The 115,343-nt window shown below is 66.8% G+C and carries 93 protein-coding genes and 5 pseudogenes (2 of these 98 cut by a window edge); 63 read left to right on the top strand and 35 right to left on the bottom strand.

The window, feature by feature from the left end; genetic code table 11:
• A protein-coding gene (locus tag NC595_RS11740; protein WP_253566637.1) for an alginate export family protein crosses the window boundary here: on the top strand, positions 1–362 show its end. The gene continues 838 nt to the left of window position 1, outside the view; the window shows 362 of its 1,200 coding nt (coding positions 839–1,200); its start codon lies beyond the left edge, outside the window; the stop codon is at positions 360–362.
• A gap of 53 nt (positions 363–415) precedes the next feature.
• Here NC595_RS11740 and NC595_RS11735 read toward each other — a convergent pair whose 3' ends face one another.
• Entirely contained in the window at positions 416–1,183 is a 768-nt protein-coding gene (locus NC595_RS11735) for a DUF2189 domain-containing protein (protein WP_253566635.1), read from the bottom strand.
• A gap of 66 nt (positions 1,184–1,249) precedes the next feature.
• Entirely contained in the window at positions 1,250–2,209 is a 960-nt protein-coding gene (locus tag NC595_RS11730) for a LysR family transcriptional regulator (RefSeq protein ID WP_253566633.1), read from the bottom strand.
• Positions 2,210–2,310: 101 nt separating this feature from the next.
• Here NC595_RS11730 and NC595_RS11725 point away from each other — a divergent pair, with 101 nt between their 5' ends.
• From NC595_RS11725 to trmY, 8 genes are all read left to right on the top strand, one after another.
• Positions 2,311–3,018: an SDR family NAD(P)-dependent oxidoreductase gene (locus NC595_RS11725; protein WP_253566631.1), complete on the top strand. Its 708-nt coding sequence runs from the start codon at positions 2,311–2,313 to the stop codon at positions 3,016–3,018.
• A 194-nt stretch (positions 3,019–3,212) separates the two neighbouring features.
• The gene (locus NC595_RS11720) at positions 3,213–4,109 is read left to right on the top strand and encodes a hypothetical protein (protein ID WP_253566629.1); all 897 of its coding nucleotides are present in this window, start codon (positions 3,213–3,215) and stop codon (positions 4,107–4,109) included.
• A gap of 200 nt (positions 4,110–4,309) precedes the next feature.
• Positions 4,310–6,250 carry a CocE/NonD family hydrolase gene (locus tag NC595_RS11715; RefSeq protein WP_253566627.1) on the top strand — a complete coding sequence of 647 codons (1,941 nt, stop codon included), beginning with the start codon at positions 4,310–4,312 and terminating at the stop codon, positions 6,248–6,250.
• 307 nt (positions 6,251–6,557) lie between these two features.
• Positions 6,558–7,175 (top strand): dihydrofolate reductase family protein, encoded by a 618-nt coding sequence (locus NC595_RS11710; RefSeq protein ID WP_253566625.1) that lies wholly within the window; start codon positions 6,558–6,560, stop codon positions 7,173–7,175.
• 332 nt (positions 7,176–7,507) lie between these two features.
• Positions 7,508–8,521, top strand: a complete 1,014-nt coding sequence (locus NC595_RS11705; RefSeq protein WP_253566623.1) for a c-type cytochrome — start codon at positions 7,508–7,510, stop codon at positions 8,519–8,521.
• A 157-nt stretch (positions 8,522–8,678) separates the two neighbouring features.
• Positions 8,679–9,407, top strand: a complete 729-nt coding sequence (locus tag NC595_RS11700; RefSeq protein WP_253566621.1) for a M90 family metallopeptidase — start codon at positions 8,679–8,681, stop codon at positions 9,405–9,407.
• A gap of 185 nt (positions 9,408–9,592) precedes the next feature.
• Positions 9,593–10,294 (top strand): hypothetical protein, encoded by a 702-nt coding sequence (locus NC595_RS11695; protein ID WP_253566619.1) that lies wholly within the window; start codon positions 9,593–9,595, stop codon positions 10,292–10,294.
• Between the two features lie 107 nt (positions 10,295–10,401).
• Positions 10,402–10,995 carry a tRNA (pseudouridine(54)-N(1))-methyltransferase TrmY gene (gene trmY, locus NC595_RS11690; RefSeq protein ID WP_253566617.1) on the top strand — a complete coding sequence of 198 codons (594 nt, stop codon included), beginning with the start codon at positions 10,402–10,404 and terminating at the stop codon, positions 10,993–10,995.
• Between the two features lie 220 nt (positions 10,996–11,215).
• Here the strand turns inward: trmY and NC595_RS11685 are convergent, their stop codons facing one another.
• Complete coding sequence (locus NC595_RS11685) at positions 11,216–11,455, bottom strand: hypothetical protein (RefSeq protein ID WP_253566615.1); 240 nt, start codon at positions 11,453–11,455, stop codon at positions 11,216–11,218.
• A 30-nt stretch (positions 11,456–11,485) separates the two neighbouring features.
• Positions 11,486–11,854 (bottom strand): DUF4087 domain-containing protein, encoded by a 369-nt coding sequence (locus NC595_RS11680; RefSeq protein WP_253566613.1) that lies wholly within the window; start codon positions 11,852–11,854, stop codon positions 11,486–11,488.
• 311 nt (positions 11,855–12,165) lie between these two features.
• On the opposite strand from NC595_RS11680, the gene NC595_RS11675 reads away from it, so the two are divergent.
• Entirely contained in the window at positions 12,166–12,861 is a 696-nt protein-coding gene (locus NC595_RS11675; RefSeq protein ID WP_253566611.1) for an AIM24 family protein, read from the top strand.
• A gap of 47 nt (positions 12,862–12,908) precedes the next feature.
• On the opposite strand, the gene NC595_RS11670 is transcribed toward NC595_RS11675, so the two are convergent.
• Positions 12,909–14,204 (bottom strand): MFS transporter, encoded by a 1,296-nt coding sequence (locus tag NC595_RS11670; RefSeq protein ID WP_253566609.1) that lies wholly within the window; start codon positions 14,202–14,204, stop codon positions 12,909–12,911.
• Positions 14,205–14,270: 66 nt separating this feature from the next.
• On the bottom strand, positions 14,271–15,284 hold the full coding sequence (locus NC595_RS11665; protein ID WP_253566607.1) for a LacI family DNA-binding transcriptional regulator: 1,014 nt from the start codon (positions 15,282–15,284) through the stop codon (positions 14,271–14,273).
• 598 nt (positions 15,285–15,882) lie between these two features.
• Here NC595_RS11665 and NC595_RS11660 point away from each other — a divergent pair.
• The 4 genes from NC595_RS11660 to NC595_RS11645 all read left to right on the top strand — a co-directional run bounded on the left by NC595_RS11660 (position 15,883) and on the right by NC595_RS11645 (position 23,979).
• On the top strand, positions 15,883–19,107 hold the full coding sequence (locus tag NC595_RS11660) for a TonB-dependent receptor (protein WP_253566605.1): 3,225 nt from the start codon (positions 15,883–15,885) through the stop codon (positions 19,105–19,107).
• 243 nt (positions 19,108–19,350) lie between these two features.
• Complete coding sequence (locus tag NC595_RS11655) at positions 19,351–20,553, top strand: hypothetical protein (RefSeq protein ID WP_253566825.1); 1,203 nt, start codon at positions 19,351–19,353, stop codon at positions 20,551–20,553.
• Between the two features lie 100 nt (positions 20,554–20,653).
• Positions 20,654–22,918 carry a beta-glucosidase family protein gene (locus tag NC595_RS11650; protein WP_253566603.1) on the top strand — a complete coding sequence of 755 codons (2,265 nt, stop codon included), beginning with the start codon at positions 20,654–20,656 and terminating at the stop codon, positions 22,916–22,918.
• Between the two features lie 101 nt (positions 22,919–23,019).
• Positions 23,020–23,979 (top strand): glycoside hydrolase family 16 protein, encoded by a 960-nt coding sequence (locus NC595_RS11645; protein WP_253566601.1) that lies wholly within the window; start codon positions 23,020–23,022, stop codon positions 23,977–23,979.
• 147 nt (positions 23,980–24,126) lie between these two features.
• Here the strand turns inward: NC595_RS11645 and NC595_RS11640 are convergent, their stop codons facing one another.
• A complete protein-coding gene (locus NC595_RS11640) occupies positions 24,127–25,260 on the bottom strand; it encodes an aminotransferase class V-fold PLP-dependent enzyme (protein ID WP_253566599.1) in 1,134 nt (377 codons plus the stop codon).
• Between the two features lie 374 nt (positions 25,261–25,634).
• On the opposite strand from NC595_RS11640, the gene NC595_RS11635 reads away from it, so the two are divergent.
• Together NC595_RS11635 and NC595_RS11630 are read left to right on the top strand one after the other, a co-directional pair.
• A complete protein-coding gene (locus tag NC595_RS11635) occupies positions 25,635–26,105 on the top strand; it encodes a MarR family winged helix-turn-helix transcriptional regulator (RefSeq protein ID WP_253566597.1) in 471 nt (156 codons plus the stop codon).
• Between the two features lie 35 nt (positions 26,106–26,140).
• Positions 26,141–26,536 (top strand): DUF1398 family protein, encoded by a 396-nt coding sequence (locus NC595_RS11630; protein ID WP_253566595.1) that lies wholly within the window; start codon positions 26,141–26,143, stop codon positions 26,534–26,536.
• A 48-nt stretch (positions 26,537–26,584) separates the two neighbouring features.
• Here NC595_RS11630 and NC595_RS11625 read toward each other — a convergent pair whose 3' ends face one another.
• Positions 26,585–27,115 (bottom strand): lipocalin-like domain-containing protein, encoded by a 531-nt coding sequence (locus NC595_RS11625; protein ID WP_253566593.1) that lies wholly within the window; start codon positions 27,113–27,115, stop codon positions 26,585–26,587.
• 140 nt (positions 27,116–27,255) lie between these two features.
• Here NC595_RS11625 and NC595_RS11620 point away from each other — a divergent pair, with 140 nt between their 5' ends.
• Positions 27,256–28,164 (top strand): LysR substrate-binding domain-containing protein, encoded by a 909-nt coding sequence (locus NC595_RS11620; RefSeq protein ID WP_253566591.1) that lies wholly within the window; start codon positions 27,256–27,258, stop codon positions 28,162–28,164.
• A gap of 283 nt (positions 28,165–28,447) precedes the next feature.
• Here NC595_RS11620 and NC595_RS11615 read toward each other — a convergent pair whose 3' ends face one another.
• Complete coding sequence (locus tag NC595_RS11615) at positions 28,448–31,429, bottom strand: PPC domain-containing protein (RefSeq protein ID WP_253566589.1); 2,982 nt, start codon at positions 31,427–31,429, stop codon at positions 28,448–28,450.
• Positions 31,430–32,683: 1,254 nt separating this feature from the next.
• On the opposite strand from NC595_RS11615, the gene NC595_RS11610 reads away from it, so the two are divergent.
• Positions 32,684–33,709: an alpha/beta hydrolase gene (locus NC595_RS11610; protein WP_253566587.1), complete on the top strand. Its 1,026-nt coding sequence runs from the start codon at positions 32,684–32,686 to the stop codon at positions 33,707–33,709.
• A 191-nt stretch (positions 33,710–33,900) separates the two neighbouring features.
• Here NC595_RS11610 and NC595_RS11605 read toward each other — a convergent pair whose 3' ends face one another.
• Complete coding sequence (locus NC595_RS11605; RefSeq protein ID WP_253566585.1) at positions 33,901–34,389, bottom strand: hypothetical protein; 489 nt, start codon at positions 34,387–34,389, stop codon at positions 33,901–33,903.
• 325 nt (positions 34,390–34,714) lie between these two features.
• On the opposite strand from NC595_RS11605, the gene NC595_RS11600 reads away from it, so the two are divergent.
• Positions 34,715–35,107, top strand: a complete 393-nt coding sequence (locus NC595_RS11600) for a winged helix-turn-helix domain-containing protein (protein ID WP_253566583.1) — start codon at positions 34,715–34,717, stop codon at positions 35,105–35,107.
• 135 nt (positions 35,108–35,242) lie between these two features.
• Here the strand turns inward: NC595_RS11600 and NC595_RS11595 are convergent, their stop codons facing one another.
• From NC595_RS11595 to NC595_RS11575, 5 genes are all read right to left on the bottom strand, one after another.
• On the bottom strand, positions 35,243–35,425 hold the full coding sequence (locus NC595_RS11595) for a YgaP family membrane protein (RefSeq protein ID WP_063671664.1): 183 nt from the start codon (positions 35,423–35,425) through the stop codon (positions 35,243–35,245).
• Between the two features lie 215 nt (positions 35,426–35,640).
• A complete protein-coding gene (locus NC595_RS11590) occupies positions 35,641–37,425 on the bottom strand; it encodes a M61 family metallopeptidase (RefSeq protein ID WP_253566581.1) in 1,785 nt (594 codons plus the stop codon).
• Between the two features lie 373 nt (positions 37,426–37,798).
• Entirely contained in the window at positions 37,799–38,680 is an 882-nt protein-coding gene (locus tag NC595_RS11585; protein ID WP_253566579.1) for a hypothetical protein, read from the bottom strand.
• A 240-nt stretch (positions 38,681–38,920) separates the two neighbouring features.
• Positions 38,921–40,138, bottom strand: coding sequence for an acetyltransferase domain-containing protein (locus NC595_RS11580; protein WP_253566577.1), 1,218 nt, complete (start codon positions 40,136–40,138; stop codon positions 38,921–38,923).
• Positions 40,139–40,331: 193 nt separating this feature from the next.
• Positions 40,332–40,676: a YciI family protein gene (locus NC595_RS11575; RefSeq protein ID WP_253566575.1), complete on the bottom strand. Its 345-nt coding sequence runs from the start codon at positions 40,674–40,676 to the stop codon at positions 40,332–40,334.
• Positions 40,677–40,982: 306 nt separating this feature from the next.
• On the opposite strand from NC595_RS11575, the gene NC595_RS11570 reads away from it, so the two are divergent.
• The 3 genes from NC595_RS11570 (at position 40,983) to NC595_RS11560 (ending at position 44,035) form a co-directional block, all read left to right on the top strand.
• Complete coding sequence (locus NC595_RS11570) at positions 40,983–41,789, top strand: protein NO VEIN domain-containing protein (protein ID WP_253566573.1); 807 nt, start codon at positions 40,983–40,985, stop codon at positions 41,787–41,789.
• 325 nt (positions 41,790–42,114) lie between these two features.
• On the top strand, positions 42,115–42,705 hold the full coding sequence (locus NC595_RS11565) for a hypothetical protein (protein ID WP_253566571.1): 591 nt from the start codon (positions 42,115–42,117) through the stop codon (positions 42,703–42,705).
• Positions 42,706–42,733: 28 nt separating this feature from the next.
• Positions 42,734–44,035 (top strand): XVIPCD domain-containing protein, encoded by a 1,302-nt coding sequence (locus NC595_RS11560; protein ID WP_253566569.1) that lies wholly within the window; start codon positions 42,734–42,736, stop codon positions 44,033–44,035.
• Positions 44,036–44,203: 168 nt separating this feature from the next.
• Here NC595_RS11560 and NC595_RS11555 read toward each other — a convergent pair whose 3' ends face one another.
• The gene (locus NC595_RS11555) at positions 44,204–45,910 is read right to left on the bottom strand and encodes a M28 family metallopeptidase (protein ID WP_253566567.1); all 1,707 of its coding nucleotides are present in this window, start codon (positions 45,908–45,910) and stop codon (positions 44,204–44,206) included.
• A gap of 255 nt (positions 45,911–46,165) precedes the next feature.
• Between NC595_RS11555 and NC595_RS11550 the strand changes: the two genes are divergently transcribed.
• Entirely contained in the window at positions 46,166–49,282 is a 3,117-nt protein-coding gene (locus tag NC595_RS11550; protein WP_253566565.1) for a WD40/YVTN/BNR-like repeat-containing protein, read from the top strand.
• A 113-nt stretch (positions 49,283–49,395) separates the two neighbouring features.
• Here the strand turns inward: NC595_RS11550 and NC595_RS20360 are convergent.
• Positions 49,396–49,548 (bottom strand): annotated as a pseudogene (locus NC595_RS20360) (IS66 family transposase); the annotation flags it as partial.
• Positions 49,549–49,667: 119 nt separating this feature from the next.
• On the bottom strand, positions 49,668–50,351 hold the full coding sequence (locus NC595_RS11540; protein WP_253566563.1) for a hypothetical protein: 684 nt from the start codon (positions 50,349–50,351) through the stop codon (positions 49,668–49,670).
• Positions 50,352–50,505: 154 nt separating this feature from the next.
• Between NC595_RS11540 and NC595_RS11535 the strand changes: the two are divergent.
• The 5 genes and pseudogenes from NC595_RS11535 to NC595_RS11515 all read left to right on the top strand — a co-directional run.
• Positions 50,506–51,432 (top strand): annotated as a pseudogene (locus NC595_RS11535) (IS4 family transposase); the annotation flags it as partial.
• A gap of 173 nt (positions 51,433–51,605) precedes the next feature.
• A complete protein-coding gene (locus NC595_RS11530; RefSeq protein WP_253566561.1) occupies positions 51,606–52,235 on the top strand; it encodes a GntR family transcriptional regulator in 630 nt (209 codons plus the stop codon).
• A 201-nt stretch (positions 52,236–52,436) separates the two neighbouring features.
• Positions 52,437–52,574 carry a benenodin family lasso peptide gene (locus NC595_RS11525; protein WP_253566558.1) on the top strand — a complete coding sequence of 46 codons (138 nt, stop codon included), beginning with the start codon at positions 52,437–52,439 and terminating at the stop codon, positions 52,572–52,574.
• Positions 52,575–52,623: 49 nt separating this feature from the next.
• Positions 52,624–53,301 (top strand): lasso peptide biosynthesis B2 protein, encoded by a 678-nt coding sequence (locus tag NC595_RS11520; RefSeq protein WP_253566556.1) that lies wholly within the window; start codon positions 52,624–52,626, stop codon positions 53,299–53,301.
• Complete coding sequence (locus NC595_RS11515) at positions 53,301–55,031, top strand: lasso peptide isopeptide bond-forming cyclase (RefSeq protein ID WP_289623585.1); 1,731 nt, start codon at positions 53,301–53,303, stop codon at positions 55,029–55,031. Before NC595_RS11520 ends, NC595_RS11515 begins: the two co-directional genes overlap by 1 nt.
• A gap of 83 nt (positions 55,032–55,114) precedes the next feature.
• Here NC595_RS11515 and NC595_RS11510 read toward each other — a convergent pair whose 3' ends face one another.
• A complete protein-coding gene (locus tag NC595_RS11510) occupies positions 55,115–57,211 on the bottom strand; it encodes an Atxe2 family lasso peptide isopeptidase (protein WP_253566554.1) in 2,097 nt (698 codons plus the stop codon).
• Between the two features lie 58 nt (positions 57,212–57,269).
• Positions 57,270–59,678: a TonB-dependent receptor plug domain-containing protein gene (locus NC595_RS11505; RefSeq protein ID WP_253566552.1), complete on the bottom strand. Its 2,409-nt coding sequence runs from the start codon at positions 59,676–59,678 to the stop codon at positions 57,270–57,272.
• A 393-nt stretch (positions 59,679–60,071) separates the two neighbouring features.
• Here NC595_RS11505 and NC595_RS11500 point away from each other — a divergent pair, with 393 nt between their 5' ends.
• From NC595_RS11500 to NC595_RS11470, 7 genes and pseudogenes are all read left to right on the top strand, one after another.
• A complete protein-coding gene (locus NC595_RS11500) occupies positions 60,072–60,473 on the top strand; it encodes a helix-turn-helix domain-containing protein (protein ID WP_253566550.1) in 402 nt (133 codons plus the stop codon).
• Positions 60,474–61,294: 821 nt separating this feature from the next.
• A pseudogene (locus NC595_RS11495) lies at positions 61,295–61,459 on the top strand (IS3 family transposase); the annotation flags it as partial.
• Positions 61,460–61,589: 130 nt separating this feature from the next.
• The gene (locus tag NC595_RS11490; protein WP_256489022.1) at positions 61,590–62,003 is read left to right on the top strand and encodes a very short patch repair endonuclease; all 414 of its coding nucleotides are present in this window, start codon (positions 61,590–61,592) and stop codon (positions 62,001–62,003) included.
• Positions 62,004–62,058: 55 nt separating this feature from the next.
• Entirely contained in the window at positions 62,059–63,009 is a 951-nt protein-coding gene (locus NC595_RS11485; RefSeq protein ID WP_253566548.1) for a DNA cytosine methyltransferase, read from the top strand.
• A gap of 30 nt (positions 63,010–63,039) precedes the next feature.
• Positions 63,040–63,549 (top strand): hypothetical protein, encoded by a 510-nt coding sequence (locus NC595_RS11480; protein ID WP_253566546.1) that lies wholly within the window; start codon positions 63,040–63,042, stop codon positions 63,547–63,549.
• Between the two features lie 71 nt (positions 63,550–63,620).
• Positions 63,621–64,901, top strand: coding sequence for a DNA double-strand break repair nuclease NurA (locus tag NC595_RS11475; protein ID WP_253566544.1), 1,281 nt, complete (start codon positions 63,621–63,623; stop codon positions 64,899–64,901).
• Positions 64,902–64,921: 20 nt separating this feature from the next.
• Positions 64,922–66,733: an ATP-binding protein gene (locus NC595_RS11470; protein WP_253566542.1), complete on the top strand. Its 1,812-nt coding sequence runs from the start codon at positions 64,922–64,924 to the stop codon at positions 66,731–66,733.
• Positions 66,734–66,748: 15 nt separating this feature from the next.
• Here the strand turns inward: NC595_RS11470 and NC595_RS11465 are convergent, their stop codons facing one another.
• The 3 genes and pseudogenes from NC595_RS11465 to NC595_RS11455 form a co-directional block, all read right to left on the bottom strand.
• Positions 66,749–68,779 carry an AIPR family protein gene (locus NC595_RS11465; RefSeq protein ID WP_253566540.1) on the bottom strand — a complete coding sequence of 677 codons (2,031 nt, stop codon included), beginning with the start codon at positions 68,777–68,779 and terminating at the stop codon, positions 66,749–66,751.
• Between the two features lie 489 nt (positions 68,780–69,268).
• Positions 69,269–69,565: a HigA family addiction module antitoxin gene (locus NC595_RS11460; RefSeq protein ID WP_253566538.1), complete on the bottom strand. Its 297-nt coding sequence runs from the start codon at positions 69,563–69,565 to the stop codon at positions 69,269–69,271.
• Positions 69,549–69,767, bottom strand: a pseudogene (locus tag NC595_RS11455) (IS5/IS1182 family transposase); the annotation flags it as partial. The pseudogene NC595_RS11455 and the gene NC595_RS11460, both read right to left, overlap by 17 nt.
• A gap of 158 nt (positions 69,768–69,925) precedes the next feature.
• Here NC595_RS11455 and NC595_RS11450 point away from each other — a divergent pair.
• Positions 69,926–70,246 carry a DUF6289 family protein gene (locus tag NC595_RS11450; protein ID WP_253566536.1) on the top strand — a complete coding sequence of 107 codons (321 nt, stop codon included), beginning with the start codon at positions 69,926–69,928 and terminating at the stop codon, positions 70,244–70,246.
• A gap of 378 nt (positions 70,247–70,624) precedes the next feature.
• Here the strand turns inward: NC595_RS11450 and NC595_RS11445 are convergent, their stop codons facing one another.
• Positions 70,625–71,503 (bottom strand): hypothetical protein, encoded by an 879-nt coding sequence (locus tag NC595_RS11445; RefSeq protein WP_253566534.1) that lies wholly within the window; start codon positions 71,501–71,503, stop codon positions 70,625–70,627.
• 238 nt (positions 71,504–71,741) lie between these two features.
• Between NC595_RS11445 and NC595_RS11440 the strand changes: the two are divergent.
• Positions 71,742–72,041, top strand: a pseudogene (locus NC595_RS11440) (XVIPCD domain-containing protein); the annotation flags it as partial.
• 207 nt (positions 72,042–72,248) lie between these two features.
• On the opposite strand, the gene NC595_RS11435 reads toward NC595_RS11440, so the two are convergent.
• The 3 genes from NC595_RS11435 to NC595_RS11425 all read right to left on the bottom strand — a co-directional run bounded on the left by NC595_RS11435 (position 72,249) and on the right by NC595_RS11425 (position 78,400).
• Positions 72,249–75,893 (bottom strand): methylmalonyl-CoA mutase family protein, encoded by a 3,645-nt coding sequence (locus NC595_RS11435; protein ID WP_253566530.1) that lies wholly within the window; start codon positions 75,891–75,893, stop codon positions 72,249–72,251.
• A gap of 324 nt (positions 75,894–76,217) precedes the next feature.
• Positions 76,218–77,297 (bottom strand): hypothetical protein, encoded by a 1,080-nt coding sequence (locus NC595_RS11430; protein WP_253566528.1) that lies wholly within the window; start codon positions 77,295–77,297, stop codon positions 76,218–76,220.
• Positions 77,298–77,413: 116 nt separating this feature from the next.
• Positions 77,414–78,400, bottom strand: coding sequence for an autotransporter outer membrane beta-barrel domain-containing protein (locus NC595_RS11425; protein ID WP_253566526.1), 987 nt, complete (start codon positions 78,398–78,400; stop codon positions 77,414–77,416).
• A 103-nt stretch (positions 78,401–78,503) separates the two neighbouring features.
• On the opposite strand from NC595_RS11425, the gene pdxR reads away from it, so the two are divergent.
• Positions 78,504–79,979: a MocR-like pyridoxine biosynthesis transcription factor PdxR gene (gene pdxR / locus NC595_RS11420; RefSeq protein WP_253566524.1), complete on the top strand. Its 1,476-nt coding sequence runs from the start codon at positions 78,504–78,506 to the stop codon at positions 79,977–79,979.
• A gap of 6 nt (positions 79,980–79,985) precedes the next feature.
• Here the strand turns inward: pdxR and NC595_RS11415 are convergent, their stop codons facing one another.
• Both NC595_RS11415 and NC595_RS11410 read right to left on the bottom strand, forming a co-directional pair.
• On the bottom strand, positions 79,986–80,903 hold the full coding sequence (locus tag NC595_RS11415) for an alpha/beta fold hydrolase (RefSeq protein WP_253566522.1): 918 nt from the start codon (positions 80,901–80,903) through the stop codon (positions 79,986–79,988).
• 12 nt (positions 80,904–80,915) lie between these two features.
• On the bottom strand, positions 80,916–81,515 hold the full coding sequence (locus NC595_RS11410) for a TetR/AcrR family transcriptional regulator (RefSeq protein WP_253566520.1): 600 nt from the start codon (positions 81,513–81,515) through the stop codon (positions 80,916–80,918).
• A 108-nt stretch (positions 81,516–81,623) separates the two neighbouring features.
• Between NC595_RS11410 and NC595_RS11405 the strand changes: the two genes are divergently transcribed.
• The 23 genes from NC595_RS11405 (at position 81,624) to NC595_RS11295 (ending at position 102,987) form a co-directional block, all read left to right on the top strand.
• Positions 81,624–82,427 (top strand): M48 family metallopeptidase, encoded by an 804-nt coding sequence (locus NC595_RS11405; RefSeq protein WP_253566518.1) that lies wholly within the window; start codon positions 81,624–81,626, stop codon positions 82,425–82,427.
• Between the two features lie 702 nt (positions 82,428–83,129).
• Positions 83,130–83,465 carry a hypothetical protein gene (locus NC595_RS11400; protein ID WP_253566516.1) on the top strand — a complete coding sequence of 112 codons (336 nt, stop codon included), beginning with the start codon at positions 83,130–83,132 and terminating at the stop codon, positions 83,463–83,465.
• Between the two features lie 217 nt (positions 83,466–83,682).
• Positions 83,683–84,786 carry a Glu/Leu/Phe/Val dehydrogenase dimerization domain-containing protein gene (locus NC595_RS11395; protein WP_253566514.1) on the top strand — a complete coding sequence of 368 codons (1,104 nt, stop codon included), beginning with the start codon at positions 83,683–83,685 and terminating at the stop codon, positions 84,784–84,786.
• 337 nt (positions 84,787–85,123) lie between these two features.
• Positions 85,124–85,393, top strand: a complete 270-nt coding sequence (locus NC595_RS11390; RefSeq protein WP_017462214.1) for an acyl carrier protein — start codon at positions 85,124–85,126, stop codon at positions 85,391–85,393.
• Between the two features lie 11 nt (positions 85,394–85,404).
• A complete protein-coding gene (locus NC595_RS11385; RefSeq protein ID WP_253566512.1) occupies positions 85,405–86,175 on the top strand; it encodes a glycosyltransferase family 2 protein in 771 nt (256 codons plus the stop codon).
• Entirely contained in the window at positions 86,163–86,792 is a 630-nt protein-coding gene (locus NC595_RS11380; RefSeq protein ID WP_253566510.1) for an outer membrane lipoprotein carrier protein LolA, read from the top strand. Before NC595_RS11385 ends, NC595_RS11380 begins: the two co-directional genes overlap by 13 nt.
• Entirely contained in the window at positions 86,789–89,212 is a 2,424-nt protein-coding gene (locus NC595_RS11375; protein ID WP_253566508.1) for an MMPL family transporter, read from the top strand. The genes NC595_RS11380 and NC595_RS11375 overlap by 4 nt, the downstream gene beginning before the upstream one ends.
• Before the next feature lie 34 nt (positions 89,213–89,246).
• The gene (locus NC595_RS11370; RefSeq protein ID WP_253566506.1) at positions 89,247–90,470 is read left to right on the top strand and encodes a beta-ketoacyl-ACP synthase; all 1,224 of its coding nucleotides are present in this window, start codon (positions 89,247–89,249) and stop codon (positions 90,468–90,470) included.
• Positions 90,470–91,717: a beta-ketoacyl-[acyl-carrier-protein] synthase family protein gene (locus NC595_RS11365; protein WP_253566505.1), complete on the top strand. Its 1,248-nt coding sequence runs from the start codon at positions 90,470–90,472 to the stop codon at positions 91,715–91,717. Before NC595_RS11370 ends, NC595_RS11365 begins: the two co-directional genes overlap by 1 nt.
• Positions 91,714–92,463 (top strand): beta-ketoacyl synthase chain length factor, encoded by a 750-nt coding sequence (locus NC595_RS11360; protein ID WP_253566503.1) that lies wholly within the window; start codon positions 91,714–91,716, stop codon positions 92,461–92,463. The genes NC595_RS11365 and NC595_RS11360 overlap by 4 nt, the downstream gene beginning before the upstream one ends.
• Complete coding sequence (locus NC595_RS11355; protein ID WP_253566501.1) at positions 92,424–93,230, top strand: lysophospholipid acyltransferase family protein; 807 nt, start codon at positions 92,424–92,426, stop codon at positions 93,228–93,230. The genes NC595_RS11360 and NC595_RS11355 overlap by 40 nt, the downstream gene beginning before the upstream one ends.
• On the top strand, positions 93,227–93,514 hold the full coding sequence (locus NC595_RS11350) for a phosphopantetheine-binding protein (RefSeq protein WP_253566499.1): 288 nt from the start codon (positions 93,227–93,229) through the stop codon (positions 93,512–93,514). The genes NC595_RS11355 and NC595_RS11350 overlap by 4 nt, the downstream gene beginning before the upstream one ends.
• A complete protein-coding gene (locus NC595_RS11345; RefSeq protein ID WP_253566497.1) occupies positions 93,502–94,050 on the top strand; it encodes a COG4648 family protein in 549 nt (182 codons plus the stop codon). The genes NC595_RS11350 and NC595_RS11345 overlap by 13 nt, the downstream gene beginning before the upstream one ends.
• Positions 94,047–94,403, top strand: a complete 357-nt coding sequence (locus NC595_RS11340; protein WP_253566495.1) for a 3-hydroxyacyl-ACP dehydratase FabZ family protein — start codon at positions 94,047–94,049, stop codon at positions 94,401–94,403. The genes NC595_RS11345 and NC595_RS11340 overlap by 4 nt, the downstream gene beginning before the upstream one ends.
• Positions 94,400–95,389, top strand: a complete 990-nt coding sequence (locus NC595_RS11335; RefSeq protein WP_253566486.1) for a lysophospholipid acyltransferase family protein — start codon at positions 94,400–94,402, stop codon at positions 95,387–95,389. Before NC595_RS11340 ends, NC595_RS11335 begins: the two co-directional genes overlap by 4 nt.
• Complete coding sequence (locus NC595_RS11330) at positions 95,361–95,846, top strand: acyl-CoA thioesterase (protein WP_253566484.1); 486 nt, start codon at positions 95,361–95,363, stop codon at positions 95,844–95,846. Before NC595_RS11335 ends, NC595_RS11330 begins: the two co-directional genes overlap by 29 nt.
• Positions 95,803–96,591 carry a class I SAM-dependent methyltransferase gene (locus tag NC595_RS11325; RefSeq protein ID WP_253566482.1) on the top strand — a complete coding sequence of 263 codons (789 nt, stop codon included), beginning with the start codon at positions 95,803–95,805 and terminating at the stop codon, positions 96,589–96,591. The genes NC595_RS11330 and NC595_RS11325 overlap by 44 nt, the downstream gene beginning before the upstream one ends.
• Positions 96,588–97,781: a beta-ketoacyl-[acyl-carrier-protein] synthase family protein gene (locus tag NC595_RS11320; protein WP_253566480.1), complete on the top strand. Its 1,194-nt coding sequence runs from the start codon at positions 96,588–96,590 to the stop codon at positions 97,779–97,781. Before NC595_RS11325 ends, NC595_RS11320 begins: the two co-directional genes overlap by 4 nt.
• Complete coding sequence (locus NC595_RS11315; RefSeq protein ID WP_253566478.1) at positions 97,778–98,251, top strand: hotdog family protein; 474 nt, start codon at positions 97,778–97,780, stop codon at positions 98,249–98,251. Before NC595_RS11320 ends, NC595_RS11315 begins: the two co-directional genes overlap by 4 nt.
• Positions 98,244–98,972 carry a 3-oxoacyl-ACP reductase FabG gene (gene fabG / locus NC595_RS11310; RefSeq protein ID WP_253566476.1) on the top strand — a complete coding sequence of 243 codons (729 nt, stop codon included), beginning with the start codon at positions 98,244–98,246 and terminating at the stop codon, positions 98,970–98,972. Before NC595_RS11315 ends, fabG begins: the two co-directional genes overlap by 8 nt.
• A 55-nt stretch (positions 98,973–99,027) precedes the next feature.
• On the top strand, positions 99,028–99,471 hold the full coding sequence (locus NC595_RS11305; RefSeq protein ID WP_253566474.1) for an excinuclease: 444 nt from the start codon (positions 99,028–99,030) through the stop codon (positions 99,469–99,471).
• A gap of 119 nt (positions 99,472–99,590) precedes the next feature.
• The gene (gene yccS / locus NC595_RS11300; protein WP_253566472.1) at positions 99,591–101,738 is read left to right on the top strand and encodes a YccS family putative transporter; all 2,148 of its coding nucleotides are present in this window, start codon (positions 99,591–99,593) and stop codon (positions 101,736–101,738) included.
• 91 nt (positions 101,739–101,829) lie between these two features.
• A complete protein-coding gene (locus NC595_RS11295; protein WP_253566470.1) occupies positions 101,830–102,987 on the top strand; it encodes an isovaleryl-CoA dehydrogenase in 1,158 nt (385 codons plus the stop codon).
• Positions 102,988–103,057: 70 nt separating this feature from the next.
• Here the strand turns inward: NC595_RS11295 and NC595_RS11290 are convergent, their stop codons facing one another.
• Positions 103,058–105,859: an autotransporter serine protease gene (locus NC595_RS11290; protein ID WP_253566468.1), complete on the bottom strand. Its 2,802-nt coding sequence runs from the start codon at positions 105,857–105,859 to the stop codon at positions 103,058–103,060.
• Between the two features lie 200 nt (positions 105,860–106,059).
• On the opposite strand from NC595_RS11290, the gene NC595_RS11285 reads away from it, so the two are divergent.
• Both NC595_RS11285 and NC595_RS11280 read left to right on the top strand, forming a co-directional pair.
• Positions 106,060–107,244 (top strand): thiolase family protein, encoded by a 1,185-nt coding sequence (locus tag NC595_RS11285; protein ID WP_253566467.1) that lies wholly within the window; start codon positions 106,060–106,062, stop codon positions 107,242–107,244.
• 164 nt (positions 107,245–107,408) lie between these two features.
• Entirely contained in the window at positions 107,409–107,831 is a 423-nt protein-coding gene (locus NC595_RS11280; RefSeq protein ID WP_253566465.1) for a hypothetical protein, read from the top strand.
• 150 nt (positions 107,832–107,981) lie between these two features.
• Here the strand turns inward: NC595_RS11280 and NC595_RS11275 are convergent, their stop codons facing one another.
• The 5 genes from NC595_RS11275 to NC595_RS11255 form a co-directional block, all read right to left on the bottom strand.
• Positions 107,982–110,402 (bottom strand): TonB-dependent receptor, encoded by a 2,421-nt coding sequence (locus NC595_RS11275; RefSeq protein ID WP_253566463.1) that lies wholly within the window; start codon positions 110,400–110,402, stop codon positions 107,982–107,984.
• A 101-nt stretch (positions 110,403–110,503) separates the two neighbouring features.
• On the bottom strand, positions 110,504–112,528 hold the full coding sequence (locus tag NC595_RS11270) for a tetratricopeptide repeat-containing sulfotransferase family protein (RefSeq protein WP_253566461.1): 2,025 nt from the start codon (positions 112,526–112,528) through the stop codon (positions 110,504–110,506).
• A 62-nt stretch (positions 112,529–112,590) separates the two neighbouring features.
• On the bottom strand, positions 112,591–113,991 hold the full coding sequence (locus NC595_RS11265) for a M20/M25/M40 family metallo-hydrolase (protein ID WP_253566459.1): 1,401 nt from the start codon (positions 113,989–113,991) through the stop codon (positions 112,591–112,593).
• The gene (gene pcaF / locus NC595_RS11260; RefSeq protein ID WP_253566457.1) at positions 113,988–115,184 is read right to left on the bottom strand and encodes a 3-oxoadipyl-CoA thiolase; all 1,197 of its coding nucleotides are present in this window, start codon (positions 115,182–115,184) and stop codon (positions 113,988–113,990) included. Before pcaF ends, NC595_RS11265 begins: the two co-directional genes overlap by 4 nt.
• On the bottom strand, positions 115,177–115,343 hold the 3' end of the coding sequence (locus NC595_RS11255) for an IclR family transcriptional regulator domain-containing protein (RefSeq protein ID WP_253566455.1). 652 nt of this gene lie beyond the right edge of the window; only the last 167 of its 819 coding nucleotides appear in the window; its start codon lies off the right edge, out of view; it ends in the stop codon at positions 115,177–115,179. The genes pcaF and NC595_RS11255 overlap by 8 nt, the downstream gene beginning before the upstream one ends.

Raw genomic sequence — 115,343 nt, 5'->3', positions numbered from 1 at the left:
GGCACTGGACGCTGGGGCAGGAGCAACTGCAGGGCAACGGCACCAGCGCGCTGCAGACCCCGCTGGCCACGCTGCATGCGTTCAATGGCTGGGCCGACCGCTTCCTCGCCACGCCGGCCGACGGCCTGGCCGACAGCTACCTCGGCGTGGGCTGGAGGGCGCACGCGCTGAGCGTGGCGGCCACCGCGCATCGCTTCGCCGCGACGCGCACCGGCACGCACTACGGCGACGAGCTGGACCTGTCCGCCGACCTGGCGATCGTCCGCCACTTCAGCACCTCGCTGGCATTGGCCGACTACCGCGCCGACCACTACGCCACCGATACCCGCATCGTCTGGTTCACCGTTCAGTACAAGCTCTGAGCGGAACGGCGGCGGCCGGCGTCACCGCCGGTCGCCACCGCATCGCGCGCGGATCAGCCCGCCGCGCCCTCCTGCAGCGGCCAGTCCGACGCATCCAGCGTGTCGCGGTAGGCGTGATAGGTGGCGTAGGCCAGCCACGGCATGACCAGCCCCAGCCCGATCACGGTGGCAAAGCCGACCACCGTCAGCACCACGATGATCGCGCCCCACAGCAGCATCACCGGCTTGTTGCGCAGCACCGCGTTGAAGCTGGAGACGCAGGCGGTGACCATATCCACGTCGCGCTGCGCGATCAGCGGCAGCGACACCACCGACACGGCGAAGGTGAAGGCGGCGAAGGCCGCACCGATCAGCGAGCCGATCGCCAGATACTCGAGCAGCGCACGGTGATCGCCCGGGTCCACCGGCACGAAAGCAGTCAGCATCATGCCGGCGCGCGACCAGATCAGGATGATCACCAGCTGCATCAGCGCAAAGATGCCGGCCTGCCCGATCACCCGCCGCGCCACCGCGAACGAATCGCGCAGCCGTGGCTGGCGCCCGGCGATCAGCGCACAGCTCACCGAATACAGCCCGACGCCGATCAGCGGCGCCACGAAGACGAAGCCGGACAGCAGCAAGGCCAGCAGGGCGAAGCGCCCCAGCGCCCACGCCAGCGCCGATACCGCCGCGCTCACCAGCACGATCACCGTGCCGAACACCGCGGTGAGACCCGGCGCCCGATGCACGTCCCGCCATCCGGCCGCCAGCCAGCGCCATGGTGCCGCCAGCGGCAGCGGCCGGCACGGCACCACGAACGGTCGCTGCGCTTCCTCGGTCATGGTCCCTCCTCCACGATCCCCTGCGGCGGACTATAACGAGCCGCGCCACCGCCGGGTGCCGTCAGGCTAACCCGCCGGATAGACGGCGCGGCAGACCGCCAGCACCACGCCACGCAGCCAGCGGTGGGCCGGATCGGCATCCAGCCGTGGATGCCAGATCGCGCTCACCATCAGCGGCGGCAGTTTCAGCGGGAGCTCGAACATGTCGAGCGCGGACGCACGGGAGCGACGCCCCGGCGACGCGCTTCCGAGGCAGGACTGCGGCACGATGGCGACCAGGTCGGTGTGGCGCGCCATCGCCAATGCATCGGTGAAGCCGGGCACCACGACCCGCACGTCGCGATGCAGTCCCACGGCGGCCAGCGCGTCGTCGACCGGTCCGCGCGTCTCGCCGCCGGGTGACGCGGCGACATGCCCGTGCGCCACCAGGCGCTTCGCGGTCACGGTCCGCGCCGACAGCAGCGGGTGGCCGGTACGCACCACGCCCACGTAGCGGTCGCGGAACAGCAGGCGGGAGCGCACCTCTGGCGCCGTGGTGCCGACCACGCCGATTTCCAGGTCGATCCGCCCGTCGCGCAACGGCGTCGCATCCTTGTCGGGCTTGTGCACGAACTGCAGGCGCACCCGCGGTGCCTCGGCCGATACCGCGAGGAACAGCGGCGCCGCGAAACGCTCGACGAAGGCCTCGTTGGCGCGCAGCGTGAAGGTGCAATCCAGTGCGGACGGATCGAGCACGTCCGCGACGGGCCGCAGCACCGCCTGTGCGTCGCGGCTCAGCGCATGCACGCGCTCGCGCAGCTCGACCGCCCGCGGCGAGGGCACCAGCCCCCGACCTGCGCGCACCAGCAGCGGATCCCCGGTCGCCGCGCGCAGCCGCGCCAGCGTCCGGCTCATCGCCGATGCGCTCAGCCCCAGCCGGCGCGCCGCGCCCGTCACGCTGCCTTCGGCGAGCAGGGCGTCGAGCGCCGGCAGCAGATTGAGATCGACGGCGTCCATCCACGGAGCATAGCGCCGGACCGTCTGCATGATTGCGTCTGATGCACAAACAATTTGCATCCCATGCGTCTAGCGCCAGCCGTGGAGGCATGGAACCCTTCCTGTCGCCCCCGATGCATGGACATCACCCGATGCCGACTCCTCTCCTCCCCCCGACGATCCTGCTGATCGGTGCCTCGCGCGGCCTGGGCCTGGCCATGGCGGGCGAGTTCCTGCGCAGGGGCTGGCACGTCGTCGGCACCGTGCGCGGCACCGCCCGCACGCGGCTGCATGAGCTGGCCGATGCGTACCCGGGCCGGATCGAGATCGAGACGCTGGACATCTGCTTCGCGGATCAGCTGGCCGCCTTGCGCCAGCGCCTGGATCATCGGCGCTTCGACATGTTGTTCGTCAGCGCGGGCACGACCAATCCCGACCCCACGCAGACCATCGATGAGGTATCGACCCGGGATTTCGTCGACCTGATGATCACCAACGCGCTCAGCCCGATGCGGGTGGTCGAGCGATTGGAAGCGCTCGTCATCCCCACCGGCCTCATCGGCATCATGTCGTCCGGACAAGGCAGCATCGCCAACAACGAAAAAGGCATGCGCGAGCTCTACCGGGGCAGCAAGGCCGCGCTGAACATGTTCATGCGCAGCTTCGCCGCCCGGCACGCCGGCTCCGCCCGCGCCATGGTGCTGATGGCCCCCGGCTGGGTGCGCACCGAGCTCGGTGGCGCGGAGGCGCCATTGGCCATCGAGGACAGCGTGCCGCGCCTGGTGGACGTGCTGCTCGCCCAGCCAGGCACGCCCGGATTGCGGTACCTCGACTATCTGGGGCGCACGGTGCCCTGGTAGCGGTGCACGGGCGGGGCTCGCGACAACCGCGGCAACCCGCGGATGCGTGGAACGTGCGGCCGCCGGCACGTCGCAAACGCTTGCGAAATACAGCATTTTTCCAGCTCCCGGGCAGACCACACCGCTCTTTGGGCCGACGCCGTCGCTATGCTCGACCGCAGCGGCGCAAGGGGCGCCGATCAGGGGGAGCAACGATGACGACACGATCGAGGCGGGCATCGGCCGGGTTCGGCTGGCTGATGCGCGGATTCAGTGCGGGCTTTCGCCATCCGAAACCGCTGTGGGGCGGCGCAGCGATACTGCTGGCCGCGGTTGTCCTGCCGTCGCTGGTGACAATCCCGATTCGCCTGCATGCCATCCAGGCCGGCATACCGCTCTCCCCGATGACGTCGGTCGGGTGGACCGCACTCTCGATGCTGATCGGCCTGCTGGTGATCCCGCTGTACGGTGGATACCTGCAGGTGATCGATGCGGCCGAATGCGGCCGCGCAGCGCGCATCCGCGACGTCTTCGGCCCTTATCGCGACGGCAGTGCCCTGCGCCTGATCGGCTTCGGACTGGTGGTCCTGCTGATCTACGTCGCGATGTTCGCGCTCCTCCTCGTTGCGATGGGCGGCGGCCTGCTGCACTGGTACATGCAGGCGCTCGCCATGCAGGCACAGCCCGTACCGCCATCGCTGCCGCATGGCTTCGGCACACTCATCGCCCTGGGCGCGGTGTTCTTCCTGCTGTTCACCGCCTTCTATGCGATCGCCCTCGGGCAGGTCGCACTGGGCCGTCGGGGCGTGTTCGCCGCGATCGGCGATGGCATCATCGGCACCGCGAAGAACGCACTGCCGTTGCTGGCCTATGCGGTCGGTGGCCTGCTCGCCATGATCGGGGTTGCGATCGCCCTGATGCTGGTGATGATGCTGGCGTTCCTGCTCGGCAGAATGGTCGGCAACTGGCTGATGCTGGTGATCGCGGTACCGCTGTACATCGGCTTCATGATGACGATCTTCATGGGCATGTTCGGCGTGAGCTACCACCTGTGGCGCGATGTGTGCGGCACCGACGATGCCACCGCGCTGCCGGAGCCGGCCACGGCCTGACTACCGGCCTAGGGACGACCGGAGAAGGCGGCCTGGGCCGCCTTCTCCGCTTCCGGCCGCTCGTGAGGCGGGGGCCGCCCGCCGCAAGAACCCGCGCATGCCGCACCACGCCTTGCCAAACCCTGCCCGAGGTTTTCATAGTCTCCGGGATGGCGCCCCCGCGGGGCTGCCGTGACTCCCCCACCAGAGGATCCCCACCCATGAAGAAAGCCGTCCTGGCTTCGGCGATCGTTTCGCTCGTCTGCCTTGCTTCCGCCACCGCATTCGCTGCGCTCCCGCCAGGCCAGGAGTCGTCGAAGGTCACCCCGGACATGATCCAGACCGGGTCGGACATCCCGGCCAAGTGGGTGCAGCCGCAGGGCAACTTCGACTACGTCAAGCGCGAGGTGATGATCCCGATGCGCGACGGCGTGAAACTGCACACGGTGATCATGATTCCGAAGGGCGCGCACGACCTGCCGATGCTGCTCGAGCGCACGCCCTACGACGCCAGCGGCATGGCCTCCGGCAACAGCCCGCACATGGCCGACGCGGTGTGGTCGGGCGACAAGGACTGGGCCGACGGCAGCTACATCCTGGTGTGGCAGGACATCCGCGGCAAATACGGCTCGGAAGGCAAGTACGTCATGACGCGCCCGCCGATCGGCCCGCTCAACCCGACCAGGACCGACGACACCACCGACGCGTGGGACACCATCGACTGGCTGGTGAAGAACATCAAGGAGTCGAATGGCAAGGTCGGCATGATCGGCTCGTCCTACGACGGCTGGACCGTGGCGATGGCCCTGCTGCATCCGCATCCGGCACTGAAGGTCGCGGCGCCGGAGAGCCCGATGGTCGACGGCTGGATGGGCGACGACTGGTACCACTACGGCGCGCTGCGCCAGGTGAACCTGGACTACTTCACCGGCCAGATGACCAAGCAGGGCTCGGGCGAGAGCGTGCCGCGCGACAACTACGACGACTACACCAATTTCCTCGAGGCCGGCTCGCCCGGCGCCTGGGCCGACGCCCACGGCTTCAAGCAACTGCCCTGGTGGAACCGCTTCGCCGCGCACCCGTCCTACGACGCGTTCTGGCAACTGCAGGCGCTGGACAAGCTACTCGTCGAGCATCCGTCCAACGTGCCGACCATGTGGCTGCAGGGCCTGTGGGACCAGGAGGACATCTACGGCGCCGTGCATGCCTGGGAAGCGCTGGAGAAGGCCGGCCACGGCGCAAACAACCATCTGGTGATGGGACCGTGGTGGCACAGCCAGATCAACCGTGCCGGCTGGAACCTCGGTCCGCTGAAGTGGCCGGGCGACACCACCGCGCAGTTCCGCCAGCAGGTGATCATCCCCTGGTTCAACCACTACCTGCGCGGCACGCCGATGGCCAAGCCGTTGCCGCAGGCGATGATCTACAACGCGGTCGAGCAGCACTGGGACAGCTTCAGCCACTGGAAGCCGGCCAGCGAGCAGAAGCTCACCCCGATCTACCTGCAGGGCGACTTCGGCCTGGGCTTCGGCCAGCCCTCGGGCGGCAGCGACAGCTATGTCTCCGACCCGGCCAAGCCGGTGCCCTACCTGCAGCGGCCAATCCCAGCGCAGAACGAGGACCGCTGGCGCACCTGGCTGGTGCAGGACCAGCGCTTCGTGGTCGATCGCCCCGACGTGCTGTCCTACACCACGCCGGTGCTCACGAAGACGGTGACCGTGCAAGGTGCGCCGATCGCCGATCTCTATGCCAGGACCACCGGCACCGACGGCGATTTCGTGGTGAAGCTGATCGACGTCTACCCCGGCAGCGTGCCGACCGACCCGACCATGGGCGGCTACGAGCTGCCGGTATCGATGGACATCTTCCGCGGCCGCTACCGCAAGAGCTTCTCCGACCCGTCGCCGATCCCCGCCAATGAGGTGCAGCAGTACCGGTTCCGCCTGCCGACGATCAACTACGAGTTCAAGCCGGGCCACCGCATCATGGTGCAGATCCAGTCCACCCTGTTCCCGCTGTACGACCGCAACCCGCAGACGTACGTGCCGAACATCCTGTTCGCCAAACCCGCCGACTACAAGAAGGCGACGGTGACGATCGAACACGGCGCCGATGGCAAGAGCGCGGTGCTGCTGCCGGTGGTGGCAACCTCCCCTCGCTGATTCGGCGTCCGGCCATCGGCGGGTATCCATGGATCGGCCCGGTTCGCGAAGCATCGCGGGCCGGGCCTTTCCCGCACGGCGGGCCGTCGGTGGGCATGCTCGCTACGGCGATGCACCGCACGCCACCGGGGTGGCAGATGGATCCACCCGTCCAGGACAGATCGGTACACCGGCGCGTAGCATCCGCCAGGCCTGAACTGATCCATGGCCCCGGCCGCGTGCATTGCATGCGGACGTTGTCGATTCCTCGCCCTGTCGTTCGTCAAAGAGGTATGCGCATCTTCCGAACGTCCCAGGAGTGACCCGAATGAGAAAGCTCATCGTCCCCGCCTTCGTCACCCTCGACGGTGTCATCCAGTCACCCGGCAGCCCGGATGAGGATACCGCCGACGGTTTCGCCCACGGCGGCTGGTTCTGGCCATACGCCGACGAGGCCACCGATGCGATGGAGGCATTGTTCCAGCATCCGTTCGAGTTGTTGCTCGGGCGGCGCACCTACGACGGCTTCGCCAGTTTCTGGCCCGAGGTTGCCGCGGACTCCCCGCTGCGCGGCACGGCAGACCTGTTCAACGCCGCACCCAAGCATGTCGCCACGCACCGTCCCGACGTACTGCCGTGGGACCACAGCCATGCCCTGGGACCCGACGTCATCGCGGCCGTGCGCGCGCTCAAGCAAGGCGATGGCCCCCCCCTGCTCACCCAGGGAAGCAGCGAGCTGGTGCAGCAGCTGCTGGCCAGCGACCTGGTCGACGAGCTGATCCTGATCGTCGTGCCGATCCTGCTTGGCACGGGCAAGCGGCTGTTCGACGACCGCGCGCGGCCCGCCGCCTTCCGGCCGGTGTCCTCCAGCACCTCCTCGAAGGGCAACGTGGTGACCCACTACCTGCGCGAGGGCGGGATACCGATCGCCTCGCCGGCCACCTGAGCGGACGATACGGGCGGCCATGGCGGTGCGTGGTCACCTTTCCGCCGGATCGAACCGCGATGGACCACCTCGCGCGGGAAAGCCCGCATCGCTCGGGTACCGGAGTCGTCAGAGTGCCCTCGCATGGAGCTTTGTTCCGGAGGTTCGGGCATCCGCGCGTGCATCGCATCACCCGCGGGAGCCCATCCCCCCACCGCAGTGACCGACCGCGGCGACGCCGGTCCACACCGGGCATGCGGCCCGTCACCGTCGCCTCGGACTTCCGACCAGATGCACCGCACAGCGTGATCTGATCGAATAAGACTTCACCGTCGGGGGCCGGGGAGCCGTCCATGCCATCGCGTCCGCTCGCCATGCCTCGTGTCGGTGCCGTGTTGCTCGCGGTTCTGGCCTGCGGTGCCACCGGGGCCTCTACCGCCGGTAGCTTGCGCTCCATCGCAGACTGGGCCTATCCGCGGGCATCCTCGCCCGATCCCGGTGCGTCGCCGACCGGACCTGCCAGCCACCGTCCGGACGAGATCGTCCGCGTCAGCGACAGCGCCCGGACGTACCGCTACAAGGACCTGTTCGGTCCCGATTCCGGCGCGGCCGACTGGTTTCCGCACGCCCATCCGCCGCTGCCGGCCATAGTCGCCCACGGCACCGTACCGGGTGCCGAGTCCTGTGGAGGCTGCCACGTACCGGACGGTACGGGCGTACCGGCCACCGCCGCGCTGGCCGGCTTGCCGCGCGACTACATGCTCGAACAGATCGCAGCCTTTCGCGGCGGTCATCGCGGGCGGCAGCAGCCGAATTCGGCGCAGATGATGGCCAAGGAGGTCGATGTCATCAATGACGGAGATATCGCGCAGGCCCTCGACTATTTCTCGCACCTGACATTCAGGTCGAACGTCCACGTGGTGGAGAGCGCCAGCGTCCCGGGTACGCACTGGCATGACTACGCCCTGCATGCCGACGCGGACGGCCGCCGCGAACCGATCGGCCAGCGCATCATCGAGATACCGGTCAAGCCCGACGACTACGACAAGGAAGACACGCACGGTGGCTTCATCGCCTACGTGCCACCGGGCAGTATCAAGCGCGGCGCACTGCTGGCTACGGTCGGTAGCGGCCCGCTGCTCCCCTGCGACAGCTGCCATGGCGATCGGCTGCAGGGTCGGGGAACGGCACCGCCGCTGGCCGGGCGTTCGCCCACCTACATCGCTCGCCAGCTGCTGCTGTTCGCCAGCGGCCAGCGCGACTCGCCGAACGCGGCGCCCATGCAGCACGAGGCAAGACAGCTCACGTTGCAGGACGCAGTGGCAGCGGCGGCATATGCCGCCTCGCTCACCGGAAACCCGCACTGACGGCCGCACCTCGACGACGTCGCGCGGCCGGCATGGTCCGCATGATGGATCGATCCGATCCTCGAACCCCGCTTGAGAATGCCCACTTCGCCCAGATGCTGGGGAAGCCGAGTCTCCCCCGCAGGTGGGCATGTTCAAACGCATCCGGAATTGGCGCGTGCGCCGCATTGTCGCCAGGCACCCCATCCCCGATCCCCTGTGGCAGGCCGCGCTGACGCAATGCGCGCCGGCGCGACGACTGGGCGCCTCCGACCAGGCGGCGCTGCGCGTGCTGGCCACCCTGTTCCTGCGGGAGAAATCGCTGGAGCCGGTGCAGGGGCTGGCGCTGGACGATGCCGACCGCGTGCTGCTCGCCACCCACGCCTGCGTGCCGATCCTCAAGCTGGGCGTGGACTGGTTCGACGGCTGGCACAGCGTGATCGTCTACCCGGACGCATTCGTCCCCCACCGTACGCTGGTCGACGAAGCCGGCGTGGTGCACCGGACCAGCACTCCGATGGCAGGCGAGGCCTGGGGACGCGGGCCGGTGATCCTGTCCTGGGCCGATGTGCTCAACGCCGGCAAACGGCCCGGACAGAACGTGGTGATCCACGAGATGGCGCACAAACTGGACCTGCAGAACGGCGCCGCCAATGGCTTTCCGCCACTGCACCGGGGCATGGACCCACGCGTCTGGACGCGAGTGTTTTCCGACACCTGGGAACACCTGCGCCAGGCGCACCACCAGGGCATCCCCATCCCGATCAACCCCTATGGCCTGGAGAACCCGGCCGAGTTCTTCGCCGTGGTCAGCGAGCAGTTCTTCGAGGCGCCGGCAATGCTGCGCGAGCACCTGCCGGAGGTCTACCAGCAGTTGGAGCTGTTCTATCGGCAGCATCCATACTGAGATCGTCCGGGGCGGCCCCGGGAATCCGACGCCGACACAGACCCCGGCCCCGAATTGAAACTTCGGGGCGCCTGTGACCCAATGCCGCCATCCGCCCCGGCGGACCAGGGCACGCCCGCCGAGCGGCCCACCGCTCACCACCGGGGAGACCGCCACCCACCTGCCACCGATGCACGAGGCCGTCCATGCGAAAGGAAGCCGCTGACAGACCCTTTTTCGTCGCGTCCGCCGCACTGTTCGTGGTGCTGGTATTCCTCGCCTTTGCGCAGCGCTACTACCTGGGGTGGTTGTTCCGGAGCCCCCACCTCTCGCTGTTCCTGCAGGTGCATGGCGCCATCATGAGTGGCTGGGTGCTGATGTTCATCGTGCAGACCGGGCTGGTGGAAACCGGACATGTGCGGATGCATCGGAAGCTCGGCACCGTGGGCGCCGGCTGGGCGGCGCTGGTGGTGACGATCGGCACCATGGCCACCCTGCACGCCTCGATCAGGGAGCTGCGCGCGCATACCGATATCGCCCCCTTGCAGGTCACCATCACCGGGCTGGAGCTGGTGGAAATGCTGCTCTTCGCCGGATTCGTCGCCAGCGCCGTCTGGCTGCGGCGCCGCGGCGATTACCACAAGCGACTGATGCTGCTCACCCTGGTGTGCATGCTGCCTTCGGTGCTCCCTCGCCTTCCGCTGGGGCTGTTCCAGAGCCTGCTCTCGATCCTGCTGGCGGTGTATGTCGCGCTGATGCTGTGCATCGCCATCGACACGCTCAGGCATCGCCGGCTGCATCCTGCCTTTGCATTCGGCGGCGCAACCTACGTGCTCGTGATGCAGCTGGCGTTCTTCGGCATGCAGACACCGGCCTGGCACGGATTTCTCACCCGATTGCTGAGCTAGGCGGTTCGCCGGAACGCGCATCCCCTGTCCTCCGGCCCGCTCGTTCATGGACAATCGATGCCCGGCGCGTACCGTGCCGGGCATCGCCATCATCGAGCGGGATCTCCATGCGAACCTTCGTACTGCGCGCGCGCGCCGCGCCCACCGAAAGCCATAAGCTGCTGGCCGCCATTGGCCAGGAGGCACATCCGGAGATCCTCGCGCACACGCTGATGAACGCGATCTTCGTGGCGCAATCGCACCGCGCGGACGTGGTCGTCTACCTGGTGCTGGAAAGCACCCAGGACTACTCGCGCACGATCCGTTTCGACGCCAACGCGCTCACCGACATCGGCGGCTTCGACGAGCGCCGGCTGCTGGCCGTGGTGGCCCGGGCACTGGATGCGTCCGTCGGCATGGGCAAGGAGGAGTCGCGCCCGGTCGCGCCCGGCATCACCGTGCGCACGGTGAGCTTCGAGCGGCTGGTGCAGGAGCTGGCCGAAGAGCACCCGCTGTTCGTGATGGACCGCAAGGGTGCACCGATCCATGAACAGGCCTTCGAAGGCAACCCCTGCTTCCTGCTCACCGACCACATCCCGATGCCGAAGAAGAGCTTCCACAGCCTCGAGCGCCTGGGCGCGAAGAAGATCACCCTGGGCCCGACCATGCTGTTTGCCTCGCAATGCGTGGTGTTGATCCACCATGAACTTGATCAGCGCTGAAGCCGCAACGCACAGGCGGCTGTCACATCGTGACCCATCGTCCGTGTGGGGACGCTCCGCATCTCGTCCCGCGACCGCCCCCCTGCAGATGGGCCAAGGAACCCGGTGCCATACGACACCGATGAACGTATTGCTCCGGCGCAGCCCCTCGACGCGTTGAGCCGAATGGCTGCAGGCAGACAAATCGGTGACGCCTGCATTGGGGTGAATCAGACCACCCCTAGCTGCGATAGATACACCACGCCAGCCATGCAAACCCCGCGCAGGCTGCCGACCAGAGCACGATCAGGAACCAGAACTGCGACGCTTGCGCGGATGATCGATACATGTCGCCGGCCACGATGGCCGCTTGCCCGAGCCCGGGAACGGCGCGGCGTACCAGGCCGGCCACGGCGACAAAGCCCGATGCCACGGCGGCCACGAGGCAGAGCAAGACCTTGAGGTAACGTGTGAAGCTCACCGAACTGACTCTTACCTGTCCGTTGAAAGATCAGTCCTTCGGCTCCCTGAGCGCGCGGTCCTTCCGGCACACGGCGAGAGGGCGCGCCCGGGCGGAAGCGATGCGGACGACTTCATGCGTCTTCGTATTCACGACCGCCTTGATGCATGCACAACCATGCCCGTGCATGCCATTGACGGGAACCCACTGCGCATCCGTGAACTGGGGCCAATCGCCCTGCGCCTCATAGCTGCCCTGGATCGCAATCGCCCATTCCCCATCGCGATCGATGAGCCACGCGTTGCCGGGCGTCGGATTGTCGAACCAGCCACAACGTGTATGCGGCATGGCACCTGCCGCCGAAGCGCTTGCGGCAGCCAACAACCACAACACAGGCACCGCCACCTTGCGAACGTTCATGACTCGATCCCCACAGGACGCGTCGGGAGCGACGCGGGACAGCCAGCACCGGGATTCATCCGGCCCGCTGACGCATGCCGGATCGAATCAGGCGGATGCGTCATCGCGCCAGATGCGGCCGGGAGCTTATCTTCGGTATCTCCGTCGAACAACCGGATAGCAGAACACTATGCGCGGCGCCCTTCATCGGGCCTCCACCCTGGCGCAAGTCCTTTCGAATCTTGCCGGCGTGGACCCGCATCGGGGCCGGATCAGGCTAATCTCGTCCGGACGTACCGCACCACGTTGTCGTCGCCAAGGATGATGCCTCGATGAAAGAACTCCCCGTACTGATGCCGACCAGCGCCAACGCCGAAACCTTCGGTGGCGTCACCTACCACATCGACGGCGAGCTGGTGCCGGTGCTCACCGTCGACGTATCGCAGACGGCCGTCTATTTCGAGCACCACATCCTGCTGTGGAAGCATCCGCAGGTGGCGATCGGCCTGCGCAACATGCGCGGCTCGCTGAAGCGGATGATGGCCGGCATGCAGATCTTCGTGACCGAGGCACGCGGCCCCGGCATGATCGCCTTCAGCCGCGATGGTGCCGGCCACATCGTGCCGATCCACCTGGAGAAAGGGCGCGAGCTCCACGTGCGCGAGCACCAGTTCCTGGCCGCCACCGGCAGCATCGACTACAGCTTCGAGCGGGTGAAGGGATTCTCCAACATGCTGTTCGGCGGCAGCGGCTTCTTCATCGACAAGTTCCACAGCCATGCCGGCGACGGCATCCTGTGGCTGCACGGCTACGGCAACGTGTTCGAGAAAGTGCTGGCACCGGGCGAGTCGATCGACATCGAGCCGGGCGGCTGGCTGTACAAGGACCCCTCGGTACGCATGGAGACCACCGTCGACCGCCTCACCAGCGGCCTGCTGGGCGGCATGAACCTCGTGCTCAACCGCTTCACCGGCCCGGGGCGCGTCGGCATCCAGTCGATGTACATGCACTACCCGGAGGCACGCTGAGTCACCGCCGCGGGGGCGGACGAGCCCGCGGCCGGACCGGCACCGATTCAGCGCACGCCCTGTACCCGCTGGATGGTCCAGGCCCCGGCGGCGACCAGGATCGCGGCAAGCATGAACAGCACCGCATAGCTGTCGCCGGTCATCGCCAGGATGCCCGGCGCCATCGCCGGCATCAGCAGCTGCGGAAGTACGCTGGCGATGTTGAAGATGCCGAGGTTCCGCGCAGCGTGGGTTTCGCGCTCGGGCAGCACGTCGGTCAATAGCGCCAGGTCGACCGCCAGGTAGGCGCCCTGCGCGATGCCGGTCACGGCCATCCCGACCAGGAACCAGTCGAACGAGCGGGTGAGTGCGATCAGCAGCAGGGCCAGCGCATACAGCAGCGCCGCGCCGGATACGAATGCCTTGCGGCGCCCGACCGCGTCCGACAGCCGCCCGCCCAGCACGCCAAAGACGGCGAGCATGGTCGACTGCAGCAGGGTTGAGAGGAAAATCCGGTGCGGCGCCTCATGAGGCGGGCAGTGCAACTGGTGGATCAGGTAAAGCTCCTGATAGGTGAGCAGCAGCGCCACCCCGGCGAACTGGAGGAAGCGGCTGCACCACGTCCAGGAAAAATCGGGGAACCTCCGCGGATCGATCCAGAAGCTGCCTGCGAATTCACGCCAGCCATAGGGCGCTGCATGCGCCACCGCCGGTCGATCGCCGTGCAGGGCGCCCGCCAGGGCCGATGCAGCAATCAGTGCGATGACGCCCGGCACCATGAAGATCGCGTAGGTGGAGGTGGCGAACGCCTGCACCAGGAACGTGCCCGCAGCCATGCCCACCGGCAGGCTGATGCTCACGATGCCGGATACCGTACCGCGTTGCGACGGTGGCACCTGATCGGACAGGATGGCGGCCAGAGCGGCGAGTTGCGCGTTGTAGGCCAACTGGGTGACGCACCAACCCAACAGCAGCTCTGGGATCGATCCGGCCTGCGCGACCATGGCCAGACCGGCCACTCCCATCAGCGCGCCACCGACCAGCCAGGGCCGGCGTACTCCAAAGCGCGACACCGTGCGATCGGACAGACGGCCGAAAAACGGGTTGCCGAACAACGCCGCCAACGCCCCCACACCCACGACCAGCGAAAGACTGTTGTCCGCATGCGCCGGGTCGATCACCTGCACGCGCATCGCCAGCCCGACCAGAAGTGGCGACAGCAACGCCATCCACATGCCCGTGTATGCCAGGCCATAGACGACCATGAACCATCGGCTGACCGGGCGAGCACGTGCCCACGCGTAATCGTCCACACCTGCTTGCGGCATCTCCGCCACCGCCACATCGGCCTTGTCGTCGTCCATCGCCCATTCGCCCCCTGCACCCCATGCCCCACCAGGGACACGCCCGGCACACGGTCTGTACGAATCCTACGACGTTCCGGGTGCAGCCGATGAACCGCGTATCTTCAGCTGATAAGGCAAGCGCTCCTGGTGATGCAGGGAGGGATCCCGAATCGCCTGCAATACGCTCTGCACCGCCGCGCACCCCATCTCCCGGCAGGGCTGACGCACCGTGGTCAGCCCAGGCGAGATCAGTTGCGACACCGGCGTCCCGTCGAAGCCGCATACCGAAAGGTCGTCGGGAACCACCAGCCCCCGCTCGTACGCTTCGCGCATCACGCCGCACGCCATGTCGTCGTTCGCCGCGAAGATGGCGGTGGGGGGATGGTCCAGATCGAGCAACACCCTGGCGGCTGCCACCCCCGACTCGAACGTGAAATCGCCCTCGACCACCAGCGATGCGTCATAAGCGACACCGGCCTTGCGCAGGGCATCGCGGTAACCGGTGCGACGCCACGCCCGCGCACCGTGCCCCTTCAGGCCGGTGACGTGACCGATGCGCTGATGCCCAAGCGACAGCAGATGCTCGACGATGTCCTGCGCCGCCTTGCGCTCATCGAATCCGATATCGATGCTCGACTCGCGCAATCGCGACGAGATCGTCGCGTAGCGGATGTCCAGCTCGTCCAGCCGCTGCAGGAGCTTGGCATTGTTCGCGTGTGGCGGTACCAGCACCAGCGCATCCGGCCGGTGGTGCGCCACGAAGCCGTCGATTCGCGCCGCCAGGTCATCGGCCGCATCGAAAGGGTGCAGCACGGCGTTGTAGGGCGTTTCCTTGCAAGCCTCCAGCACGCCGACGATCACGTCCATGATGTAGCTCGACACCGCCGTGGGGTTGTCGTAGAGCAGCGCGACGAGGAAAGAGCGCCTGCCTGCCAGGCTGCGCGCCGATGCGTTGGGCACGTAATTCAAGTCGCGGATCGACTTCTCGATGCGCTCCCTGAGCTTGACCCGCACATTGGTGTACCCGTTCAGCACGCGCGACACCGTCTTGACGGATACCCCCGCGTCCGCGGCGACGTCTTCGATTCTTGCGGCCATGACCTGAGCTTTCCATCCTTTCCGTATTGCAATGCACCATGCCGGTGACGACCGCAACCGGCCGCCACGAGAGACATCAGCCGCGCGCCCTGAAAATACCAGCGCTGGCATTCTTGCATGACTTCGAGACGCTCGACACCTGTCGCCGCACATCGCGGCACACCGCCCGTGTCGCACTGGATGCCATGCCGCCCGACCCTGTCGCTGCAGCGCATCATGACACCCGGTAAATCGTGCGATGTCGCCCGCTATTTTGGCCGTCCATTCCAAAAATACCAGCGCTGGTATTTTTGTTGACAGCGCTTGTACAAGTGGCTAGCTTGCGTCGCAATCGGGGGGCCGGCGCAACACCCGGGCACCGAGGGGAAGGGATGTCGATCCAGCACCTGCACCACGCCCGCACTGCGAACGAGCGGCGCGTGTTGGCACCGGATGCATGCGGCTGCGCCGGTGTTTCGCAGACCGGTTCGGCGCATCCGGCCGCGGGAGAACGGGCGGCAGACAACCTCCGCCCACGATTCGCAACACGACCTGCCGGATAACCACACGTCACGGCGACATCGATCAGGCCATCACGAAGTACGCGAGGAGATCAGCGGTGAAAAAGCAGTCCACGTATCGGCATGTGTCCATCGCCCTGCAGCAGCGCCGACTGCCCCTGGCGATCGCCCTGACCATCCTGGCCGCCGGCCCGCTGCATGCGCAGGCCACGCCGCCGGCGCAGGCGACCGGCGACCAGGCCACCCAGGCCAGCCCGCCCGCCAAGGACAAGAGCGCCACCAAGACCGACAAGAAGAAAACGGTGACGCTGACGGCGATGACCGTGAACGGCTACGCCGCGAGCCTGAGCCGATCGCAGCAGATCAAGAAGTACGCCGACACGGTGGTCGACGTCATTTCGGCACAGGACGTCAGTTCGCTGCCGGACACCTCCGTCACCGAGGCGCTGAAGCGCCTGCCGGGCGTGACGGTCAGCTCGTTCGGCGTCCAGGCCGACCCCGACCACTTCTCGATCCAGGGTACCGACATCAGCCTGCAGGGCCTGCCCTACACCAGCACCCTGATCAACGGCGGCTCGGTGTTTTCCGCAGGCGGTGGCCAGGGCCTGAACTTCTCCACCGTGGCCCCGGAGCTGATCGGCTCGGTCGTGGTGAGCAAGAACCAGACCGCCAGCATGATCGACGGCGGCATCTCCGGCACCATCGACATGAACACGCGCAAGCCGTTCGACAGCGACAAGCCGACCACTGCGTCGGTGAGCGTCGGCACGGACTGGGGCACGCTGGCCAGGAAGAGCACGCCGCACATGTCCGCGCTGTTCAGTCACAACGTCGACACGGAATGGGGCCGCTTCGGCTTCCTGGGTGCTGCGGCATACGGGCGGATCGCCCAGCAAGACAACGCGATCTCCGTCGTCGACTACCAACAGCGCTGCAACGGCTGCACCCTGCCCAACGGCGTGGTGGACGCCTTCCCCGGGCTGACCGCGGGCCAGACCGCTTACGTTCCCGTGGGCGGTGACCTGCGCCTGCAGGACCAGACCTCGGAGCGTTTCGGCCATGACCTGGCGCTGCAGTGGCAAAGCCCGGACAAGAAGTTCGGCGCCACGCTGCAATGGATCGGCGTCTCCGACAACGAGACCACCTACGAGCACACGCTGCAGGCCTCGACGGATGCCTGCGCGTTCGGCGGCTACACGACCTGTGCGATCCCCCTGCCCGGCACCACACCGACGTACGACGCCAACGGCGTGATGACCTCCGGCGTCATCACCACGGCACCGTCGGGGACCAGCTTCACACCGACCAGCTACGGCGGCATGCAGACCCAGCTGGACACCACCGGCTATCGCACCCGCTACAACACCAACGACGTCAGCCTCAAGGTGACCTGGGATCCCACCGACAGCTTCCACCTCAGTGGCGGCGCGCAGTACACCACCGCGAAGTACAGCTACCTGTACTACTACATCCGGCAGCTCACCAACGCCAACTGGGCGATCACCACCCACGGCAACAGCGTGCCCAGCATCAGCGTGCTGTCCCCGAACCCGGCGCAGACCACGGCGGAATATTTCGCCGATCCGGCGAATTTCTACTATGCCGCCGCGCAGGACGCGTACCGCCATTCCTGGGGCGACCAGCACGCCCTCCGCCTCGATGGCGTGTTCGACGTCAACGCCGATTTCATCGACACGATCCAGTTCGGTGTGCGCTACGACAAGCAGGGCGAAACGCTGCAGAACTCCAACTTCAACTACCAGAACATCAGTTCGCCCTATGTCTGGGGCGGGTATTCACCGGTCATCACCGGTGCACAGACGCCGGGGGTGACCACGCCGGTCAGCATCGACCTGCCCGGGTTCAACACCAACTACGGCGTGACCGCCCCCTACGTCAACGTGAACCCCGCGCTGCAGTTCGCCCAGGCCGTCGCCATCATGCGGGGCATCAACGCCCAGTGGCTGGCCTCGGCTCCGCCCGGATCGCTGGGCAGTCCCTATTACACCAATGACCAGCGCAGCGGCCTCGTACCGGGCACCAAGTACCTGCCGCAGGAAATTTCCTCCAACTCCACCAAGACCCGTGCCGCCTATGTGCAGCTGAACTTCGGCAACGACAACACCAGTTTCCTGAGCAACCTGCAGATCAGCGGCAACGTGGGCGTGCGCTTCATCCACACGCAGAACGATGCCACCGGCTACCTGATCGTCCCGAACCAGGCACTGGCACAGAACGGCGCCACCATCGCGCAGTACTGCGCCATCCAGACCTCCGGCGGAACCGCCGCACCCGGGACCTTCTGCGCACTGACGCCGGCCGAGCAGCAGCAGTACGCCACCTTCGCCAATGGCGCCTTTACGCCGATCAAGGCACCGAACTCGTACAACAACGTGTTGCCGAGCTTCAACCTGGCGATCGGCTGGACCAACGACCTGATCTCGCGCTTCGCCTACTCCAAGGCCATCTACCGCCCGAGCCTGCAGTCGTTGGCGGCCGGCCAGGGGGTATCGGGGCTGCTGCCCTATACCCCGTCCAACGGCTTGACCGTGCCGACCGTCGGCAACATCCAGACCGGCACCAACCCCTACCTCAAGCCCATCACCTCGCAGAACTTCGACTTCACCACCGAATGGTATTTCGCCAACGTCGGCCAGCTGTCCGCAACGCTGTTCTGGAAGAAGCTCAACAACACCATCCAGTACGACACCAGCGTGGTCAACGTGGCGGTCACCAACAACGGCGTGACCTATCCGGAGATCTACACCGCGGGCCTGGTCAACCTCAACAAGAAGGCCAGCGTCCACGGCGTGGAACTGGCGTACCAGCAGACCTTCTCGTTCCTGCCCGGCTGGCTGTCCGGCCTGGGCGCCAACGCCAACTACACCTACATCAAGCCGATCGGGATGCATTACGGCTCGGTCAACTACTGCGCCTACGGCTACGCCGCCGCGACGCAGTGCGTCAACCAGACCAAGCTCCCGCCGCAGGAATTGTCCCGCGACAGCGTCAACCTGGGTCTGTACTACGGCAAGGGCCCGTTCAACGCCAAGGTGGTGTGGAACTGGCGCTCGGCCTTCCTGATCAGCGCCACCGAGGCGGATTATCCGTTCCTGCCGGTGATGGCCACGGGCCAGGGACAGGTCGATGCCTCTCTGAGCTATGCCTTCAACAAGCACCTGAAGGTTTCGCTGCAGGCGGCCAACATCCTCAACTCGACCTTCAAGACCCGGGAAATCGTCAACACCGAAGGCCTGCAGGTACCCAAGGGCTACTTCCGCTTCGACACCCGCTACGACCTGACCCTGACAATGGATCTCTGACGGCGGTTCGAACGACCCGCGTCGTGGTCCGAGCCGGGCCACGACGCGGCGATGGATTCCAGCCGTGGCAACTGCCCGCGCGTTGCCGTACCCGAGCAAGGACATACCCTGCGGCCACCCGCCTTGCCCGCGACCGGTCGCCCTCTCGCATCGAGCCGAGGGAAGCTCCCCATGATAAAAAGCGGCGCGGTCAGAGCCGGCATCAGAACAGCTCGCTCGCTGACTGCAACAGCCCTGTGCGTGATGCTCGCCTCAGCGCTGCTGCCGGCGGTTCGCGCCAACGCGCAGACCCAGCCGCCCATATCGGCCCGGCATGTCGCCAGCCTCAGCTGCACGGCCATGGCGGCACGTGTCGACGCGACAGACGGCAGCGGCCCGCTGTTGCTGCGCAGCTACGACGCACCCGCCGGCCGCGGTGCGCCGGCCGACCCTCCGCTGCATGCGGCGGCATTCACCTACGACAACGCGCTTGCCGTGATCGCCTTGCTCGCGTGCCACAAGCCCCTGCAGGCCGCGCGCATCGGCGAAGCCCTGCGGATGGCGGCAATGCACGGCACGCGACTGCGCGATGCCTATCTCGCCGGTCCGGTGCGCGGTGCGCAACCTCAGTCCAACGGATGGTGGGACGCGCGGCGGGGATACTGGGTCAAGGCTGCGGACCGGTATTCCGGTGCCTACCAGGACGGCAGTTCATGCGGCAATGTCGCGTGGACGGCGCTGGCGCTGCTGGCGCTGTACGACGCCCGGGGCGAGGTGCGCTGGCGCGACGCGGCGGTGCGCCTGGCCCAGTGGGTCGTCGCCCATGCATCGGATCAGCGCGGCGCGGGCGGTTTCAACGGCGGGATCGAATCCTATCTGCTGCATCCGCGGCCGGCGCTGTGGAAATCGACCGAACACAACATCGACCTTGCCGCCCTGTTCGACTGGCTCGCTCACATCAATGCACCGGGCGGAGAGTGGCGCGCCCAGGCCGCACGCGCCCGGCACTTCGTGGACGCGCAATGGGATGCGGCCAGCGGGCATTTCTGGATGGGCACCGCTGCCGATGGCGTCACGTCCCTGCGCGCGCCCTCTGCACTGGATGTGCAGCTGTGGGCCCAGCTTCTGCCGCAAGCCCCGAAGCCCTGGCGACGCGCCATCCACTGGGTCGAGCAGGCCAACGCGGTCCGCGGCGGCTTCGCCTTCACCGACGCGCGCGACGGCATGTGGACCGAGGGCACCGCCCAGGCGGCGCTCGTCTATCGACAGGCAGGCGCAGCGACCGAAGCCGATCCGCTGTTCGACACGATCGCGCGACAGGTGTCCCCTGGCGGCTTTCTCTACGCCTCGCGTGAGCCGCGCATCCGCGCCGTGTACGCCTGGTACCGCCACCAACCCTGCCTTGCGGCCACCGCGTGGGCGGTGCTGGCCGCCTTCAATCGCAACCCCTACGCAGGCGCTTCATGAGCGCCACCTTCGCGGCAGTCCGTCCATCGGGACAGCCATCGCACGGTGCTGCCCGCGTCGCCCAAGCCCACACCCCACCGATCACCCAAGCGAGCCGATCATGACCCTCACCAAGACCTACCTCGCCACCTTCATCGGCATGACGCTGCTGCTCTGCGCGAGTGCAGGCGCTGCCGACGCCCCGGTCGCCACGCAGCGGCCATGGATGAATACCCGGCTGACGCCGGACCAGCGAGCGGCGCTCGTGCTCAAGGCGATGACCCAGGACGAGAAGTTCCAGCTGATCCGCACCGAGTTCGGTGACGCGAACAACGGCCATCCGATGCCCGCCGGCGCGCTGGGCTCGGCCGGTTACCAACCCGCACTGTCGCGGCTGGGACTGCCGGCACTGCAGGAGAGCGATGCCGGGCTTGGCGTGGCCAAGCCGCTCAGTGCGGGAGCGACCGCGCTGCCGTCGGGACTGGCCACCGCCGCCAGTTTCGCCCCCGCCCTGGCCTACGCCGGGGGCGCCATGATCGCCCGCGAGGCGCACCACCGCGGCTTCAACATCATGCTCGCCGGTGGCGCGGACCTGGTGCGCGACCCGCGCAACGGCCGCAACTTCGAATACGCCGGCGAGGATCCGCTGCTGACCGGTCTGATCGTCGGCAACGCCATCGCGGGCATCCAGAGCGAGCATCTCGTTTCCACTGTGAAGCACTACGCGCTCAACGACCTGGAAACCGCGCGCAACACCCTCAGCGCGGATATCAGCCGCAGCGCGGCACGCGAGTCGGACCTGCTGGCCTTCGAGATCGCCATCGACACCGGACATCCCGGCTCCGTGATGTGCTCCTACAACCGCCTCAACACGGTCTACACCTGCGAAGACGACTGGCTGCTCAATACGGTGCTCAAGCACGACTGGCACTACCCAGGCTTCGTCATGTCGGACTGGGGCGCGGTGCACAGTGCTGCCAAGGCTGCGCTGGCCGGGCTGGACCAGGAATCGGCCGGGGAAACCTTCGACAATCAGGTGTACTTCGACCGGCCGCTGCGTGCCGCGGTCGCCTCCGGCCAGGTGCCGCAATCGCGCATCGACGACATGGCGCGACGCATCCTGCGCAGCCTGTTCGCCGATGGCGTGATCGACCATCCGGCCGCGCCCGCCCCGATCGACTTCACCGCCGATCGCAAGGTGGCGCAGCAGGCCGAGGAAGCCGGCGCGGTGCTGCTGCGCAACCAGGCAGACCTACTGCCGCTGGCGGCCTCGCAGTCGGTCGCGGTGATCGGCGGTCACGCCGACAAGGGCGTGCTCACCGGCGGCGGCTCCTCCGCGGTGCAGTCGCCCGAGGGCAATGCGGTGCCCGGCCTGCCGCCGTCGGCGTGGCCCGGCCCGCGCATCTACCAGCCGTCCGCGCCGCTGGCGGCGATCGCGCGTCGCGCGCAAGGCAAGGTCGTTTACGCCGACGGCAGCGACATCGCCGCCGCGGCCCGGCTGGCCGCGCAGTCGGCCGTGGCGGTCGTCTTCGTCGAGCAGTGGGCAGCCGAGAGTTTCGACTCGCCGACCCTGCGCCTGCCCGACAACCAGGATGCGCTGGTGGCCGCCGTCGCCCGCGCCAATCCGCATACCGTGGTGGTGCTGGAGAACAACGGCCCGGTCGCCCTGCCGTGGCTGGACCAGGTCGGTGCGGTCCTGGACGCGTGGTATCCCGGCGCCGCCGGTGGCGAGGCCATCGCCCGGCTGCTGTACGGCGAAGCCGATCCCTCCGGCCGCCTGCCGGTGAGCTGGCCGCGCGACGAGACGCAACTGCCGCGCCCGCAGATCCCGGGGGCCGGCCTGGCCGCCATCGGCCTGCCGCCACACGGCCAACCGGACCAGCGCGTGAACTACGACATCGAAGGGGCCGACGTCGGTTACCGCTGGTACCAGCGCCAGGGCACCGCCCCGCTGTTCCCGTTCGGCTACGGCCTGGGCTACACCCACTTCTCCTACAGCGACTTCGCGGTACGCCGTGTGCATGGCCGCGTGCAAGCCTCCTTCACGGTGAGCAACCGCGGCGCGCGTCGTGGCGTGGACGTACCGCAGTTGTATGTGACCCTGCCGGGCAGCGGCGAAGTGCGGCGGCTGGCGGGGTGGTGCCGGGTGAGCCTGGCGCCGGGGCAGTCCGCCCGCCTTCAGGTGGTGGCCGACCCGCGCCGGCTCACCCGCTTCGACGAGGTCCATCAACGCTGGCTGCGACCGGCCGGCAGCTACGTGCTGCAACTGGGGCACTCAGCGACGGACTTCCAGGGCGAAGGCACCATCACGCTGCCGAAGGCCGAGTGGCCGGCGGACGCCGCGCCGCAGGGAGAGGCACAGCCCTGCCTCGCGAGCCGCGGCTAGACATCGACACGACAACTACCTCCCGCGTGCATGGAAAGACCTGCCCACCGGACGGCCAGGGCATCCACGGCATCGGCACTCGCCCATCGATGGAGCATCGAATGCAAACACTGACAAGAACTCGGCGTGCCCACCTGCAGCGCGGCTTCATCGGCAAGCACCTGTCCAGGCTCGCCATCGCGCTGCTGCTCTTGCCCGCGCTGGCGGTGCGCGCCGAGGTGCCGCAGCGGCACGGCTGGGCGCTGCAGTTCGCGGACGACTTCAACGGACCGGCCGGACAGCTGCCCGCGTCGACCCGCTGGCGCTTCGACCTGGGCCACGGGTACCCCGGCGCGGAAGGAAACAACTGGGGCACCCATGAGGTCGAGGCAAACACCGCCAGCCCCGCGAATGTCAGCCTCGACGGCAAAGGCCATCTGCGCATCACGCCGCTGCGCGACGCCCGGGGACAATGGACCTCCGCCCGCATCGAGACCCATCAGGCCGATTTCCACCCACCGGCGGGTGGCTTGCTGAGAGTCGAGGCGCGCATCCGCATGCCCGATGTGCAGGGGCCGGCGGCACTCGGCTACTGGCCCGCCTTCTGGATGCTCGGACACACGTTCCGGCAGCGCCTGGACTGGCCGGCGGTCGGCGAAGTCGACATCGTGGAAAACGTCAACGGCGTGAACCGCGCATGGGGCACCCTGCACTGCGGCGTGTCGCCGGGCGGACCGTGCACCGAGAAACATGGCCTGTCGGCCGATGCACCCTGCCCCGATACCCGCTGCCAGGCGGCGTTCCACACCTATGCGGTGGAATGGGACCGCCGCGCGAGCCCGCAGGTGCTGCGCTGGTACGTCGACGGACAGCTCTATCACACCCTGCGCCAGGACCAGCTCCCCGCGGCCACGTGGCAGCGCATGAGCGCACCCGACGGCATGTTCCTGATCCTCAACGTGGCCATGGGAGGCGAGTTTCCGGACCGCCTGGCGGCGCCCGTGACTACCCCGACGGCAGCGACCCAGCCCGGCCATCCCATGCTGGTGGACTATGTCGCGGTGTGGACCCGGGACCACTGAGGTCGTGACCGGTCGATGTCGAACATGAAATGTCCTGCGTGCCGCGACGACGACGCGCAGCGCGCGGGCCCCGGCTCGCTACGCCAGGAGCAGGCCGTACGGATAAAGCGGGCTAGCGCCACCGGGAACGGCTGCGCGGGCGCACCATCAACCCGGTATGTGCGCCAGCGCCTCGGCCAGCCGTCCCACCGTGCCGTCCACATCCCTGAGCTTGTCCAGCCCGAACAGGCCGATGCGGAAGGTCTTGAAGTCCGCCGGCTCGTCGCAGGCCAGCGGCGTGCCGGCGGCGATCTGCAGCCCCTGGGCGACGAACGCGCTGCCCTTGTGGATGGCGTCATCGTCGGTATAGCTCACCACCACGCCGGGCGCCTGGAAGCCCTCGGCGGCGACGGAGGGAAACCCGCGGCCGGCCAGCACCGCACGCACCTTCCTGCCCAGCTCGAGCTGGGCATCGCGCGCCTGTTCCAGCCCCATGCCCATGGTCTCGACCATCGCATCGCGTAGCTGCGCCAGCGCATCGGTGGGGAGTGTGGCGTGATAAGCGAAACCGCCGTTCTCGTAGGCCGCCATGATGCTTCGCCACCTGGCCAGGTCCAGGGTGAAACTGGAGCTCTGCGTGCTGCCCAGGCGCGACTCGGCCTCGGCCGACAGCATCACCATCGCGGCGCACGGGGTCGAGCTCCAGGTCTTCTGCGGCGCGGAGATCAGCACATCCACGCCGATTTGCTGCATGTCCACCCACAGCGCGCCGCTGGCAATGCAGTCGAGCACGAACAGGCCACCATGCGCATGGACGGCTGCCGCTACACGCTGCAGGTAGTCATCCGGCAGCAGCATGCCGCACGACGTTTCCACGTGTGGCGCGAACACCACATCCGGCGTGTGTTCGGCGATGGCGGCGACCACCTCGTCGATCGGCGGCGGCGCAAACGGCGCCTGGTGCGCGGCATGCGCCGGGCGGGCCTTGAGCACCGCCTCCCGCGCGGCCATCCCGCCGACCTCGAGGATCTGGCTCCAGCGATAGCTGAACCACCCGTTGCGGATCACCAGCACGTCCCTGCCCTGCGCAAACTGCCGCGCCACCGCCTCCATCCCCGCCGTGCCACCCCCGGGCACCAGCGCCACGGCGTACGCTCGGTAAACCGTCTTCAGACGCGCCGACAGATCGCGCATCACGTGCTGGAAGCGCTGCGACATGTGGTTGAGCGCGCGGTCGGTGAACACCACCGAGTACTCGCGCAGGCCATTCGGGTCGACGCTGGAAGACGGGTCAGTCTGCATGGGGTTCACCTTGTCTCGAAGGGGCAGGCGCGTCTGGAACTTCGCGGAAGCAGCCCGTATGACGCGCCACCGGGGAAAGCTAGCACGGTCGATTCACCGCCGAACCGGGGCGCAGGACCGCAGGTCCGGCCCGGAGGGAAGACTGTGCACCGCCAGCGTCGAGGCCGGCACGGCGATCCTCCGACCGCCTCGTGGTCCTTGCCGTGGAATCGTCGCCCGCGAAGAGCATTCGCGGGCCCTGGCCCTGCCGCAGCAAGACGGCCGCGCGCGATGTTCCCCTGGGCCGGCGACGGCCCCACGCATCCGCGACTCTCTCCGGTTGACATCGGGTTTCCAAGGAAACTACGCTGCAACAAGTTTCCAGGGAAACACTCATGGCCGCCCGCTCATCCGGAACTCCCGTTTCCCCGCTGGAAGCCCATCTGGGCTTCTGGCTGCGCTTCGTCTCCAACCACGTGTCCGCACGCTTCCAGCGGCAACTGGAGCAACGGGACATCAGCATCTCGGAGTGGGTGGCGCTGCGCACCTTGTGGGCACAGCCGGAAACCCGCCATGCCGGGCTGGTCCGCGCGCTTGGCATGACCAAGGGCGCAACCTCGAAGGTGGTGTCGCGCCTGGAGCACAAGGGCCTGGCGCAGCGCGCCAGCACCGGGAACGGCACGGGCGGACAGGCGCTGGTACTCACCGCCGCGGGGCGGGCGCTGGTGCCGCGTCTGGCCAGGGTGGCCGACGCCAATGACGCGCACTTTTTCGGCCACCTGTCCGCGAAACAGCGGCAGTCCCTGATGGACGCCATGCAGGCGCTGGTGAAGCACCACCGGCTGCAGCAGGTGCCCACCACCTGATCCATCTTCGTCGCATCTTCAGCCCAGGACATCTTATGGACGACCGTACCCGCACAATCATCGCCTCCGCCTTCGAGGCATCCAGCCAGGGCCGAATCCATTTCGGCGACATGATCGGGCAGTTGATGCGGGCCCGGGTGGAGTCCTACCACGTCGACTACCGCGCCGGTCGCGCCACCTGCTACCTGCCCGATGGCGACACGCTGGATGTCGGTGTCGAGCTTACCTCGCCGGGCATCGCCGACACCTTCGACGTCGACGCATTGCGTGCCGCGATCCGCGGCGCGCAGCAAGGCCAGGTGATGTACCCGCAGTTCAAGCAGCTGTCGCAGGCGGCGGGCTGTTGCAGCTACACGGTATGGATCGCTGGCCGGCACGTTACCTACGCCGGCCGCCGCGGCGACACGCACGTCGAGCGCTTTCCGGACTGACGCGGCCGCCCACGGCGGCCGTGCCCGGCGACCTGCCCCGCCGCCGCTTCAACGGGCCATGCCGACACCAATGCGTCGCCATACCGAGATCGGCACGTCGCCGTTCGGCCGCGGCGGCACGCGGTAGCTGAGCACGTCGCCGCGCAATTCGAAGGTGCGGCGCTGCTGCTGTCCCTCCCAGTTGGGGAACGAGGCGCCGTCGATATGGAACACCAGCAGATGTCGCTTCGCGTCGAGCTCCAGGGTGCCGTAGTGCGTGCTCGAACCCTTCACCGCGCCCTGGTATTCGGCGGGGCTCCCGTGGGCCTTGTCGCCGGTGGCGAAATGCGGGCGCTCGGCGCGGAAGATCTGCAGCGAGTAGCGGCCCTGCCGGTCGACCATCAGCAGCCCCTTGGGAGCGGCGCCGTAGTCGCTGGATCGCGTGCCGTCCGGATGCAGCGCGTCGGCGGCCACCAGGGTCCAGGTACCGGCCAGCGGGAAACACGCGGGAGCGCCACCGGACATGGCGCCGGTGACCGCGGCGAGGCCCGCAACCAAGCCGGCGGCGGCGAAGATGCGGCGTGCGGGAGATGTGCGCATGGGGAGTTCTCCTTTCGATGGGGGGGAGCTTTCGATGGAGGGGAGTACCGGCGTCACGTGCCGGGCACACGCATCCTGGGGCTGCCATCCCATTCATAAAATGGAATAATTCGACAGCAATCCATCGTAAATTCTTCACCATGCGGCAACCCAACCTGGACATGGATGCATTGCGCACCCTGGCGGCGATCCTTCGCCTGGGCAGCCTCGCCCGTGCCGCGGACAGGATAGGCCGCTCGCAGTCGGCGGTAAGCCAGCAGATGCGCAAGCTGGAGGCGCAACTGGGCCAACCGCTGTTCCGCAAGCAAGGCCGCAAGGTAGTGCTGACCGAGGCGGGCGACCGCGTGCATGCGTATGCGCTGCGCATCCTGGCGCTCAACGACGAGGCAGTGCACACCGTGCAGGGCGCCGCCGTCGACGGCACCGTGCGCTTCGGCCTGCCGGGGGATTTCGCCGAATCCTGGCTGCCGGCGGCGCTGGGGCGCTTCAAGCAATTTCATCCCGCGGTGCGGGTGGACGTGGAGGTCGATCGCAACGGCGCGCTGCTGGAGCGACTGGACCGCGGCGAGCTGGATCTGGTGCTGGCAATGGGCCACTCGCGGCGCGCCGACGCCGAACGGCTCGCAACGTTGCCGATGACCTGGGTGGGTGCCTCAGAAGCAGCCGGGCGCCTGCGCTCCAGCCCGACGATCGACCTGGCGCTCTACCGCCCGCCGTGCTTCTTTCGCCAGGCCGGCACTGCGGCGCTGGACAAGGCCGGCATCGCCTGGCGGCCAGCCTTCGTCACCGGCAGCCTTCAGAGCCTGTGGGCCGGAGTGGCCGCTGGGCTCGGCATCACCTTGCGTACGAGCGCCGGCATTCCGCCCGGCCTCTCCCGCCTGGACGGTCGCCATGGGCTGCCACCGCTGCCCGATGTGGATGTCTGCCTGCACGGGGGCAACGTGGCATCGCCGGCGCTCGGGCAACTGCGCCGTACCGTGGCGGAGCGGGCGCTGGCGGAACTCGGTGGGAAAAGGCTGGCCGCGGCACGCCCATCCCGCGTCCGCTGACGTCGCAGCTGCGGGCTCCGGCGTGCAGAACGTACGCACGGCGATACCACTCGCGCAGTCTGCAGATGCGCAACCGGCACAGCCGCTGCGATAAACGAATGAGGCCCGGCAATGCCGGGCCTCGTCTTGGTGAAACATGGGCGGAGGCGGCGTCCCGAAAGGCCCGATGAAGCCAGTTTCCGCCTCCCGACCTCGACTTCCGCCACCGCCGCGGGCGCTCCGCGATGACCGGGCAGGCCATCGCAGAGCACCCTGGACGTCACCGGAGCATCCCGCCCCTCCTTTACGGCAACCACTGGGCACGGATGGTCAGGCCCGTGACGGCCGCCCTGGCGTGCACCAGGATGTAGTACGTGCCCGCCTTCGGACTGCTCCAGGTACACAGCTCGTGGTTGCCGGTATGGGCCGAACGGCAGTCGAATTTCTTCAAGGTCGGCGCCGAACCGTACTTGACGTACAGATCGGCGTTGCCCGTGCCATTCACGGTCAGGACCTCCGCATAGGTCACGCCGCTGGGAACGACCATGGTGAACTGCAGGTTCTGGCCCTTGGCGATGTTCAACCCGGCCACGGCCACATCGTTCTTCAGCTGACCGGCCGGAGCCGGAGCCGGAGCCGGAGCCGGAGCCGGAGCCGGGGCGGGAGCCGGAGCCGGAGCCGGAGCCGGAGCCGGAGCGGGAGCGGGAGCGGGAGCGGGAGCGGGAGCGGGAGCCGGAGCCGGAGCCGGAGCCGGAGCCGGGGCCGGGGCCGGGGCCGGGGCCGGGGCGGGAGCCGGGGCGGGAGCCGGAGCCGGAGCCGGAGCGGGAGCCGGAGCCGGAGCCGGAGCCGGAGCCGGAGCCGGAGCGGGAGCCGGAGCCGGAGCCGGAGCCGGAGCCGGAGCGGGAGCCGGAGCCGGAGCCGGAGCCGGAGCGGGAGCCGGAGCCGGAGCCGGAGCCACCGTCGCAGACGGCGTCACCGTGCCGCCACCGCTCACGTCGAAGGCAAGCACGCCGTTGGCGCTGGCCATGAAGGTGCCACCGGCCTTGACGCTCACCTGCTGCTGCCCGTTGACGCTGGCCACCGTCACCGAATAACCGGTCTGGGGAACCAGCTCGGTGATCACGTGGCTGGCCGCAGCGGCAGGCACGGTGTAGCTGATGGTGCCGCTCATCGGCGTACCGGCAGCGCCGGCGCTGTTGATGACGACATCGTTGCCGCTGCTTGCGGCAAGGTACACACCCACGATGCTACCCGCGTTGACGGTGACCGGGCTGGCGGTCGCCACGCCCGCCGCCGACGACGAGGTATCGAACACATTCAACCACTGCTGGCTGAGCGCCGACGTCGGCGCGCGCTCCTGCACCTGCCACACCTTCACCGGGTTGCTGCCCGGATACAGGCCCGTGGTGGTCGTGGCCGCGTTGGCGGGCAGCACCGTGGTCATGGCACCGGCGTAGGTCCCGTTGTAGGTCACGTCCAGCCGGGTCTCGCCGGCGGGCGCGGTGCCCTGGGTCGGACTGGCCGGGAAGTGCCATGCCAGGTACTGGTCGTAGGCGCTGCTGCCGGCCGTGGTCCGGTCATGGACGACGAAGCGGTTCGGCCGCAGGTAAACCACCTCGCGCGACCAGCCCGCCACCGCCGGACCGGCGGAGAACTTGCGGTACATGTCCTCGATATGTTCGGCACGGGTGTAGACGTACTCGCCACCATCCTCGTAGGCCGCCACGTGCGTGCGGACCTGGTTGTCCTCGGTGGTCGCGGCGATCTGGCCGCCGGGCTCGACGATCTTGCCGCTGCTTTTGTTGAACACGTAGAAGATGTTGTAGAGCTCGCGGTTGCCCATGTAGAGCGTGCCGTCGGCGCTGCCGTAGTTGTCGTTGTAGATCTTGTCTTCGTCGGCACTGCCGGTGGACCCATGCACCATCCAGCCGCCCGCATTCACCAGCAGCGGGGTGTTGCCGCGGGTCAGCGCCACGCTGCCCTGGTCGAAATACTGCTCACCCTGCGACGGGGCATTGGTGTACGGGCCGGCGCGGAACGACATCCAGCTGGCAGCGGTGCTCCAGTCGGAGCGGGCCGACACGGCGTTCATGCCCTGGGCAAAGTAGGACACCGGCAGGGAGTCGAGCGACGCGCTCGGCGCGGAGGGGTTGGTCTCCAGGAACAGCAGCCAGGGCGCGGAGGAGTTGAAGCCATTGGTGGCCGCGCTGACTTCGTTGAGGTACTCGTGGAACACACCCGCCTTGGGAGATTTCCAGAAGCCCAACTCGCCCAGCACCATTTCCGCCAGTCCCACCTGGGTGGTGCCCGGCATGCCGATACCCATCGGCGAGCCGTCCGCGTGGTTCATGTCGCGGTCGTCGAAGTAGGCGCGCGACGGCCAGGTGAAATGGATCAGGTAGTCGGCATTGTCCGTCGGGTAGCTGAAAGGCGCGGCCGAGGCGTGGACGATGTCCGTGCCGGTGGCCGTCATCACCTCGCGCGCCGGCAGGCTCATGTTGAACATGCCCAGCGGCGCGTAGTTGGCAAAGCCCTCCGGCCAGCCACCGCCGGAAAGATGCTTCGCGTAGTACGGCTGGACCCGCTGGGCGAACTGGTTGTTGTACCAGTCGTTCCACTGCGTCGGGGCACTGGGGTTGTCGCCGTAGGTACCCAGAGCGATGGCTGCCTTGGCGTGGAAATAGCCGGCGAAGTAGTTGCTCTGCGGATGGTTGTATTCAAACGTATTCGTTTCGAACGAGGTCACCCACGCGTTGGCCGTGGTGTAGATCTGGGTACGCTGCGCCGGAGTCAGCAGGTCGTACAGCCAGTCGTAGCCCAAGCCGAAACCCACGCCGTAGTAGCGCATGGCATAGCCGTCGCCGCTGTTCGGATTCCATCCCTGGTTGCCGCTGGCGGTGGAGTACGGCGTGGCCATCTTCATCAGGATGTCGACCGCCTTGGCGCCATAGGTGGCCGCCGCCGTCGCATTGCTGGTCTTCAGGGTCTGGTAGCACAGCGCCTCGGACAACAGGGCCGGCAGATAGGACTCGCCCTCGTAGCCCGAACCGATGTTGGGCGGATTCGGATAGGCACTGCCCGTCGGATAGTTCACCGTGCCGCCGATGTACGAATCGCAGACCGTTTTCAGCATCTGCCACTCGGGCGTGTTGGCGGCAGCGTTCTGGCGCAGGGCGGAAAGGGTCGACGTATCGAGAATCATGCGCGGGTGGGCGGCAGTCACCGCCGGTGCCGTCGCGGCGAAAGCGCTCGAGGACGTGGTGGTGGCCAGCAGCGTGAAGAGCATGGCGCACGCGCCGGCGCCCACGCCGCGCAGATATTTGGACGGCTGGCCGAGGGGACGGCGGTCGCTGGACGCGGCCGGGGCCGAAACGAGGGCGTACGATGCACGCCCCGCCTTCTTGTTGCGGGGAAAGTTCATTAAGGGACTCCAAAAAACTCTTCCGCGGACGCTTGCGACGTGCCTTCGTCTGTCACACGGGTGGGGGATGGGGGAATGTGGCTTTGTGGGGTATGGCTAGATCCGGGGTCGATCTGAGGTGGCACGTTACGCAGAAGCGTCTTGGTCAATTGTTAGCCACCTCACAGAGCAATGTGAAAGGACCGTGATGACGCGCACGCTTCGCGAAGTTGAGCCGCAAATACCCCCCCTGTCCCCCCTTGCGGAAGCGGAGTACGGGGTATCCGCACCCGGCTGCGACCGGGTGCCTGGCTCCTGAAATGGATGCCGACCGCTGGGCCCTGCCCGCCCACAGCCCCTCCTATCCGGTGCGGGCGGGTGCCGCGACGAGTGCGAGTGCGCCGCGAAAGCGGGCAGCCGGGTCGGGACCAAGGACGTCCCGGCCGGGGCCGCAGGCTCGCTCTGACGATCACGTCATGCCTGGGGAACGGCATTTGCGTGCACCGGATCGTCTGCACGGCGGCGCGATTCGCGGCGCCATGAAGGCCCGGAACGTCCCTTCGTGCGATTGCGGCGGGAGCACCATCGGAGGCCCGGGCGCCAGCCGGTACCCCTGGGAGGATGCATGGCCGGGCGGCCCGGATCCGATACGGGCGGCGTGATGGTTGCCTACCCGTACGGCCACCAATGCGCCGGGCGGCGCCTGTTGCGGCTGCGCGTCGATGACGTCAGCGCGCCGCCGGCCAGGGGCCATGCGGACGGGTCACGGTCCCGGGGCCCAGGAATGCGTAACGATCGGCCGATGTGCACGGCGGCAGGAAAACAGCTCCGGGCACAGCTGGGTCGTTCGTTCATGCCCTGGCCGCAGCGGCGCCGCATGTCCTGAGCGGGAGCCGGCACGTTTCCCGTTGTCCGCACGTGCGGAAGCCCGTCTGCGCCCCCTGACCGGCCTGCGGCCACGCTGCCCGGCGCCTCCCACCCGGAGGCGTCCCGGTGCATCGCACGGCAGCAACTCCGCGCCATCCCGGCCGTCGTCGCTCGCGCCTCTCTGGCCTGCGCGTCCTGAACTTCCCGCATGGGCGCCAGTCGATGAAGACACCGGTCCGGCGCCCTGGCCGAGCCATCGATGGGAGATGCGCCTTGAACAGGACATACCTGAAAGCGGGCCCTGCCCTGCTGCTGGTCGCGATGCTGGGCCACGCCCAGGCCAACGACGCGAGCGCCACGACCATGTCGCAGCGCCTGCCGGATACCTATGCCCAGCCGGCAAAACGGGTCGACCTAGGCCATGGCCGCCAGCTCAACCTGCGCTGCTCCGGCAGCGGCCCGCAGACGGTGATGCTGGAGGCCGGAGCCATCGCCGACTCCTCCACCTGGTACAGGGTGCAGCCGCTGCTGGCGGCCCGCGCCCGCGTCTGCGCGTACGACCGGGCGGGCTTCGGCTTCAGCAGCGAAGGACCGATGCCGCGTGACCTCGATGCCGACGTGGCGGACCTGCACGCGCTGATCCGGCGCGCCGGCCTCGGCACGCCGCTGGTGCTGGTGGGGCACTCGCTGGGCAGCAACATCGTTCGCCGGTATGCGAGCCGGTACCCGGCGGACGTGGGCGCGATGGTCCTGCTCGACCCGCCCGCGCAGGACATCGGCCGGTTCGCCCCCGCCTGGCAGAAGGACGAGGACACCCTCTCGGTGCAGCGGTTCGCCTTCCTCCACCGCTGCGAGGCGGCTGCCCAAAAGCACGCACTGCCGTCCAGCGATCCGGAGCTGAGCCACTGCCTCGGCGGGCCCGACCCACACGCCAGCGGCCGGCTCAACGCAGTGAACCTTTCCCTCAAGTCCAGGCCGGCGTTCTGGCGCACCGTGCTGTCGGTGCTGCAGGACAACGTCCAGGTGTTCAGGCAACCGGTGTCGGCAAGCGAGTCGCACGGCTCGACGCCACTGATCGTGCTGTCCGCCGCCAACACCTACGCCGACGCCTTGCCCCGTGACCGCAAGGGGCTGGAAGAGGCCCGGGCCCACACGCAGGCGCAGATCGTCGCCAGCTCTTCCCGCGGCAGACTGGTGCAGGTGCCCGATACCTCCCATGACATCCAGATCGATCAGCCCGAGGCGGTGGTCAAGGCGGTGGAGCAGGCCATGCGGATGGCGCGATCGTCACCCGAGTAACGCGCTCCAGCGGTAAGCGACAGCAAGGCTAGCAGGGAGAAGCGTGTTCAATCCCTGTAACGCCGATCCCATGGCGATCCAGTCGATCTCTGCAGCCAGCTGATCGTGGCCCGGCATTGGCCATGAGTGACCGGGAAGCAAGAGTCAGGGTCGACTTTCCGGAATGTGCACCCTGACCCCTGCCCGGTCGCTCACCCGCCTGCATCAACGGCAGCCACCGACAGCGTCGACGCCATGCGCGGCCCCGGTGCGCTGCCCGATACCGGCACGGAGACCAGGCTGCAGCGGCGCCCCTGCGATGGATCGCCGCCCTTGCAGTACACGTTCACGATGGCGACCGTGTTCCGCCCGGCGTCCATCAATTGGATCTGCTTTGCCAGGCCGGATCCGGAGTTGTCGATCGCGACGGTGACATAGGGGCTCATGGCAAGCCCCTGCTTCCGCAGCGCCTCGGCGGCCGCGGCCGCCCGCTGCGCGTGGACGTACTGCCGATGAGTGTGACCGACGAGGGCCTTCAGTCCGTAGCCCGTGTCGAAATCGACGACGTAGACCCCGTACGGGGCCGGCAAGCCGGTCACGGTGACATTCTGCAGCTCGGTGGTCTGGTTCTGGGCGGCACTGATGCTGGGGACGCATGCAAAGCCGAAACTCACGATTGCAGCAACGACGGTGTGCTTCATGGGAGCCTCCCGACGAGCGCCGATGCCCGTCGGGAAAATTCTGGGCCGGTGCGGCGACGTTTACCTGAGGAATCCATGAGGAATCTGCGTGGATTCGGGGGTGACTTTCGGCAGGTTCCGCGTGCGACCCGCCATTCGTTACCCGTGCAACCGTTGCCGGCAGCGCTACGCGATCCGCGGGAGTGATCGTGTCCTGGCGGACTTCCATGCTCCCGACCCGGACTGGACGCTGACTGTCCGGAAAAAAATGACCTCTGGCAGACGCCTCGCTGCCACCGGCCGGCGCACACTTCGCCGACAGGGTCAGTCTCCGAGAGGCACCGTCATGCCGCGCTCCGAACTGGACGAGCATTGGTTCTACCAGTGCGACGACATCATCGTCGATCCCCACGCGCACCGACTGGAGCGCGCCGGCCGGGACCGGCCCCTGGAACCCAAGGCCTATGCGGTGCTGCTGACACTGCTGGAACAGGCCGGCGACGTGGTCGACAAGACGACCCTGCTCGATACCGCCTGGGGCCACCGCCATGTCACTCCAGGCGTACTCGCCCATGCGATCTCGCAATTGCGCCAGGCCTTGGGCGACTCGGCATTGCATCCGCGGTACATCGCCACCGTGCACACCATCGGCTACCGCTTCATCGGCAAGGTGCATCGCCGGCCGCGGTTTGCGCCGGCGTGGCTGCGGCTGCCGGCAAACACGTTGAGCCGCCCGTAGCGGGCGGTCGCAAGGCATCCGCGTCGGGCGTGGCCGAACTCGGGCGACCATCCTCGTCACAGGGGCTCGCCACTTCAGCCGGAAGGCCATCGGCCGGCGCGCAAAAGGGTGTAGCCTGCCGACCCTCTGCCCAGCTCAGCGCTTGCAGGTATTGACGCCAATCAGGCTGTACAACGGGCAGAAGTTGAACAGCCCCGTGGCCAGCGGCACCACCCCGATCCACGCCCACACCGGGCCGCCGGCAACCGCCCACACGATCAGCAGTAGACCGACTGCGATACGAAGCCACTTGTCCACGGATCCGACGTTGGATTTCATGCGCATGCCCTCCTGAAGGTGGGCGCAGCATGGCAGCCGCGGTCCGGAGGCCCCTTGATCGCGGTCAACTACCGCCGAAAACACACCCCGGCCAGCCCCACATCCCGTGCCCGCCGGACACTCACGGGCGATGCATCCCATGCCGCGGGCCCCGGCCCCTCCGTGCCTGGCCCCGCCGGGTGACTGTCGCCGTCCCGCTGGCCCGTGCCGTCATCTCAGCCTCCCGCCGCCCTCGCGATGTCGCCAAGGTAATCGAGGGTTCCGGCGACCCGCACCAGATGCGGGTACTTGAGCCCATCGTGGTAATCGATCGCGAGCGTGCGATAGGTATCGAGATACGAAACCATGAGCGTGATCGGTGCGTGGCTGCCCTTCGCCCGCCGGATGGCGTCCTTGAGCATGTCGCCGGTGAAATGCTCGCCGTCGACGGCGACGATCTTCATGCCCGGCACCAGGCCCGCCGTGTAGGCAGGGCCGTCCCACTGCACGTCGCTCACCTCGCCCTTGTCGGACATCGTCGCCCCGATCGAATAGGCCAGGTCGATGCGGTGGTCCGCCTTCGACACCGCCTGGTCGTAGTCGGAGGGCGTGTCGGTGTACGCCACCTTCCAGCCGCCACGCTCGATACCGTGCTCCGGCAACGCCTCGCCGGTGGCGTCCAGCCGCTGGCGCAGGAAGCCTGCCCAGTCGAACGGCTGCACCTGGTTCAATGCGCCCACCAGGTCGTCGAACGTGTAGGTGCGGGTGACGTAGCTGCCGTTGTCCATGCTGTAGAACAGCCTGGCGAAGTCGTCCAGCGAACGGCGGTTGTGGCTGAGCTGGCGAATCTTCGTGTCGACGTCCAGCCACAGCAGCTCGCCCTCCGGATAGAAATCCGTGCCGCGACGATAGTTGCCCCAGTAATCACCGTTGAAATACAGCAGCTGCGCGCTGGTCGCAGTGTCCTGCAGCGGGCGCCAGGCACGTCCGGTGCGGTGGGCCATCTTCGCCCCGACCGAGGCCAGCGAATCGCGGAACTGCGCCGGTGTCAGCAGGCCCGAGCGCACCGCCAGCACGGCCGACCAGTACTCGGTCAGACCCTCGTACGACCACACCATGTCGGCCGGCTGCGGCGTGTTGAACGCCGGCGTCCACATGTCGGCAGGCCGGCGGAACTTGCCGTTCCACGAGTGGGTGAATTCATGCGGGATCAGCGTGGCCGAGGCGATGAACGCGTCGGCATCGGTAAGGAAGTCCGCTCCCGTCATCTCGAAGCTCGACTGATGATGCTCCAGTCCGGTCCCCGCTACGTGATCGGAGACCGTCAGCAGCAGGTCGTAGTGGTCGTAATGGTGCGCATGGAACAGCGCATACAGCTGCTTCACCATGCGGCGGTACGCGGCCACGTACGCGTCGCTGATCTGCACCGACGCCGCGCTGTCGCCCACGATGTTCAGGTGCACCGGCACCTTGTCGCCAGGCGCCAGGTCCACGCGGCGGAAGTACTCGCCCGCGATCAGCGGCGAGTCGATGAAGTTGTTGAAGCTCATCGGCTTGAAATGCACCGCGTCGCCCGAGCGGCTCGCCACCTCCATCGCCGTGGCGAACTGCCAGCCCGCTGGCAGCACCACGGTCGGCCGGATCGGGATGTCACGCGCGAAGTAGCCGCCGGGATAGAACGCCACCTGGGTCGGATCCAGATCCACCAGATGCGGCGTGGACCACACCTCGTAGCCGTACCAGACGCCCGGTCCGGGCGAGAGGTACTGGAAGGCCAGGTCGATGTGATCGGCCCCCGCCGGCACGTCCAGGTGCAGCGTGTACATGTCCTCCACATCCCGCCGCCACGGCACCGGCTTGCCGTTCGCCGTGATGACCGGACCGGCGATGTTGGCGATGGACCCGTCCGGTGCGTGATCGGGCAGCGGCCACTTCGGGTAGTACAGGGTCAGCGGCCCGGGCGACACCGGAATCGTCTCGTGCATGCGGTAGATGCGCCGCGGCGCATCGCGCAGGTCCATCGTGATGGCCAACGTTCCTGGATATGGTGTGTCCTTCGGCGCGTCGGGCGCCGACGTCTGCGCAACGCACACCATGGACACGACACACCCTGCGACCAGGGCAAGCGCCTGGATGCCCTGACGAACGGACGGCAATTTCACCGGTAACCCCCTGTAACTGGCGATGGCAGGCACGCACGCCGGACGCAGGAAATCGCTCGACGGCAGCGGGCAGACCACGCAAGTGTTTATGTCACTGCACCGATCACGTCAACTCGGCTTCCGAGGGCGCGACGCGATGTCATCGCGTCGGCCGGAAGACCCGGTGGGGCCGCGCTCCAGAAGCCGGCTCGAATGGGTACAGGTGAGCTCCGGGGCTTGGCGAAGAACTCCGTCAGCCCGGTTGGCCCGCTTGCCCCCGGATCGAACCAACGGGCCATAATTCGGCGAGCCAGCGCAAAGCTCCATCGACCTCACACCATAAAGCCAGGCTCTGCTGCACATAGGCCACCGCCTCGTCCCGATCGCCGATGCCCATGTACATCGGTGAACTGTCCGGCAACGGCTCGCGCCCAAGCAACAGGGGAACCACATGCGGATTCTCGTCCGCGGCCGCGCGCACGAGCTGATCGGCCCGCTCGCCAGAGCCCCCCTCCATGAAAGCCGCCAGCGCGCAACTCCATCGAGTGTGCGCAAGACCATCCTCGGGAAACCGCTCGAACAGCGCCCGAGCGCCAGCCACGTCGCGCATGTGCAACAGCCAAGTCACCAGCAGAAGACGCACGCCCTGGTTGTCGGATTCATTGAGCTCGATGAGTTCCCACGCATGACGGACCGCCAGCGCGCGGTCGCCGAACGACCACAACGCCTGGGCAAGATCCAGCTTGGCCCGCATGAACGGGCGCGTCTCGTGCACCGCCCAGAACTCCCCCCTGGAGTGCGAAAACACCGACGTCCCCAGCGCGCTCGTCGCCAGATCGACCACCTCCTCAAGCGCAGCGACGACCTGCTCGGGCGTGCGGGCCTGATGCGCCAGCAGCAGCCGGGCATCCACGCACGTTGGATCGATCTCCAGAGCCCGCCGGGCCAACGCAACCCGCTTGGCAGGGCTTGAGGCATCCCAAGCCTGATAGACCAGTTCCATCGCGCGATCCGCCGCAGACTCAGGCGCTCCATCCGGACCGGCGAGCATCCGCTCCAACTGCCCCAGCGACGGCAGCTCGCTTTTGCCGGTCGACTTCCGACGCTTGCTGGACGATGCGCGGCCCCGGGGCATGTGCGTTCCTCGAGCGATGATGGGTAGAGCCGAGGAGCATACTGCCGCGGCGAACCGAGCACGACTGCAAGCGCGCCCGATGCCTTGCAAACGACGGCATCCCAGGTGCCCGATGATGGACTCGCCCCGCCTCCGCCGTCCGACACACCAGGACTCGAATCGCGGGCCATACACCTCCCAGTCTCATGGCGCTGCCGGCCACGCGTTGGTCGGCACCCGAAGCACCCGTCGCTCCCTGCGTCACAGATAGCTGAGCCACCAGTCCCTGCGCCGCCGCTTCAGGCCCGCATACCAGCAGCAGAGTGGATACAGCGCCAGCACCACGCCGATCCATATTGCGTAGATCCACGGCAGCCCCAGCCCCCAGCCGGGTGGCGCGGTGAACGGGAAGTGGCCCAGGTCCGGCGAGCGGAACATGCCGCCCACGTCGCCATAGCCCACGTAGCAGACGACAACTGCCAGCAGGTGGATCAGGTAGAAGTGCAGCCCATAGAAGAACAGCGGCACCTTGCCGAACGCGAGCGCGGGACGCAGCACGCGCGGCGTGCCGGCGTCGAAGGCCCGCAGCAGGAGCAGCGCCGGCCCCAGCGTCATCAGCAGGAACAGCAGCGATGGCGGGTACTTCTGCGTGTCGAGGAAAGACATCAGTGTCCACGGCGGCGAGCGCTGCACCAACCAGGGGAACGGATCCCCGTAGATGTTGAGCAGCCGCAGCATCACGAAGCCGACCACGAGCCCCAGGCCGAGACGCAGCAGCCACGCCTGCCGGCGGCCCGCGTCCCACGCGTAGACGTTCCCCAGCGCATAGCCCAGCGCGGTCACCCCCAGCCACGGCACCAGCGGATAGGTGACGAACACCGTGTGCGGTCCGGTGACGAGAAAGCCGGGCACATGCAGCACTGTCCACAACGGCTCGAGCGCGCCGAAGGCGGCGGGCGCGATGCCGTCCAGCAGGTTGTGCCCGGCCACCATCGCCACGCCAACGGCCACCAGCGCCCACGCCGGCAGATGGATCAGCCCGGCCAGCACGATCATCGCCCAGCCCAGCGCCCACAAAACGATCAGCAGGGTCACCTGGTAATCGAAGTTGAACTGCAGGGCGAAGCGCATCACCACCGCTTCCAGCACGATCAGCCACAGGCCCCGGGTAACCAGAAAGCGCGACAGCTCGGGCTTGGTCATGCGCCGCAACGTCAGGAAGGCTCCGGTGCCGGTGAGCAGGAAGAACACCGGCGCGCAGAAATGGGTGATCCAGCGGGTGAAGAACAACGGTGCCGTGGTGGTGGCGAGATCGACCGGGTTGGCACCGGGAACGCCGAAGAAATCGTGCACGTGATCCAGCGCCATGATGACGATGATGATCCCGCGCAGCAGGTCGATCGACTCGAGGCGGAAGCGACCGGCCGGTCCCCCGTCGCTTGCGGCATGCACGGCGGTTGGCGCTGTCGTTGTGTCCACGCGGGTTCCCCTTGGTCAGGCGGTTTGAGCATGGCGTGAGGGTGAAGGGCCGAACAAGTAACCCAGGCAGCGGCGCTGACGACCGACGAGGCGAGCGGCAACAGGCCCCCTTCTCGGGATCCGAGTCTGGAACGCAGGGCGCGGCGCGGACCTTCCGAAGATGCCCGCCATCCGCTCCGGTCCGCTCCCGGACTCACGGCTTGAACCGGCGGACCTCCTGCGGCCAGCCGCAGGCTTCAGCCACTTTGCCGGCCCAATGTCTTGCCGCCTGCTCGTCGGCCACGTCGATCACGGCGAACCCGCCCAGGAACTGCGGGTGGCGCACGTATGGCCCGTCGGCAAACCTCAACGTGCCGCTGGTGGCATCCGCGCTGAAAGCCTCCAGCGGGTCTTCCTCCAATCCCCCGGCGAACACGTAGACGCCCGCCGCCTTCATCTCGGCCACCACCGCGCGCGCCAGCGGACCGCGTGCGGCGAACCATGCCTCGCTGTGTTCCCCGACCCAGGCCTGGTTGAAGTAGATGAGGTACTTGCTCATGTCATGCCCCCGAGGCCATGCAGCCCCATGGCTGCCACTCTCATCACGACGAACGGACTCGTGGCCGTTCGACACGTGTCGGCATGGCAAGCGGTCAGCCGTGCCTGCCACCTCCGACAGGTCGGGCACAAAGCGGAATCAGACCATTGATCGCTCTTCATTACCCCCGCTACTCCCCGCCTGTTTCGCCTGGCCCCAATGTCAAAGCGCACGCCCGCGTTGAAATTGGCTACGCTTGGCCGGTCTGATCAGGGGGCGCACGTGTCAACAGGAGAGGAATGGTCTCGGCTGGAGGTGGAAGCCTGCGTGGCCGACTACCTCGCGATGTTGACGCTTCAGCTCAACGGCCAGCGTTACAGCAAGACCGAGCACGCCATATGCTTGATGCAGAAGCTCGAGGGGCGCAGCCGTCCATCCATCGAGTTCAAGCACTGCAACATCAGTGCGGTGATGCTGGAACTGAACTACCCCTACATCCCTGGCTATAAACCGCGCGGCAACTACCAGCACATGTTGCTGGACGTGGTTGAAGCGCAAGTCCAGCTGCGCCCTGATCTACAGGACGCCGCCCAGGCGGCCGTGCTACGCCCCGCGGCCGCCATCGCCATCGCCGACGGAGCATCCGTCTGGGTATCGATGCCCAAACCCTCGCGCATTCGTGAAGCCCCAGCGAACTACGCGCCCAGCTTCTCGCCCGTCAAACGGGATTACCTCGCCCAGGAAGCACGCAACCGCTCGCTCGGGCGCGCCGGCGAACTGTTCGTCCTGGAACTGGAAGCGCGCCGCCTGCACGCCGCCGGCAAGAAGGTGCTCAGCAAGCGCGTCGAGCACGTCGCCGCGACACGAGGCGACGGCCTCGGTTTCGACGTGCTGTCGTTCGAAGAAGACGGCCGCGAGCGGCTGATCGAGGTCAAGACGACCGGTTTCGGCGAGCTGACGCCGTTCTACGTCAGCCGTAACGAACTGGCACGATCCAGGGCTGACGCCGAGCGCTATCAGCTCTATCGCGTCTTCAGCTTCAGGGACAGGCCCCGCCTCTTCGCCCTGCCTGGCGCGATTGAAGACGCCTGCCAGTTGGAAGCAACCACGTACTTGGCGCGCGTCGGCGGCTAGCCCGAGCCACGCTCAGCGGTCGAAGGAAAGTGCGCTCTGACCTCTGCGTCGCCCTCTGCTTTCGTTCCGCGACAAAGACCGCCCAGCCTACGCCAGCCGTCTGAGCCGCAAATTGGCACCTGATCCAAGGAAGAACTTCCCTACGCGAATCGCAGGCCGGATCCGCTTTTCCGGTTACTGATCGCTGCTAGCCTTCCCGCACAGGGAATGTCACGCACCATATCGTCAAGGAGTTCCGATGCTTTCCGCTTGCACGCGCAGTCCCATTATCCGACGCCGAAAACTCACGCTCCTCAGTAAGCTTCTTATCGGGTACGGAGTGAGCGTGGCTACCCTCGGATGCACGGCCGCACCCGCCGGAACGAAGCCGGTGATCGTGCCCGACGATGTGCGCGCCCTCGTCGCACAGACCGACACATTACTGGCCTACAAGGCTGCCGATCTCTACGGGGATGGCTCGTGGGCGGCGGTCATGGTGGTACGCCACCAGGCCAGCGAATCGAGCGATTTCGACTTCGACCACAACCCCTGCGACCTGCTGGTGTTGCGCAGGGTGAGCGGCAAGCTCGTCCAAGCCGATCACAGCAGGAAGGCGGTGGACTGCACCTACAACGATGTCGAAAGGCACGCGCCAGCCATGTCCTTGAATGTCTATCTACAGGTTTCGCCGGGCAACATTGCCTTTACCAACCAAAAGGCCCGAGGCAACAGCTCATTCCATTTCTCCTGGTCCAAAAAGAAAGGCACTTGGTATCTGCGTCGTGCCACTGCAACCAATATTGAAAACGGTCGAGGCATCAATGATGTAAAGGTCATTGACGTGAGCGCAAGCTACCCCAAGAACTTCGGGTGGACACCCATGTCTTCCGTTGATCCGGATGCACTGGCCGAAGTTTTGATCAAACAGACCAAATGAACCGGTTCAAAGGTGAAAGGAGTTCGCCGTGCCACGTTTCAATGAAAGCTCCGCCCTACTTTTCAAGCGCTGCGTCGAGTCGGGAATCGACTCACCGTCCGAGCTCGCCAACATTATGGGAAATGCGTCGGTCGAGACGAATGGCTTCCGCACGATGCACGAACGACTAGGGTATTCATCTGCAGATGCCGTCATAGGTGCATCAACGAGTTCAACTGAGCGTTACACGCGCAAAGAGATCCAGGCCGCTGTCGACAGCCACGACCCAAAAGAGGTGGCCAAGGTGCTCTACGAAGGGCGTGATGACCTGGGCAACATCACGACCGGCGATGGTTACCGTTTTCACGGACGCGGCTATTTTCAGTTCACTGGCCGGTATAACTACACGACATTTGGCGAAAAGTTTGGCGTCGACCTTGCTAGCGACCCCGAACAGGCAGCCCAACCAGAGATGGCCGCGAGACTAGCGATCGCCTACTGGAAGCTCAAGGTTCCGGAAAAGTATCGCGAAGATGCCGCCAAAGCAGGCTTCCATATCAATGGCGGATTCAATGGTCTTGATGCGCGAGTGGCACAGTCGGATCTCTGGAAGGAGACGATCACCCCAGAGCTTGTAGGGAAAGTCAAGGACGGAACCATTGACCTCGGCCAACTCGCCACGCTTGGGGTAGGGGCGCCAACCCACGTTGGCAGCCATGGCTTGGAAGTGAAGCAACTACAGCACTCACTTAGCCAACTGGGATACACAGACGCGCATGGCAGACCGCTGCAATCCGATGGCGACTTCGGTCCGTCAACGCTCAAAGCCGTCAAATCCTTCCAGACAGACCACTACTTGCTGGTCGACGGCATCGCCGGCGCTGCCACCAACCAGGCAATACAGCACGAGGCCATCCAGCACATCAGCCTGCAGCAATCCGCCCTGCGGGCGATAGCGATGGACAACCCGCAACATCCGGGCTATCCCCTGTTCAAGCAATCGCTCGCCTGTGTCGGGAAGCTCGACGAGGCCCAGGGCCGTGCGACGAACTTCCAGAGCTACAACCTTTCTGGCGTGCTGGCTTTGGCGGCAAGGCGCGAGGGGCTGGAGCGGATAGATCATGTGGTGCTTCGCGATGACGCCACCCGGGCGATCGCGGTGCAAGGAGATCTGCGCTCCCCGTTGCGACGGCTGGCCGATGTAGATGTGCTCAGCGGAGTCAACACGCCGCTTGCACAGAGCAGCACGGACTGGACGCAGTTCCAGTCGCCGGGATGGGCCGTGCAGGCGCCCTCCCCGTTGATGCAGACGGCAGATGTGCGGGCGACGCAGCCGGCAATGCAGCGTTGAGACGGAAAGGCCCGGCATTGCCGGGCCTTTGTTCTCCTGTCGGGGGCGCCGTCGGGTGGCACCAGAGCGCCCCCTCTGCCGGCATCGGTATCGCCCCCCTGCGCGCCAGCCTTATGAGATCAGCCTCAGGCCCTCGCGCGGAAAGGCGAACACATCCCCTCTTTTGGCTCAACTGCGCGGCTTCACCTTCGCCGCCGGCACCATCATCTTCCTGCGCGCCGCACGGAACGGGCTGTCGCCATACCACTGCGGCCACACGCCAGTGCGGCTCAGTTCGCGACCCAGGAGGTAGAGCGCCTGGGTGTCTTCGAGGATGCCCGAGTAGTCCCAGTTCGGATTGAACACGTCGTTCGTCGTGTGATAGCGGTGCGCGGTGTAGTCCTCGGCGGCCTTCTCGCCCGCGGCCTTGCCGCCGTCGAGCAGGTCCAGGCCCGAGCTGGCCAGCATCGCGGGCACGCCGGCCTTGGCGAAGTTGAAATGATCGGAGCGGAAATAGAAGCCGTTCTCCGGCGTGGTCTCGGGCGAGATCACCCGGCCCTGGGTTTTCAGCACGCCGGCCAGCATGTCCTCCAGCTGCGATTGGCCCTTGCCGATCACCGTCATGTCGTGCGCGCGACCGATGATCGGCAGCGCGTCCACCGCGATGTCGGCCACCGTCTTGTCCAGCGGGAACACCGGCTTGGCAGCGTAGTACTGCGAGCCGAGCAGGCCCGATTCCTCCAGCGTGGGCATGAAGAACAGCACGCTGCGCTGCGGCGGCGTCTTCTGGTGGGCGAAGGCGTCGGCCAGCTCCAGCAGCATGCTCAGGCCGGTGCCGTTGTCGATCGCGCCGCTGTAGACCTGGTGGCCCTTCAGGCTGGGGTCGGTGCCGAGGTGATCCCAGTGGGCGGTGTAGATCACCGCCTCGTTCGGCTTGGTGCTCCCCTTTACCATCGCCAGCACGTTGTGCGATTCGATGTGGCCGATCTTGTCGTGCAGCGTCACCGAGGCGGTGGCGTTCAGCGGCACCGGCTTGAAGCCCGGCTTGCCCGCCGCCGCCGCCAGCTGGTCGAAGTTGAAGCCCGCCGCGGCGAACAGCCGGGTGGCCGCGTCATGCGTGAGCCAGCCGGCCACCGGAAGCCGCGGTGCCGGATCGACGCGGGTCGGCAGGCTCAGCTGCGGACCGCTGCCGCTGTTCTGCAGCACGCTGAAGGGATAACCGGCCGCCGCATCGCTGGTGTGCACGATGAAGCAGGCCGCGGCGCCCTTCAGCGCCGCCTCGGCGTACTTGTAGGTCCAGCGGCCGTAGTAGGTCATGGCGCGGCCGTTGAACAGTTTGGGGTCGCCGCTGGCAAAGCCCGGATCGTTGACCAGCACGATCACCGTCTTGCCCTTCACGTCGACACCCTGGTAGTCGTTCCAGTGCCAGTTCGGCGCATCCACGCCGTAGCCCAGGAACACCACCGGCGAATGCTTCAGGTCGATCAGCGGCTTGGCCTGCAGCGTCTGCACCATCATGTCGGTGCGATAGGCGAAGCTCGTCTCCTTGCCCTTGGCAGCGATGTGCAGCTTCACGTCCGGATTGAGCAGGGTGATCGCGTCGGCCGGCACGGTCTGGAACCACGAGCCGTGGTTGCCGGGCTTGAGCCCCATGCGCTTGAACTGATCCACCAGCCAGGCCGTGGTGCGCTGCTCGCCAACGGTGCCCGGCTTGCGGCCGCCGAACGCATCGGAGCTGAGCGTCTTGTCGAACGTTGCAAAATCAGCCGCATTGATTTGCGGCGCCAGCGTCACCGCAGGTGCTGCTGCGGACGACGCTGCCGACGGCGCGCCGGCCTGCGCGGCGCCTGCCGCCAAGGTCGCGGCGACCAGCAAGACCGATGTCGCTGCACGCATGAAGAACTCCTCGACTGGCGGAAAGCGACCTTTCTAGCGCGCCGCCGGGTGGCTGTCCATGACACATGGTGCAAGCGCACGTTCTTCCGGATTCCGCGCATCAAAAACCAGACACGACTCGCGTCCGGCCCCGGAGTTAAGTGAACCTGACCCGTTGACTGCACGCCGATGGGCTGCTGTGACTTCCAGCTCTTGAATCTCCCCCGGCAAAATGCGCACATCCCGCGATTCAGCCTGCTGCCCCCGGAGCCACCCATGCGTCTGCGCCATCGCCTCGCCCTGCTCACCCTCGGGATCACCACGGCGCTGGCCGCGCAGGCCTCCGTCGATCCGTCGCTGTACCAGGACCTGCACTGGCGCCTGATCGGACCCTTTCGCGGCGGGCGCGTGCTGACCGTGGCAGGCGTGCCTGGCGACAACCGGCACTTCTATTTCGGCGCGGTGGACGGCGGCGTCTGGGCCACCCAGGACGCCGGTCGCACCTGGCAGCCGATCTTCGACGACGAGAAGGTCGGTTCGATCGGCGCGCTGGCGGTGGCGCCGTCCGACCCGAAGACGCTCTACGTGGGCACCGGCGAAGCCGACATGCGCTCGGACATCGCGCACGGCAACGGCATGTACAAGAGCACCGACGGCGGCAGGCACTGGTCGCACATCGGGCTGGAAGACAGCCGGCAGATCGCCAGCGTGCTGGTCGACCCGCGCGATCCGAACGTGGTGTTCGTCGCTTCGCTCGGCCATGCCTACGGCCCGAATGCCGAACGCGGCGTGTTCCGCTCGCGCGACGGCGGCAAGAGCTGGCACAAGGTGCTGTTCAAGAACGACGACACCGGCGCAATCGACCTGGCCTTCAAGCCCGGCGATCCGGACACGATCTACGCCGCGCTGTGGCAGACCCGCCGCCCGCCGTGGAGTGTCTACCCGCCGTCGGCCGGCCCGGGCAGCGGGCTATACGTCTCGCACGACGGCGGCGAGCACTGGACCCAGCTGCAGGGCCACGGCTTCGCGGCCCATCCCGGCCGTATCGGCATCGCGGTGGCGCCGAGCGAACCGGACCGGGTGTACGCCCTGGTCGATGCGCCGGCCGGCGAAGGCGGCCTGTACCGCTCCGACGACGGCGGCGCGCACTGGAAGCACCTGACGTCCGACCAGCGCATCTGGCAACGCGGCTGGTACTTCTGCCGGCTCACGGTGGACCCGAAGAACGCCGACCGCGTCTACGTGATGAACACCATCGTGCTGCGCTCCGACGACGGCGGCAAAACGTTCATCGCGCTCAAGGGCGACCCCACCGGCGACGACTTCCACCAGATGTGGATCGACCCGACCGACGCCGACCGGCAGATCCTGGGCGTCGACCAGGGCGCACTGGTCACGCTCAACGGCGGCAAGACCTGGAGCAGCTGGTACAACCAGCCCACCGCGCAGATCTATCACGTGGCCACCGACAACCGCTTCCCGTACTGGGTCTACGGGGCGCAGCAGGATTCCGGCGCGGTGGCGCTGCCCAGCCGCACCGGCAGCGGCGACGGCATCACGATGGAGCAGTTCCACGAGGTTACCCCCGGCGGCGAGAGCGACATGATCGCGCCGGATCCGGACGATCCGGACATCGTCTACGGCGGCCGGGTGGACAAGCTGGACACCCGCACCGAACAGACCCGCAGCGTCGATCCCACCCTTGCCTACCCCGCCGCGCACTACCGTGCCGCGTGGACGCTGCCGCTGGCCTTCTCCAAGCGCGACCACAAGGTGCTGTACTTCGCCAACCAGCGCCTGTTCCGCACCGACGACGGCGGCGAGCACTGGGCGCCGATCAGCCCCGACCTGACCCGCGAGGACGCCGGCGTGCCGGCCAACCTCGACGCCCCCACCGCAGCCGACGACGACCACGTCGACAAGCGCCGCGGCGTGATCTACACCATCGCGCCCTCGCCGCTCGACGCCAAGGCGCTGTGGGTGGGCACCGACGACGGCCTGGTCTGGCGCAGCAACGACGGGGGCGCGCACTGGCAGCAGGTCACGCCGCAGGCGCTCACGCCGTGGTCGAAGGTGGCTGGCATCGAGCCCTCGCATTTCGACCCGAACACCGCCTACCTGGCGATCGACCGGCACCGGCTGGACGATGACACGCCCTACCTCTACCGCACCACCGACGGCGGCAAGGCCTGGACGCGCATCGACGCCGGCATCCCGCGCGACAGCTTCGTCAACGTGGTGCGCGAGGATCCCAGGCACCGGGGCCTGCTCTACGCCGGCACGGAACGGGGCATCTACGTCTCGTTCGACGACGGCGCCCACTGGCAAGCGCTGCAGCAGAACCTGCCGATGACCTCGGTGCGCGACATCGACGTGCACGGGGACGATCTGGTGATCGCCACCCACGGCCGCGGCTTCTGGATCATGGACGACGTCAGCGCTCTCCGGCAGATGGCCGGCCTGCACGCGGACACGGCGACCCTGTTCATGCCGGCCACCGCCATCCGTGTTCGCCCCGCCAGCTTCACCGGCACACCGTTCCCGAAGGACGAGCCGATGGCGGCCAATCCGCCGGACGGCGCCATGATCGACTACGCGCTACCGAAGGCGGTGAAGGGCGCGGTGACGCTGACCGTGTTCGATGCCCAGGGCAAGCCGGTGCGCAGTTTCAGCAGCGCCGAGCCGGTGACCAAGCCCGATCCGGCCAAGCTCGCCGTCGCTCCGGAGTGGGTGCCGGCACCGATGCGCCTGTCCACCGCACCGGGCATGCATCGCTTCGTGTGGGATCTGCACTATCCGTCGCAGCTGCCCGCCGAGCCCGACAGCCCGCAAGAGAAAAATGGCGTCTGGGCACCGCCCGGCCAGTACACCGTCGAGCTGCAGGTGAACGGTCACCGCTACCGGCAGCCGCTGCAGCTGAAGGCCGACCCGCGCGTAAAAGTGTCGACGGCCGCCATGCAGCGGGAGTTCGAACTGGCGCGCAAGGTGGAGCAAGCCTCGGCGCGCGCCGCCCGCGCCAGCGCCGAAGCGGGCAAGCTGCTCAAGGCACTGGACGCCCTGCCGCCGACCACGCTGCATCCCCAGGTCGAAGCCCTGATGGCCAAGGCGCAGGACCTGTCCGGCGTGGTCGTGCATCCCGATCTGCGCAACTCGATGGGCACCCCGCCGCGACGCACCGACAGCCTGCGCGCCCTGTCGATGAACCTGGCCAAGCTCGAACAGGCAGTCGACGGCGCCGACGCCGACCCCAGCCCGGATGCGAAGGCATCGTATGCCGAACTGTCGACGACGCTGGATGCCACGATCGAGGCATGGCAGCGGTTGAAGCAAAGCGATCTGGCCGACCTCAATGCACGACTGAAGGCGGCCGCGGACAAACCGATCGCGCTGTAGCAAGAGCAAAACAGGGGGACAGAGTGCACTTTCTCGGAAGGTCGACTCTGGCCACTGCTTTGCTGCCAGTGACGGCCGGACTCAATTAGCCACCTCCCCTTTATCCGTGACAGCTCCGGCGGCAGTGGGCGGCGGACCGGCTTGGCGCGTGGCGGCCTCGTCGACGGCGAGGAAAAGGCGTATTGCAACGCGTCCAGCTCCGCTTCCACGGCGGCGATGTCCGCCGCCATGGCCTCGTCGAACAGCTCGCGCTGCTCGGGGTCCATGCGCTCCGAAACAATCTGGCCGGGCCAGAGAAAGATGCGGCGGGCGGACGCTTACAGAACAGCTACGTGCCAATCACCCCGCCGGCGAAATGGTCACCCTTTTTGCTAGCCACATCCCTCTATTCGCTCAGCTCGGACTCACGGATATCCTCCGAAGCCGGCCTGGCGGTGGTGGATGCGAGATGCCTTGCGGCGGCAACGACGAGGTACGGAAATACTCTCGACAGGTCACCGCTAGGCCCGAGGCTGGTGGCTCTGGTCGTCCATAAACTCTTACCACCCGGAACGCCGGCCGGATAGGCGTCAATCTCGACATAACGGAAATACATGGTCCCCGCTTCGCTGGCCGTCTGGGCGACCATTCCGTAGGAAGACGCTGACGGCAGGTCGCCCGATAACGCGCGCTTCCCGCTCTCGGGATCTATGAGCCCCGTGCTGGTGCCCGCGTCGAAATGGGTCTTCATCCAGGCCGGGCCGGGCTTTTTGCCAGTGGGCAATCGTGGGTCCACCACGCCATAGGAAAGCACGATTTTGATCGTCGCTTGCGCTGGCTTTAGGGCAGGAGAAAAGCCTCGCTCTGAGAATGCCCGACGTAGGTAGCCGGCGTATTTGCGGAATTCCGGATCGTCTTCAGCCACGCCCGTATTACCGGGCGAGAGCAGGTAACTTCCTCCGGGTGGAAGCTTTGGCGAGGCTCTCGCCTCAACAACGACATCCACGGACGCACCAGCCGGTCGTTTCGTTGTGCAGGCTTGAATGACAAGCATCGCAAAAATGGCGAAGAAAAGCTTCTTGGTCTGCATGAGGGAGTCCCTGCATTGGCGATTGAATTGATTTCCCCAGGTTCGCCAGCGGTAGTCTTTGGTTTGTCGCCGCACGTCCTTGTAGGCTAGCTCCTTTTTCGCCGCCACAGGGCTTCCCCGGGGAGTCAGGTCGTATAGCTCCGGATCACGACATTGGAGCGACCTGAAGCCGGACAAGTCCTGGTGCCTGCTGCGTGCAGCGGTGCCTGTCGGCGGACGCACACTGACGTTGCTGGACATGGTGGTTCCTGGCAAGCAGCAGGGATCACCCGGCGCGGAAAAGCGCTTCCTGCAGCAATTGAGCGCGCTGATTCCCAACGACGTTCGCCCCGTCCTCGTCACCGATGCCGGCTTCCGCACACCGTGGTTTCGCGCGGTATCGGCCATGGGCTGGTACTGGCTCGGACGGCTGCGTGGGCGCACCCAGGTCAAGCCGCAGGACGCGCCAGACCATGCCAACGAATGGGTCGACAGTCGGCAGCTGCATGCCCTGGCTTCGTCCCATCCGCAGGAGCTGCCACCGATGCAGGCCAACCGCAGCGATCCGCTCGCGTGCCGCCTGGTGGTCTATGCCAAGAAACGGCAAGGGCGCAGACGCCTCAACCGGCGCTCCCCGGTCAGGGCGTCGCGCGCATCGTCAAGCTTGAAGGCGTCGGCGCGCGAACGCGAGCCATGGCTCATCGTGGCCTCGCCCGAGCTGCAGCGGCCAAGCGCACGGCAACGAGTCAATCTCTACGCGCGTCGGATGCAGATCGAGCTTGCCTTCCGCGACCTGAAATCCCATCGCTATGGACAAGGCATGGAGGATAGTCTGACCCGGCGCGGCGAGCGGCTGCAGATACCGCTGCTCGTCCACACGCTGGCACCGTTTGCCTGCTGGCTGGCAGGACTGGGATGCGAAGCCACCGGTATCGACCGGTGGCTCTGCCCGATCCACAGCACGCGCAAGCTCTACTCCACGCTGCGCGTCGGCCGCGAAGCGCTCGTCGGACGCTGGCCGATGGAGCCCCTATCAAGTTGGCTCGATCGCCTGCGATCACTGCCTCCGTCGGTGCTCGATCAGATGGCGCTATCGGCATGAAACGTGGGGAAACCCAAGAACCCGACCCCGTTTTGAGGAAGTGAGGACGCCACGGCAGGCCCACTCCCAGCGGTGGTTGAGGCACCACCGACCTGACGGTGCTGGACTGCATGCCGTCAAATATCGGTAATATCTTGCGAAGGAGCATTTATCCGCTGACAGGGAGTCGAGCCATGAATGCAGCCCACTCCAAGAGCGCGTTCGTCTACCGGCAGGTGAAGCGCGCGCTGCAATCGGGGCGCTATGCCCCCGGCCAGCGCATCGACCCCGGCAGGCTGGCCGAAGAGTTTCATACCAGCCCCACGCCCGTGCGTTTTGCCCTTTATCGCCTGGTGGGCGAAGGCCTGGTGGCCGACCACGCGCGCAACGGGCTGCATGTGCCGCTGCTCACCGAGCTGGCCCTGCGCGACCTGTACGACTGGATGGAGCGCATGCTGCTGATGGCCTGCGATATCGGCATCGCTCCGCCGGATGAAGCCGCCACCCAACTGCAACTGAGTTCCACCGACGACGACCTGGTGGACATCACCTGGCAGCTGTTCGACGCCATCGCCGAAGCATCCGGCCACGGCGCGCTACGCCACGCCGTGATGCAGGCCAACGACCGCCTCACCCCGGTGCGGCGAGCCAACCTGGGCCTGGTGAAGCACACCTACGAAGAGCTCGTCGCACTGCTCGATCACTGGCAACGTCGTGACATTCCCGCGTTGCGCGCCTCCCTTCGGCAATACCACGAGCGCCGCAAGCAGGCCGTACCGCACATCGTGGCCGCACTGAACGACCGCACCGACGGGCACCACTGACTCCGCCACCCATGCCCACGCGATGGCGGGGTATCGACAATGCATGCGCATCACTCCGTGCCGATCCATGGCCCATGACGCAGATCACGGCCTGCGGAAAATCACGAATTAACAGCGCAACAATCATTTGAAAATCAAAATTTCCGGCTCCTACCCTGCCCGCGTCATGGACCCGCCATGACGCAACCGTAGGAGACTGAGATGAACACGAACGAGAACATCCGCGAGCAGCAGGACGATGTCATCGAGCTCGGCGTCGCCAGTGTCGAGACGCAGGGAGGCCCCCTCACGAACGAAGTGATCGGCGGCTTTGCCCCGATGGGCATCTCGCAGGAGTAAGTCCTTGGGACGCGCCGAGAGACGCGTCCCTTTTTTTGGGAGCCGGGAAATGAGCCGTTACGTGCTGAGAAGCGATCTCTCGTACTGCCAAGTCGGTCAGCGACTGGTTTTTCTCGATATCGGCAGTGATCGCTACTTTCACCTGACGCCGCCGATGGAGCGGGGGCTAACCAAATATCTCACTGGCGATGACTGCTCAGAGATTGATGTGCGTGAGCTGGTCGACCGTTCCATCCTCGTTGAGCCACCCAGTTCCAAGGCCTCGGATCAGCCGAGCATCGCGCCGGCCGACCACAGTGCCATGGAGGTCGCAACCCCATCTCGTCCCCTTCGCATTCTCGAAACTATCGAAGTGTTTGCCGTCGTCGTCGCCACGCGAATCAAACTGAAGACGTCGATGCTCGGAAACCTGCTCGACCGGCTCGCAACGACCAGAACCATTCGATCAGCGCGCATCGCCTCACTGAATGACATATCGGAGCAACACATCCTCGACGCCGCTGCAGCTTTCCGGCGCGCACGCTTGTACGTGCCTATCGACATGCGCTGTCTGCTGGACTCGATCGCCATGGCGAATTTCCTGTCGCGACGAGGCATTGCGGCACATGTCGTCTTTGGCGTCGCGCTCGATCCCTTCTCCGCCCATTGCTGGGTGCAGGCCGGCAACCTCGTCCTGAACGACTCCCTTGGCAATGTCGCCTCCCACACCCCGATACGGGTGGCGTGATGTACCGATACATCGTGTTGCTTGATGGTCTCGGCCGGGGTGTCCACATCCGCGCAAGGCTGCAGAATCTTGGGCTCGATCGCAGACTGAGCTTTGGAGATGTCGACCTTTACGCCGACCGGCACACACCCGTCCATCCTCTCGCCTCCGGCGGAGCCGTCATCGGCCACCTGTTTTCCTCAGAGTCCGCGACTCAAGTAGCACAGGCAGATCTGACTGCGCCCGCATCAGAAGCGGCGCTGGCCCAGCGCTTGCTGGACGAATACTGGGGCGAGTACCTGCTGCTTCAGACCGAGGGAGAAGGCGGTCAAGGAACCAAGGTGATGCGCGATCCTTCGGGGGGTGTCGACTGCCTCTACTCGCCTCGCAATGGGTTCGTCACGTCCGATATTTCCATAGCGACGACACTGGGCCTGTACCGCAGGCAGGTCGACTGGGACTTCATCGGGAACAACCTTGTCTACCCACACCACAAGACGGGACGCACCGGTCTGGCACAACTTCACGAACTGCTACCAGGTCACCAACTCAGCCTGGGCCCCAACCTCAGCGCGCCAGAACAAGTGTGGTCGCCTTGGCCATTCGTCTGCGCACCACAGCGGCACCGCGACCGACACGATGCACAGGCTGATGTTCGCCATGCCGTGTCGACAGCCGTGAAGTGCCTGGCGGAAGCGGATCAATCACTCCTGCTTGAGCTGTCCGGAGGACTGGATTCGTCGGTAGTGGCGGCGTGCCTCCGAGATACCTGTGCCCGCGTAGCCTGCTGCAATCTCGTCACTCCCGTGCCCGGAGCAGACGAGAAGAACTATGCATCGCTGATGGCCGATCTCCTGGGTGTTCAACTGGATGTCCGACGGCTTGGCTTTGACAGGACGCCGCTCGACTTTCAGCCACCAACGAACTCCGTTGCCCCGAGTACCTGGTTCCTACAGCACGCTGCAAACGAGCTGAGCGAGGCGATCGGCAATGATCTTGGCGTGGCCAGCTATTTCTCGGGCGGTGGCGGCGATACGGTCTTTTGCTTCATGCGGACGGCAGCGCCTGCGGCCGATGCTTTCAGCGAGTGCGGCTTGAAGGCTGGTCTTCGTGCTGTCCGAGATCTTGCCGAGCTGCACCAATGCACCTTCTGGAGGGCGGGCAGGTTGGCGATCAGAAAGCTTGTCGCCCCGCCGAAGCCTACGCGTAAGCCCGACCACTCGTTCCTCACCTCAGCGCTTGCAGACGAGAAGCTGGATGCCCACCCATGGTTCGCTGCCCCCAGCGGTACGTTGGCGGGAGACCGCGAACGCGTTTTCGACCTTGCCGGCACGCAGGTCTTCAGGGATGGCCTGGCACGCGGCGCAAAGCGGCATCTGCGCATGCCGCTACTCGCCCAGCCCGTCATGGAAGCATGCCTGAGGACACCCAGCTGGATGTGGATAGCCGGGGGAAGGAACCGCGCGGTCGTGCGAGACGCGTTTCGCGACGTGTTACCGCCGGGCATCCTGCACCGACGGAGCAAGGGTACCTTCATGAACTACTCCGGAGCGGTGTATCGCCAGAACAAGCCCCTGCTGAGGGATTACCTGCTCAAGGGAGAGCTTGAGGGAAAGGGCCTGCTTGACGTGGACGCACTGCGGCGCTTCTTCGACCAGGAGCTGGCCAGCCGTGATGATCGATTCATGCGGATATTCGATCTCTGCGCTGCAGAAAGCTGGGTTCGCCATCAGCACCAGTTGCAGGCTTGAATGGCATTGCCAGGGACTCCCGCAAAGCTAGCGCTCCGATGAAGCCGGTCCGGATGCCTCCGTGCATCCGGACCGGCTTCGGGTCAGTCCTGCACCGTCAGCCCCCGCCCCTTTCCTGCTTTTTCCCGCATTGCTCGCCAACGCGTGTACTGCTCCGCTTTGGCTGGGTCCGGATCCTCGTATCCCTGCAGCCAGAAGCGGAACCAGTCCAGATTGCGGTTGTAGACCGCCAGCTTGTGTCGCGGTTGGAACTTCTGGTGCGGTTCGTTGGGGAACACGTAAAGATCGGCCCGTTGCTCGCGAACGAGCGGAATCTCGTAGTCGAGCGCGTACATGTACTCCTGCTCGGCGTGCTGGAAGAGGATCGGCGCATGGATGCGGTCCAACTGGAACACCGGCGAGAGTGCCCGCCATCGCTGTGGTGTCTCGCCCGGGGCGCCCAGCCCCCAAAGCTCCCGCAGCCCTTTGCGGAAATCCTTGCCCTTGATGCTGCCGATCACGTAGTAGAACGGCGACAGGACCGGCGTGGCCACCGATGCCGCTGCCAGCAGATCGGAGTGGGCAATCGTCCACATGGTGACCTCCGCCCCGAAGCTCAGTCCGCCCATGCCCACTCGCGTGCGGTCGATCTCGCCCTTGCCGGCCAGCAGGTCGACCGCGCCTTTCGCAGCAGCCATCCCCTCCCCGTAGCGCTTGACCGCATCCATGGTGTACCCGGGCCGCCGGTTGATGCACAACGAGGAAATGCCCGCCTGCGCCAGCGAGGCCAGCGGCCACTCGTCCCCTACTCCGCCCCGGACGAAGCCGGGACAGCTGTAGTAGGTGATGAACAACGGCGCGGGACCGCGGCTTTTGCGTTGCGCCGGATAGAACTGGCCAGAGAACCACCGCCCCTGCCTGTCCTGCCATTGCAGAAGGCGCGCAGGCACCGCCGCGGCCATGTCCTGCGCAAGCCGGGCGTTGGGATCGAACAGCACATGCTGTTCGCCGCTTTCCAGATTCACGCTCTCCAGTCTTGGTGGGCGGTCCGCCGCAGCCGTCACACACACCAGCGTCCGGGGCGAAGTACCGCAGTTCCATGCCGGATCCCGTCCGCCGTTGACCAGCCCGGGGGAGCTGACGACATCCAGCACCTCGCCGGTTCTCACGTTCCACCGAAAGATCGACTGCGCCAGCCCCCGTCGGGAATCCGTGATGGTAAACAGCACCTCGTCGTGCTCCGGTCGCCACTGGATAGCGGTGATGGCCTTGGCCGTACACGCTGCCGCGGTGCACCGGACAGCCCGCCCGCCATTCGCGCGAAGCAAGGCGGACAGCAGGATGTCCGGACGCTGCTGCTGTCCCTTGCGGTCGCCCACCCGCGTAAGCCATGCCGTGCGCCCGGCTGCTGGGTCGACTGCAACCTTCCACGGATCGCCCACGACACCGGAAGCACTAGGCGCGGGGGCTGATGCTGCAGGTTTGGCCGGGCCTTTCGCCGCCCGCCTGGCCCCGGTGGCAAGGTTGATCTCGTACCACCGATCCGGCACGTCGGCCAGTAGCGGCAGACGATCGAACCACACTTTGCTGAAACGCTGCGTTGCCATGCGCCCGCCGACGAAGCCGGAGCGGAACAGCCCCTGCCCGATCGGCACGGACGCGTCGATGTGGATGCCTTCGTCGTACTCGGACCGCTCCGCATCGCGCACCTGCGCGCGCGTGGCGCCCACGCTGTACTTGAGTACGCGGCCGTCTTTCCCCAACGCGAAATCACGTACGTCCGCCGCGTCATGCGTTACAGGCTCCGCCCTCGAACCATCGGCGGCCGCACGCCACACGACGATCCTTCCGTCCACCAGCGCGCGGTAGTAGATCCAGCGGCTGTCGGGCGCCCACAAAACCTTTGGCGCCAGCGACTGCCCGGCCGAGTCGCGCAGCGGCACGCCGCCGTCAGCGACACGCTGGGGCAGCGGGTCACCGAGGCCCTGCACGTACCACACGGTGTCATAGGTGTTGCGTGCCACCGACGCCTGCTCGACCCGGTACGCCACGCTGCGGCCATCCGGCGACACGGTGGGGCTGGCGATATCCGCCACCTCCAGCAGCTGTCGCGGCGACACCTCCTGCGCACGACAGACAGACGCACAGCCTGCCGACAGGCCGCCTGCCATGAGCAGGGACCACACGATGCACTTCAACATGATCGGACTCCTCTCTCTGTCGCGCCGGATGCCCGCTGCTGCCGGCATCCGGCAGACATCACCAGTGCTTGGACACGGACAGGCTCACGAAGCGGCCGATCGGCGAGTAGTTGGTCGAGTCGTAGGGCGCCACATACAAAGGCGATGTCACCCGGTACAACGGCGGATCACGATCGAATGCGTTATCCACGGAAAGCGCGAACTCCATGCCCGACCAGGCGTCATCCCGCTCACCGGTGGCGTAACGCAGCGCCGCATCGAACGTGGTGAACGAGGCAGACTTCACCCGATCGACCCGATTCCTGACTCCGCCTCGATAGTTGGCGAACAGCGAGGCGCTCAACCCACCCCGCGTCCAAACCGCACCCGCGCGACCACTGAGCCTGGGTGGATTGAACAGAGTGCCGGAGAGGTCGAACGCTGGTGTGGCGGACACGGTCTGCTGCTGGCTGTCCAGCCAGCTTGCCGCGCCCCGCAGCGTCAACTCGCCCTGCCCCAGCGCGAACCGATAGGAACCGGACAGATCCACACCCTGTATCCGCTGGCGCGCCGTGTTGGCATACCGCGTGTAGATCAGCGCCGCGACCTTCGTGGGGTCGTACGGAGCGCCGACAAAGTTGTAGAACCTCGTTGCGCTGGCGATCACGTCCGCCTGAGCCTGCGGCGTGGGCGCGAGATCTACAAACGGGGCGTAGATGGCGTTGCTCAATGCCTGACTGGCGTTCGCGACCGGCTGGACGACGCGGTCGCGGTAGTCAATGCGGAACCAGCTGAGCTCCGCTTCCAGCCCACGCAGGGATTCGGGATGGAGCGCCAGCGATACCGATCGCGTATTGGCACGCTCCGGCTGCAGGTTCCGATTACCCCCGTCGAGCACCAGTACCGTGGCATCGGCGGGATAACCGGTGCCGCCAAAGCTCCCCGGGAGGAACAGGTACGCGTTCTGCGCATAGTTCTGCTCGAACAGCGTAGGCGCCTTGAACGACCGGCCCCAGGAGGCCTTCAGGGTCATATCCGGGCTCGGGCTGTACAGCACACCCAATTTGGGTGTCGTCACCCGGCCGAACGTGTTGTAGTCCTCCCCACGTACCGCCGCCGTCACATCCAGACGCTGGATACCTCCCACCTGCTGGTCTGGTCCCACCAGTGGCAGATTGAGCTCTGCATAGCCAAACCGCACGCCCTCGTGTCCTCGGAAGGTGTTGCCGGGAGCCACGCGGTCGACATTGCGGAAGGTGCTTTCCCGATACCCGACGCCGGCAGCGAGACGGGCATCGCCGGCAGGCAGGCGGAACAAGGGGCCCTCGGTGCCCAGCTCGTAGCTTCGGCTTTCGTTGCAGTAGCAGGTGTCGGTGATGATCGCTGCGCCACTGGCGATCACCGTCTGGCGCCGGTGTTCCTGATGGTCGCTTCGGCCGAACGTGGCTCCAAGGGTCAGTGACCAGTCGCCCGGAAGCCACGCCTCCAGGGTGGGCGATACCAGCCGGGTGACCGTATCCGGCGTGGCCCGGGTGCTTGTGCCGTTGTAGTTGTACATGTGCTGCTGTTGGCGTGCGGTACGCAACGCATCCAGCCGCAGTTCGGCTGCATCGCCCAGCGACTGGTGCACGCTCAGCAGACCGCTGTGCAGCTCGCTCCCCGGATACAGCGTGGACGGATCGACCAGCTGTGCGGTGTAGCCGCGCTGGCTGCTGTAGATGGGATCGACCGAACTGTCCTTGTACGTGGCGATCACTCCGCCGCTGTTCCAGGTCGTGCCCGCCGTGATGTCGTAATCGCGACTCATGAGCCCTCCCTGCATCGCCTTGCCGAACCGCGTACCCACGGTCACGCCATCGAAATCGCGCCGGAGAATCACATTGCCAACGCCACCCACCGCGTCGGATCCATAGATGGCCGAAGCCCCGTCCGGCACGATCTCGATGCGCTCTACCGCCTCCACCGGGATGGCGCTGATATCCACCGCCTGCGTAAACCCGCCGTAGGCCATGCGGCGACCGTTGAGCAGCGTGAGCGTGGCGTCGGCACCCAGGCCCCGAAGGTTCAGGCTGGAGCCGCCTGTCAGATTCTGGTTTGCGTTGCCCGCACCGGCGAGGTTGCCGCTGAGCACGCCCGGGTTCTGTCCCCCGGAAAAGTTCTGCGGCACGCTGCGGATCACCTCGCCCAGATCGGTGAAGCCTTCCTGCTGTATCTGCTCGCTGCCGATGGTGATCACCGGCGAAGGTGTGGTGCCGCCGCGGATGCGGGTACCGGTCACCGTGATGGTCTGCAGATTGGTGATGGCTGGCTTCGCGGGTGCTGTCTTCTCCCTCTTCGAACGCGGGCTGGAGCTTGCGTGGGTGGTTGTCGCCCTGCCCGGCTCTGCCGAGTCTGCGCTGGCGTCCTGGGCCGCAGCCCGTTCGCTGGTGCCGGTAGCGGCCACCAGCAAGGCGATGGAAATGGCGTTACGTAGCGTGCGTATCTTCATCGTGCGTCCTTTGCTTCTCCTGGATGACTGCTGCCCGCAGGCACTCGAATGCGCCGAACGGCGCAACTAGTTCGGACGTGGCTTGCCCTGCTCTTCTTCCTCAAGCACGGGCGAGCTTCCGTTAGTGATCTCCTAAGGCGGTGCCCACTTCGCCGCCCTCACCGCTCTGTCGCGTTCCAATTCGGATTTGCATTCCCCTGGGCCGAGCGCCGGATTTCCACCAGCCGTACAAGAACAGCCATCGCTGGCAGGTGCACCGCGCCACGCTGAGCCCCTTACCCGGCTCGTCTGGCAAGTGAGTCGCCTAGATGGCGATGGCCACCAAACCAAATGCGCAAATTACATTTGCATAGCAAATGATATTTGTCAAACGGCTTGGGGCGGTTTGCCAGAATGATCCGTAGCCTCACCGCGGCCATCGTTTTCATGCCTCGCTCCGCGCCCTACCACGATTTCGCCAATCGCCTGTCGGACATCTGCGACAAGGCAGGTGTGCCCGACGGCCGGCAACGTGTGACAGCGGTGGCTAACCAGTTCGGCGTGGCCCGCGAGACCGTCAGGCTGTGGTTTGCTGGAGAAGTGCTGCCCGCGCTTCCCCGTCTAATCGAGATAGCTGAGGCGTACCACTGCAGCCTGGATTGGCTGGCAATGGGGCGAGAAACACGGGCCAAGATCGACAAGCACACGCCTGTATATGACGCGCTGTCATCGCAGGAGCGCAGCGTGGTGTCAGCCATGCGAGGACTAAGTGAGAGGCGGCGAGCCGGTCTAGTCGCCTTGCTTCGCGAACAATGATTAGCAAGGCAGCCGCGAACTAACTTCGCGACGGTAGAGGTGGGTAAGGTCCCACTTGGCATTGCATCAACAGTGCGATGCGCCCTATCACTGCAGTCGGTGGGAACCTGGAAGACTGATCGCGTGGCGAACCACCGGCTCATGCGCCGTCGCCCATCGCTCGACCGCATACTGTGCGCGCTCAATCGTGCGGAAGGTCGCTTCCAACCGTAGCTCCCACCCCCGATGGCGAACGATGGCGCGCCAGCCACTACGGGGCACTTCTACACGGCACAACGTGGCGAAGATGGGTCCTAGTGGCTCAAGGCTTGCAAAGAGCGGCCAGTCGGCTCCTTGATACGCCTCTCGCCAGTAAACCCTCGCCATGTGCCATCGCCTTCCCCCAGAGCAGCGAAGGTTAGGCACGCTTAGTCTCATCGAGAGACACAGCGGGCAGGATGGCGATGACGCAAAAAAAAAGCGCCCCAGGCGGGGCGCGATTCATAGCTCAAGGGGGCGGGAGCTATCCAGTAGTGCCCCGACGTCGGTTCCGCCTGACTTTCCGTGCCGGCTGGCTTACGCCTGACAGCTTGGTCGGTTTGGGCCGGACATCAAGGCCAGTCCAGACTGCATCACCTCACGCCCTGAAGCTGTAGGTGCATGCCGCACATGGGCGTGAGCGACCAGCCAACTCCCCCTCCGGGGCTCACCTGCCGTCAGCCCATTGTCACGAGACAGCGAACAGGGGACTGGCTCACTCTGCCCCAATTTTGACGGCACGGCCTATCCACGTCACCGCGGAATGCGGCAGCTCGCGAAAACTGCGCTCTGCCCCCCTGCCTTCCCCCTCGAAAGGCAGGGAAGCGGTCGAACTGGCCACGCTAGAATGGGTGGCTTGGTTCAACCACCACCGCCTGCTCGGATCGATCGGCTATATCCCGCCGGCAGAGGCCGAGGCAAACTACTATCGGCAACTCGCCAGTCAGGCAGCTACCGCGGGGACCTGACTTAAACCAGACAGCCTCCACGGAGCCCGCGGCTGTTCAATGGGTTGACGAACTGGAATCGATTGAGGCCGGAGACGGTCTCGCCGAGTTGCCTCGGAGGGCCTGATCAGCCACCGCCGGAGGGGCGCTTATGGACATAGTCAGCAAGCAAAGGCGCAGCGAGATGATGTCCCGAGTTCGCGGGAAGGACACGCGGCCAGAGATGGCCGTACGCCGAACTGCTCACTCCATGGGGTTGCGCTTCCGCCTTCATCGGAAGGATCTTCCGGGGGCGCCTGACCTCGTGTTCCCTCGGCGGCATATCGCTTTGTTCGTGCACGGCTGCTTCTGGCACCGCCATGCGGGTTGCCGTCTGGCGGCCGATCCAAAGACGCGGCCGGATTTCTGGGTAAAAAAGTTCCAGGCGAACGTCGAGCGTGACCGCCGAGCAATCGAGAAGCTCGAGCAGATGGGGTGGCGGACGGTGGTTGTCTGGGAGTGTGAGACTCGAGATACCGAGACTCTTAGAAACCTCCTGGTCAACCGCCTAAGGGGTCCTGGATGATGCTTTACGGCGAAGGACCTGGTAGCCTGGTCGCGACTTTCAGGAGAACAAGAGAATGAGAGGACTGGACATCTTCTGCGGAGCTGGTGGTAGCAGTGCGGGGGCTCGTGCAGCGGGCGTCGAGCTCGTAGGGGCAATCGACATGTGCCCAGTTGCCACCGAAACCTACCGGGACAACTTTCCTGACGCCCACGTCGAGACATGCCGTCTCGAAGACATAAGCCCATCCTCGGTTCGCAAAAAATTGGGGAGCATCGACATTCTGCTCGCTTCTCCCGAGTGCACGAACCATACGCCGGCGAAAGGAAGCGCCCCCCGCTCGGAGGCGAGCAGGGCAACGGCAATGCATGCCGTGGAATATGCCCGCGAGTTCAAGCCGAGATGGATCGTTCTCGAAAACGTAGTGCACATGCGGCCCTGGTCTCGTTTCGGAGAGCTGAAATTGGAACTTCAGCGGCTTGGCTACCAGCTCGAAGAACAGGTGCTTGACGCATCGGATCTGGGCGTGCCGCAGAGCCGCAAGCGACTGTTCCTTGTCGGTGACTTGAAGCAGAAGCCGGGTGTAGTGGATCGCAAGAGACCCGGCCCTCGGAAGTCAGTCGCCTCGATCCTCGACAAGCGGGGGGTGTGGCCGACAACCCCTCTCTGGCGAGATGGACGTGCTAAGGACACATTGGAGCGGGCTCAACGAGCCATGGCAGAGCTTGGTGATGATGCATCCTTTCTGCTTGTCTACTACGGGACTGACGGAGGAGGGGGCTGGCAGAGTCTCGATCGCCCCTTGCGCACGATCACGACTGTCGACCGTTTTGCTCTTGTTGAACCCTCGCCGGAAGGGCACCGTATGCGCATGCTGCAGGTACCCGAACTTCGTCGTGCGATGGGATTCGACAATAGATACAAGATGGATTGCGGATCGCGCCGTGACAAGGTGCGACTGCTTGGGAATGGGGTTTGTCCGCCCGTCATGACTGAGGTGGTGCGGGCTCTCACAACTGCCGGCTAGCGTGCCGTCAGGGGAGACGAGGAGGCGCGTGTGGACCGCAAGGCGTTGGAGGCGGAAGGGTTCGATCTCGCGCGGCTCAGCGATACGCAGCTCTTGCGCTTGCGGTCGATGATAGATCGGGAGGGCGCGAGGAGAGGCCTCGCGCTAACCGTTGGCGAGATCGGGGAAAGACTGGTCATAGAGACATTCAGGGACAGGCCGGACCTGCCTATTCTGATGCCTGCCCCGCGAGGGACAAAAAACGTTGACGCCCTGTCTCGCGACGGTGACAGATATTCGATCAAGACACTCGTGCGCGCCAGGAAAACGGGAACTGTCTATCCCGACGACGATCCGGAGCGGCAGCTGTTCGAATACTTGGTGATCGTGGTGCTTTCCGAAGAGCTCAATCTGGTGCAAATGGTCGTGCTCGATTGGCGCCAGTTCTGTGATGTCCGCAGCTGGGATCGGCGTATGCAAGCTTGGTACGTAGCCAGGTCGAGGCGAGTGTTCGACAAGGGGCGTTGCCTTTTCCCCGTCGAGCCAGTCGGAGACGCTTGATATGCTGCTGAAGAGACTTGCTTCTGGGTCAGGAGTGACCCCCTTGTAGAAAGGTCCAGCCAGGAGTTCGCTTGACCAACTTAGACATCAGGCACCGGATAGAAGCACGTATTAGTCAGGGCGAGTTCCTGGCAAACATGTTGCTTCTTGTGCATAAGGACTCGGGCAACGTCCAGGCAGACTTCGTGGAGCGACTATGCTCCATCGCGACAACTGTGCGCGCTCTACTGGAAGGCAACGGCCTTCTGCAAAAAATCCTATATCAACCCAGCACTTATTGGCCCGAGCAACGCGGCAAGTCATACGCGTTTGTCGATGGCGGTGTCGCAAGCGTAGACCTCCCCTCTGCAGGCCCTATCGGGATAAGGGTGGGGTCGTACCTTGTACGCCCAGGGGACGAATCGGATAGTCGGGAAAGATTCAAGATCGAGCTCTCGTTGGTAGATGACCTCTACAGTCCCAACGGGGCGCTCTACGATGATGATTTCCTCGATCTGGCCAAATTGCGCGATGCCGCCCGCATTGTCAGTGAGCTGTCGGCGGGCCTGAGCCTTGCCAGGCAAGTTGACGGAGACGGTCCGCCAGACGCTGTGGTACTTCATGGCCCGCTCGTAAACCCGGTTGCGCCTTATGGCCTTGATGGCTTTCCTCCTTTTGGTCTGGGCGCATGCCGCCAGTTCGTTGGCGACAACGACTGGCACGGTGACGACCGGGATAGGCAGTTCGTCTCTCTCTATGCGCTGCTCCTAGAAAAGCTGCGAGAGACTGGGACGCCCGTGGTTGGCGCCGTAGAGCGGTCAGTGGGAAGGGATCCGATCTTCATCCGTACTGCATTGGATGGTCTTCTCAAGGCTAGAGAGGCAGAGACTCTCCTTGAGCAGATCCGGTCCTACGGTCTAAACGACGCAGCGCTACTTGATGTCGTGCTGGTCGAAGGCGAGTACGTGACTCCCCTGGCGGTAGGCCGCCAGGGCGCGAGAAACAAGTGGCCGAGATTCTGGGAAGAGAAGATCGGACGATACCCAAAGGCCCTTACGACATACCTGAAGCCATCTGCTCTGGTTCAACCCTTCCGGGTGGAGGCGTTCGAAGACGTACGAAACCTGGACTCCGTACTGGCCCTGATTCTGCATACGAGCAGGCTACTTCCCTCCTACGGATTTCCGGTAGGCCTCGATATCGTCGACAAGTTTGCCAAGGTCCCTGCTTGGCTAAGCCGCGGCGTAAAGGGACAACACCAAGTCGTCTTGCTCAAACAGGCCTTGGCCAGTGGAGATCCACGCGCTGTTTCTTTCGCCAAGCGCGTAGTGGCTGCGAAGGGGCGTGACTGGCTGTTCCGCCCAGAGGCATAGGAAAACCAAGGAAAGACACGATGACCAGTCAAGAGAATTCGGCCCTGCAATGGCCAAGAATCGGTACCGTTGTCGGCGAGGCGTCCACCGGGAGTTATAGCTTCATCCTGCGCAGCCTAGAGGGAAAGCTGGGTGACATCGTTGCGACAAAGGTAGAGGTACCTGTGTCGTCAGCAGGGGGGCGCGCGGTCGCAACCGTCTGGGGCCGGATCACCTCCATCGAAAGGTTCAACCCATTCTTTCCGGCCGAGGCAGCGCAAGAGCTTGCAAACGAAAACATAAGGCTGATCGACACGGTCCTGTCTGGGAGCCGGGACCATCTTGAGGCCAAGGTATTAGTGCTAGGTGTCACCCTTGGGGATGAGAGCGCGGCCGACCTCTCACCACTGACCTACCCAGTCAAACCGTCAGCGGAGGTGCTGTACCCGCCGGCGGAGGCTGTGCGTCGATTGCTCACTGGAGACGACGGAAAGCCTTCGGCGAGCGCAAAGCTCCATGTAGGGAGCCTGATAGCCCGGGACGATGTCGGAGTACACCTGGGCGCCAAGGATATCGTTTCCCGGCATCTGGCCATTCTTGCGATGACCGGGGGAGGCAAGACCGTAGCTGCTCGGCGAATCATTCGCGAATTGATGGACCTGTCCTATCCGCTAGTGGTTTTCGATCCTCACGGCGACTATCTCGGCCTCTATGAGAAGCGGGAACTCTTCAAGGCCAACCATATCCGGGTGCTCTATCCGGTCATCCGCGTCCGCCAAGACAACCTCGACGTAATCTCCGACCTCATCGACAAGATGGGTAAGCAGCTGACTGATGCCCAGCAGCAGTTCTATCTCTACCTGCTAAACAGCGCTCAGGTGAAGGACGGAGAGACCGCTGCGTCCTTCATTTCCAAGATGATCGACCACGCCGAAAACGTGGCCATGAAGAAGCGCCACAAGGGGAAGGATGGGGCGGAGCTGGCTGATGAGCTTTCTGACACGCGCCCAGCAACGATCAACGCCGTAAAAAGGTCGCTTCAATTCGTCAGGAGCAACCTCGAACAGATGGAAGCGAACAATGGACGTCTCCGAAGCTTGAAGAGATTCGAAGGATACGAATTTGCAGAGATGCCTGATCCCTGGGATGCGCCGGACGATATAGTGGCCCCCGGGCTGGTGTCCATCCTTTACCTTGCCGGCTACGACCATCTCAATCAGTCGGCCATCGTAAGCATGGTGCTGGAGGCGCTATTTGCCCACCGGTCTACCCTGCAGGACCTGATTCCTCCTTTCCAGGCAGTAGTCGAGGAGGCACACAACTTCATCCCTAGCCGGCAGGAAGGTATCGGTGAGACACCGTCGCTAGCCACGATCCGAAAAGTCATTACGGAAGGGCGGAAGTTCGGGACCGGTCTCATCCTGATCTCGCAGCGCCCGTCCAGGTTGGACGAGACTACGCTGGCCCAATGCAACAGCTTCCTCGTCCTCAGGTTGGTCAATCCCAAGGACAAGAGCTTCGTCCGGTCGGTCATGGAAAACCTGTCTGAATCGGACGCGAACATCTTGCAGGCGTTTGGGCGCGGCCAGGGCATTGTCTCTGGCCAGGCTGTTCCGTTCCCGCTGCTCGTAAAGGTCAAATTTGACGAGGACCTCGTCAGCGAGGCACTTGGCGATGAGAACTTTATCGAGGTCGCCAAGTCATGGGTTCCGAAGACCAGGAAGGCGGCAAACAGCGAGATCGTCCAGAAGGGGTTGGCGCAAGCTGGTCAGGGCAGTCAGAAAGCCACTAAAGCCAAGGAAACCGGCGGGAGCAGAAGAGGTAGGCGTGGAGGCATAAAGCCCGACTTCTGAAGGGCAGCAAGCCTTTCAGAAGACGCCAGCTTGGCGTGCCGCCTCGATAACCCGGACACCTCGCGTTGCCTGCTTGATAGAAGGGGCTTTGAGCCACCCATTTATGGCGTAGCCACTAAGTGTGTGTGCCACTTTTTTGTCGTAGTCGTCGATATCTGGGGCTGTGGTCGCCCAGGCTACGATCCGGGCCCACGTCGCTGCGTCTAGCGAGCTGCATTGGTCGACAGAGCTCGCTTGTGCTTCGAGCGGATTGATCTCGCTTCGAATGCCTGCGCCAGCCGCCTCAAGCTCGGGAGGTAGCACTGCAGGCACGGGCAGGTTCAAAGAGCGTATTTCTGCCCAACAGTCATCCTTCTTGCACCATTCAGTGACATTTCTGGCGCCGGCACTCTGAACGAGCTCTGCATGCACCATTGGTGCCCATTCCGAGAGTAGGTTTTCCAACTCATCAGAAATGGCTTGGTGCTTCCAGACCAAGCCGAACTCGAAAGCGTCGCCAAACTTCTCCGAGAGCGAGGCGACAGTGTAGGTAACGACGTTAGCACCATATGACTGCAGGCGAGCGCGCTTTACGACCACTTGCGCCGCTCTGAACAGGATCGCTTTCGCAATCGCCTCCTGGAAGAAGACCTTATCGGGCGCCCAGTTCTCCCCCATGCGCTCTCTCAAGCTGAACATGAAGGCGGAATAGTTCTTCTGCGCCCCTCGGCTGACAATCTGCGGCTGCCCCCACCAAGTCATGAGGTACTTGGCGAGGTCGGTCTTGCCAAAATGCTGGCTTCTTGGGCAGGTCCGGTCGAACTCGCGGCGTCTTGCTGGTGTTGATCCTTCCCTGTTGCGCGCCATCTGGAACGACCCACGCGCCCTCTCATAGAACCAGCGGGACTCTTCGCCTGGGGGCCAGACGCTCGTGGCCAGAGACTCAAATTGCTGGTGAAACTTGTCGCTCGCCGACAGATCGGCCACTTGAATGGGATTCTGCGTGTTCGCAAATCTCGCAATCAATGGCACGAACTCTTCGAGCCTTTCTGGCTCGACAAGCGTCAGTTTCATAGAAACTGCGACCTCATCGAGAGGAAGCTTGTCCTGCTTCCTGGCGCGATGGATCGACGCGGTGGTCTGGGCTCCGTTGACTATCTGTAGGCCTCTAATCCGTTTGATTACCGTCTCGCCATGGAGCGTCGCGACCTCGATCTCGTCTGCGGTGGCGGTTAGTCCATTGTTATAGGCAAGGAACCGTCCGGGAGCTTCTCTTATGGTCTTCTGGATCCCCTTGTTCACCGCACCTCGAGCCTGCAGGAACGACCTTACGTTGAATTCGAACAGCCTCGGGCCGTACTGGTCGAACAGCTCGTAAATGAGGTTCCCCGGGAGTACCGCCAAGTACGTCTCGTATTCCGCAGGTCGTGGTTTCATCTCGATGCATGGCAGGGGGCGCCCCGTAAGAAGACTGAAGTCGATCTCTATGCGATCCCGCGAAACTTGTTCCCCGGAGGCTCGATAAAGCCGCTCAAGATCCCAGACCTCGGTCACGGCTGGACGTCCCGCCACGGAGATCTCCGCTACGTCCCTGTCCCGAACACGACCGTTGGTCAGTACGTTGATCCGGAGTTCCTCTATACGAGGCAACTCATTCTGTATCCGGATCGCTGCCTCCAGCGCTGCACCGTTGGCAGCGAAGCGCGAGTGGTCCCCCTTCACCGCGTAATCGAAGAAGCGAGCTGCCCATCCTGACAGCCGACTTAGTTCGCGACGGGAGATGGCCCCTGCCTGGGTTTCGTCAGGGGCGGTGAAGAGCTCAAGGCGGACTGAATCCTCGGGGAGAGAGTAGCCGATAATGCGGCAGGGTCGGTGACCTTCATTGTCCTGGTGTGGGCATAGATCATGGTCGGTAACGACCCCGGCTTCCTCGAGATAACCGAGCATCGCTTCCACCAAGGCTGTCGCCCAGCCCAGCGGCGAGCCTGGGGGAAGCTCGGAGGCGCGATCCTCGGCCTCGGCGACAAGAGAATTCCCAAATTCTTCCAGCAAGCGTTCTTCAAGCAACTTCTTCCCCCCCCTGCCCTGGATCCCTTGTCCCAGACTCCTGGCTATTGACTGACTTGATAGCCGGTCGGTGTGCGGAGCCTCCTTGCGGCCGTTGACGTCATCCTAACCTTCAACGAGCCCAGCGCGCCAAGAATTCTGGCCTACTTGCGCTAGTGCAGGGCCTGCGCTCGGTAAGAATCAAGCGACCTAGATAACGGCTTAGGATATTACGCCCGTGGCGACATCCGCTCACTGCTGCGGCGGTTTGCCGACGTTGACGTGGTGAGCGGCGTCAGCACGCCGTTGACGCAGAGCAGCACGGACTGGTCGCTGTTCCAGACGCCAGGGATGCAGAACATGCAGGCGCCTACGCCATTGATGCAGTCGGCGGATATGCAAACGGCACAGCCATCACTCCAGCGCCGAACTGCAAAACCGAGAGGCCCGAGCCTTCGGGTCCTCTCGTGCGTCAACCTTACGGGCAGCTAGTCGAGATGTTCCGTCCGCTTAGGCGGCTGCTGCCAGGCGCTCGATCTTCTCGACAGCCTTGCCCAGGGCCCGGTGCGCTTCTTCCAGGTCGTAGTCGGCCTGCAGCCCCAGCCAAAAGCGCTCGCTGGTGCCCAACGCTACGGCCAGGCGTACAGCGGTGTCCGCCGAGATGCCGCGCTTACCCAGCACGATCTCGTTGATCCGCCGCGGCGGCACACTGGCAGCACGCGCCAGCGCGTTCTGGCTGATGCCAAGGGGCGTGAGGAACTCCTCAAGCAGCGCCTCGCCAGGATGTATGTTGGGCAAAGTCTTCAATGGTGCATTGCTCAATAGCCAGTAGTAATCGGGCGGCGACCGCCCTTGCCCCCTTCGGATAGAACGGTTCAATCACCGCACACAGTTCGGAGCACGGCACCACCTTGTCCATCTCGGCAAGGAACACATCGCGCCGCGTCGGCTTGCGATGGGTCTCGAATCCATCATCAGCTTCGGTGGCAAAGGTCAGCTGCCCGGACATCTCCTACACCCTGTGGCGGGGCGATACTTCGACCGCGGGATACAAAATCAGGGTTTCCCTAAGCGCACACCTCGGAAATGTTCACTGTGCCCCCTGCTTCCCTTGACGCACACCGTGAATTGTGAGGCAATGATTTTGCGATCGGATGGATCGCATTTATGGATGAAATCAGCATGATGCTCAACAAAACACTCATTCTCGGACTCATCGCACTCTCCGCGCTTACCGGTAGCGCGATCGCTGTAAGTGCCCCGTCTTACGACATCGATACCGTCTATTTCTCGGACGCAGCCAAAACCAACATGGTTGGGGAGTCCGAGCTGTACTGTACCGGCAAGCATGATCACTGGGGCCAGACCACACAGTATTACACTGTCGAAAAGTTCGCCTGCGGTGGTGCCGGCCCCTGCTCGCCCATTGGTTGCATGAGCGCTTCGATCAAGAGTTCAGGTGCGCTGAAGCAATCGCACCTCGAATAATCAGCCCTCGCAGCCTATAAAGAGAGCCGCCTCGAGGCGGCTCTCTTTCTTTTCAAAAAAGCCCGTGGTCAATTAGCTCCCCCTCCGAACCGGTCAAAGTACGCCCGCCGATAGATCGTGCCGGTCCGTTGCAGCACCCTAAACCGCCTCGGCTTGACCCTCCGACATCGAGTCTCCGGCAGCAATCATATTGGTCGTAAGCAAGCTGGTGGGCTCCGGGGTGGTGGCGAGGTCCGCGATCACATAACCAGGAACAGTAAGTGGTAATCGAGAGTAGAGGGATGGCCAATTAAGGCATGCAGACAACCACCCTGACGACACGGATTAATTAGCCACGCCCCTTAAATCGCGACCCCCTAAATTGGTTCCGTAAGCTCTCTACGCGAATCTATCCAATATGTCTTTTTGTGTACCTCCCATTTTAGCTACCAGGGCCTGTAGCGCCAAGACAGACTCGCTTAGCGGATCATAGATCTTCTTTTGCCTGTAACTTTTTTCTGCTTCAATCCTAGCCACATCCGCATCGTATGCTGGCTTAAGCCGTTCTACTGCGTCATTTGGCCTGAGACTATGGCCAAGCATCCAGCCCGTGTCCGCACAAAGTACTCCCCCTTTGTATCGACCTCTGTGGAGTTCATAGGACGCTCGACTGTAGTTTGAAAAACCGAAAACTTGGCGCCCACCTGGATCACCCAAATTCTCCTTCTTCACCATATATTGGATGTTTAATTCTGAAATGAATTCATCCTCCATAGCGTGTATCCGCTGAATTACACTCTGCAGAAGACCGGCACCCTCCAGCAAAACATTTATGAAGTTTTCAACCTCATTTTCTTCCTTTAGTTCAAATACTTTGATAGCCCAAAATGTGGAATAAACTGCAACAAAACGAGATATAGCTACAAACTCCCTCCAAGGATAGTTCCCATCATCATGAATGGCACGTTGTATCTCGGAAGAGCACCTATTCAGAAGCTGCTGGGTATTCTCCTCAGACAAATCAATTCGATTATTCGACAGCTTATACTGAGAAAGTGCCTTCACCGCCGTATCAACATCCACGATGATCGAACTGTCCTCGATCGCCCGGAGCTCTTGATGAACATATTGCTCGATTTCAGCGACAGCGCGAGCAACATCCTCCTTCGTCGCAAGATCGGAACAAATGGCATGAATTAGTTGCTTGGCAATCTCTTTACCTGCTGCTTGGCCAGCAGCGGATGCGAAAGCCACCAAAAGATCGTCTACACCGAACACGCCAACCTCCTTCACCCAAGTGAGTCGAAACAGAGGTAACCATTCCGCTGCCGTGGGCAACGCGTACGTAGATGCTCTTACATGTTGATAGCAGAGAGTATCTACCCATCTAGCCGTCGACCGCCAGCGCCTCCCAAGTGGGACCGCTGTTCAAGCGTTCGTGTGAATCTTGGCTTGCGTGAAAACCCGCTGACACGCCTCACTCCGTCCTCATGCACCAGCTCTTGCCACGGATTTCCGCAGCTACAACCTCCCCGGCGCGCTGGCGCTGGCTGCGCGCAAGGAAGGGCTGGAGCGGATCGACCAGGTGCTATTGAGCAAGGATGCCTCGCGCGCCATTGCCGTGCAGGGCGACATCCGTTCGCCGCTGCGGCGGTTCGCCGATGTGGATGTGGTGAGCGGCATCAACACGCCGCTGGCGCAGAGCAGCACGGACTGGTCGCTGTTTCAGGTGCCGGAGAAGCAGAACGTGCAGGCGCCTACGCCGTTGATGCAGTCGGCAGATGTGCAGGTAGCGCAGCCATCGATGCAGCGGTGAACGAAAAAGGCCCGGCGTTGCCGGGTCTTTTTGTAGGAGCCAATGCGTTTCTCTGCAGCCGTTGAGCGGGGTGAGGTTTTCCGCTTCGATTGCCTCCCCCTCACCCTGCCCTCTCCCCCGCGAGCGGGGGAGAGGGTTCAAGCTCGCTAGGTTCAAGCTCACCAAGGTTCAAGCTCACCAAGGTTGAAGCTCGCGACGATGTAGGTCTTACATGTTGCGGCGGTACTCGCCGCCTACGTCGTATAGCGCGTGGCTGATCTGGCCGAGGCTGTGGGTCTTCACTGCCTCCATCAGCGCGTTGAACACGTTCTTGCGCTCGCGGGCGGTGTTCTGCAGGTAGCGTAGGCCGTGGCCGTCGTGCTTTTCGCCGGCCGCGGTGGCGTCTTCGGCCACGTGGGTGAGATCAGTCTCGCCCTGCGGGGCCAGGCCGTTGCGGGCGGCTTGCCAGGCTTTGACGTTGGCGATCTGCTGGCCCTTCTCTTCCTCGGTGGAGCGAATCAGCTCGATCTCGGTGGCGATCTCGCCGCCGTGGTCCTTGGGCAGGAAGGTGTTGACGCCGATCAGCGGTAGCGAGCCATCGTGCTTCTTGTGCTCGTAGTACAGGCTCTCTTCCTGGATCTTTCCGCGCTGGTACATGGTGTCCATGGCGCCGAGCACGCCGCCGCGCTCGCTGATGGCCTCGAACTCCTTGTACACCGCCTCTTCCACCAGGTCGGTGAGCTCCTCGACGATGAAGCTGCCCTGCCACGGGTTCTCGTTGAAATTGAGGCCCAACTCCTTGTTGATGATCATCTGGATCGCCACGGCGCGGCGCACGCTTTCCTCGGTCGGCGTGGTGATCGCTTCGTCGTAGGCATTGGTGTGCAGGGAGTTGCAGTTGTCGAACAGCGCGTACAGCGCCTGCAGCGTGGTGCGGATGTCGTTGAACTGGATCTCCTGCGCGTGCAGGGATCGGCCGCTCGTCTGGATGTGGTACTTCATCATCTGGCTGCGCGGGCTGGCGCCGTAGCGCTCGCGCATGGCGCGGGCCCAGATGCGGCGGGCGACGCGGCCGATCACGGTGTACTCCGGGTCCATGCCATTGGAGAAGAAGAACGACAGGTTGGGCGCGAAGTCGTCGATGTTCATCCCGCGCGCGAGGTAGTACTCGACGATGGTGAAGCCGTTGGACAGCGTAAAGGCGAGCTGGCTGATCGGGTTCGCGCCGGCTTCGGCAATGTGGTAGCCGGAGATCGACACCGAGTAGAAGTTGCGCACCTTGTGGTCGACGAAGTACTGCTGGATGTCGCCCATCATGCGCAGCGCGAACTCGGTGGAGAAGATGCAGGTGTTCTGCGCCTGGTCTTCTTTCAGGATGTCCGCCTGCACGGTGCCGCGCACGCTGGCCAGGGTCTCAGCCTTGATCTTCGCGTAGGTCTCGGCATCCACCAGTTGGTTGCCGGTGACGCCGAGCAGGCCGAGGCCGAGGCCGTCGTTGCCGGCGGGGAGTTCACCCGAGTAGCGCGGGCGCTCGCGGCCTTCGAACAGCTTGGCGATGGTCTTTTCCGCCTCGGCCCAGCGCGCGGCGTCGGCCTTGAGGTACTTCTCCACGTTCTGGTCGATCGCGGTGTTCATGAACATGGCGAGGATGATCGGCGCCGGGCCGTTGATGGTCATGGAGACCGAGCTGGTGGGCGCGGACAGGTCGAAGCCGGAGTACAGCTTCTTCATGTCATCCAGCGTGGCGATGTTGACGCCGGAGTTGCCGATCTTGCCGTAGATGTCCGGGCGCGGGGCCGGATCTTCGCCGTAGAGGGTGACCGAGTCGAACGCGGTGGACAGGCGCGTGGCCGCGCCACCCTGGCTCAGGTAATGGAAGCGGCGGTTGGTGCGCTCGGGCGTGCCCTCGCCCGCGAACATGCGGGTGGGGTCTTCGCCGCTGCGGCGGTACGGATACACGCCGCCGGTGTACGGGTAGTGGCCGGGCAGGTTTTCCTTGCCTAGGAACAGCAGCTGGTCGCCCCAGTCGCGGGTCTTGGGCGGCGCCACCTTGGGAATCTTCTGGTGGCTGAGCGACTCGCGGTAGTTCTCCACGCGGATGGTCTTGCCGCGTACCTGGTACTCGTTGACCTCGGCGGTGACCGACTCGCGCAGGGCTGGCCAGTTGCGCAGGAGTTCGAGGGATTCCTTGGTCAGTTCGCCGAGGGCGGCGTTGTAGCGCTGGCGCAGCAGGAGCAGGGAGCGATCCACTCCCCTCTCCCCGTGGGAGAGGGGCTGGGGGTGAGGGTTCGGGGCTTGCGTGAAGGCGTTCCCTGCGGGCGTACCCTCACCCTCGGTCCCTCTCCCGGCGGGAGAGGGATGCAAGGCATCGCTGGCGTAGAGATCGAGCGGCTTGGGCAGCTTGTCGTCGCCCAGCTCCTTCAGCGCCTCGTAGCAGTGCTGCGCCTTGCTGGCCTGCTCGGCCTGTTTGGCGATGGAGGCGTTGATGCCGCGGCCCTGCTCGGCGATCTCGGCGAGGTAGCGCACGCGGTTGCCGGGAATCAGCACGGTGGCGCGCGGTTCCTTCAGGCTGGTGTCCAGGTGCGGCGTCCACTTGGCCGGCTCCAGCGCGAGCTTGCTGCTCAGCAGCCGGCACAGGTTGGTGAACATCCAGGTGACGCCCGGATCGTTGAACTGGCTGGCGATGGTCGGGTAGACCGGCACGTCTTCGTCCTTCATGGCGAAGGCGGTGCGGTTGCGCTTCCACTGCTTGCGCACGTCGCGCAGGGCGTCTTCGGCGCCGCGCTTGTCGTACTTGTTGAGCACGATGAGCTCGGCGAAGTCGATCATGTCGATCTTCTCCAGCTGGCTGGCCGCGCCGTATTCGCTGGTCATCACATAGACCGGGAAGTCGACCAGGTCGACGATCTCCGAGTCGCTCTGGCCGATGCCGGCGGTCTCGACGATCACCAGGTCGTAGGGCTGGCTCTTGAGGAAGTCGATGCAGTCGTGCAGCACGGTGTTGGTGGCCGCGTGCTGGCGGCGGGTGGCCATGGAGCGCATGTAGACGCGATGGCTACGCAGCGAGTTCATGCGGATGCGGTCGCCGAGCAGCGCGCCGCCGGAGCGGCGACGGGTGGGGTCCACCGCCAGCACGGCGATGCGCATCTGCGGGAAGGCCTGCAGGAAGCGCAGCAGCAGCTCGTCCACCACGCTCGACTTGCCGGCGCCGCCGGTGCCGGTGAGGCCGAGCACGGGCGTGTGCTTGCCGGCCAGCTGCCACTCCTTGCGCAGGCGATGAAGGTCGGCATCGGACAGGCCGCCCTCCTCGATCGCCGAGAGCATGTGACCGATGCTGATTTCGTTGTCGACGTCGGCCTGCGGCACGCCGCCGCCGTGGCCGCGCGCGTGCTCGGCGGCAGCCTTGCCGGCGCGGGCCATCACGTCTTCGATCATCTCGGTGAGGCCGAGCTTCATGCCGTCGTTCGGGTGGTAGATGCGCTCCACGCCGTAGGCCTGCAGCTCCTTGATCTCCTCCGGCGTGATGGTGCCGCCGCCGCCGCCGAACACGCGGATGTGGCCGGCACCGCGCTCCTTGAGCATGTCCACCATGTACTTGAAGTACTCGACGTGGCCGCCCTGGTAGGACGACAGCGCGATGGCGTCCGCGTCTTCCTGCAGCGCGGCGCGCACCACGTCTTCCACCGAACGGTTGTGGCCCAGGTGGATCACCTCGGCGCCCTGCGCCTGGATGATCCGGCGCATGATGTTGATCGCCGCGTCGTGGCCGTCGAACAGGCTGGCGGCGGTGACGAAGCGCAGCGGGGTGGCTTCGTGCGGGGTGTTCGCTTGCTGCGAATCGCTGGCGGGGACGTGCTTGGCGGGCGAACTCATGGCAACTCCGGACTGCGTGTGCTTGAACCGCCCAATTCTAAAGGGGTTCGCGCACAGACGCTTGCCGCAGCGCACGTACGAAGGCGTACGGGCTGACGTTCGCGGCAGCATCCGCGTGTGAAGCGATACCGCCTCCGCGGGCGCTGATGAAGGAGGCCACGGTAGGGGTAGCTCGCGAAGCGGATACCTGTAACAGAAGCTTCACTACCCGCTTCAGGCGGGTTTTCGGCGAGCCTTTCCCCCTCTTTCCAGCCATCCTCCAGCGGGAGAGAGGAGCGACATGAGGCGACCGGCAGGTGATCGCGCCCCGTCGCCCCTGGCGGGTCAGCCGCCCCGGCGATCGGTGGAGGTCCAGGTGGACACCCAGGTCTTGCCGCCGTCGGCCGAGATGGCCCAGTCCTGCTTGCAGGATGTCGCGGTGATGCCCGACCAGACGTTGCGTGTCAGCACGGTCTTGCCGTCGACCTCGTCCATGCCGACGAAGCTGCCCACGCCATGCTTGAATTCGCCCACCAGTGGCGCGGCGAGCGTGCCGGCGGCGCTGTTGGCGAGGTAGACCCGCCACTGCCGCGTCTTGCGGTCGTACAGGCGCAGCGCGAGGTCCTCGATGTGATGGCCGTCGGGCGCATCGACTTCGAGCTGGCCGATGTTGGCCCAGTCGTCCCACACGCGATAAACCACATGGGTTCCGCTGAGGCCGCTCTTCGCACCAGGCGAGGACAGCGGATGCAGCACCGCCTGGATGCGGGTCGACCAGCGCCCCATGTTGAAGTCGAAGTCACGCTCCGGCCCAGTGCCCGGCGTGGTGTGCGTGTCGTAGTCGGGGGCCTTCTTCAGCCGGGTGAGCTGGGCGACGAAATTGATGACCCAGGTCTTGCCGCCATCGAACGAGGAGGCGATCTCGTAGTGGTAGGAATTGGGCGTGATGTTCGACCAGATGTCTTGCTCGAGAACCTTCTTGCCGTCGGACTCGGTCCAGCCGTGGAACACGCCGCGGCCATCCTTGAACTCGCCGTAGGTGGGCGGCTGCATCGTGCCGTCGCCGCTGCCCGCGAACTGCTCGCTCCACTGCCCGGACTCAGGGTTGTAGAGAAACAGCGTCAGGCCCTGGAAGTGGCCGCCCGGGCCGGAGGCTTCGATCTTCTCCAGGTTGGCCTTGCCGTTCCACAGCGGCTGGTCGATCACCGTGCCGGTGAATGTCGTCCACTGGCCGACGCCCGCGGCCGTGATGTCGCGGCTCTTGATCTCAGTCTTCCACGTGCCGAAGTGGAAATCGAAGGCGTGCTGCTGGTCTTCGCCCCTGGCCGTGGCCGCGATCGATGGCGACGGCCATCCGATCGTCACCGCGAGCATGAGCAGGCACGCCCGGAAGATCGTTCTTGTCTGCATGGTGGTCACCTTCATGGTCGGAATACCTGCAGGCGCGAGGCGAGCCCTGCGCCGCCGTCGAACCGCGAGCGGGGTACCTTGGCCGCCCTGCCCGCCACGGGCAGCGATCGGCGCTGGCGGCCCGACCCGCCTCAGTGCACATAGTTGATGGCGATCGCCGGCGTTACCGAGCGCGTGACGTGGTGGCCGCCGGGGATCACCCGCACGCCGAGCAGCACGCCGACGTTGGCGTTGAAGTTGTATTCCACGGCGGGCGCGAAGCCGAACGCCTCGCTGCGCGGCGAGCGCCGGCTCACTGGCATCGGCGGCAGGCCCGGGGCGGTGTCCTCGCCAAAGATGCGGGTCGGCTCGCCGCGGCTGTAGGTGAGGTCCAGCGCCAGCACCCAGCGGCGGGTGAGGCTGTATTCGCCCGAGAGGCCGAGGTAGTAGGCGTCGCCGGGCATTGCGCGGCCCTGGAAGGCCGGGCCGGTGCCATAGCTGCTGGTGCCGTGCAGCGTGGCGTGGCCGGCGAAGGTCCAGGTGGCGTTGAGGCGCATGCGCAGGATGCGGCCGTTCGGCATCCAGAAATACGTCTGCACGTTCAGCCCCAGCGTGTTGGCCCAGGCGCCGCTGCCCATGCCGTCGGCAGCGCGCGCCAGGCGCTGGTAGCGGCCGATGGGCACGGCGAGCTGCCACTGCAGCGCGATGGTCGGCAGCCAGCCGCCTTCGCGGAAGCGGGTGAGCCGGTACTGCGCCTGCAGGATCTGGTCGCCAGCGCCGATGCCGGAGCTGTTCGGGCCGCCGTGCACGGCGTTGTAGCCGATGATCGGGATGACGCCGACGGTGAGGTTGTCGGTAAGGCCGTAGAGCACGTAGGCGCGCGAGCCGAAGCCGTCGTTGCCGCGCGTCTGCACGTCGTATACGTAGGGCTCCACCAACACGTGGCCGCGCGGCAGGGTGTCGGCGGAATTGGCCAGCATCGGGCCGGTCCACCAGGCGTCGTCGCGCGATTGCCGGAGCGCCGCGTCCTGTGCGGCGGCCGTGCCTGCGGCAAGCGCGAGCAGGCATGCGGCGGCGGAGCGCAGGCGCCTTCGCGCGATGGTGGCGGGCCTCCCGGGCCGCTGTCTCGATGCCTTCACGCCTGCCTCCGCCTCGCTCACCGGAAGCCGCACGATAGGCAGCCAAGTGGCCTTCCCGAATAGCCACTTGGCTATGATCCTGCATAGCCACTTGGAGCCTGCCATGAAGCGCGTATCCGCCACGCTGCCGCCGCTGATCGCGCTGGACCCGGCGGGCCCGCCGCTGTACCGCCAGCTGTCCGAGTGGCTGCGCCGCGCCATCGTGGAAGGACAACTGCAGCCGGGCCAGCGGCTGCCCTCCACCCGTTCGCTGGCCGGCGAACTGGGGGTGTCGCGGCTGCCGGTGTTCAGCGCGTACGAACAGCTGCTGGCCGAGGGTTACCTGGAGGCGGTGGCAGGCTCCGGCACACGGGTAGCCGCGGCGATCGCACCGGGCACACCCGGCAGGCCGGCCCCGCCGCGCAGGCGTACGCCCGGCGACGCCCCGGCTTCGCAGGAACGGCGCATTGCCCGCCGCGTGGCCGGAATGACCGGGCCGGAGCAGACCTGGCTGGACAGCCAGGGCGCATTCCGCATCGGCCTGCCGGCACTGGAGGCATTTCCGCACGCTACCTGGGCGCGACTGCTCAGCCGCCATGCGCGCCGCGCCCATCGCAGCAGCCTGGCCTACGGCGATCCGCTCGGCCACCTGCCGCTGCGCGAGGCGATCGCCGACTACCTGCGCACGGTGCGCTCGGTGCGAGCCGACGCCTCGCAGGTGATGATCACGCTGGGCGCGCAGCACGGCCTGCAGGTGTGCATGCATGCCCTGCTCGACCCGGGCGACGCGGCCTGGATGGAAGAGCCCGGCTACCCCGGCGCGCTCCAGGCGCTGGCCACCGTGGGCGCGCGCACCGTGCAGGTGCCGGTGGATGCGGAGGGACTGGACGTGGCCGAAGGCATCCGCCGCGGCGCGGATGCCCGGATGGTCTACACCACGCCGTCGCACCAGTTTCCGCTGGGCGCGACGATGAGCGCAGCGCGGCGCCTGCAACTGCTGCAGTGGGCGGCGCGCGAGGGACGCTGGATCGTCGAGGACGACTACGACGGCGAATACCGGTTCGGCGGCCCGCCGGTGGCCGCCCTGCAGGGGCTGGATGCGGACCGCCGGGTGATCTACGTGGGCACCTTCAGCAAGGTGATGTTTCCGGCGCTGCGGGTGGGCTACGTGATCGTGCCGGCCGACCTGGTGCCGGCGTTCCGCGCGGTGCGCGACGCGCTGGACACCTGCCCGGCAATGCTGCCGCAGCTGGCGATGACCGACTTCATCCGCGAAGGCCACTTCGCCCGGCACATCCGCCGCATGCGGGCGCTGTACGCGCTGCGGCGCGAGGCGCTGGTGGAGGCCATCGACCACCACCTGCCCGGCCGGCTGCAGGTGGTCGGCGCCGAGGCCGGCATGCAGCTCACCTGCCTGCTGCCGGACGTCACCGACGACGTGGCGCTATCGCGCCGCGCGCGGGAGGTCGGCGTGTCGATCCGGCCGCTGTCGCCGTGCTACCACGGCGCGGCACCGCGGCCCGGCATGATCCTGGGCTACGGCGGCATCGACGAGGCGGCGATCGAAGATGGCATCCGCCGCCTGAAGCGCTGCCTCTGAGGCGGCTCAGGCCAGCCCGAGCGGCAGGTTGGGCGTGGCCACCACGCGCTCGCCGACCGCCTTGCCGCGGGCGAAGGCCAGCGCGGCAGCGATCGTCTGCGGGGCGTCCAGTATGCGGTGATGTCCCAGCCCCTCGGTGGTCAGCAGTCGGGCGCCGCGCCAGTGGCGGGCGTAGCACTCACCCTCGCCCCAGGGCACGTCGCGGTCGTCGAGGTCGTGCACGATCAGCCCGGGCTGGCCCAGCGCGACCACGCGGCGGTGCATCTGCAGCTGTTCCACCGGCACGCCGGTGCGTGCGACCAGCCAGTCGTAGAACGGCCGGCGCAGGTGTTCGCCCAGCCGCACGAAACGGAAATAGCGGCTGGCCGCGGCGTCGACGTCCACCGCCGGCGCCACCAGCACGATGCGCTGCGCGCGCCAGTGCTCGTCCTGCGCCAGCACCAGCGCCGCGCCGCCGAGCGAATGGCCGACCGCGAGCGCGGCCTCGCCGTAGTGGCGTCCGACCGCGCGGACCGTGTCGGCAAATTCCGGCAGGGTGCAGTAGCGCCCCTCGCTGAGGCCGTGCCCGGGCTGGTCGAAGCTCACCACCGCGTAGCCGAGCGCGCGCAGGTGCGCCACCCAGGGCTGGTAGCGCAGGCCGAAACTCGACCAGCCGTGCACCATCAACACATACGGCTGGCTGGCCGGATCGCCCCACATGTAGGTGGCGATGGCGTGGCGGCCGACGGTGAGGGTCTCGCGACGCATCTGCGGGTCGGGTGCGGCGGCGCGGGCACGGGCGCGGCTGCTGGAAAACGGGGTGGCGAACAGGCGGGCGGCGCGGTCGGCGGTGCGGCGCGGCGCGAGGCGACCGCCGAGGACGAAGCTGGCCCGCAGCGTGGCCAGCTTGAGGCGATGGGACAGTGGAACCTGATGCGGGGCCATGGCGTTTTCTCCTCAGGCCTGCCAGCTGCGCCAGAGGCGCTCGAACGCGGTGTCGGCGCGGCGGCTGGCAGGTTCGAAGCCGAACAGGCCGGCGTCGTGGTGCAGGCCGAGGATCACCGCGTAGATCTCGAAGGCGATCTGCTCGGGATCGGCATCGGCGCGGAAGTGCCCGGCTTCGATCGCCTGGCCGGCGGCCTTGGCCAGCGCGGCGCGCCACTGCGATTGCTGGCTCACCACACCGTCGTGCATGGCGCCGTCGCGGCCGTCGTACTCGCTGGCGGCCGAGAGCAGCACGCAGCCTTCGGCATGCTGGCCGGACCACTCGAACCAGCGCCGCACGATGGCGCGCAGCCGCGGCAGCCCGCGTGCCTCGCGCAGTGCCGGGCGCATCACCGCCTCGGTGAAGCGTTCGGCGCCGGTGTGCAGCACGGCCAGCAGCAGGTCTTCACGCGAACCGAAGTGGGCGAACACGCCGCTCTTGGACATGCCGACGTCGGCCGCCAGGCTGCCGATGGTGAGACCTTCCAGGCCGTCGCGACGGGCCAGCTCGTAGGCGTGGTCGAGGATGAGCTCGCGCGTGAGGGCGCGTTTCGGGGTGGTGGCGGCGGTCATGGCGGGAAAATAGCACGACCGTTCGTTCTTTTTACAGTGCCGCGATGCCGCCTGCACGGCCGGGGCGTCTATCCTTGCATGCGCCATCCATCGACCCGGGAGCTCCCCATGCGCGCCACCGCGTTCGCCGCCACCCTCGCCGCCGCCACGCTCAGCCTGGCCGGCTGCGCCACCTCGCCCACCGGGCGCACGCAGCTGATGATGGTGTCCGATGCGCAGATGAGCCAGATGGGCATCACCGCGTTCAACGACATGCGCAAGCAGGGCAAATTCGTCGACGCGCCACGCCAGCGCGCCTACGCCACCTGCGTGGCGAACGCGCTGATCGCCGTGCTGCCGCCACCGTGGAACGCCAACCAGTGGGAGGTGCAGATCATCGGCGACGACACCGCCAACGCGTTCGCCCTGCCCGGTGGCCGCATCGGCGTGAACCAGGGCATGTTCAAGGTAGCCACCAACCAGGACCAGCTCGCCGTGGTGCTGGGCCACGAGCTGGCGCACGTGGTGGCGCGCCACGGCGCCGAGCGCGTGTCGGACAACTACCTCGCCCAGGGCGCCGTGGCGGCCGGCACCATCTACGCAGGTACTCGCGGCACCAACACCGGCTATGCGGCGGCGGCACTGGGCGTGGGCGCGGAAACCCTCTTCCTTCTGCCCTTCTCTCGCACCCAGGAGAGCGAAGCCGACGTGCTCGGCCAGCGCTACATGGCCGAGGCCGGCTTCGATCCGCGCGCGGCGGCCACGTTGTGGCAGAAGATGGGCGCCCAGGGCGGCAGCAAGCCACCGGCGTTCCTGTCCACCCACCCATCCAGCGCCAGGCGCGAGCAGACCCTGCAACAGCAGGCGCAGCAGTTGATGCCGGTGTACCAGCAGGCGCGCGCGAATCACCACGATCCGGAGTGCCGGCTCTGAGGGCAGTTCGTCGCAGCGGGGCGCCCGGCGCTGGGAGGCAGTGCTTTTGCTCGTCGTTCCTGCGAAGGCACGAGGCGCTTCATCAACAGCCGGAGGGCGGGTCATCCGGTGACTTTCAGCTCCAAAGAGCAGAGACGCTGGATCCCAGCGTTCGCTGGGATGACGTGGGGAAATTCCGGATGCATCGGTCAATCCTGCAGCTACCCGTGGGGCGCGTCTGCCTCCGCATCGGCTGCGGCGGGTTCCAGCCTCCCCGCCTCGCCCTGCGAAAGCAGGAGGCGCTTCATCGGCAGCCGCAGGGCGGGTCATCCAGTGACTTTCAGCTCCGAAGAGCAGAGACGCTGGATCCCAGCGTTCGCTGGGATGACGTGAGGAAATTCCAGATGCATGGGTCATTCCTGTAGCGGCATTGGAAATGCCCTCTGCGTACGGATGAGTCACGGAGGGTTCCAGCCTCCCGCGCGTCATCCCAGCGCAGGCTGGAGGCGCTGTATCAACAGCCGCAGGGCTGGTCATCCAGTGCCTTCGCTCTTCACCCAGTCCGGTACTGACCAAGAGGCACGGCTGGGAAAACGACACGACGAAACCTCGCCCCGCCCCCGACCGCCGACTGAACGTGTCGGCCCCGGCTACGTCAACAACACGGCGGCCGGTTCGTTTTCCCGCCTGCCGCCGCAAAGCGCGGCGATGACGGAGAACCGCATGATCACGATGACCCGCAAGCTTGCCCTGCTCGCCGCCCTCGGCCTCGCCGCGGGTGCAGGGATCGGCTACGCCCCGCAGACCCAGGCCGCCCAGGTCGCCGTGGGCGTCACCATCGGCGTGCCCCCGCCGCCGCCGCGCTACGTGCGCGTGCCGCCGCCTCGGGTCGGCTACGTCTGGGCGCCCGGCTACTGGCGCTGGGATCACCGCCGGCATCGCCACGTCTGGGTGGCCGGTTACTGGGTACACGCCCGCCCGGGATACCGCTACGTGCCGGAGCACTGGGTGCACCGGCGGGGCGGCTGGTACTTCCGCCCGGGCCACTGGGTGCGCTGAGCGCCCGCCCGGGACCGCGGCTTGCTGCGCCGCGTCAGCAATTGCAGCGGCGACGTACTAAACTTCGCCCCCCGAAACCAAAGCCCCAGCCCCGCTGGGGCTTTGGTTTTCAAGCTGTTGCAAGCGTGCATGCCGGAAAGGGCCGCCTGGTGCGGCCCTGTTCCATCCCGAACGGCCGCCATCCCCGGGCGCCGTCCCACCTGGAGTCATCGTTCGAATGATCTTTGAAACCATCGCCAAGACGGATCACGAGGAAGTCGTGTTCTGCCAGAACAAGGACGCCGGCCTGAAGGCCATCGTCGCGATCCACAACACGGTGCTCGGCCCGGCCCTGGGCGGCCTGCGCATGTGGCCGTACAAGACCGAGGCCGAAGCGGTGAACGACGTGCTGCGCCTGTCGCGCGGCATGACCTACAAGAACGCGGTGGCCGGCCTGAACCTGGGCGGCGGCAAGGCGGTGATCATCGGCGATCCGTCGAAGGACAAGTCCGAGGCGCTGTTCCGCGCGTTCGGCCGCTTCGTCAACTCGCTGGGCGGCCGCTACATCACCGCCGAGGACGTCGGCATCGACGTCAACGACATGGAATACGTGTTCCGCGAGACCGAGTACGTGACCGGCGTGCACCAGGTGCACGGCGGCTCGGGCGACCCCTCGCCGTTCACCGCCTACGGCACCCTGCAGGGCCTGATGGCGGCGCTGAACTTCAAGCACGGCAACGAGGACGTGGGCAAGTACAGCTACGCCGTGCAGGGCTGCGGCCATGTCGGCAGCGAGTTCATCAAGCTGCTGCGCGAGCAGGGCGCCAAGGTGTTCGTCACCGACATCAACAAGGAAGCGGTGCAGCGCTGCGTGGACGAGCTGGGCTGCGAGGCGGTGGGCCTGGACGAGATCTACGATGTCGATGCCGACGTGTACTCGCCCTGCGCGCTGGGCGGCACGCTCAACGAGAAGACCATCGACCGGATCAAGGCGAAGATCATCTGCGGCGCGGCCAACAACCAGCTGGCCACCAACGACATCGGCGACGAACTGACCCGCCGCGGCGTGCTGTATGCGCCGGACTACGCGGTGAACGCCGGCGGCGTGATGAACATCTCGCTGGAGATCGACGGCTACAACCGCGAGCGCGCCATGCGCATGATGCGGCAGATCTACTACAACCTGGGCCGCATCTTCGAGATCTCCAAGACCGAGAACGTGCCGACCTACCAGGCCGCCGACCGTCTGGCCGAGGAGCGCATCGCGCTGATCGGCAAGATCAAGCTGCCGCACATGGGCAACGGCGGCACCCGCTTCCAGGGCCGCATGCGCGGTCAGTAAGCGCCCGTCGCTGCCGTGACGATCGTGAAGAGCCCGGCCGCAGCGCCGGGCTCTTTCGTTGCGGCGCGCCATGACTTCCCTCCTCCCCCTCTTCAATCGGCGCGCTGCCCTGCTAAACTTCACGTTCGCTGAACAACTTGCAAGGCTTTGCCGGCAAAGGCAAAGCTGGAACCAGGGGAGGCCCGTTTCACGGGCAGTCGGCACAGGCCGGCGTCGAGCAGCATCCACCGGAACGGGGTACCGTGCCGGTTTCCCGTGCGCCACGGTCAGGTGGCCGCGCGATGGGTTGCGGGCGCGGGAAAAGCATCAATAAAAAGCAGGAACAGGTGGAACCGGTATGAGCAGCGTTTTGGAAGCAGGGATCAGCGACGAGGAGATTCTGGACAAGCTCCGCGAAGTGCTGCGCGATACCTTCGAGATCGACCCGTCGCGGGTCACCGCCTCGGCCCACCTGTTCACCGACCTGGAACTGGACTCGATCGACGCCGTCGACCTCGCCATCCAGGTGCAGGAGATGACGGGCATGCGCATCCGGCCGGAAGACTTCAAGAGCGTGCGTACGGTGGGCGACGTGATCGCCACCGTGCATACCCTGCTCCGACGCTGACCCGCCGCAAGATGTCCGCTCCGGATCGATTTGCGCCCTGTGCGCTGATCCCGATCTACAACCACGGCAGCACCATCGCACGCACCGTCCGGGGACTGCGCGCGCACGGCCTGCCGGTCGTGGTGGTGGATGACGGCAGCGACGCCGCCACGCGCGAGGTGCTCGACGACCTGGACCGCGACGAACCCGGCATGACCCTGATCCGCCTGCCGCACAACCAGGGCAAGGGCCGCGCGCTGGCCGCGGGCATGCGCGCCGCGCACGCGGCGGGCTACACGCACGCATTGCAGATCGACGCCGACGGCCAGCACGACACAGCCGACGCGCCCCGCTTCGTGGATGAGGCGCGCGCGTTCCCGCGCGCGCTGGTCTGCGGTTGCCCGGTCTACGACGACAGCGTGCCGCGTGGCCGCCTCTACGGTCGCTACGTCACCCACGTCTGCGTGTGGGTGGAAACGCTGTCGCTGGCGATCCGCGATTCGATGTGCGGCTACCGGCTGTACCCGCTGGAGGCGACCTGCGCCGAACTCGATCGCGCACCGGTGCCGGCACGCATGGACTTCGACACCGAGATCGCCGTGCGCCTGTTCTGGCGCGGCGTGCCGGTACGCAACCTGGCGACCCGGGTGATCTACCCGGAGAATGGCCTGTCCCACTTCCGCATGCTGCGCGACAACCTGCGCATCAGTGCGATGCACACCCGCCTGTTGCTCGGCATGCTGCCGCGTGCGCCCATACTGCTGTGGCGCCGCCTGCGCCGGGAGCCGTCATGCGCCATCTGATCGCCTTACTGTTTGCGCTGGGAGTGCTGCTCGGTACGCCCGACATCGGCCTTTGCGCAACCGGAACCCCCAGCCCCCTGCTGCAGCAGGTGCTGGGTGAGCTGGCCCGCCACGAGGCGGTGCGGGCCGATTTCGTGCAGACCCGATCCAATCCCGCGCTGGCCCGCCCGCAGGAGAGCCACGGGCAGCTGCTGTTCGTGCTCGGCCACGGCATGCTGTGGCAGTCGCTGACGCCGGTGGCCGAAACACTGGCGTTCACCGGCAAGCAGGCCGCGCGCATCGACACCCGGGGCCAGGCCTACCCGCTGCGCAATGCCCGCGGGGTGGCCCAGATCTCCGGGATGCTGCAGGCCATGCTCGGCGGCCGCAGCGACGAAGTGAGCCGGCAGTTCACCATCACCGCCAGCGGCAGCGCCGCCCACTGGACACTCCAACTGGTTCCCCGGCAGGAGCGCGTGGCGCAGGTGCTGGAGCGCGTCGAGTTGAGCGGCGACGACTTCCTGCAGGGCATCCGCATCGTCATGCACGATGGCGGCGATACCGATATCCGCTTCAGTCGCAACCGCGATGCCGGCACCCTCAGTGCGCTGGAAAAGCACGTGCTCGGACTGCCGTGAAATCCCGCCTGACCCTGCATGCCGTGCTGTTCGCGGTGGCCATGGTGCTGCTCGCCGGGTTCGGCGCGTGGCTGCTGTTCGGTCGCGGCAGCGTTCCCATCCAGACCGACCTGCTGGCGATGTTGCCGGCCACCGAACAGCAACCGCTGGCCGAGGCCGCGGTGCAACGGCTGGCCCACGCCAACGGCGACCGCGTGGTGCTGCTGGTGGAAAACGCCGACGACGACCGCGCCAAGGCGGCGGCCCGCGCGCTGGGCAAGGCGCTGGCGGCCGACCACGTGTTCCGTTCGGTGATGGCAGAGCTGCCGCCGTTCGACCTGCAGCAGATGGTCGCTCCCTACCTGGCGCACCGGTTCTTCCTGTTGTCCGACGACGACCGTACCGCGATGGCCGCGCCCGGCTACGACCCGGCACGGGCGCTGGCGCAACGGCTCAACGCACCGTTCCTCGATGGCGTGGGCACCACGCTGCAGGACGATCCGTTCGGCTGGCTGCAGCACTGGCTCGACCAGCAGCCCTGGAGTCGCTCGCCGCTGCTGCCGGAGGACAACCTGCTGGTCGCGCACCAGGACGGTGGCACCCGCGTGCTGGTCACCGCGACGCTGGAAGGATCGTCCTACGACGACACCGTGCAGCGCCGCGCGCTGGCGGCGGTGGACGCCGCCGTCGCGCAGGTGGAACGCGAGCAGCCCGGCACCGAGGTGCTGCGCACCGGCGCGGTGTTCTATGCCGCCGCCGCCCGTGCCGGTGCCGAGCACGACGTGCACCTGGTCGGCTGGATCTCCACGCTGGGCATCGCGCTGCTGCTGATCGGCATGTTCCGTTCGCCTGGGCCGCTGCTGCTGGCCTTCCTGTCGACCGCGGCCGGCGTGCTGACCGCCACCGTGGTCAGCCTGCTGGTGTTCAAGCAGATCTACCTGCTGACCCTGGTGTTCGGCGCGGCGCTGCTGGGCGAGGCGGTGGACTACTCGATCCAGTACCTCACCGCACGCGCCAACGCCGGCAGCCGCTGGGATGCCGCTGCCGGTCTGCGCCAGGTGCGGCCGGCCCTGCTGCTGGCGCTGGCCACCTCGCTGCTGGGCTATGCGCTGCTGGCCGGGGTGCCCTTCCCTGCGCTGCGCCAGATGGCGGTGTTCGCGATGAGCGGCATGCTGGCGGCCTGCCTCAGCGTGTTCTGGCTGCTGCCGGCGATGCTGCAGCGCGCGGCCCGGCCGCTGTCGGCGGCCCCGGTACGCTGGGCGCTGGCGCTGCAGCGCGCGGTCAGCCACGCCGGCCACGGGCGACGCGGACGGTGGCTGGCGCTGCTGTTGCTGCTGCTCGCCCTGCCCGGCTGGCAGCGGCTCGGTCACGACGACGACGTGCACCTGCTGATTTCCCCGCCGGCCTCGCTGGTCGCCCAGGAACACCGCATCCGCGACATCACCGGGCTCGGCAACGGCAGCCAGTTCTACCTGGTACAGGGCGCCAACACCGAACAGACCCTGCAGCGCGAGGAACTGCTCGAGCAGCGGCTGCAGGCGATGGTGCGCCGCGGCCAGCTCGCCGACTGGCTGGGGCTGGCCCGCATGGCGCCCTCGCAGGCGCGTCAGCAGGCCGATCACGCGCTGCTCGCGCGCAGCCTGCAGGCGGACGGCGCCGTCCCCGCGACGGGCGAGCCGCCGGCAGGCGCCCCGGCATCGACGCGTACCCGGGCCGACCGCGAACGCCTGCAGTCGCTGCTGGTCGCCGGCGGGTTGCGTGCCGACGCCGCGGCCGGCTATGCCGACACCTGGCCGGGCACGCCGCTGGCCTTCACCCGCTGGCTGGAGTCGCCGCTGGCCACGCCGTTCCGCTACCTGTGGATGGGCTGCAGCGCACACGGCTGTGCCTCGATCGTGCTGCCGCAGGGCGACGACGACGCGCAGCTGCAGAGCGCCGCCGATCGCCTGCCCGGCGTGACCCTGGTGGACAAGGCGGCCAGCGTCTCGCAGCTGTTCGGCCGCTACCGCCGCTATGCCAGCCTGTGGCTGTTCGCCGCGCTCGTGCTGGTGGTGCCGGTGTTCGGCTGGCGCTACGGCTGGCGACGCATGCTGCGGGTGATGCTGCCGCCGGTCGCCGGCATCGCGCTGGCGCTGGCCGCGCTGGGCTACCTCGGCCAGCCGCTGACGCTGTTCCACTGGATGGCGCTGATGCTGGTGCTCGGCGTGGGCGCCAACTACGCGGTGTTCCTGCATGAGGGCGAGCCGTACACCGCGCATCGCCCCGGCGCGATGTACGCCAGCGTGCTGCTGTCGGCGATCACCACCCTGCTTTCCTTCGGCCTGCTGTCGCTGAGCTCGATGCCCGCGCTGCACGACTTCGGCCTCACCCTGCTGCTGGGTATCGGTTTCACCGTGCTGCTGGTGCCGACCAGCCGCCCACCCGTGATGGACGCTCCATGATCGATCTCTCCCTGCAGCCCCGGATGTCCCGGCCATGAAGCGCGTCGTCATTACCGGCATGGGTGGCATCACCGCGCTGGGCCATGACTGGCCGAGCATCGCCGACCGGCTGCGCGAGGGTCGCAACGCGGTGCGCCGGATGCCCGAGTGGGACTATTTCGACGGTCTCAACGGCCGCCTCGGCTGCCCGGTGGACGACTTCGTCGCGCCGGCCTGGCCGCGGCAGATAACCCGTTCGATGGGCCGCGTCTCGCAACTGGCGGTGGCGGCCAGCGAACACGCGCTGCGCGACGCCGGCCTGCTCGACGACGCGGCCATCCGTGACGGCCGGATGGGCGTGGCCTACGGCTCGTCCGGCGGCAGCGTGGAGCCGGTGCGGGTGATGGGCCGGATGCTCGACACCGGCTCGATGCAGGGCGTCACCGCCACCAGTTACATCCAGATGATGGGGCACACCACGGCGGTGAACGTCGGCGTGTTCTTCGGCCTGAAGGGCCGCATCATCCCGACCTCCAGCGCCTGCACCTCAGGCAGCCAGGCGATCGGCTACGGCTACGAGGCGATCGCGCAGGGCAAGCAGGTGCTGATGCTGTGCGGTGGCGCCGAGGAGCTGTCCGGCCCCGGCGCGGCGGTGTTCGACACGCTGTTCGCCACCAGCACGCGCAACGACGAGCCACAGCTCACGCCGCGTCCGTTCGACCGCACGCGCGACGGCCTGGTGGTCGGCGAAGGCGCCACCACGCTGATCCTGGAGGAGTACGAGCACGCGAAGGCGCGCGGCGCGACGATGTACGCCGAGGTGATCGGCTTCGGCTGCAATTCCGACGGCGTGCACATCACCCAGCCCACCGCGGCGACGATGGCGGTGGCGATGCGTCTGGCGCTGGCCGACGCGAAACTGCCGCCGGAGGCGATCGGCTATGTCAGCGCCCACGGCACCGCCACCGACCGCGGCGACGTGGCCGAGAGCCATGCCACCCACGAAGTGCTGGGCGCGCGCGTGCCGGTGAGCGCGATGAAGAGCTACGTCGGCCACACCCTGGGCGCCTGTGGCGCGCTGGAGTCGTGGTGGGCGATCGAGATGATGCGCGCGGGCCGCTTCGCGCCCACGCTCAACCTGGCCGAGGTCGACCCGGACTGCGCCGAGCTGGACTACATCGCCGGCAGCGAGCGCGCCATCGCCACCGACTGCGTGATGAACAACAACTTCGCGTTCGGCGGGATCAACACCTCGCTGATCTTCCGGGCGGTCGACTGATGCGTCTGGTCGACGCCAACGGCCTGCCGCGCGTGGTGGTGACCGGCACCGGCTCGGTGTCCTGCCTCGGTGCGGGCAACGATGCGCTGCTCGATGGCCTGCGCAACGGCCGCAGCGGCCTGCGTCCGATGGACGGCTTTGCCGCGCTCGACATGCAGGCGCGCATCGGCGGTCCGGTCGACCTTTCCGGCCTGCCCGAACCACCGCGCAAGCTGCGGCGCTTTCTTGCCGCGCCGGGCCTGTACGCCTGGCACGCGATGAGCGAGGCGCTGGCGCAGGCCGGCCTCCCCGCGGAAACCCTGCACCGCGATGACTGCGGTCTGGTGCTGGGCGGCGGCGCGGCGCTGAGCGAGCACGAGACGGCGCTGGAACTGCATCGCAGCCGCGGCATCCACAAGCTTTCGCCGTTCATCGTGCCGCGCGGCATGAGCAGTGCGCTGTCGGCCAGCATCGCGCATGCCTTCGGCATCGGCGGCACCAGCCTCACCATCAGCTCGGCCTGCACCAGCAGCGCGCACGCGATCGGCCAGGCGATGGAGCTGATCCAGCTCGGCCGCCAGCAGGTGGTGATCACCGGCGGCGCGGAGGAACTGCACGACAGCACCGCGATGTGGTTCGACGCGATGGGTGCGCTGTCGCCGCAGCACGACGCCACGCTCGCCTCGCGCCCGTACGACCGCGATCGCGACGGCTTCGTGCTCGCCGCCGGCGCCGGCGTGCTGGTGCTCGAATCGCTGGAACATGCGCGGGCCCGCGGTGCCACCGTGCTGGCCGAACTGGCCGGCTACGGCAGTGCTACCGAGGCGGCCAGCATGGTCGGCCCCGGTGCCGACGGCATCGCCCGCGCACTGCGCCAGGCCATCGTGCGTGCCGGCACCCTGCCCGGCTACATCAACACGCATGCCTGCTCCACGCCGCAGGGCGACCTCGCCGAATGGCAGGCGGTCCGCATCGTGTTCGCCGAACGCGATGCGCCGGTGCCGCCGCTGTCCTCGATCAAGGGACTGCTCGGCCACGCGCCCGCCGCCGCCGGCGCGCTGGACGCCATCGCTGGCCTGCTGATGCTGCAGCACGGCTTTCTCGCGCCCGGCCGCGTACCGGACCAGGTCGACGAGGCATTTGCCGATGCGCCGCTGCTCGACGCGTGCCGCGGGCAAACGGTGGACAGCGTGCTGTCGGGCAACTTCGGTTTCGGCGGCAGCTGCACCGCCCTGCTGTTCCGGCGCCTCGCGGAGGCTCGCGCATGACCGCGCTGCGCATCGACGCCTGGCGCGCCTGGGCTCCCGGCCTGGACACGCCCGATGCATGGCACGACTGGGCCATGGCGCCGCGCGTCGTGCCCGACGATGGCCAGGTGCAGCCCGCCTGCGCCTTCCTGCCACCGATGCAGCGCCGCCGCCTGAGCCGGCTGGCGCGGATGACGCTGGAGGCCGCCTGGCCGTTGTGCGGCGGGGACGAGCAGCTGCCGTTCGTGTTCGCCTCGCGTCATGGCGAGACCACCCGCACGTTCGCCCTGCTCGGCGACATCGCCGACGGGCAGCCGTTGTCGCCGACCCAGTTCGGTCTGTCGGTGCACAACGCCATCGCGGGCCAGTGGTCGATCCTGCGCGGGCAGCGCGGTGAGTCGACCGCCATCGCCGGCGAGGCCGACACCTTCGAGCACGCCATGCTGGAAGGTGCCCTGCTGCTGGACGCCGGCGCGCCCGCGGTGCTGGTGGTGGTCGCCGAGGAGCAGCCACCGGCCGCCTATGCGCCGTGGATCGACGACGTGCCGTTCTCCTACGCTGTAGCGCTGCGACTGGGGAGGGGGACGGCCGCCGGTACCGCGGCGAACGGGGCGAACTGGCAATTGCGAAACGCGCGCGCCGAAGGCGATCGCACCCGCTGCGCCTGGCCCCACGCGCTCGATTTCCTGCGCGCCACGATCAACCGGGAACCGTCACTGGAACACGCATGGAAGACACGCCGATGGATCTGGCAGCAGCGGGCCTGAGCCGCCGTACCGACGCCTGGGCGTGGCGACTGGTCGCCACCGGCGCCAGCTTCGTGCTGTTCGGCATCGGCGGGCTGCTGCTGCGGCTGCTGGCGCTGCCGCTGATGAGCCTGCTGCCGGGTGGCGCCGACGCGCGCTGCCGCCGGGCCCGCGCCGCGATCAGTCGATCGTTCCGCATGCTGGTGTGGTTCATGCACCGCAGCCGCGTGCTCGACTTCCGCATCGAAGGCGCCGAGCGATTGGGGAACCCCGGGCAGATGGTGGTGGCCAACCATCCCTCGCTGATCGACGTGGTGTTCCTGATCGGGCAGATCCGCAACGCCAACTGCGTGGTGAAGGCCGGCCTGTTCGACAACCCGTGCACCCGCGGCCCGGTCAGTGCCGCCGGGTACATCAGCAACGACGGCAGCATGACCATGCTGGAACGCGCCGCCGACGTGCTGCGCGAGGGCCAGTGCCTGGTGGTGTTTCCCGAGGGCACGCGCACCCGGCCCGGCCATGCGCCGGTGTTCCACCGGGGCGCGGCGGCGATCGCCCTGCGCGGCGCCCGTACGATCACTCCGGTCTACATCACCGTCGCGCCGACCACGCTGACCAAGGCCGAACCCTGGTATCGCATTCCCGAGCGGCGCGTGCAGGTGCACCTGCGCGTGGGCGAGGACATCGATCCGGCCACCTTCAACGCCGATGCGCCGCTGCCGATCGCCTCGCGCCGTCTCAACGACCATCTGCACCAACTCTTCGACAGGGAGCTCGCCACCTCGTGAATGCCGTCATCGACATCGCCTCGCTGGAACAGGACATCGCCGGCCTGATCATCGACACGCTGAACCTGGAAGACCTCCAGCCCGGCGACATCCCACCCGACCAGCCGTTGTTCCGCGACGGTCTGGGACTGGACTCGGTGGACGCGCTGGAGCTGGCCCTGGCGCTGCAGAAGCGCTACGGCATCCGCGTCGAGTCGGACGCGAAGAATGCGCGCGAGCACTTCGCCACCGTGGCCAACCTTGCCGCCTACGTCGCGGCCCAGCAGGCCCCATGCGCCGACTGAGTGCCATCCTGCTGCCGGTTGTCGGCGTGCTGTATCCGTTCGTCGTCTACTTCGGCATGGAGAAGGTGGCGCCGCCGGTGTTCGCGCTGGTGCTCGGCTCGATCTGGCTGATCCGGGCGCCGAGTCTGCTGCGCGAACCGGGTGGACGCTGGATGGTCGCCGCCGCGCTGGCGTACTGCGTGCTGCTCGCCGTCACCGGCGAGGGCCAGCTGCTGCGCTGGTACCCGACCCTGATCAGCCTGCTGCTGCTGGCCACCTTCGGGGTCAGTCTGATCTACGGACCACCGATCATCGAGCGGGTAGCGCGCCTGCGCGAACCCGAGCTGCCGCCGGAGGCGGTGCCTTACACGCGCAAGGTCACCTGGGTGTGGGTCGGCTTCTTCGTGTTCAACGCGGCGGTCTCGGCCGCACTCACGCTGTGGGCGCCGCTGAAGTGGTGGACGCTCTACAACGGGCTGCTGGTGTACTTCATCATGGGCGTGCTGTTCGTCGGCGAATGGCTGCTGCGCCAGCGACTGCGCAGGCGGCACGCGTGAGCGAGGTGCGCGAACCCGAGCTGCTCGACGAGCGACTGCGCGACGGCACGTGGCTGCTCGACCTGCGCATCCCACCGGAACTGGCGCATTTCCCCGGGCATTTCCCTGGCGCGCCGGTGGTGCCGGGCGTGTTGCAGGTGCAGTGGGCGCTGGTGCTGGCGGCCCCTCGCCTGGCGATCACACCGCATTGCCGCGAGATGGAGGCGCTGAAGTTTCAGCGCCTGCTGCGTCCCGGCGACGTGGTGCAACTCGAGCTGCGCCTGGATCGCGAGCGCGGCAAGCTGCATTTCACCTACCGCCTGGACGACCAGCACTGCTCGTCCGGGCGCCTGCGGGTGGAGCCGGGCGCATGAACGTAACCCGGGTGCAGGCAAACCACTGGGCCACCCAGAAGGAGCGCGGCAGCTTCGCGATGATGAAGCTCACCGCCTTCGCCGTACGCCATCTCGGGCGCCGCACGATGCAGCCGGTGCTGCATCTGGTGGTGCTGTATTTCTTCGTGTTCGGACGGGCGCGCCGCCACGTGCGGCAATACCAGGCCTACCTCGCCGCATGGAGCGGCCGCGCCGACCTGCGTCCGACCACGCGCCGCGTGTTCGGCCAGTTCATGGCCTTCGCCGACAGCCTGCTGGACCGGCTGGACGTCTGGCGCGGCACGCTGGGCGCGGCACAGGTGAGCCTGCATGATCCGGCCGACGTGCGCGGCCAGCTGCACCGGAGCCAGGGTGGCGAGCGCGGCCAGCTGCTGGTCTGTACCCATCTGGGCAACCTGGACGTGTGCCGGGCACTGGCCGAGATGGAGGAGAAAGTCCCGCTCAACGTGCTGGTGCACAACCGGCATGCCGCGCATTTCAACCGCCTGCAGAGCGAGGCCGGCGACCGCCAGCTGCGCCTGCTGCAGGTGAGTGAGGTGGACGCCGCGCTGATGCTGGACCTGTCGCAGCGGCTGGACCGCGGCGAATGGATCGCCATCGCCGGCGACCGCATCCCGCTGCAGGACGGCCGCCGCGTGCTGGTCGACTTCCTTGGCCATCGTGCGGCCTTCGCGCAGGGCCCCTGGCTGATGGCCGGCCTGCTGCGCTGCCCGGTGCACCTGATGTGCTGCATCAAGATCGGCGGTCGCTACCAGATCCGCCTCGAGCCGTTCCTCGACGCCCCGTCGTGGGAGCGCGGCCAGCGCGAGCAGGCGATCGCCGAGTGGGCGCAGCGCTATGCCGACCGCCTCGCCCAGCTGTGCCTGCTGGCGCCCTGGCAGTGGTTCAACTTCTACGCCTACTGGCAGGCCGAGAACGAAAGTGAAGGAGATGCGGATGCGAGCCCGCGGCGTGCTGCACGTTGACAGCGAGGTGCTGGTGCCGTTTTTCGACGTCGACTCGATGGACGTCGTGTGGCACGGCCACTACGTGAAATACCTGGAGGTCGCGCGCTGCGCGCTGCTCGACCGCCTCGGCCACAACTACATGGACATGAAGGCCGAGGGCTACGTGTGGCCGGTGATCGACCTGCAGCTGCGCTACGTGCGCGCCGCACGTTTCGGCCAACGCCTGCGCGTGCGCGCCGATCTGGTCGAATGGCAGAACCGGCTGAAGGTGAATTACCTCATCAGCGATGCATCCAGCGGCGAGCGCATGACCCGCGCCAGCACCGTGCAGGTGGCCGTGCGCCTTGCCGACGGCGAGATGCAGCTGGCCTCGCCGCAAAGCTTTGTCGACGCCGTGGAACGGCACCTCTCCGGCGGCCATGACGGCCGCGATGATCAAGCAAGTGCGGCCATCCACCGCCACACTCCCCACTGAAATCGATCCGATGACCTACGCCAGCACCACCTACGTCGAAGAAACCCGCCTGGGCTTCCGCTTCCTCGCCACGCACACCTGGCAGCACCATGTGCTGCGCGTGGCGATCAACGATCTCAAGCGGCTGGCCGGCACGCCGCTGCCACGCGGCGGCACCCTGCTCGATGCCGGCTGCGGCCAGGGCAAGTCGTTCCGCCTGCTGCGCGAGGCCTTCGCTCCGGACCGCCTGATCGGCCTGGATGCCGACCCGCACAGCCTGGCACTGGCACAGGCCGAAGCGCAGCGCGAAGGCATCGACACGCAGATGCTCGCCGCCGACTGCGCCCGTATCGAGCTGCCCGACGCCAGCGTCGACGTGGTGTTCTGCCATCAGACCTTCCACCACCTGGTCGAGCAGGAGAAGGCGCTGACCGAGTTCTGGCGCGTGCTCAAGCCGGGGGGCTGGCTGCTGTTCGCCGAGTCCACCCGGGCATACATCGACACCTGGGTGATCCGCTGGTTCTTCCGCCACCCGATGCACGTGCAGAAGAGCGCCGAGGAGTACCTCGCCATGCTGCGTGGGCAGGGGTTCGCGTTCGACGACGCGAACGTCTCGCTGCCCTATCTCTGGTGGAGCCGCTCGAAGGACTTCGGCCTGCTCGAACGCTGGGGCCTGCGCGCCCCGCCGCCGCCGGGCCAGCGCGAGGAAACCCTGGTGAACGTGGCGGCGCGCAAGCCTCCGGCCGGATCGGAGCCGGGCGCGTGAACGGCGGCTACCTCAACGCACTCGGCGTGGTCTGCTCGCTGGGCATCGGCAAGCGCGCGGTGGCCGAGGCGCTGTTCGCCGGCGACGGCGACGGTCTGCGTCCCGAGGCCGGCTGGATTCCCGGCCATGCCCCGCCGATGGGAGCGGTGAGCTCGCCGCTGCCGGCCATCCCGGTGCCGCTGTCGGCAACCCGCGACAACCGTTGCAACCGGCTGGCGCTGGCCGCCGCGCGGGAGATCGAAACGGAGCTGCGCGATGCCATCGCCCGTTACGGCGAGGAGCGCCTCGGCGTGGTGATCGGCACCAGCACCGGCGGCATCGACGAAGCCACCGCCGGTCTGGCCGGCTGGCGCCGGGACGGTGCCTGGCCCGACCACTATCGCTACGCGCACCAGGAGCTGGCCGGCACCGCCGAGTTCCTCGCCGAATGGCTGGACGTCAGCGGTCCGCGTTACGCGATTTCCACCGCCTGCACCGCCGGGGCGCGCGCCCTGATCAGCGCGCAGCGCCTGCTGCGCGCCGGGGTCTGCGACGCGGTGCTGTGCGGCGGCGTGGATGCGCTGGCGCGGCTGCCGCTCAACGGCTTCCACGCGCTGGAGGCGATGGATGAGCAGCGCTGCCGCCCGTTCTCGGGCGAGCGACGCGGCATCAACATCGGCGAAGCCGCCGCACTGTTCCTGATGACCCGCGAGCACGGCCCGGTGCAACTGCTGGGCGTGGGTGCGAGCAGCGATGCGTACCACATGTCCAGCCCCGATCCCGAGGGTCGCGGCGCGGTCGCCGCGATGCGCGCGGCGCTGGACGACGCCGGACTGGCGCCGGCACAGATCGACTATCTCAACCTGCACGGCACCGCCACCGAGCACAACGACCGCATGGAAAGCCGGGCGGTCGCCGAAGTGTTCCCGCAGGGTGTGCCCTGTTCCTCGACCAAGTCGCTGACCGGCCACACCCTGGCCGCGGCCGGCGCGCTGGAAGCGGCGTTCTGCTGGCTGAGCCTGACCGATACGCGCGCGGCACGGCGGTTGCCACCGGCGACGACGCATGGCGAGACGGATCCCGAGCTCCCCGCCCTGACCTTCGCCGAAGTCGGTGACACGCTGGCCCCGGGCGGTCCGCGCCGGCTGATGAGCAATTCGTTTGCCTTCGGCGGCAACAACGCCAGCCTGATCCTGGGAGATGCGTCGTGAGCGACGCTGGCTACCCGCCGATCGCCGAACTGCTGCCGCACGCCGGCGACATGGTGCTGCTCGATGCCGTCATCGAGGCCGGCGAGGAACACATGGTCTGCTCCCGGCTCGTACGGTCGGACGGCCTGTTCGAATGCGGCGGTGGCCTGCCCGCCTGGGCCGGCGTGGAGCTGATGGCCCAGGCCGTAGCCGCCTGGGCCGGTTGGCAGGCACGGTGCGAACGCCGGCCGGTGCGGGTCGGCTTCCTGCTCGGTACACGACACTACCGCAGCGATGTGGATGTGTTCGCGTCCGGCACCGCACTGCGCGTGGAAGCCGTGCGAAGCTTCCACGACGATGGAGGCATGGGTGTGTTCGCGTGCCACATCGACTCACCGGCGGGCAGGGCCGAAGCCCGGCTGAGCGTGTTCAGCCCGCCCGACCCGGATGCCTTCCTCGCCACCCTTGCACGAGCAGCCACCCATGACTGACACCATCCTGGTTACCGGTTCCAGCCGCGGCATCGGCCGCGCCATCGCGCTGCGCCTGGCGCGCGCCGGCTACGACCTGGTGCTGCACTGTCGCGCGCGCCGCGACGAGGCCGAGGCGGTCGCCGGCCAGATCCGGGCGATGGGCCGCAACGCGCGCATCGTGCAGTTCGACATTGCCGACCGCGCTGCGTGTCGCGCCGCGCTGGAGGCCGAGGTGGCCGCGCACGGCGCACCCTACGGCGTGGTCTGCAATGCCGGACTGACCCGCGACGGCGCGTTCCCCGCCCTGTCCGACGACGACTGGGACAGCGTGCTGCGCACCAACCTGGACGGCTTCTACAACGTGCTGCACCCGCTGGCGATGCCGATGATCCGCCGCCGCGCACCGGGCCGCATCGTCTGCATCGCATCGGTCTCCGGGCTAATCGGCAACCGCGGCCAGGTCAACTACAGCGCCTCCAAGGCCGGCGTGATCGGTGCGGCCAAGGCGCTGGCGGTGGAGCTGGCCAAGCGCGGCATCACCGTCAACTGCGTGGCACCGGGGCTGATCGACACCGACATGCTCGACGATGAGGTGCCGGTGGAGGAGATCCTGAAGATCATCCCGGCCCAGCGCATGGGCACGCCGGAGGAGGTGGCTGCTGCCGTGCAGTTCCTGATGAGCCCGGATGCCGGCTACATCACCCGCCAGGTGCTGGCGGTCAACGGCGGGCTGTGCTGATCGGCCGCCGCCTCGCGAACCCGAAATCCTAACCCACCCCAAGGAGATCCACCGCATGAACGCAAGATTCCGCCGCCTCGCCGTGTTGCTGCTCGCCGCCCTGCCGTGTGCCAGCTTCGCCGCCGACAAGACCGTGCACCTGGCCTTCGACCATGCCGTCCAGGCCGGCCTCGCCAGTGGCAAGCTCGACGGCAGCGTGAAGTTCTACCTGGCCGGCAACACGCCGCCGGGCCAGGTCCAGGTGGTCGACGACCTGGTCACCACGCACAAGAAGACCAATGCCTTCGGCAAGAGCGACCAGAAGACCTGCGACTGGGCGATGCTGTCGGCGCTGATCACCCTGCAGTCGGCGGCCAAGGAAGCCGGCGCCAATGCGGTGACCGACATCGTCGGCGTGCATGAGGGGCAGGAATACCGCGACCCGAATAACTACGAGTGCCGCGTCGGCTTCCTGATGTCCGACGTGGACCTGAAGGCCAAGCTGGCCAAGGTGAAGTGAGCGACGCGCCGGGGTGGGCCGCCTGGCCCGCTCCGGCGCATCGCCGCAGGCGGCGGGCCGGATCGCGCCCGGGCCATCGCCACTCCGAACGCCTGGACGTTCCATCGTATCCTCGCCGGGTGAATCTCCCCGCCCTGCTCATCGACCCCTGGCGCCGCTTCCGCGGCTCGGACCGCTATGCCGAGAGCGTACGCGTCGGCCTGGCGCTGGGCGGCATCGTCGCCTGGTGCCTGGCGCGCGGGGACATCCATGCGGTGATCCCCGCCCTGCTGGGCGCCATCGCCTGCGCGCTGGCCGAAACCGAGGACCACTGGCGCAGCCGGCTCGGCACGCTGCTGCTCACCCTCGCCTGCTTCGCGATCGCCGCGATGGCCGTGCAATGGCTGCTGCCCACGCCCTGGCTGTTTGCCGCCAGCCTGCCGCTGGCCACCTTCGCGCTGGTGATGCTCGGTGCGGCCAGCGGGCGCTATGCGACCATCGCCGGCGGCACCCTGATCCTGTCGGTCTACACGATGATCGGCGTGGACGCGGCGCATGGCGGCCGCGCCGATCCCTGGCACGAGCCGCTCCTGCTGCTGGCCGGTGCCGGCTGGTACGGCGTGTTGTCGCTTGGCTGGAGCGCGCTGGCGCCGCAGCAGGCGCTGCGCCTGGCGCTGGCCCGCTCGTTCGACGCGCTGGCCGACTACCTGGACGGCAAGGCCGCCCTGTTCGCCCCGGTGCATGGGGTGGACCGCGATGCGCTGCAATTGCAGCTGGCGTTGCGCAACGAGCGTGTGGTGCAGGCGCTCAACGCGACCCGGCTGGTGCTGGTCGACCGCATCGGCAACCGCCGCCCGCGCGGCACCACGGCGGCGCGCCTGCAGCTCTACTTCATGGCGCAGGACATCCACGAACGGGCCAGTTCCGCCCATCATCCGTACGACGCGCTGGCCGAGGCGCTGTTCCATTCCGACGTGCTGTTCCGCTGCGGCCATCTGCTGCGCCTGCAGGCCGATGGCTGCCGCTCCCGCGCCGCCGCACTGCGGCTGCGCGTCCCGTTCCGGCGCTCGCCGGTCGCCACGGCGGCACTGGCCGACCTGCACGACGCGGTGGCCGCGATGAAGGCCCAGGCGTCGCCCCCGCCCGCCGACGTGCAGCACGCGGTCGACGCGCTGGCGCACAACCTCGAGGCCATCCAGATCCGCCTGGGCGACGCCACCCGCCACGCGCCGGCCGTCGACGACGGCCTGGTGCTGCAGGACCCCGGGCCGCAGACGCTTGGCGAGGCATGGGGGCGCATCCGCATCCAGTTCACCCCACGCTCGATGCACTTCCGCCATGCGTTGCGGCTGGCGCTCGCGTTGCTCGCCGGCTATCTCATGCTGCTGGCGGTGCATCCGCGGCAGGGCTACTGGATCCTGCTGACCACCCTGCTGGTGTGCCAGCCGACCTACGGCGCCACGCGCCGCCTGCTGTTCGAGCGCGTGGTCGGCACGGTACTCGGCCTGGTCGCCGGCTGGGCTGCGTTGAGACTCGCGCCGTTCGGCCCGTGGCAGATGGGGCTGATCGTGCTCACCGGGGTGGGCTTCTTCGCCACGCGGCAACGCCGCTACGCGCTGGCCACCGCCTTCATCACGCTGTTCGTACTGCTGTGCTTCAACCAGATCGGCAACGGCTACTCGGTGATGTGGCCGCGCCTGCTCGACACGCTGATCGGTGCCGGCATCGCCGCGCTGGCGATCTACCTGGTGCTGCCGGACTGGCGCGGCCGGCAGTTGGCGGAGGTGCTGGCCGAGGCGTTGCGCAGCGACGCGCGCTATCTCGAGCGGATCCTCGCCCAGTACGCCAGCGGCAAGCAGGACGACCTGGCCTACCGCATCGCCCGACGCGACGCGCACAACGCCGACGCCGCGCTCAGCGGCCAGTTCGCCGCGATGCTGCGCGAGCCGGACCGCACGCCGGCCAGCCGGGAGGCGCTGCTGCGCTTCCTCACCGCGGCGCACCTGCTGCTGGGCCAGCTCTCCGCGCTCGGTGCGCATCGCCAGGCGATGCCGCCTGCGGCGCTGGCGCCGGTGCAGGCGACCGGGCGCCAGGTGATCGACGCGCTCGACGCCCTGGCGGACGTGCTGTCCGGGCGCCCGGCGGTGCCGCCGGCGTCGCGCGGGACCGCTTTCGTCGCACCGACCGCCGAGGACGCCGCCAGTCGCTTCGTGCTCGGTCAGCTGGTCCGCGTGATGACGCAGTACGCACGCCTTTCCGAGCATGCGCGGGAGCTCGCGGCGCACTGACGCCAGCGGGGTCTTGTGCGTCGCGCCAAGGTCGCCAGCGGCTCGCGCGCTACCATTGATGGGCTTTGTCCCCTCCATGGAGTAGCACCGCATGCGCCCGTTCCCCCTCGGCGAAGACCTCGACCTGCTGCGCGAGACCGTCCACGCGTTCGCGGAAAAGGAGATCGCCCCGCGCGCCGACCAGATCGACCGCAACAACGCCTTCCCGGCCGACCTGTGGCGCAAGTTCGGCGAGCTCGGCCTGCTCGGCGTCACCGTGCCGGGCGAATACGGCGGCAGCGACATGGGCTACCTGGCGCACATGGTGGCGATGGAGGAGATCTCCCGTGCCTCCGGCTCGGTCGGCCTGTCCTACGGCGCGCACTCCAACCTGTGCGTCAACAACATCTTCCACAACGGCAACGAAGCGCAGCGTCGGAAATACGTGCCCAAGCTGTGCTCGGGCGAGTACGTCGGCGCGCTGGCGATGAGCGAGCCGGGCGCCGGTTCCGACGTGGTCGGCTCGATGAGCTGCCGCGCCGAGAAGCAAGGCGACGTGTGGGTGGCCAACGGCTCGAAGATGTGGATCACCAACGGACCGGACGCCGACGTGCTGCTGGTGTACATGCGCACCGCGCCGCGTGCCGCCGGCAGCCGCTGCATGACCGCCTTCATCGTCGAGAAGGGCATGAAGGGCTTCAGCACCGCGCAGAAGCTCGACAAGCTCGGCATGCGCGGCTCCAACACCTGCGAGCTGGTGTTCGAGGACTGCGAGATTCCCGAGGAGAACATCGTCGGCGAGGTGAACGAGGGCGTGCGCGTGCTGATGAGCGGCCTGGACACCGAGCGGCTGGTGCTCTCCGGCGGCCCGATCGGCCTGATGCAGGCGGCGATGGACCTGACCCTGCCCTACGTGCGCGAGCGCAAGCAGTTCAACGCGCCGATCGGCACCTTCGGCATGATGCAGGCCAAGGTAGCCGACATGTACACCGCGCTGCAGTCCTCGCGCGGCTTCGCCTACATGGTGGCGCAGCAGTTCGACTCGGGGGTGAAGTCGCGCATCGACCCGGCCGCCTGCCTGCTCAACGCCTCGACCAATGCGGTGAAGGTGGCGCTGGAGGCGATCCAGGCGCTAGGCGGCAACGGCTACATCAACGAGTTCCCGGCCGGCCGCTTGCTGCGCGACGCCAAGCTGTACGAGATCGGCGCCGGCACCAACGAGATCCGCCGCATGCTGATCGGCCGCGAGCTGTTCCACGGCAAGAGCTGATCTTAAGCCCGCTCCGATGACGAAACGGCCCGCATCGCTCGGGCCGTTTCGTTTCCGGAGCGCGGAGGGATCAGAAATTCAGGCGGTAATTGAGCGTCGCCATCTGCGCGTGGTCGCGCTGACCCACGTACTGGTCGACGCCGATGCCGAAACTGCTGCTTGCGGAGAAATTCCAGTCCAGCTCGCTGCCGACCATGCCGCCGTAACGCGACAGGCCGATACCGCCAACCGGCGCCCACTGGTCGACCCCGGTAAAGCTCGCCTGCAGCACGTCGCCGCGCAGGCCAAACGCCCGCTGCCACAGCATGTGCGACTGCCAGGACAGCCGCGTGCCACCGGCCAGCGTCCATGAGCGTGTGGCGCGCAAACCGACGCCGGCCTGCCAGCGCGCGGTCAGCCCCGACGGCGACTTCAGGCCGAAGCCGCTGCCCCCGACCTCGCTGAAACCATCGCGACGGATCTGCGCGTACTGCAGATTCGCATACGGGGTGACCTGCAGCCCGCCCAGTCCGAACCGGTAGCCGCTCTCGCCGTAGGCCACGCCATAGCGACCATGGGTCATGCTGGCGACGCCGGTGGCGAAGTTGCCCAGTTGTACGCCGCGGCGCATGGACTCGCGGTACTGGCCCAGGCCGACGCGGCCCATCGTGTACCACGAGCCATTGACCACGCCGCCGTAGAACATCGCCTCGGTCGAGTGGCTGCGGCCCTGGTCGGCGGTTTCGGTGAGCCGTCCCAGCCCGCTGGCCTGGCTGATCGCGTAGCCGGCAAAGCCATGCGTGCCCACGCGCTGGTCGGCGCCGGTCATCCAGCCGTTGAGATCGATCCCCACGTTGCCGTAGCCAGCCCGGGACAGGTCGCCCTGGTAGCCGAGGCCCTGGCTCCACAGGCTCGACTGCCTGCCGTCGAGCAACTGGTCGACATGGTCGGACAGCGCCCGCGTGCCCGCATCGATCGCCTCGAAGGTCATCGCGGCGCTGGCCGCATGCAGTTGCCCGGACAGGCTCTGCAGCGACTGCTCCAGCGCGGTGGTGCTGGACACCTGCTGCAGGCTGGCGGCGCCGGCAAGCAGCGCGCTGTTGGTCGGCATCGCGGTGGTCGAGCTGCCGGCAAGCTGGCCGTTGAGGTATTCGAAGGTACTCTGCACGCGCTGCGCGGCGCCGTACGACGCCGGGGTATAGCTCGCCCCGGATACCTGCGTGGCGCTGACCTGCGTGACGTTCAGCCATGCGCTGGTGCCGTCGTAGCCCAGCGTCGCGGTCAACAGCACGCTGCTGGGCGTGGTCACGCCGGTGAAGGTGCCGGTCAGGCCGCCGCTGGCAGTGAGTACGTCGGTATGTGCGCTGACCGTGTAGTTGCTGTTCTTGCCGTAGACGTACAGGTCGCCACCGTTGAGGGTGGCCTTGCCGGAAACCGTCAGCACCGATCCCAGCGAGATCGCCAGCCGTCCGCCGACCTCCTGCGTGTAATTGCCGCCGACCGAGGTGCCGCCGGCCGTGCCGATGTCCAGCGTGCCGGTATTGTCGATGCTGCCGCCCACGTGGCTGGTGCCGAGGCTCGCCTGCGCGGCGATGGTCGCGCTGCCGGCCAGTGAGTTGGCCATCAGTGTGCCGCCCTGGACCTGGGTCAGCCCGGTGTAGGTCGAGGGCTGGCTCAAGGTCAGCGTGCCGCCACCCTGCTTGATCAGGCCACCCGCGCCGGAAATGGCGTTACCCCAGGTGGAGGAACCGGTGAAGCTGACCGTCACATCGCCCCAGTTGAACTGCGCCGGCCCCTGCACCGCCTTGCCGACATCGAGCAGGCCATAGCCGAATACCGGATCGACGCCCGTGGCGCCCAGGTCCTTGGCCGTGCCCAGCAGGGTCTGGCGGACCAGGTCGTTGGTGAAATAGGGAAAGGCCTGCCAAACGTCCGCCGCCGCACCCGAGACCGCCGGCGTGGCGAACGAAGTGCCCTGGACCACGTAGTAGGTCGGGTTGCCGGCGGTGTCGTTGGCGCCGGTGACGATCACGTCGCCAGGTGCCACCAGGCAGTAGTTCATCGCCTTGCCGCACTGGTTGGAATACGAGGCGAGCTGGGTCGGATGGAGCGAGTCCAGTGCCGCCACGGCCAGCCAGCCGCGCTCCAGGTCGGGCGCGTAACTGGGAATGGCGGCGGTATCCGAGGGCTGGGCGAGGCCCTCGTTGCCGGTGGCGAACACCACCAGTCCGTTGTGATCGACCACGAACGAGCGGAATGCGTTGCCGAACGCGGTGCCCACGGCCGTGGCATTGGATGGGTCGAAATACAGCCCGCCCCACGAATTGTTCATCACCTGCACGCCCTGGTTGATCAGGTCGGGTAAGAGGGTCTGACCGAAGAAATCGGCATCGGACGGCTGCACCATGTTGCCCTTGCCCGAACCATCGTCCTTGGGCGGGGTATCGTTGATGATGCGTGCGGACACCAGCGAGGCGTCCGGCGCGATGCCGCCCGGCCACTGCCCGAACGACTTGCCGGCGGCGATCTGCGACACCCAGGTGCCGTGGCCGACCACATCGTCCACGGCGGTGTTGTTGGTGGCCGGATCGACGTAGACCAGCAGTGCCTTGACCCGCCCGGTCAAGGCCGGGTGATTGGCATTGATGCCGGTATCGACCACGCCGATGGTGACGCCCGCACCAGTGAAGCCCGCGGTATGCGCAGCATAGGTGTCGGTCAGCGCCAGGTGAGCATCGATCGGCGGCTGGGCGCTGGCCGGCGGCGGCGAGGGAGGCGGCGCCGGGGTCGTCTTGACGTTTCCGCCCCCGCCACCGCAGCCGGACAGGCCGAGAATGGCCGCAATCACCACCGACATGCGACGCTGCACCAGCGTCCGTCCCTGCTCGCTCATGGCTTTACCCCTAAATGGTTTGATCACGCTGGAACGGAGGCCCCCCCTTGGCTTCACCGCTCCTTGACGCGATCTTCGCATAAGCCCGGTTCACCGGGATGACTGGATGCCGGTTTGCCGCTCTCGTCCGGGCACTGCGATAATCAGCCAGTTACCAGCGCTCCAAAGCGCCCCCCGAAGGTCTTCCCCCGGAGAATCCCATGTCTGATGTCAGCGTAGTGATCGCCGGTGCCAAGCGCACCGCCATCGGTTCCTTCCTCGGCCAGTTCACCGGCGTGCCCACCCCGAAGCTCGGCGCGGCCGCCATCAAGGCGGCGCTGGAGCAGTCCGGCGTGGCCGCCGCCGACGTGAGCGAGGTGATCATGGGCTGCGTGCTGCCGGCCAACCTCGGCCAGGCGCCGGCGCGGCAGGCGGCGATCCATGCCGGCCTGCCGCTGGCGGCCGGCGCCACCACCATCAACAAGGTGTGCGGCTCGGGCATGAAGGCGATCATGCTGGGCCACGACCTGATCAAGGCCGGCTCGGCCAGCGTCGTCGTGGCCGGCGGCATGGAGTCGATGACCAACGCCCCGCACATGGTGCAGGCCCGCACCGGCATCCGCTACGGCGACGGCCAACTGGTCGACCACATGGCCTGGGACGGTCTGACCAACCCTTACGACGGCAAGGCGATGGGCGTGTTCGGCGAATTGTGCGCCGACAAGTACCACTTCACCCGCGAGGAGCAGGACGCGTTCGCCACCGCCTCGGTGACCCGTGCGCTGGAAGCGCAGAAGAACGGCGCCTTCGCCGGTGAGATCGTCCCGTTCACAGTCGCCGGCCGCAAGGGTGACGTGGTGGTGGACTCCGACGAGCAGCCCGGCCGCTCGGACGTGAGCAAGATCCCGACGCTGCGCCCGGCGTTCAAGAAGGAAAACGGCACCATCACCGCCGCCAGCTCGTCGAGCATCTCCGATGGCGCCGCCGCCGTGGTGCTGTTGTCGGCCGATGATGCCAAGGCCCGCGGCCTGGCCCCGCTGGCCCGCATCGTGGCGCACGCCACCCATTCGCAGGAGCCGGAGTGGTTCACCACCGCCCCGGTCGGCGCGATCCAGAAGGTGCTGGACAAGGCCGGCTGGAAGGTCGGCGAGGTGGACCTGTTCGAGATCAACGAGGCGTTCGCCGTGGTGGCAATGACCCCGATCAAGGAGCTCGGCATTCCGCACGAGAAGGTCAACGTCAACGGCGGTGCCTGCGCCCTCGGTCACCCGATCGGCGCCAGCGGCGCCCGCCTGGTGGTGACCCTGCTCAACGCGCTGAAGGTGCGCGGTCTCAAGCGCGGGGTCGCCACCCTGTGCATCGGCGGCGGCGAAGCCACTGCGATTGCCGTCGAGCGTCTCGACTGAATCGTCACGTGCCCGGGCGAACAATCCCGGGCGTCGTTTTCGACACTCAGTTAACGGGCGCATTAATGACGCGATTGGGCCCGCCCGGGGGCCGGTAGCGGCTTTCACGGGAAAGCGCTATTAATACGCGGCCATTCGGCATTCCACGGCAAAGGAGATTCCACATGAAGTTCACGCGTACCCTTCTCGCCTCCGCGCTCGTCGCGCTGCTGGCGGCTTGCAGCAACGGCGCGCAGGATTCCGCGCAGGACGCCCAGAAGTCGGCTGACCAGGCTCAGCAGGCTTCCGAACAGGCCCAGAAGGCTGCCGCCGCTGCGCCGACCACGGCCACCGAGCAGGCCGCCGACCAGGCCAAGGCTGCTTCCGATACCGCCGGCATGGCGGCTGACCAGGCCAAGAGCGCGGCCTCGGCTGCTTCCTCGGCCGCTCCGGCCGGCGCGATGAGCGCCTCGGGCGACGGCATGATGAAGGACGCCAAGGCAGCTGCCTCCAACGCCGCCGACCAGGCAAAGCAGGCGGCCGATGCCGCCAAGAGCGCCGCCGACAACGCCAAGGACGCGATGAAGGACGCTTCGGGCAAGAAGTAATCCGCCCATCGTTGCACTCGTAATGAATCGGCCGCCTCCGGGCGGCCGATTTTTTTGCGCCCGATATCCCTGTCGCCGTGAATCGCGCATGGCAAAAAAACCCCGGAAAAATCCGGGGCTTTTTTTCAACAGGCACCGATTTACCCCGGGTCAGAAATCCTGCGTAAAGCGCACGCCGATGGTCCGCGGCTGGTTGGTCACCGTGTAGACCTGGCCGTTCGGGTACTGCGGGACCACGCCATGGGCCGCGCACACGGCCTCGGCGCACTCGGTGTACTTGTACAACGACGCCCGCTTGTCGAACACGTTGTTGACGTACACGTTCACCGAGAAGCTGGCCCAGTTGTAGCCGGCGGAGAGATCCAGCGTGGTGTAGGCCGGAAGATCGCCGACCAGGCTGTTCTCGAGCGTGCGCAGGTCCGACCGGCGCTTGCCCACGTGCACCACGGCGCCCTGCAGGTAGGCCTCGTTGTTGCCGACGTCCCAGGTATAGCGCGCAACCACGTTGCCCTTGAACTTCGGGGTGACCGGCAACTGGCTGCCCTTCGGGGCTTCCGGCGTGGCGCAGGCGGTCACCGGCTTGCCGTTGGCATCGGTATAACCGCAATAGTTCGCGGTGAGCTTGGCGTCGTAGAACGCCACGCCTCCGCTAAGCTGCAGGTTGTAGGTAGCCGCCCAGTTCAGCTCCGTCTCCATGCCGCGGACCTGGGCCTGGTTGGCGTTGCGGATCTCGGTCAGGCCGTTGGCGCCCAGGATGCTGAACTGGAAGTCCTTCCAGTCCTCCTGGAATACCGAGCCGTTGAACGACAGCCGGTTGTTCATCCAGGTGGTCTTCCAGCCCAACTCGTAGTTGGTGAGGTAGTCCGACTTGTATGGCGGCAACGAACCACGACGATTGATGCCGCCGGGTCGGTAGCCCTCCGAACGGGTCGCGTAGACCATCTTGGTCGGCGAGATGTTCCAGGTCAGGTTGACCTTGCCGAGCGAGCCGGTCTCCTTGACGTTCTTGTTGAAGTCCAGGCACGGCGCGCCACGGAACGGCGTGGGCGAGATGCAGCCCGCCTCGCCGTAGCTCGAACTGGGCGAGAAGCCGCGGCTGAACCCGTAGAAGCCGCCCAGGCTGTTGTCGGCGCGGAAGTAGCGACCACCGACGGTGGCGGTGAGGGTGTCCGGGATGATGTCGTAGGACAGCTCTCCGAACACCGCCTCGTCCTTGTCGGTACGCACCTGCTCGGTCAACCAGAGGGTGCTGGGCCAACCGGTGACCGAGAGCGAGTCGGCCAGGCCGTTGACCATGTAGCGCTGCTCGATGTCGTGCACCGACTTTTCCCAGAACAGGCCACCGACCGCGCGCAGCCGGTCGTCCTTCGGCGAGGCCAGGCGCAGCTCGTGGCTGTCCATGGTGTAGTGGTCCTTGCCGATGATGTATTGCGACGGATTGATCAGGGCGCCGCTGTTGTCGTACAGGTAGGTACCGTAGCCATACAGCGTGTCGTACCAGAACGAGTAGTCGCTGTAGTCGTTGTGCTCTTCCTGGTCGCGCTTGAGGTGCGCATAGGCGTAGGTCAGGTCGAAATTGCCGATCTTGCCCTGCACCGTCATCGCCGCCTGCCACCAGCGGTCGGTCTGCCACTCGGGATAGAAGTGCGAGATGGCCAGGTCTCCAAGCGCGGTGTCGCTGGCCATGTTGCCGTTGGCAGTGGTCTTCTGGCCCATGAAGGTGCCGTCGATCGACCAGTCGTCGTTGAGATTGACCCTCAGCGCCGCGCGTCCCCCGTTGGTGGTGTTGTCGTTGTAGTGGTTCTTGGCGGCGTGCGTGCACACCATCAGGCTGCTCGGCGTGCACGAGGAGGTGTTGCTGACCGTGCCGCCCCAGCTCGGATAGGTGCGCGTGCCGGGGATGTTGTCGACGTAACCCGCGTCGCGCTCGTGCCAGCCGACCAGGCGGATCGCGGCATTCGTGGAGATCGGCACATTGAGCATGCCCTCGGCCAGGTTGCCGATGCCGCCATTGGCCACCGTGTCGATGCCCGCGGTGTAGCTGGCCGCGAAGCCCTGCGGGTCGGGCTTGTTGGTGATGATGCGCAGGGCACCGGACTGGGCACTGGCGCCGTAGAGGGAGCCCTGCGGGCCGGCCAGCACCTCGACGCGGGCGATGTCGTACATATGGATGTCGAGCGGACCGGTCACGGTGGTGACGGGCTGTTCATCCAGGTACACGCCGACGCTGGGTCGCGAGCCGGAGTGGTTGCCGTCGCCGCCGCTGGCGATACCGCGCATGTAGATCTCCGAGAAGCCCGGTGCGGCACTCTGGTAGGACACGCTCGGCAGGTACTTCACGTAGTCGTCGAAGCTGTTGATGTGCAGCTGCTCGATCTTCTCGGTACCCAGCACCTGGATACTGATCGGCACCTTCTGCAGGTTCTCCGTGCGCTTCTGCGCGGTCACCGTCACGGTGCTGAGCTGGGCCACCTTCTGGTCTTTCGGCGGAGTGGCGGACGACGGCGCGCTGGCATCCTGCGCGAATGCCGGTGCGGCGATGGCCAGGCAGATGGCCGCGGCCAATGGCATGCGGGACAGGCGCCTGCGCGCCACCCCGGAGGCTGGTGTATTTCGGTGTCGATGCATCGGTTCCCCTCCCAAAAAGAGACAATTCCCCAAACGGCCCTTGACTACGCTCCCTCTTGATCCGGCACCCCGGGATACGCCCGGAGCACCGCTCCCAAACCCTGCTCGAGCGGCCCCAGCCATGGCGCGTAATGCCGCCACTGGTCCACGCCCTCGCGATAGATCGGCCGGCGCACCTGCTCGGAGCTGGCGGTTCGCACTGCGCGCTGGTTCTCGAAGAAGCGCAGGCACGCCTCCTCGAACGGCAAGCCACAGTGCGCCAGCAACCGGCGCACCTCCCCCTCGGTGTCCTCGACCATGTTCTCGTAGATGACGCGGTGCACCCTGCCCGGCAGCACGGCGTCGAAATGTGCCATCAGCTGCACGTAGTCCGTGTAGTACCGGGCGAGATCCTCCAGCCGGTAGCTGAAGCTCTGACCACGCGCGAAATGCTGCTTGAACCCCGAGAAGCAGCAAGCCATCGGATGCCGCCGCGCGTCGATGATGATCGCGTTGGGCAGCATCAGCTGGATCAGCCCGATGTGCATGAAGTTGTTCGGCATCTTGTCGATGAACAGCGGCGCCGACGTCTTGCGCTGGATCCGGGTATGCGCCAGGTAGCGCTCGCCCAGCTCGCGCAGCGCATCGGCGTCGAGCCGGGCCAGCGCGTCGTGGTACGGCATCGGGCCGTCGCCGTCGGCCTGCTCACGCAGCAGCCGGGTGATCGAGGTGATCTCCGGCAATTCCATCGTGCCCTCCACCTGGCTGTGGCTGGAGAGGATCTGCTCGATCAGTGTGGAGCCCGAGCGCGGCAGGCCGACGATGAAGATCGGGTCGCGCGCAGCGCTGCCGCTACCGGCGCGCGCGGCGAAGAACTCGCGCGTGTACTGGCGACGGATGTGCTCGACCCGCGCGTGCGTCTCGGCCGGGTCGTAGTGCAGCTGGGCGTGGCGGCGGGCGTTGCCGGCGGCGTAGTGGTCGAACGAGGCTGCGTACTCGCCGGCGTCCTCCAGCGCCTTGCCGAGCGCGAAATCCAGATGCAGGCGGTCGTCGTCGGACAGGTCGGTGCGCGCGAGCTGCGCGCGCATCGTCGCCATATCAGCCTCGGTGAAGCGGAAAGTCTTGAGGTTGGCCAGGCTCCACCAGACTTCACCGAACGACGGCGTCATCGCCAGTGCCCGCCGGTAGGCCTCGATCGCGCGCTCGGTGAGGCCAGCGGTCTTCAGCGCGTGGCCGTAGCTCATCCAGACCGGGGCGTTGTCCGGGTACTCGGCCAGCAGCCCGGCGTAGAGGTCGATCGCCGCGGGGTAATCGCCGGTGCGGCACAACACCACGGCCTTGAGGTTGCGGTGCGCCGGGTGGTTCGGCTCGGCGGCCAGCAGGCGCTCGAGCTCTACCAGCGCCTGCTCAGGCAGGTTGGCCCGGTGCAGCAGCAGCGCGTAGTTCTGGCGGGCGGCGTGGAAGGCAGGCGCCAGCTCCAGGCAGCGCTCGAGCAGCACTCGGGCTTCGTCGGTGCGCCCGACCCGTGCCGCCAGCTCGGCAAACATGCGGATCGCCACCACATCGGTCGGCGCCTCGCGCAGGTGCTGGCGTAGCATCGCCTCGGCCTCGGGAATGCGCTCGTCGGCCAGGGCTGCCCCCGCCGCCATCAGCCGCGGATCGGTCGCGGCATGGCGCACGTGTCCGAGATACGCCTCGGCCGCCGCATCCGCGTCGCCGGCATCAAGCAGGCGATCGGCCAGCAGGCGCCAGGCCTGCGGCAGATCCGGCTTCAGAGCCACCGCAAGGCGCAGCGCGGCGATCGCATCGTCCAGGCGGCCGACCCGACCCAGCGCCAGGCCCAGCTCGAACTGCACCGCCGCCCACTTCGGCTGCGAGGCCGCCAGCGGCTCCAGCACGGCCAGCGCGCCAGCCAGGTCGCCCTGTGCCGCACGCGCCGCCGCCAGCAGTTGCAGCGTGGGCGGGTGCTCCGGCACGGCTTTGAGGATCTCTCCCGCCTGCGCCTCGGCCATTGCCGGATCGCGGGCCAGCAGACGCCCGGCGTGCGCCAGCGCCTGCTCCAGCGAGCCGGTGGCCGCGGCCGCCGTCACCGGAAGTACCACGATGCGGAGGACGTCAGAGGCATGGCACGGGACATGGCGTCGGCGGCTCCTTACAAGTTTTTAAGCAATCTATAGTCGAAATCGAGCGACTGGTAGTAGGACGTCACCAGAATGCGTTCGTCCTGCCCGTGCGAGCGGTCGTCGTCCACGTCGTAGGGGATGCCGTTGAACACGTAGGACGGCATCCCGGCCGCCCGCAGGAACACGCTGTCCGAGGCGCCGGCGGACATGTACGGCGACACCGGCATGGCGTGCCCCCAGACGGCCTTCGCCGTCCGCGCAACCTGCGCGAACAGCGCCGGATCGATCGGGCTGGGCGGGCTGGCTGGCGCCGGGGCGACCGGCGCCACCTCGATCTGCGGATCCTCCAGCGCCTTCCGGATCGCCGCCTCGACCCGGGCCGGAGGCTCGTCAGGCAGGATGCGGCAATTCACCGTGGCCCGGGCCATCTGAGGCAACGCGTTCTCCGCATCGCCGCCCGCCAGCAGGGTCGGTACGCAGGTCGTGCGCAGGTGGGCGTTGTTGTAGGGGCTGGACGCGGCCAGCCGCTGCATCGCCGCGGGATCGGACGGATCGCGGGCAACCGCGCGCATGTCGGCCGCGGTCGAGCCGGTATACAGCGTGGCGAGCTGCGCGTAATAGCCGCGCGTGGCCGAGTTGGTATGCAGCGGGAAGTCCAGCTTGGATAGCCGCATCAGTCCCGCGGCCAGCCGGTAGATCGCGTTGTCGGGCGTCGGCAGCGAGCTGTGCCCGCCGGGGTTGCGCACGGTCAGGGTGTAGCTGGCGTAAACCTTCTCGGCGGTTTCCACCGCGACGACCTCGGGCCGGCCGTTGCGGATCTCCGGGCCGCCGCCGTCGACGTTGATCGAGTACTGCGAACGAATCAGTTCCGGCCGATGCGCCAACAACCACTGGATGCCGTTGGACTTGCCGTCCTCCTCACCGGCGGTGAGCGCCAGGATGTAGTCGCCCTTCGGCTTGAAACCTTCCTGGTGCAGGCGCAGCAGGGTGGCGACCAGACCGGCGCCGGCGCCCTTGATGTCCATCGTGCCGCGACCGTAGTAATAGCCGTCCTTTTCGGTCAGCTTGAACGGCGGGAAGTGCCAGTCCTGCGGCAGCGCCTCGACCACGTCCAGGTGCGCCAGCAGCAGCACCGGCTCGCGCTCGCCCTGCCCGCGCAGGCGTACCACCAGGTTGCGCCGCTTCGGATCGTCGCCCACCACCTGCACGTCCGCCGCCGGAAACCCGGCCTTGAGGAAACGCTGCGCCAGCGCCTCGGCCAGCACGGTGGTGCTGCCGTGCTCGGAGGTGGTGTCGGTGCCGATCATCTGCACCAGCAGGTCGTGCGCCAGCGCACGCTCACCCGCCGGAACCGGGTCGGCGGCCTGCGCGGCCAACGGCAGCACCAGGCCCAGTGCCAGAGGAAAGGCACGACGGAGGATTCGGTTCATGGGCGCTCCAGGATGAGGGCGAGGCCCTGGCCGACGCCCACGCAGAGGCTGACCAGGGCGCGTTGCTGACGCTGACGACGCAGGGCAAACGCCGCGGTCATCGCCAGGCGGGCGCCGCTGGCGCCCAGCGGGTGACCGAGAGCGATCGCGCCGCCGTTGGCGTTGACGTGCTCCGCGTCGTCGGCAAGGCCGAGTGCGCGCGTGCAGGCCAGCACCTGCACGGCGAACGCCTCGTTGATCTCGATGCGGTCGAAGTCGCCCAGGCGCTGACCGCCGCGCGCCAGCAGCTTGCGGATCGCCGGCACCGGACCGATGCCCATGGTGCGCGGCGCCACGCCGGCCGAGGCCATGCCGGCGACGCGCGCCAGCGGAGTCAATTCGAACCGCTCGATCGCCGTATCGGATGCCAGCAGCAGGGCGGCGGCGCCGTCGTTGAGGCCGGAGGCGTTGCCGGCGGTGATGCTGGTGTCCGGCCCCAGCAGCGGCTTGAGCTTGTCCAGTTGCCAGGCGGTCGTGGCCGGACGGGGATGCTCGTCCACCGCGACCAGCTCGCCGTCCTTGCCCACCGGCACCGGCACGATCTCCTCGGCCAGCCAGCCCTCGGCCTGCGCCTGGGCCGTGCGCGCCTGGCTGCGCAGCGCATAGGCATCCTGGCTGGCGCGGTCGATGCCGTGTTCGCGGGCGAGGTTCTCCGCGGTCTGCGTCATCGAGTCCACGCCGTACCCGGCGCGCATCGCCGGGTTGACCAGCCGCCAGCCCAGCACGGTGTCCTCCAGTTGCTGGCCGCGCGCGAAGGCGGCGTCCGCCTTGGCCATGACGTAGGGCGCGCGGGTCATGCTCTCCACGCCGCCGGCGATTACCAGCTCGGCCTCGCCGCAGGCGATCGCGCGGGCCGCCTGCCCCACCGCCTCCAGGCCCGAGGCGCACAGCCGGTTGACCGTCACACCGGGCACCTCCGGCGGCAGCCCGGCCAGCAGCGCCGCCATGCGCGCCACGTTGCGGTTGTCCTCGCCGGCCTGGTTGGCGCAGCCGAGGATCACCTCGTCGATCGCGGCCGGATCGAGCTGCGGGTACCGCGCCAGCAAGGCGTGGATCGGCAGCGCCGCCAGGTCGTCGGTGCGGACGCCGGCCAGTGCGCCACCGTGGCGGCCGAACGGCGTGCGCGTGGCATCGACCAGCCAGGCGCTACGCATAGGCGCCCCGGATCGCCTGCTGCGGCAGCCAGCCGCCGCGCGCAATGGCCTGTTGCACCGCCGCCTGCGTCTCGCGCAGCGCCGGCAGGATCTCCTTGACCGCACGCTTGGGCACCTCGTCGCTGTACGGCATGCCGACGTTGAGCGCCGCAACCGTGC

The sequence above is a fragment of the Dyella lutea genome (assembly GCF_024158035.1).
In the GTDB taxonomy this organism is placed as follows: Bacteria; Pseudomonadota; Gammaproteobacteria; order Xanthomonadales; family Rhodanobacteraceae; genus Dyella_A; species Dyella_A lutea.
This window is presented reverse-complemented; position numbering and strand designations above follow the sequence as displayed.

Excerpts from the sequence above, each read along its gene's own strand:
- NC595_RS11735 (WP_253566635.1), bottom strand. The coding sequence starts at position 1,183 with ATGACCGAGGAAGCGCAGCGACCGTTCGTGGTGCCGTGCCGGCCGCTG.
- NC595_RS11730 (WP_253566633.1), bottom strand. The coding sequence starts at position 2,209 with ATGCAGACGGTCCGGCGCTATGCTCCGTGGATGGACGCCGTCGATCTC.
- NC595_RS11725 (WP_253566631.1), top strand. The coding sequence starts at position 2,311 with ATGCCGACTCCTCTCCTCCCCCCGACGATCCTGCTGATCGGTGCCTCG.
- NC595_RS11720 (WP_253566629.1), top strand. The coding sequence starts at position 3,213 with ATGACGACACGATCGAGGCGGGCATCGGCCGGGTTCGGCTGGCTGATG.
- NC595_RS11715 (WP_253566627.1), top strand. The coding sequence starts at position 4,310 with ATGAAGAAAGCCGTCCTGGCTTCGGCGATCGTTTCGCTCGTCTGCCTT.
- NC595_RS11710 (WP_253566625.1), top strand. The coding sequence starts at position 6,558 with ATGAGAAAGCTCATCGTCCCCGCCTTCGTCACCCTCGACGGTGTCATC.
- NC595_RS11705 (WP_253566623.1), top strand. The coding sequence starts at position 7,508 with ATGCCATCGCGTCCGCTCGCCATGCCTCGTGTCGGTGCCGTGTTGCTC.
- NC595_RS11695 (WP_253566619.1), top strand. The coding sequence starts at position 9,593 with ATGCGAAAGGAAGCCGCTGACAGACCCTTTTTCGTCGCGTCCGCCGCA.
- trmY (WP_253566617.1), top strand. The coding sequence starts at position 10,402 with ATGCGAACCTTCGTACTGCGCGCGCGCGCCGCGCCCACCGAAAGCCAT.
- NC595_RS11680 (WP_253566613.1), bottom strand. The coding sequence starts at position 11,854 with ATGAACGTTCGCAAGGTGGCGGTGCCTGTGTTGTGGTTGTTGGCTGCC.
- NC595_RS11675 (WP_253566611.1), top strand. The coding sequence starts at position 12,166 with ATGAAAGAACTCCCCGTACTGATGCCGACCAGCGCCAACGCCGAAACC.
- NC595_RS11670 (WP_253566609.1), bottom strand. The coding sequence starts at position 14,204 with ATGGACGACGACAAGGCCGATGTGGCGGTGGCGGAGATGCCGCAAGCA.
- NC595_RS11665 (WP_253566607.1), bottom strand. The coding sequence starts at position 15,284 with ATGGCCGCAAGAATCGAAGACGTCGCCGCGGACGCGGGGGTATCCGTC.
- NC595_RS11655 (WP_253566825.1), top strand. The coding sequence starts at position 19,351 with ATGCTCGCCTCAGCGCTGCTGCCGGCGGTTCGCGCCAACGCGCAGACC.
- NC595_RS11650 (WP_253566603.1), top strand. The coding sequence starts at position 20,654 with ATGACCCTCACCAAGACCTACCTCGCCACCTTCATCGGCATGACGCTG.
- NC595_RS11645 (WP_253566601.1), top strand. The coding sequence starts at position 23,020 with ATGCAAACACTGACAAGAACTCGGCGTGCCCACCTGCAGCGCGGCTTC.
- NC595_RS11640 (WP_253566599.1), bottom strand. The coding sequence starts at position 25,260 with ATGCAGACTGACCCGTCTTCCAGCGTCGACCCGAATGGCCTGCGCGAG.
- NC595_RS11635 (WP_253566597.1), top strand. The coding sequence starts at position 25,635 with ATGGCCGCCCGCTCATCCGGAACTCCCGTTTCCCCGCTGGAAGCCCAT.
- NC595_RS11630 (WP_253566595.1), top strand. The coding sequence starts at position 26,141 with ATGGACGACCGTACCCGCACAATCATCGCCTCCGCCTTCGAGGCATCC.
- NC595_RS11625 (WP_253566593.1), bottom strand. The coding sequence starts at position 27,115 with ATGCGCACATCTCCCGCACGCCGCATCTTCGCCGCCGCCGGCTTGGTT.
- NC595_RS11620 (WP_253566591.1), top strand. The coding sequence starts at position 27,256 with ATGCGGCAACCCAACCTGGACATGGATGCATTGCGCACCCTGGCGGCG.
- NC595_RS11615 (WP_253566589.1), bottom strand. The coding sequence starts at position 31,429 with ATGCTCTTCACGCTGCTGGCCACCACCACGTCCTCGAGCGCTTTCGCC.
- NC595_RS11605 (WP_253566585.1), bottom strand. The coding sequence starts at position 34,389 with ATGAAGCACACCGTCGTTGCTGCAATCGTGAGTTTCGGCTTTGCATGC.
- NC595_RS11600 (WP_253566583.1), top strand. The coding sequence starts at position 34,715 with ATGCCGCGCTCCGAACTGGACGAGCATTGGTTCTACCAGTGCGACGAC.
- NC595_RS11595 (WP_063671664.1), bottom strand. The coding sequence starts at position 35,425 with ATGAAATCCAACGTCGGATCCGTGGACAAGTGGCTTCGTATCGCAGTC.
- NC595_RS11590 (WP_253566581.1), bottom strand. The coding sequence starts at position 37,425 with ATGGACCTGCGCGATGCGCCGCGGCGCATCTACCGCATGCACGAGACG.
- NC595_RS11585 (WP_253566579.1), bottom strand. The coding sequence starts at position 38,680 with ATGCCCCGGGGCCGCGCATCGTCCAGCAAGCGTCGGAAGTCGACCGGC.
- NC595_RS11575 (WP_253566575.1), bottom strand. The coding sequence starts at position 40,676 with ATGAGCAAGTACCTCATCTACTTCAACCAGGCCTGGGTCGGGGAACAC.
- NC595_RS11555 (WP_253566567.1), bottom strand. The coding sequence starts at position 45,910 with ATGCGTGCAGCGACATCGGTCTTGCTGGTCGCCGCGACCTTGGCGGCA.
- NC595_RS11550 (WP_253566565.1), top strand. The coding sequence starts at position 46,166 with ATGCGTCTGCGCCATCGCCTCGCCCTGCTCACCCTCGGGATCACCACG.
- NC595_RS11540 (WP_253566563.1), bottom strand. The coding sequence starts at position 50,351 with ATGCAGACCAAGAAGCTTTTCTTCGCCATTTTTGCGATGCTTGTCATT.
- NC595_RS11530 (WP_253566561.1), top strand. The coding sequence starts at position 51,606 with ATGAATGCAGCCCACTCCAAGAGCGCGTTCGTCTACCGGCAGGTGAAG.
- NC595_RS11525 (WP_253566558.1), top strand. The coding sequence starts at position 52,437 with ATGAACACGAACGAGAACATCCGCGAGCAGCAGGACGATGTCATCGAG.
- NC595_RS11520 (WP_253566556.1), top strand. The coding sequence starts at position 52,624 with ATGAGCCGTTACGTGCTGAGAAGCGATCTCTCGTACTGCCAAGTCGGT.
- NC595_RS11515 (WP_289623585.1), top strand. The coding sequence starts at position 53,301 with ATGTACCGATACATCGTGTTGCTTGATGGTCTCGGCCGGGGTGTCCAC.
- NC595_RS11510 (WP_253566554.1), bottom strand. The coding sequence starts at position 57,211 with ATGTTGAAGTGCATCGTGTGGTCCCTGCTCATGGCAGGCGGCCTGTCG.
- NC595_RS11505 (WP_253566552.1), bottom strand. The coding sequence starts at position 59,678 with ATGAAGATACGCACGCTACGTAACGCCATTTCCATCGCCTTGCTGGTG.
- NC595_RS11500 (WP_253566550.1), top strand. The coding sequence starts at position 60,072 with ATGATCCGTAGCCTCACCGCGGCCATCGTTTTCATGCCTCGCTCCGCG.
- NC595_RS11490 (WP_256489022.1), top strand. The coding sequence starts at position 61,590 with ATGGACATAGTCAGCAAGCAAAGGCGCAGCGAGATGATGTCCCGAGTT.
- NC595_RS11485 (WP_253566548.1), top strand. The coding sequence starts at position 62,059 with ATGAGAGGACTGGACATCTTCTGCGGAGCTGGTGGTAGCAGTGCGGGG.
- NC595_RS11470 (WP_253566542.1), top strand. The coding sequence starts at position 64,922 with ATGACCAGTCAAGAGAATTCGGCCCTGCAATGGCCAAGAATCGGTACC.
- NC595_RS11450 (WP_253566536.1), top strand. The coding sequence starts at position 69,926 with ATGGATGAAATCAGCATGATGCTCAACAAAACACTCATTCTCGGACTC.
- NC595_RS11435 (WP_253566530.1), bottom strand. The coding sequence starts at position 75,893 with ATGAGTTCGCCCGCCAAGCACGTCCCCGCCAGCGATTCGCAGCAAGCG.
- NC595_RS11430 (WP_253566528.1), bottom strand. The coding sequence starts at position 77,297 with ATGAAGGTGACCACCATGCAGACAAGAACGATCTTCCGGGCGTGCCTG.
- pdxR (WP_253566524.1), top strand. The coding sequence starts at position 78,504 with ATGAAGCGCGTATCCGCCACGCTGCCGCCGCTGATCGCGCTGGACCCG.
- NC595_RS11415 (WP_253566522.1), bottom strand. The coding sequence starts at position 80,903 with ATGGCCCCGCATCAGGTTCCACTGTCCCATCGCCTCAAGCTGGCCACG.
- NC595_RS11410 (WP_253566520.1), bottom strand. The coding sequence starts at position 81,515 with ATGACCGCCGCCACCACCCCGAAACGCGCCCTCACGCGCGAGCTCATC.
- NC595_RS11405 (WP_253566518.1), top strand. The coding sequence starts at position 81,624 with ATGCGCGCCACCGCGTTCGCCGCCACCCTCGCCGCCGCCACGCTCAGC.
- NC595_RS11400 (WP_253566516.1), top strand. The coding sequence starts at position 83,130 with ATGATCACGATGACCCGCAAGCTTGCCCTGCTCGCCGCCCTCGGCCTC.
- NC595_RS11395 (WP_253566514.1), top strand. The coding sequence starts at position 83,683 with ATGATCTTTGAAACCATCGCCAAGACGGATCACGAGGAAGTCGTGTTC.
- NC595_RS11390 (WP_017462214.1), top strand. The coding sequence starts at position 85,124 with ATGAGCAGCGTTTTGGAAGCAGGGATCAGCGACGAGGAGATTCTGGAC.
- NC595_RS11385 (WP_253566512.1), top strand. The coding sequence starts at position 85,405 with ATGTCCGCTCCGGATCGATTTGCGCCCTGTGCGCTGATCCCGATCTAC.
- NC595_RS11380 (WP_253566510.1), top strand. The coding sequence starts at position 86,163 with ATGCGCCATCTGATCGCCTTACTGTTTGCGCTGGGAGTGCTGCTCGGT.
- NC595_RS11370 (WP_253566506.1), top strand. The coding sequence starts at position 89,247 with ATGAAGCGCGTCGTCATTACCGGCATGGGTGGCATCACCGCGCTGGGC.
- NC595_RS11365 (WP_253566505.1), top strand. The coding sequence starts at position 90,470 with ATGCGTCTGGTCGACGCCAACGGCCTGCCGCGCGTGGTGGTGACCGGC.
- NC595_RS11360 (WP_253566503.1), top strand. The coding sequence starts at position 91,714 with ATGACCGCGCTGCGCATCGACGCCTGGCGCGCCTGGGCTCCCGGCCTG.
- NC595_RS11355 (WP_253566501.1), top strand. The coding sequence starts at position 92,424 with ATGGAAGACACGCCGATGGATCTGGCAGCAGCGGGCCTGAGCCGCCGT.
- NC595_RS11345 (WP_253566497.1), top strand. The coding sequence starts at position 93,502 with ATGCGCCGACTGAGTGCCATCCTGCTGCCGGTTGTCGGCGTGCTGTAT.
- NC595_RS11335 (WP_253566486.1), top strand. The coding sequence starts at position 94,400 with ATGAACGTAACCCGGGTGCAGGCAAACCACTGGGCCACCCAGAAGGAG.
- NC595_RS11330 (WP_253566484.1), top strand. The coding sequence starts at position 95,361 with ATGCGAGCCCGCGGCGTGCTGCACGTTGACAGCGAGGTGCTGGTGCCG.
- NC595_RS11325 (WP_253566482.1), top strand. The coding sequence starts at position 95,803 with ATGATCAAGCAAGTGCGGCCATCCACCGCCACACTCCCCACTGAAATC.
- fabG (WP_253566476.1), top strand. The coding sequence starts at position 98,244 with ATGACTGACACCATCCTGGTTACCGGTTCCAGCCGCGGCATCGGCCGC.
- NC595_RS11305 (WP_253566474.1), top strand. The coding sequence starts at position 99,028 with ATGAACGCAAGATTCCGCCGCCTCGCCGTGTTGCTGCTCGCCGCCCTG.
- NC595_RS11295 (WP_253566470.1), top strand. The coding sequence starts at position 101,830 with ATGCGCCCGTTCCCCCTCGGCGAAGACCTCGACCTGCTGCGCGAGACC.
- NC595_RS11290 (WP_253566468.1), bottom strand. The coding sequence starts at position 105,859 with ATGAGCGAGCAGGGACGGACGCTGGTGCAGCGTCGCATGTCGGTGGTG.
- NC595_RS11285 (WP_253566467.1), top strand. The coding sequence starts at position 106,060 with ATGTCTGATGTCAGCGTAGTGATCGCCGGTGCCAAGCGCACCGCCATC.
- NC595_RS11280 (WP_253566465.1), top strand. The coding sequence starts at position 107,409 with ATGAAGTTCACGCGTACCCTTCTCGCCTCCGCGCTCGTCGCGCTGCTG.
- NC595_RS11275 (WP_253566463.1), bottom strand. The coding sequence starts at position 110,402 with ATGCCATTGGCCGCGGCCATCTGCCTGGCCATCGCCGCACCGGCATTC.
- NC595_RS11265 (WP_253566459.1), bottom strand. The coding sequence starts at position 113,991 with ATGAACCGAATCCTCCGTCGTGCCTTTCCTCTGGCACTGGGCCTGGTG.
- pcaF (WP_253566457.1), bottom strand. The coding sequence starts at position 115,184 with ATGCGTAGCGCCTGGCTGGTCGATGCCACGCGCACGCCGTTCGGCCGC.